Source organism: Sphingopyxis sp. H053, assembly GCF_001468225.1.
Classification (GTDB): Bacteria; Pseudomonadota; Alphaproteobacteria; order Sphingomonadales; family Sphingomonadaceae; genus Sphingopyxis.
In genome coordinates this window covers 310001-423040 of the sequence record NZ_LNRU01000007.1, presented here as the reverse complement: position 1 = coordinate 423040, position 113040 = coordinate 310001, and the positions used below count along the sequence as shown (strand labels likewise).

At 64.2% G+C, this 113040-nt stretch carries 107 protein-coding genes, 1 tRNA gene, 2 rRNA genes and 1 pseudogene (1 of these 111 running past the window's edge); 50 read left to right on the top strand and 61 right to left on the bottom strand.

Translation table 11 applies throughout. From position 1 onward, the window contains the following. Positions 1–251: 251 nt before the first annotated feature. Positions 252–683 (bottom strand): hypothetical protein, encoded by a 432-nt coding sequence (locus tag ATE70_RS16450; protein WP_037557225.1) that lies wholly within the window; start codon positions 681–683, stop codon positions 252–254. A 702-nt stretch (positions 684–1385) separates the two neighbouring features. On the opposite strand from ATE70_RS16450, the gene ATE70_RS25245 reads away from it, so the two are divergent. Continuing rightward, positions 1386–1592, top strand: a complete 207-nt coding sequence (locus ATE70_RS25245; RefSeq protein WP_037557209.1) for a hypothetical protein — start codon at positions 1386–1388, stop codon at positions 1590–1592. A 70-nt stretch (positions 1593–1662) separates the two neighbouring features. Here ATE70_RS25245 and tcmP read toward each other — a convergent pair whose 3' ends face one another. Together tcmP and ATE70_RS16435 are read right to left on the bottom strand one after the other, a co-directional pair. Further along, entirely contained in the window at positions 1663–2832 is a 1170-nt protein-coding gene (tcmP, locus tag ATE70_RS16440; RefSeq protein WP_037557210.1) for a three-Cys-motif partner protein TcmP, read from the bottom strand. Beyond that, positions 2833–3570: a DUF5131 family protein gene (locus ATE70_RS16435; protein WP_037557212.1), complete on the bottom strand. Its 738-nt coding sequence runs from the start codon at positions 3568–3570 to the stop codon at positions 2833–2835. A gap of 296 nt (positions 3571–3866) precedes the next feature. Between ATE70_RS16435 and ATE70_RS16430 the strand changes: the two genes are divergently transcribed. Genes ATE70_RS16430 through ATE70_RS16415 form a run of 4 tightly spaced genes read left to right on the top strand, consistent with a single transcriptional unit; the run spans position 3867 to position 7662 of the window. Then, positions 3867–4538 carry a DUF6088 family protein gene (locus tag ATE70_RS16430; RefSeq protein ID WP_037557226.1) on the top strand — a complete coding sequence of 224 codons (672 nt, stop codon included), beginning with the start codon at positions 3867–3869 and terminating at the stop codon, positions 4536–4538. Continuing rightward, the gene (locus tag ATE70_RS16425) at positions 4535–5575 is read left to right on the top strand and encodes a nucleotidyl transferase AbiEii/AbiGii toxin family protein (protein WP_052182450.1); all 1041 of its coding nucleotides are present in this window, start codon (positions 4535–4537) and stop codon (positions 5573–5575) included. Before ATE70_RS16430 ends, ATE70_RS16425 begins: the two co-directional genes overlap by 4 nt. After that, complete coding sequence (locus ATE70_RS24910; protein ID WP_137752010.1) at positions 5572–5964, top strand: hypothetical protein; 393 nt, start codon at positions 5572–5574, stop codon at positions 5962–5964. Before ATE70_RS16425 ends, ATE70_RS24910 begins: the two co-directional genes overlap by 4 nt. Before the next feature lie 18 nt (positions 5965–5982). Further along, positions 5983–7662: a hypothetical protein gene (locus tag ATE70_RS16415; RefSeq protein ID WP_052182451.1), complete on the top strand. Its 1680-nt coding sequence runs from the start codon at positions 5983–5985 to the stop codon at positions 7660–7662. Here the strand turns inward: ATE70_RS16415 and ATE70_RS16410 are convergent. The 4 genes from ATE70_RS16410 to ATE70_RS16395 are packed head-to-tail and all read right to left on the bottom strand — an operon-like array spanning position 7636 to position 10032. Then, on the bottom strand, positions 7636–8544 hold the full coding sequence (locus ATE70_RS16410) for a HesA/MoeB/ThiF family protein (protein WP_081933209.1): 909 nt from the start codon (positions 8542–8544) through the stop codon (positions 7636–7638). The two genes, ATE70_RS16415 and ATE70_RS16410, sit on opposite strands and share 27 nt — an antisense overlap. Then, the gene (locus tag ATE70_RS16405) at positions 8541–9050 is read right to left on the bottom strand and encodes a hypothetical protein (RefSeq protein WP_037557217.1); all 510 of its coding nucleotides are present in this window, start codon (positions 9048–9050) and stop codon (positions 8541–8543) included. Before ATE70_RS16405 ends, ATE70_RS16410 begins: the two co-directional genes overlap by 4 nt. Next, a complete protein-coding gene (locus tag ATE70_RS16400) occupies positions 9047–9376 on the bottom strand; it encodes a hypothetical protein (RefSeq protein ID WP_037557218.1) in 330 nt (109 codons plus the stop codon). Before ATE70_RS16400 ends, ATE70_RS16405 begins: the two co-directional genes overlap by 4 nt. Continuing rightward, positions 9373–10032, bottom strand: a complete 660-nt coding sequence (locus tag ATE70_RS16395) for a multiubiquitin domain-containing protein (RefSeq protein ID WP_052182452.1) — start codon at positions 10030–10032, stop codon at positions 9373–9375. The genes ATE70_RS16400 and ATE70_RS16395 overlap by 4 nt, the downstream gene beginning before the upstream one ends. Before the next feature lie 137 nt (positions 10033–10169). On the opposite strand from ATE70_RS16395, the gene ATE70_RS16390 reads away from it, so the two are divergent. Then, a complete protein-coding gene (locus ATE70_RS16390; RefSeq protein ID WP_037557219.1) occupies positions 10170–10520 on the top strand; it encodes a helix-turn-helix domain-containing protein in 351 nt (116 codons plus the stop codon). A 72-nt stretch (positions 10521–10592) separates the two neighbouring features. On the opposite strand, the gene ATE70_RS16385 is transcribed toward ATE70_RS16390, so the two are convergent. The 13 genes from ATE70_RS16385 to ATE70_RS16330 form a co-directional block, all read right to left on the bottom strand. After that, the gene (locus ATE70_RS16385) at positions 10593–12242 is read right to left on the bottom strand and encodes a hypothetical protein (RefSeq protein WP_037557220.1); all 1650 of its coding nucleotides are present in this window, start codon (positions 12240–12242) and stop codon (positions 10593–10595) included. Then, positions 12242–12898 carry a DUF2971 domain-containing protein gene (locus tag ATE70_RS16380; RefSeq protein WP_037557221.1) on the bottom strand — a complete coding sequence of 219 codons (657 nt, stop codon included), beginning with the start codon at positions 12896–12898 and terminating at the stop codon, positions 12242–12244. Before ATE70_RS16380 ends, ATE70_RS16385 begins: the two co-directional genes overlap by 1 nt. A 393-nt stretch (positions 12899–13291) precedes the next feature. Beyond that, a complete protein-coding gene (locus ATE70_RS25240) occupies positions 13292–13798 on the bottom strand; it encodes a DMT family transporter (RefSeq protein ID WP_197411480.1) in 507 nt (168 codons plus the stop codon). Between the two features lie 36 nt (positions 13799–13834). Next, positions 13835–14179 (bottom strand): DMT family transporter, encoded by a 345-nt coding sequence (locus tag ATE70_RS25235; protein WP_197411479.1) that lies wholly within the window; start codon positions 14177–14179, stop codon positions 13835–13837. A gap of 9 nt (positions 14180–14188) precedes the next feature. Beyond that, positions 14189–15118: a HEPN domain-containing protein gene (locus tag ATE70_RS16370; RefSeq protein WP_037557222.1), complete on the bottom strand. Its 930-nt coding sequence runs from the start codon at positions 15116–15118 to the stop codon at positions 14189–14191. Positions 15119–15180: 62 nt separating this feature from the next. Then, on the bottom strand, positions 15181–16119 hold the full coding sequence (locus ATE70_RS16365; protein WP_037557223.1) for a DUF2493 domain-containing protein: 939 nt from the start codon (positions 16117–16119) through the stop codon (positions 15181–15183). Between the two features lie 438 nt (positions 16120–16557). Continuing rightward, the gene (locus ATE70_RS16360; protein ID WP_037557224.1) at positions 16558–17604 is read right to left on the bottom strand and encodes a DUF7146 domain-containing protein; all 1047 of its coding nucleotides are present in this window, start codon (positions 17602–17604) and stop codon (positions 16558–16560) included. Between the two features lie 12 nt (positions 17605–17616). Next, complete coding sequence (locus tag ATE70_RS16355; protein ID WP_058538907.1) at positions 17617–21969, bottom strand: strawberry notch-like NTP hydrolase domain-containing protein; 4353 nt, start codon at positions 21967–21969, stop codon at positions 17617–17619. A gap of 93 nt (positions 21970–22062) precedes the next feature. Further along, positions 22063–22707, bottom strand: a complete 645-nt coding sequence (locus tag ATE70_RS16350; protein ID WP_037556198.1) for a hypothetical protein — start codon at positions 22705–22707, stop codon at positions 22063–22065. Between the two features lie 93 nt (positions 22708–22800). Next, positions 22801–23301 (bottom strand): hypothetical protein, encoded by a 501-nt coding sequence (locus tag ATE70_RS16345; RefSeq protein ID WP_037556201.1) that lies wholly within the window; start codon positions 23299–23301, stop codon positions 22801–22803. Continuing rightward, a complete protein-coding gene (locus ATE70_RS16340; protein ID WP_197411478.1) occupies positions 23294–23800 on the bottom strand; it encodes a hypothetical protein in 507 nt (168 codons plus the stop codon). Before ATE70_RS16340 ends, ATE70_RS16345 begins: the two co-directional genes overlap by 8 nt. Before the next feature lie 125 nt (positions 23801–23925). Beyond that, a complete protein-coding gene (locus tag ATE70_RS16335) occupies positions 23926–26052 on the bottom strand; it encodes a ParB/RepB/Spo0J family partition protein (RefSeq protein WP_037556203.1) in 2127 nt (708 codons plus the stop codon). 124 nt (positions 26053–26176) lie between these two features. Beyond that, the gene (locus ATE70_RS16330) at positions 26177–26578 is read right to left on the bottom strand and encodes a DUF2958 domain-containing protein (RefSeq protein ID WP_037556205.1); all 402 of its coding nucleotides are present in this window, start codon (positions 26576–26578) and stop codon (positions 26177–26179) included. A gap of 234 nt (positions 26579–26812) precedes the next feature. Between ATE70_RS16330 and ATE70_RS16325 the strand changes: the two genes are divergently transcribed. The 4 genes from ATE70_RS16325 to ATE70_RS16310 are packed head-to-tail and all read left to right on the top strand — an operon-like array spanning position 26813 to position 28535. Continuing rightward, complete coding sequence (locus ATE70_RS16325) at positions 26813–27004, top strand: DUF6771 family protein (protein ID WP_037556207.1); 192 nt, start codon at positions 26813–26815, stop codon at positions 27002–27004. Between the two features lies 1 nt (position 27005). After that, on the top strand, positions 27006–27335 hold the full coding sequence (locus ATE70_RS16320) for a hypothetical protein (RefSeq protein ID WP_037556209.1): 330 nt from the start codon (positions 27006–27008) through the stop codon (positions 27333–27335). 11 nt (positions 27336–27346) lie between these two features. Next, positions 27347–27859, top strand: a complete 513-nt coding sequence (locus tag ATE70_RS16315) for a hypothetical protein (protein WP_037556211.1) — start codon at positions 27347–27349, stop codon at positions 27857–27859. 28 nt (positions 27860–27887) lie between these two features. Beyond that, on the top strand, positions 27888–28535 hold the full coding sequence (locus ATE70_RS16310; RefSeq protein WP_037556213.1) for an SOS response-associated peptidase: 648 nt from the start codon (positions 27888–27890) through the stop codon (positions 28533–28535). Positions 28536–28557: 22 nt separating this feature from the next. Here the strand turns inward: ATE70_RS16310 and ATE70_RS25690 are convergent, their stop codons facing one another. Beyond that, positions 28558–28683 (bottom strand): hypothetical protein, encoded by a 126-nt coding sequence (locus ATE70_RS25690; protein WP_257545241.1) that lies wholly within the window; start codon positions 28681–28683, stop codon positions 28558–28560. A gap of 129 nt (positions 28684–28812) precedes the next feature. On the opposite strand from ATE70_RS25690, the gene ATE70_RS16305 reads away from it, so the two are divergent. From ATE70_RS16305 to ATE70_RS16260, 10 genes are all read left to right on the top strand, one after another. Next, positions 28813–29430 carry a type IV toxin-antitoxin system AbiEi family antitoxin domain-containing protein gene (locus ATE70_RS16305; RefSeq protein ID WP_037556215.1) on the top strand — a complete coding sequence of 206 codons (618 nt, stop codon included), beginning with the start codon at positions 28813–28815 and terminating at the stop codon, positions 29428–29430. Further along, complete coding sequence (locus tag ATE70_RS16300) at positions 29423–30328, top strand: nucleotidyl transferase AbiEii/AbiGii toxin family protein (RefSeq protein ID WP_037556217.1); 906 nt, start codon at positions 29423–29425, stop codon at positions 30326–30328. Before ATE70_RS16305 ends, ATE70_RS16300 begins: the two co-directional genes overlap by 8 nt. 278 nt (positions 30329–30606) lie before the next feature. Continuing rightward, positions 30607–31362, top strand: coding sequence for a LuxR family transcriptional regulator (locus ATE70_RS16295; RefSeq protein WP_231729159.1), 756 nt, complete (start codon positions 30607–30609; stop codon positions 31360–31362). A gap of 99 nt (positions 31363–31461) precedes the next feature. Then, entirely contained in the window at positions 31462–32088 is a 627-nt protein-coding gene (locus ATE70_RS16290; protein WP_037556220.1) for an acyl-homoserine-lactone synthase, read from the top strand. Continuing rightward, entirely contained in the window at positions 32085–32963 is an 879-nt protein-coding gene (locus ATE70_RS16285) for a phytanoyl-CoA dioxygenase family protein (RefSeq protein ID WP_037556221.1), read from the top strand. The genes ATE70_RS16290 and ATE70_RS16285 overlap by 4 nt, the downstream gene beginning before the upstream one ends. Next, complete coding sequence (locus ATE70_RS16280) at positions 32960–33571, top strand: GntR family transcriptional regulator (protein WP_037556223.1); 612 nt, start codon at positions 32960–32962, stop codon at positions 33569–33571. The genes ATE70_RS16285 and ATE70_RS16280 overlap by 4 nt, the downstream gene beginning before the upstream one ends. Before the next feature lie 254 nt (positions 33572–33825). Beyond that, complete coding sequence (locus ATE70_RS16275; protein ID WP_231732680.1) at positions 33826–34434, top strand: RNA polymerase sigma factor; 609 nt, start codon at positions 33826–33828, stop codon at positions 34432–34434. Continuing rightward, entirely contained in the window at positions 34431–35420 is a 990-nt protein-coding gene (locus ATE70_RS16270; protein WP_037556225.1) for a FecR family protein, read from the top strand. The genes ATE70_RS16275 and ATE70_RS16270 overlap by 4 nt, the downstream gene beginning before the upstream one ends. Positions 35421–35517: 97 nt before the next feature. After that, the gene (locus ATE70_RS16265; RefSeq protein ID WP_052182326.1) at positions 35518–38055 is read left to right on the top strand and encodes a TonB-dependent receptor; all 2538 of its coding nucleotides are present in this window, start codon (positions 35518–35520) and stop codon (positions 38053–38055) included. Continuing rightward, positions 38045–40228, top strand: a complete 2184-nt coding sequence (locus tag ATE70_RS16260; RefSeq protein WP_052182327.1) for a prolyl oligopeptidase family serine peptidase — start codon at positions 38045–38047, stop codon at positions 40226–40228. Before ATE70_RS16265 ends, ATE70_RS16260 begins: the two co-directional genes overlap by 11 nt. 2 nt (positions 40229–40230) lie before the next feature. Here the strand turns inward: ATE70_RS16260 and ATE70_RS24360 are convergent, their stop codons facing one another. From ATE70_RS24360 to ATE70_RS24350, 5 genes are all read right to left on the bottom strand, one after another. Beyond that, positions 40231–41775: an asparagine synthase-related protein gene (locus ATE70_RS24360; RefSeq protein WP_167919483.1), complete on the bottom strand. Its 1545-nt coding sequence runs from the start codon at positions 41773–41775 to the stop codon at positions 40231–40233. Between the two features lie 176 nt (positions 41776–41951). Further along, positions 41952–42596 (bottom strand): lasso peptide biosynthesis B2 protein, encoded by a 645-nt coding sequence (locus ATE70_RS24355; RefSeq protein WP_082656048.1) that lies wholly within the window; start codon positions 42594–42596, stop codon positions 41952–41954. Between the two features lie 56 nt (positions 42597–42652). Then, complete coding sequence (locus ATE70_RS25685; protein WP_257545256.1) at positions 42653–42784, bottom strand: hypothetical protein; 132 nt, start codon at positions 42782–42784, stop codon at positions 42653–42655. 885 nt (positions 42785–43669) lie between these two features. Further along, complete coding sequence (locus ATE70_RS16240; protein ID WP_058538904.1) at positions 43670–44116, bottom strand: Lrp/AsnC family transcriptional regulator; 447 nt, start codon at positions 44114–44116, stop codon at positions 43670–43672. Further along, positions 44116–46053 (bottom strand): isoaspartyl peptidase/L-asparaginase, encoded by a 1938-nt coding sequence (locus ATE70_RS24350; protein ID WP_197411477.1) that lies wholly within the window; start codon positions 46051–46053, stop codon positions 44116–44118. The genes ATE70_RS16240 and ATE70_RS24350 overlap by 1 nt, the downstream gene beginning before the upstream one ends. Before the next feature lie 186 nt (positions 46054–46239). Here ATE70_RS24350 and ATE70_RS16230 point away from each other — a divergent pair, with 186 nt between their 5' ends. Both ATE70_RS16230 and ATE70_RS16225 read left to right on the top strand, forming a co-directional pair. Beyond that, entirely contained in the window at positions 46240–49032 is a 2793-nt protein-coding gene (locus ATE70_RS16230; RefSeq protein WP_058538903.1) for a TonB-dependent receptor plug domain-containing protein, read from the top strand. A gap of 184 nt (positions 49033–49216) precedes the next feature. Next, the gene (locus tag ATE70_RS16225; protein WP_197411476.1) at positions 49217–50383 is read left to right on the top strand and encodes a serine hydrolase domain-containing protein; all 1167 of its coding nucleotides are present in this window, start codon (positions 49217–49219) and stop codon (positions 50381–50383) included. A 261-nt stretch (positions 50384–50644) separates the two neighbouring features. Here ATE70_RS16225 and ATE70_RS16220 read toward each other — a convergent pair whose 3' ends face one another. The 10 genes and pseudogenes from ATE70_RS16220 to ATE70_RS16185 all read right to left on the bottom strand — a co-directional run bounded on the left by ATE70_RS16220 (position 50645) and on the right by ATE70_RS16185 (position 62567). Next, positions 50645–52336: a CHAT domain-containing protein gene (locus ATE70_RS16220; RefSeq protein WP_058538901.1), complete on the bottom strand. Its 1692-nt coding sequence runs from the start codon at positions 52334–52336 to the stop codon at positions 50645–50647. Then, positions 52333–56184, bottom strand: coding sequence for a WD40 repeat domain-containing protein (locus ATE70_RS16215; RefSeq protein ID WP_156420165.1), 3852 nt, complete (start codon positions 56182–56184; stop codon positions 52333–52335). Before ATE70_RS16215 ends, ATE70_RS16220 begins: the two co-directional genes overlap by 4 nt. Positions 56185–56675: 491 nt before the next feature. Next, positions 56676–56978 carry a DUF3325 domain-containing protein gene (locus tag ATE70_RS16210; RefSeq protein ID WP_058538899.1) on the bottom strand — a complete coding sequence of 101 codons (303 nt, stop codon included), beginning with the start codon at positions 56976–56978 and terminating at the stop codon, positions 56676–56678. Continuing rightward, positions 56975–58540: a PepSY-associated TM helix domain-containing protein gene (locus ATE70_RS16205; RefSeq protein WP_058538898.1), complete on the bottom strand. Its 1566-nt coding sequence runs from the start codon at positions 58538–58540 to the stop codon at positions 56975–56977. The genes ATE70_RS16210 and ATE70_RS16205 overlap by 4 nt, the downstream gene beginning before the upstream one ends. Continuing rightward, on the bottom strand, positions 58537–58845 hold the full coding sequence (locus ATE70_RS16200; RefSeq protein WP_058538897.1) for a hypothetical protein: 309 nt from the start codon (positions 58843–58845) through the stop codon (positions 58537–58539). Before ATE70_RS16200 ends, ATE70_RS16205 begins: the two co-directional genes overlap by 4 nt. A 3-nt stretch (positions 58846–58848) precedes the next feature. Next, positions 58849–60870 carry a TonB-dependent siderophore receptor gene (locus tag ATE70_RS16195; protein ID WP_058801258.1) on the bottom strand — a complete coding sequence of 674 codons (2022 nt, stop codon included), beginning with the start codon at positions 60868–60870 and terminating at the stop codon, positions 58849–58851. Between the two features lie 348 nt (positions 60871–61218). Further along, positions 61219–61821 carry a hypothetical protein gene (locus tag ATE70_RS16190; RefSeq protein WP_058538895.1) on the bottom strand — a complete coding sequence of 201 codons (603 nt, stop codon included), beginning with the start codon at positions 61819–61821 and terminating at the stop codon, positions 61219–61221. Continuing rightward, positions 61818–61958: a hypothetical protein gene (locus tag ATE70_RS24905; protein WP_156419708.1), complete on the bottom strand. Its 141-nt coding sequence runs from the start codon at positions 61956–61958 to the stop codon at positions 61818–61820. The genes ATE70_RS16190 and ATE70_RS24905 overlap by 4 nt, the downstream gene beginning before the upstream one ends. After that, positions 61940–62077, bottom strand: a pseudogene (locus ATE70_RS25850) (L,D-transpeptidase); the annotation flags it as partial. The gene ATE70_RS24905 and the pseudogene ATE70_RS25850, both read right to left, overlap by 19 nt. A 91-nt stretch (positions 62078–62168) precedes the next feature. Next, positions 62169–62567: a hypothetical protein gene (locus ATE70_RS16185; protein ID WP_058538894.1), complete on the bottom strand. Its 399-nt coding sequence runs from the start codon at positions 62565–62567 to the stop codon at positions 62169–62171. 334 nt (positions 62568–62901) lie between these two features. Between ATE70_RS16185 and napE the strand changes: the two genes are divergently transcribed. Genes napE through ATE70_RS16160 form a run of 6 tightly spaced genes read left to right on the top strand, consistent with a single transcriptional unit; the run spans position 62902 to position 67470 of the window. Continuing rightward, complete coding sequence (gene napE, locus ATE70_RS24340; RefSeq protein WP_082639611.1) at positions 62902–63060, top strand: periplasmic nitrate reductase, NapE protein; 159 nt, start codon at positions 62902–62904, stop codon at positions 63058–63060. After that, a complete protein-coding gene (gene napF / locus ATE70_RS16180) occupies positions 63057–63563 on the top strand; it encodes a ferredoxin-type protein NapF (RefSeq protein ID WP_058538893.1) in 507 nt (168 codons plus the stop codon). The genes napE and napF overlap by 4 nt, the downstream gene beginning before the upstream one ends. Next, positions 63556–63849, top strand: coding sequence for a chaperone NapD (locus ATE70_RS16175; RefSeq protein ID WP_058538892.1), 294 nt, complete (start codon positions 63556–63558; stop codon positions 63847–63849). Before napF ends, ATE70_RS16175 begins: the two co-directional genes overlap by 8 nt. Next, positions 63846–66338 (top strand): periplasmic nitrate reductase subunit alpha, encoded by a 2493-nt coding sequence (gene napA, locus ATE70_RS16170; RefSeq protein ID WP_058538891.1) that lies wholly within the window; start codon positions 63846–63848, stop codon positions 66336–66338. The genes ATE70_RS16175 and napA overlap by 4 nt, the downstream gene beginning before the upstream one ends. Then, positions 66335–66850 (top strand): nitrate reductase cytochrome c-type subunit, encoded by a 516-nt coding sequence (locus ATE70_RS16165; protein ID WP_082639609.1) that lies wholly within the window; start codon positions 66335–66337, stop codon positions 66848–66850. Before napA ends, ATE70_RS16165 begins: the two co-directional genes overlap by 4 nt. Beyond that, a complete protein-coding gene (locus tag ATE70_RS16160; RefSeq protein ID WP_058538890.1) occupies positions 66847–67470 on the top strand; it encodes a NapC/NirT family cytochrome c in 624 nt (207 codons plus the stop codon). The genes ATE70_RS16165 and ATE70_RS16160 overlap by 4 nt, the downstream gene beginning before the upstream one ends. 12 nt (positions 67471–67482) lie before the next feature. Here ATE70_RS16160 and ATE70_RS24900 read toward each other — a convergent pair whose 3' ends face one another. Together ATE70_RS24900 and ATE70_RS16155 are read right to left on the bottom strand one after the other, a co-directional pair. Next, positions 67483–67638, bottom strand: a complete 156-nt coding sequence (locus ATE70_RS24900; protein ID WP_156419707.1) for a hypothetical protein — start codon at positions 67636–67638, stop codon at positions 67483–67485. Positions 67639–67758: 120 nt separating this feature from the next. Then, positions 67759–68094 carry a hypothetical protein gene (locus ATE70_RS16155; RefSeq protein ID WP_058538889.1) on the bottom strand — a complete coding sequence of 112 codons (336 nt, stop codon included), beginning with the start codon at positions 68092–68094 and terminating at the stop codon, positions 67759–67761. An 83-nt stretch (positions 68095–68177) separates the two neighbouring features. Between ATE70_RS16155 and ATE70_RS16150 the strand changes: the two genes are divergently transcribed. Further along, entirely contained in the window at positions 68178–69104 is a 927-nt protein-coding gene (locus ATE70_RS16150; protein ID WP_058538888.1) for a LysR family transcriptional regulator, read from the top strand. A 124-nt stretch (positions 69105–69228) separates the two neighbouring features. Next, complete coding sequence (locus tag ATE70_RS16145) at positions 69229–69996, top strand: sulfite exporter TauE/SafE family protein (RefSeq protein WP_058538887.1); 768 nt, start codon at positions 69229–69231, stop codon at positions 69994–69996. A 35-nt stretch (positions 69997–70031) separates the two neighbouring features. Here the strand turns inward: ATE70_RS16145 and ATE70_RS16140 are convergent, their stop codons facing one another. Continuing rightward, entirely contained in the window at positions 70032–70583 is a 552-nt protein-coding gene (locus ATE70_RS16140; protein WP_058538886.1) for a hypothetical protein, read from the bottom strand. Positions 70584–70773: 190 nt separating this feature from the next. On the opposite strand from ATE70_RS16140, the gene ATE70_RS16135 reads away from it, so the two are divergent. Then, positions 70774–71910, top strand: a complete 1137-nt coding sequence (locus ATE70_RS16135; protein ID WP_058538885.1) for a beta-ketoacyl-ACP synthase III — start codon at positions 70774–70776, stop codon at positions 71908–71910. A 24-nt stretch (positions 71911–71934) separates the two neighbouring features. Here ATE70_RS16135 and ATE70_RS16130 read toward each other — a convergent pair whose 3' ends face one another. From ATE70_RS16130 to hisB, 5 genes are all read right to left on the bottom strand, one after another. Then, complete coding sequence (locus ATE70_RS16130) at positions 71935–73023, bottom strand: calcium:proton antiporter (protein ID WP_058538884.1); 1089 nt, start codon at positions 73021–73023, stop codon at positions 71935–71937. Positions 73024–73071: 48 nt separating this feature from the next. Continuing rightward, positions 73072–73836, bottom strand: a complete 765-nt coding sequence (gene hisF / locus ATE70_RS16125; RefSeq protein WP_058538883.1) for an imidazole glycerol phosphate synthase subunit HisF — start codon at positions 73834–73836, stop codon at positions 73072–73074. 76 nt (positions 73837–73912) lie between these two features. Then, on the bottom strand, positions 73913–74668 hold the full coding sequence (gene hisA, locus ATE70_RS16120; protein WP_058538882.1) for a 1-(5-phosphoribosyl)-5-[(5-phosphoribosylamino)methylideneamino]imidazole-4-carboxamide isomerase: 756 nt from the start codon (positions 74666–74668) through the stop codon (positions 73913–73915). Continuing rightward, complete coding sequence (gene hisH / locus ATE70_RS16115; protein ID WP_058538881.1) at positions 74656–75264, bottom strand: imidazole glycerol phosphate synthase subunit HisH; 609 nt, start codon at positions 75262–75264, stop codon at positions 74656–74658. The genes hisA and hisH overlap by 13 nt, the downstream gene beginning before the upstream one ends. Positions 75265–75273: 9 nt before the next feature. After that, complete coding sequence (gene hisB, locus ATE70_RS16110; protein ID WP_037516580.1) at positions 75274–75861, bottom strand: imidazoleglycerol-phosphate dehydratase HisB; 588 nt, start codon at positions 75859–75861, stop codon at positions 75274–75276. 87 nt (positions 75862–75948) lie between these two features. Here hisB and ATE70_RS16105 point away from each other — a divergent pair, with 87 nt between their 5' ends. The 4 genes from ATE70_RS16105 to ATE70_RS16090 all read left to right on the top strand — a co-directional run bounded on the left by ATE70_RS16105 (position 75949) and on the right by ATE70_RS16090 (position 78559). Then, positions 75949–76431, top strand: a complete 483-nt coding sequence (locus tag ATE70_RS16105; RefSeq protein ID WP_037516578.1) for an SspB family protein — start codon at positions 75949–75951, stop codon at positions 76429–76431. A 1-nt stretch (position 76432) separates the two neighbouring features. Continuing rightward, positions 76433–76747: a hypothetical protein gene (locus ATE70_RS16100; RefSeq protein WP_058538880.1), complete on the top strand. Its 315-nt coding sequence runs from the start codon at positions 76433–76435 to the stop codon at positions 76745–76747. Continuing rightward, positions 76744–78138 carry a class II fumarate hydratase gene (gene fumC / locus ATE70_RS16095; protein WP_058538879.1) on the top strand — a complete coding sequence of 465 codons (1395 nt, stop codon included), beginning with the start codon at positions 76744–76746 and terminating at the stop codon, positions 78136–78138. Before ATE70_RS16100 ends, fumC begins: the two co-directional genes overlap by 4 nt. Before the next feature lie 118 nt (positions 78139–78256). Further along, positions 78257–78559 (top strand): hypothetical protein, encoded by a 303-nt coding sequence (locus ATE70_RS16090; RefSeq protein ID WP_231732678.1) that lies wholly within the window; start codon positions 78257–78259, stop codon positions 78557–78559. A 105-nt stretch (positions 78560–78664) separates the two neighbouring features. Here the strand turns inward: ATE70_RS16090 and ATE70_RS16085 are convergent, their stop codons facing one another. Further along, complete coding sequence (locus ATE70_RS16085) at positions 78665–79228, bottom strand: DUF2585 domain-containing protein (protein ID WP_058538877.1); 564 nt, start codon at positions 79226–79228, stop codon at positions 78665–78667. An 80-nt stretch (positions 79229–79308) separates the two neighbouring features. Between ATE70_RS16085 and gmk the strand changes: the two genes are divergently transcribed. Beyond that, complete coding sequence (gene gmk / locus ATE70_RS16080) at positions 79309–79971, top strand: guanylate kinase (RefSeq protein ID WP_058538876.1); 663 nt, start codon at positions 79309–79311, stop codon at positions 79969–79971. Here gmk and ATE70_RS16075 read toward each other — a convergent pair. From ATE70_RS16075 to ATE70_RS16060, 4 genes are all read right to left on the bottom strand, one after another. Next, a complete protein-coding gene (locus ATE70_RS16075; RefSeq protein ID WP_058538875.1) occupies positions 79968–80405 on the bottom strand; it encodes an acyl-CoA thioesterase in 438 nt (145 codons plus the stop codon). The genes gmk and ATE70_RS16075 overlap by 4 nt on opposite strands. A gap of 1 nt (position 80406) precedes the next feature. Continuing rightward, complete coding sequence (locus ATE70_RS16070) at positions 80407–81189, bottom strand: SDR family NAD(P)-dependent oxidoreductase (RefSeq protein WP_037516562.1); 783 nt, start codon at positions 81187–81189, stop codon at positions 80407–80409. Positions 81190–81296: 107 nt separating this feature from the next. Next, positions 81297–82466 (bottom strand): acetyl-CoA C-acetyltransferase, encoded by a 1170-nt coding sequence (locus ATE70_RS16065; RefSeq protein ID WP_058538874.1) that lies wholly within the window; start codon positions 82464–82466, stop codon positions 81297–81299. Between the two features lie 190 nt (positions 82467–82656). Then, the gene (locus tag ATE70_RS16060; protein ID WP_058538873.1) at positions 82657–83811 is read right to left on the bottom strand and encodes an acyl-CoA dehydrogenase family protein; all 1155 of its coding nucleotides are present in this window, start codon (positions 83809–83811) and stop codon (positions 82657–82659) included. A gap of 239 nt (positions 83812–84050) precedes the next feature. Between ATE70_RS16060 and ATE70_RS16055 the strand changes: the two genes are divergently transcribed. Both ATE70_RS16055 and ATE70_RS16050 read left to right on the top strand, forming a co-directional pair. Then, the gene (locus ATE70_RS16055) at positions 84051–84920 is read left to right on the top strand and encodes an SMP-30/gluconolactonase/LRE family protein (RefSeq protein WP_058538872.1); all 870 of its coding nucleotides are present in this window, start codon (positions 84051–84053) and stop codon (positions 84918–84920) included. A gap of 86 nt (positions 84921–85006) precedes the next feature. Then, the gene (locus ATE70_RS16050; protein WP_058538871.1) at positions 85007–87205 is read left to right on the top strand and encodes a M3 family metallopeptidase; all 2199 of its coding nucleotides are present in this window, start codon (positions 85007–85009) and stop codon (positions 87203–87205) included. A 51-nt stretch (positions 87206–87256) separates the two neighbouring features. On the opposite strand, the gene ATE70_RS16045 is transcribed toward ATE70_RS16050, so the two are convergent. Then, positions 87257–88108 carry a class I SAM-dependent methyltransferase gene (locus ATE70_RS16045; protein ID WP_082639608.1) on the bottom strand — a complete coding sequence of 284 codons (852 nt, stop codon included), beginning with the start codon at positions 88106–88108 and terminating at the stop codon, positions 87257–87259. A 182-nt stretch (positions 88109–88290) separates the two neighbouring features. Here ATE70_RS16045 and ATE70_RS16040 point away from each other — a divergent pair, with 182 nt between their 5' ends. The 5 genes from ATE70_RS16040 to ATE70_RS16020 all read left to right on the top strand — a co-directional run bounded on the left by ATE70_RS16040 (position 88291) and on the right by ATE70_RS16020 (position 92281). Continuing rightward, on the top strand, positions 88291–89193 hold the full coding sequence (locus tag ATE70_RS16040; protein ID WP_058538869.1) for an SPFH domain-containing protein: 903 nt from the start codon (positions 88291–88293) through the stop codon (positions 89191–89193). A 108-nt stretch (positions 89194–89301) separates the two neighbouring features. Continuing rightward, the gene (locus tag ATE70_RS16035) at positions 89302–89505 is read left to right on the top strand and encodes a hypothetical protein (RefSeq protein ID WP_058538868.1); all 204 of its coding nucleotides are present in this window, start codon (positions 89302–89304) and stop codon (positions 89503–89505) included. 2 nt (positions 89506–89507) lie between these two features. Next, complete coding sequence (locus tag ATE70_RS16030) at positions 89508–89750, top strand: hypothetical protein (RefSeq protein WP_058538867.1); 243 nt, start codon at positions 89508–89510, stop codon at positions 89748–89750. Positions 89751–89837: 87 nt separating this feature from the next. Further along, positions 89838–90512: a ribulose-phosphate 3-epimerase gene (rpe, locus tag ATE70_RS16025; protein ID WP_037516851.1), complete on the top strand. Its 675-nt coding sequence runs from the start codon at positions 89838–89840 to the stop codon at positions 90510–90512. Between the two features lie 2 nt (positions 90513–90514). After that, entirely contained in the window at positions 90515–92281 is a 1767-nt protein-coding gene (locus ATE70_RS16020; protein WP_058538866.1) for a heparinase II/III family protein, read from the top strand. 42 nt (positions 92282–92323) lie between these two features. Here the strand turns inward: ATE70_RS16020 and ATE70_RS16015 are convergent, their stop codons facing one another. Next, positions 92324–94672, bottom strand: coding sequence for a TonB-dependent receptor plug domain-containing protein (locus tag ATE70_RS16015; RefSeq protein WP_058538865.1), 2349 nt, complete (start codon positions 94670–94672; stop codon positions 92324–92326). A gap of 185 nt (positions 94673–94857) precedes the next feature. Here ATE70_RS16015 and ATE70_RS16010 point away from each other — a divergent pair, with 185 nt between their 5' ends. Then, a complete protein-coding gene (locus ATE70_RS16010; protein ID WP_058538942.1) occupies positions 94858–95880 on the top strand; it encodes a phytase in 1023 nt (340 codons plus the stop codon). Between the two features lie 154 nt (positions 95881–96034). After that, positions 96035–97627: a bifunctional phosphoribosylaminoimidazolecarboxamide formyltransferase/IMP cyclohydrolase gene (purH, locus tag ATE70_RS16005; protein ID WP_058538864.1), complete on the top strand. Its 1593-nt coding sequence runs from the start codon at positions 96035–96037 to the stop codon at positions 97625–97627. On the opposite strand, the gene ATE70_RS16000 is transcribed toward purH, so the two are convergent. Further along, positions 97599–99974, bottom strand: a complete 2376-nt coding sequence (locus ATE70_RS16000) for a BTAD domain-containing putative transcriptional regulator (protein WP_058538863.1) — start codon at positions 99972–99974, stop codon at positions 97599–97601. The two genes, purH and ATE70_RS16000, sit on opposite strands and share 29 nt — an antisense overlap. 153 nt (positions 99975–100127) lie before the next feature. Here ATE70_RS16000 and ATE70_RS15995 point away from each other — a divergent pair, with 153 nt between their 5' ends. Both ATE70_RS15995 and ATE70_RS15990 read left to right on the top strand, forming a co-directional pair. Next, the gene (locus tag ATE70_RS15995) at positions 100128–100556 is read left to right on the top strand and encodes a UrcA family protein (protein WP_082639605.1); all 429 of its coding nucleotides are present in this window, start codon (positions 100128–100130) and stop codon (positions 100554–100556) included. Positions 100557–100761: 205 nt separating this feature from the next. Beyond that, positions 100762–101415 (top strand): YqaA family protein, encoded by a 654-nt coding sequence (locus tag ATE70_RS15990; protein ID WP_058538861.1) that lies wholly within the window; start codon positions 100762–100764, stop codon positions 101413–101415. A gap of 115 nt (positions 101416–101530) precedes the next feature. On the opposite strand, the gene ATE70_RS15985 is transcribed toward ATE70_RS15990, so the two are convergent. The 3 genes from ATE70_RS15985 to ATE70_RS15975 form a co-directional block, all read right to left on the bottom strand. After that, on the bottom strand, positions 101531–102076 hold the full coding sequence (locus tag ATE70_RS15985; RefSeq protein ID WP_058538860.1) for a VOC family protein: 546 nt from the start codon (positions 102074–102076) through the stop codon (positions 101531–101533). Continuing rightward, complete coding sequence (hppD, locus tag ATE70_RS15980; RefSeq protein ID WP_058538859.1) at positions 102073–103161, bottom strand: 4-hydroxyphenylpyruvate dioxygenase; 1089 nt, start codon at positions 103159–103161, stop codon at positions 102073–102075. Before hppD ends, ATE70_RS15985 begins: the two co-directional genes overlap by 4 nt. Before the next feature lie 172 nt (positions 103162–103333). Continuing rightward, positions 103334–105208 carry an ABC-F family ATP-binding cassette domain-containing protein gene (locus ATE70_RS15975; RefSeq protein ID WP_058538858.1) on the bottom strand — a complete coding sequence of 625 codons (1875 nt, stop codon included), beginning with the start codon at positions 105206–105208 and terminating at the stop codon, positions 103334–103336. 80 nt (positions 105209–105288) lie between these two features. Here ATE70_RS15975 and ATE70_RS15970 point away from each other — a divergent pair, with 80 nt between their 5' ends. Next, entirely contained in the window at positions 105289–105711 is a 423-nt protein-coding gene (locus tag ATE70_RS15970) for a VOC family protein (protein WP_058538857.1), read from the top strand. A 2-nt stretch (positions 105712–105713) separates the two neighbouring features. Here ATE70_RS15970 and ATE70_RS15965 read toward each other — a convergent pair whose 3' ends face one another. Genes ATE70_RS15965 through ATE70_RS15955 form a run of 3 tightly spaced genes read right to left on the bottom strand, consistent with a single transcriptional unit; the run spans position 105714 to position 109852 of the window. Next, entirely contained in the window at positions 105714–107264 is a 1551-nt protein-coding gene (locus tag ATE70_RS15965) for a DHA2 family efflux MFS transporter permease subunit (protein WP_058538856.1), read from the bottom strand. Positions 107265–107267: 3 nt separating this feature from the next. Then, entirely contained in the window at positions 107268–108425 is a 1158-nt protein-coding gene (locus tag ATE70_RS15960) for an HlyD family secretion protein (protein ID WP_058538855.1), read from the bottom strand. Further along, positions 108425–109852: an efflux transporter outer membrane subunit gene (locus ATE70_RS15955; RefSeq protein WP_058538854.1), complete on the bottom strand. Its 1428-nt coding sequence runs from the start codon at positions 109850–109852 to the stop codon at positions 108425–108427. Before ATE70_RS15955 ends, ATE70_RS15960 begins: the two co-directional genes overlap by 1 nt. 65 nt (positions 109853–109917) lie before the next feature. On the opposite strand from ATE70_RS15955, the gene ATE70_RS15950 reads away from it, so the two are divergent. Further along, a complete protein-coding gene (locus ATE70_RS15950; RefSeq protein ID WP_231732677.1) occupies positions 109918–110550 on the top strand; it encodes a TetR/AcrR family transcriptional regulator in 633 nt (210 codons plus the stop codon). Positions 110551–110636: 86 nt separating this feature from the next. Beyond that, positions 110637–111929 (top strand): Hsp70 family protein, encoded by a 1293-nt coding sequence (locus tag ATE70_RS15945; RefSeq protein WP_058538852.1) that lies wholly within the window; start codon positions 110637–110639, stop codon positions 111927–111929. Positions 111930–112010: 81 nt separating this feature from the next. Here the strand turns inward: ATE70_RS15945 and ATE70_RS15940 are convergent. From ATE70_RS15940 to ATE70_RS15930, 3 genes are all read right to left on the bottom strand, one after another. Continuing rightward, a tRNA-Met gene (locus ATE70_RS15940) sits at positions 112011–112087 on the bottom strand. A 114-nt stretch (positions 112088–112201) separates the two neighbouring features. Next, positions 112202–112316 (bottom strand): 5S ribosomal RNA (gene rrf / locus ATE70_RS15935). A gap of 117 nt (positions 112317–112433) precedes the next feature. Continuing rightward, a 23S ribosomal RNA gene (locus ATE70_RS15930) occupies positions 112434–113040 on the bottom strand (it continues 2186 nt past the right edge of the window).

Genomic DNA, 113040 nt, shown 5'->3' with positions numbered 1-113040 from the left:
TTCTCCTTCGGTTGCTCGGGGGACATCCCCGATGGCGCCAGAAGAAGGGACCGCGAGCTGCCGTCACCGAGCGGAACGCGAGGGCGAACCCCGCATGGGGTTGACGGCCAGAGGCGAGCCGGGCCCGCAGAAAGGCGACAGAAAAGGGGTGGCCTTGAGCAACTGAGAGAGAGCTGCCGCCGCGTCCATTCAACGATCCGCGCCGGACTCAAAGGCCGGTCCACCTGACCCACCCGCCCGATCCGGTCCGATCAATCGCAGCGATGCGCACCCCAATATTTGTCCCAGCGCGCGGTGAGGCCGCTGCGGGTCATCGCACAGGAGATATCGCCCGACCGGGGCGATGTGCAGAAGGCGGCGGTGCGGGTGCCGCCGGCCCCGCCGCGCGATAGGCAGCGCATGGCCGGTCCGCGCACGAGAATATGGCCAGTCCGGTTCCGCCCTTGCGGCGTCCCGAGCAGGCCGACGAGATGATCGCGCGCCGCGACCGGATCGGCGTCCGGACAGGGATGCGCTGAACTGCAGCTGCCATTCATTTCGCGTGCGGCGACCCCGGAAAGGCGAACATGCGGACCTTCCGCGCACCAGATCGGCCCATCGCCATCCCAGACTGCGACGGGGGTGCAGGTGAAGGATTGGCCGGCCGGAACGACCGAGGCGAGCAGGAACAGACTGAATATCATTGCGGGATCCGTAGTGCCGACCGCCGATCGATTCAAACCCCGTAACTATCGCAAGGCGTCAAAGAACCGCGCGAAGCGCGCAAAGGCAAACGCGCTCTTGGCGAGGCCGCAGCCGGGCGGCGTGCGCGCGGGCCTGTGGGCCAGCCGCCGTCCGGCAAGGATAGCGAGCCAAGTGCGCTGCGCGGCCCAAGATAACGCGCGGCCCCTGGCGCCGCCTGCCGGCGCCAGAGCACGCCCATTCAGCCGCGCTCGATCTTTCCGCGGCGAATTGCGAAGTTCAGCCTTTGTAACGAATGACGTGCCGCGGCTCGCCGCAAAGGCCGCATGGCTCTTTGAGCCGCTCAAATCCTCCGACGCCGGCAGCTGCTCCGGTGGCGACGCTTGCCTGTGACACCGAAGAAAGGTCGAGCCGGTCTGTAATGCATTCGTCGCAAAGGGGCGCCCCATCCATTCGCCGGACGAGCGCCTCGACACGTTCTGCAATGGTTGAGCGTCTAGCCATTAGGCGGCTGTAGAGAGGGACCGAGTTTTTGGAAAGTCACCGATGTCGGACCACGGGATCGACTCGATTTGATCGTGAGAAACACCGAAATCCCCCCATATCAGGTCGACGTTCTATGTTATTCTCGCGTCATGACCTCCGGCCTAGAACGAGTCGCCCGCGCACTTTGCGAGTTGGATGCAAATCCACCCAATGCGCGGATGGATGGCAAGTCGCTTTGGGAAGACTATTTGCCGGAGGCACAGGCCGCGATCATGGCTCTTCGCGAACCCGACATGACGATGATCAGCGCCGCAGCGCTCGAGGCTGGCCACGTTAGCAAAGATGAAGTCGGAAGAATCTATCGAGCCATGATCGACGCCGCGATGATCCACCAAGTGCCGACCGCAGGCAAAGCCGAGCGGTAGGAAAAGCAGAACTGGCCGCAAGCAGACCGACAGGTTTTAGTTTCCTGGGATGAAAAGGGGACGCCGCTCCTTAAGGCGCGAGGTGTGGAGCAATTTTGATAGAGAAATCATCCTTCGGGCGCCTCAACACGTCGCCGCTCCACGCAGGGACAATTATGAGCCCGCGCTTCCTTAAGTCGTTAGCTATGTCACCGAGGGCGCCGTAAGTAACCGCGCAAAGATCCAACACACGCGGCCAGACATCTTTCCATTTCAAATCGGCCGAGCTCTCCGACAGGATTTGAAGCATCGTTGACCGCGCGGCCGCCTCGCCTTGGGATATTTCGCGAGCGCTTCGCTCGCCCGGTTCCATGGCAGATTGGCCAGCAAACATGTCGTTCATTCCGCTTGCAACCCTCCGCGTCTCCGCCTTTTTCGCCGATTTGTAGGTCGCTTGGGTCTCGAGAGACTTTCTGTGTGCGTCACGGAACACCTTGATGCCGGCTGGGTGCCGAGTCAGGTAAATGAGCTTGTACAAGGGCCGATCGACCGCCGTCTCGTCGACGGTTAACGCCGGCGCGAATTTATAGTCCCCCATGCGCCGCAACGCTTGGCGGGCGCGCTCGGAAATGGCCGCTTCTCTTTCGGATCCGCGCAGTTCAGCGAACTCCGCTCTCCAACCGCCATTTTCTTGCAGATCGCCGAGCCATCCTTCGAGTGTCGGCATCCGATCCTGTGATCCCGCAAAGCGGTTTGCGAATTGGAACATGAAATTCATGAGAACTTCCGTTCGATCCGGCGAGATCAAGCATCGAAACTTCCGAACGTCGGGAACACCTTTGGGGTCTATGACGACGAACCGGAAGGCTCTCGCAGGAATGGCGGTCGCGATTGCGGATGCGTGATCCTCGGCCTGACCCGGGTGACAATGTATTTCAACGTCGGGAAAGCGCTTTACGGCGTCGATTAGCTCTGCAAAATTAGCGGGATCTTTCTCAACGAGGTGAGCCACCATGGTCACTTTACGGCCGAGTTCCGCCTGCTTCGCTTTGGCTTCCGTCATCCTGCGGAGGGCAATTCCAAACGATGTGTCCGAATAATCGCCGCTCTTTGACTGCCACGGTCCGGCAAAGAGATCGACATAGGTGAATTCGTTTGCCCAGCTGACGATCTTGGGAATTTGGGCCGGCATATAGGTATCGAGGAACGTGTGCTTCACCAGCGCCTGTTCCCGACCATCGTACCAGCGCGGATCGAGCATTTAGCCGGCCGCCCGCGTCAGGCGGGGCCACTCACTCCACTCGCGGCCATCAAGCTCCCGTCCGCCAGACTTTGGTCGAAATCCGCCCCATTGTTTGAAGAAGAAAGGCACGCGCTGTTCTCGGCACGCGTCGCGTATCTCCCGTGCCCACTCGATCCGCATCACGCGGGCATTGGGACCGCTTTCTCCGCCCGCTATGACCCAGTGTATGTCCTTCAGGTCAATAGGGCCTACAGAGCCTATGAGAGGTTCCACCGATAGAAAGCGGACTGCGGATTTGGCCGCACGAAGATGGGCAACCCGCGCCGCGCCTTTCTGGTCTTCGACGGATACGCCTACCCATATGTGCGCGGGCGGGCTTCTGTCGGCATAGCGGCCATTCATATAGTCCCGGAGCCTCGGGCTCCGCTTGGTCAGGACCTGGTACGTGTGCCAATTGGCCGCCTCCATCGTGTCGAATATCCGATCGATGAAGGATGTCGGTATGGCCTTATGGAAGAGATCGCTCATCGAGTTTACGAAAATCATCCGTCCACGGCGCCAGCGCAGTGGCTGATCCAAGCGCTCGGGCCGGAGGGTCAGGTCAAACCCGTTTTCGAAGGGATGGCCCGGCACTCCACGGAACCGCTCGGAGAAGCGCGCGGCATAGCAGTTATCGCATCCAGCGGTGATCTTCGTGCAACCTGTGACGGGGTTCCACGTAGCGTCGGTCCACTCTATTGCGCTGTGATCAGCCATTGTCGTTCTGCTTTGCCCCGTCTCGAAATCGATTAGACAACCGAATTTTCGTGAAGCTGAATCTCACATAATCCGTGCGAATGGAATCCGGTTTTTGCAGTAGAGGATTTGAGGCTTCCTGCTGAAGGTCCACAGGCTGGGCGCGGCGCCATTCTGTCTGTCCGAAGAGTGCAACATGCTTCGGACATAGCTGTCTGAAGTTTACATCATGGTTCGGACATTGCCGTCCGAACGAAGTGACATGCTTCGGACAAATTAAAATAGACATTGTCCGAAAAATGTATCATGCTTCGGACATGATGGGGAAATCGTCCGGAGCCGACGATGATGTGGGCAGGAACATCATGCGCCGAGTAAAGCGAAAGCTGGGCCAAGCATGGACCCCGGCAGACTTCAGCGACCTCGGCAACCGGCAGGTCATCGACAAGAATTTACAGCGTCTGACCAAGGCTGGCGAACTCCGCCGCATCGATCGAGGGCTCTACGATCGCCCCGTCCACAACGAACTTACGGGCAAGCCCTCGGTCCCCGATTATCGCGCGGTCATCGAGGCGGTCATTCGCCGGGACCAAGCCCGCATGGTTGTCGACGGCATGACAGCCGCTAACGACCTCGGCCTGACGACGGCTGTGCCGGCGCGGATCGAGGTCTTGGTGGATGCGCGGCTGAAACCGATCACGCTCGGCAACCAAGAAATCACCTTCAAGCACGCCGCTCCGAGCCGCCTCTATTGGGCTGGCCGCCCTGCAATGCGAATCGTGCAAGCACTCTATTGGCTCAAGGATGTGATCGACCGCAGCGAAGAGGAGCGCACTCGCGTCTATGACGCGCTCTCCGCGATATTGTTGGACCCAAGGCACGGCCGGACCCTTCGCAAGGACTTGAAGGACGGCCTCGCCGCACTTCCGATCTGGATGCAGGACTTCCTCCGCGAACTCGTCACGCCGGCCAAGGTGCGGCGCGCGTGACCCGCGCCGGCTACCAGCAGATCATCGGGTCGAGAGAAGCCGATCGCCGGGACCTGTTCCTGTCGGCCGCGAACCGGCTTGGCACGCCGCTCGGCAATGTCGAGAAGGATTTCTGGGTCTGCTGGACGCTGGACCAGCTCTATCATGAGCGCAGCGCCGACCAGCCACGGCTGCTCTTCAAGGGCGGCACCTCGCTTTCGAAGGCGCACGGCCTCATCAAGCGCTTTTCCGAGGATATCGACGTCACCATATACAGGGACGATCTCGGCGAAGCCGCGAGCGTCGACGAGCTCGAAGCGTTGTCGGGCAAAAAGCGTGAAGCGAGACTCGACGCCATCCGGGACGCCTGCAGCACTTATATCACCGGTCCTCTCCAGACCGATATCGCGGCGCGCCTCGCCGAGGCCACGAACGGCGCGGGACGCGTAGAGATCGACAAGGCCGACCGCGACTCCCAGACCCTGCTAGTCTGGTATCCGTCGCTCGAACATGACGAAGCGAGCTATATCAAGCCAGCCGTCCGCATCGAATCTGGTGCCAAATCGGCGCTCGATCCGAACGGCAAAGCCACGGTCACGCCCTATGTCGCCGAAGAGTTGCCGGATCTAGATCTCGCGGTTGCCGAAGTAACGACGATCGACGCCGAGCGGACCTTCTGGGACAAGATCGTCATCGCGCACGGGCTGCGCAGTTGGTTCGATCGCCGAGGCGTCCTCAAGAATGAGGGCCAGCGTATATCGCGCCACTATTATGACCTTCACTGCCTTGCGGATACCACGCTTGGCCGCGAAGCGATGGAGAAGGATGAACTTGGCGCCGACTGCGTGCGTCATGCCCGCATGTTCTTCAATCGACCCGACTTCGACCTCGCCTCAGCGGCGAAAGGAAGTTTCAGCCTCGCGCCGGCCAAGGCGATGCGCGAGGCGCTGCGGCGCGACTATGCCGCAACCGAGGCAATGATCTTCGGCAAGGCTCCAGCCTTCGACGAAATCATCGCAACCACCGAGAAAATCGAAGCCAAGGTGAACGGCCAATGATCGCCGACATCCAACTGGATTCGGAACAGAAATTCCCAACCGGTTCGCAGAAAGTCGTGCGGCCTTTAAGGAATACTGCAGTTTTGGGGCTAAACGGCGGCGATATTCATTGCCGACTCGCCCTGTGTTTCGTAGCGAAAGCGAATCATTGCGCCCTGCCGGCCCGGCAGGGCGCGTTCGATTCGCGAGGAGGACCCATGAAAAATGGTATAAAGTTACTCGCGGACAATACCTACGGACGTGTAGAGATTTCCAATCGCAAGGAATTCAAGCACTTCAATCTTCGACCATCGAAGAAGGCCGTCGAAGAAATCGAACGGCTCGAAGAGCTGACGCTCGCGGCAGAACAGCGACTCGGAAATTTCGTCGTCGGCGCGAACCGCGGCTGATCGGGAGGCAATCGCTGAATGCAGGCTCAAATCCAGGTAGGACCCCTGCTCGGCGAAGACGACTGGACTGAATTGGCCGAATTGGTGGGGGCCGACGAGTCCGCGCTGCTGCAACAATTGCTACGCGATTACAGGGAGGCGGGTGCGAAGGCCTATCTCCTCGAGCGGGCCTATATCGACCGCGACTTCTCCGCCGCCTATTCGGCCTTCTATTCGACCCTATTCCATCCCTATCTCAAATATTGCCAGCGTCTCCACTTCTTCGGGTGTGACCTTTCGTATCTCGGCAAGGTCGATAGCCCCGAAGGCCTGTCGCGCGAGGTCGCTTCACATGACGACGACTATCTTGGCTTTGTGGTGCTGCGCCCCGTTTCCCACGCGCCGGTTGCAGCGGCGGTAATCTCGGCAGCTGCGATTGCTTCCGACCCCTCGACGATCATCGACGTAACGGCGGATTATCCCGTTCACCTCGTGGGGGCTGACCTTACTGTCACGGGATTCCCGCTCACCCAGCAAGACACACGCGTCGGCGCCTGCGCGCAGGCGGCAATCTGGATGGCAGGACGCCATTTCCATCGCGCGCATGGCGGACCCTGGTTCTCGATGCCTGACATCAATGATGCGGCGCTGAAGCCCACAGACAATTTCGTGACCCGCTCACTTCCCGCCGGATCGGAGTTCCTGAGGCCCGACAACATAATCCGGGCGCTACGGGCGATGGACCGTCATCCGGTCTTCGATCTCGGCAAGGCCGCGGTCGAACAAGGGGTCGGCATCAAGCCTCTGCATGAGGTGATTGGTCGTTATCTCGATTCCGGCATCCCAGTGCTGATCGGGCTAAAGGGCCGGGACGGCGCGACGGTCGGCCATGCTGTCGTTGCCATCGGCCGGGTGATGCGCGAACGCGGCGATGACGACCTGCCCGATGACCCGACCTCGGCCGAACTGATTTCGCATCTCATCGTCGCCGACGACCAGAGGGGGCCGGTCTGCCGCCTGCCGGTCTACAAGGACGACGCGCTGGAGGCGGGCGCGCCCGGTGCCTATCCGTGGACGCTCGAAGAGGATGCGGTTTATTCAGTGACGCCGCTGCCCGGGAAGGTGTTCATGACCGGCGAAGTTGCCGAAACACTGAGCCGCGACTTTCTTGCGAGCTGCGTCGAGCGCATCGAAGAGTATCGCGAACTCGCCCGCATGCGCGCCGGCGAAGGCAGTGCTGCACTCGGCAAGGCGATCGCCGTCGATCCCTCCTTTTTTGCGGTTTCGCCTTCAAGACTCGTGGCGCGGACCTATCTTACCTATGGCTGGCGTTATAAGGGCAGGACGCTCCGCAATCGGCTTCCCGATATCTTCAAGTTCGAAATCTTCCGACACCAATATCCACGCTACGTGTGGGTGACCGAATTCTCGCTTCCCGACGATCTTCGCGGTTTCGACCAGTGCCAGCGGAAGGTGCGTGCCCATGTCGTCGTCGACGCGACAGGCAGCAAGTTCGGCGAGAGCATGCTGATCGTCCAGGTGCCCGGGCTTTCGATGTTCTGGACGTTTGACGCCGACAGCCCGACCCAGACTTATAACCTCATTTTCCGGACGACCGACGAAGCCGAACCCTTCCTGCCCAAGGTCCGCAATTGGCCCGACTTCGACCAGTGCGAAGTGCCGGACGCCGGGTCAGATTCGGACGCCAAGCTGGCTTAACAGGCGGCGCCACCACGATCCGCTGGTCGGCGCCACGCGCGTCTCCTCCCGTTCCGTTTCTGACTGCCTTGCCGGCGCCGGACGTCGAACATCGAACAGCGGGTCACCGGTCTCGCATGCGCCATGGTGCCGACATGTTTGCCCGGCGACCGCCTTTAAGCGATTGCTTGTCGCGACCTGATGACGATTGCCATCATATTCGAGGTAGACGCTGGCGACGGGTTCGCGCATCCACGGCAGCAGCAGTTGCATGACGAGGCCCACGGCCAACGACGCCAGCACGCCGTTCGGCCAGACCACCTGCGGTTTGCCGCCGGCGGCGCCATATTTCTGCGCCTCTTGCTCAAGCCGCGCGTCGGTGAGAACGCCAAGGCACCAGAGGCATGGCCCGCCCGGGGAAGACAGGATGACCTGGCCGCCGATCGCGAATTGATCGCCGAGGTCGTGAACGTCCATGCCCATATCGATACAGGGGATCATCATCCGGCGGCAGAAGGCTTCGAGTTCGCTCCGTTCGCGGTAGGAATCGACGCCGCCGACGATGATGTCGCATTCGGCGAGCGCCTCGGTTGCATCCTGCCACCTGCATGCAAGAGCAAGGAAACGCGGCGCCGCGACGAGCCCGCGCACCATTCGTTCGGCGACATCCGCTTTCGGCGTCGCGTTCTCGGCGTCGGCGGCGGTTGCACCGACGAGGCGGTTGAGATTGCTGTCCTCGACGATATCGGGATCGACGCAGACGAAGCCCCCGATTCCCAGATGGGCGAGCTGCTGCACCACATGCGAACCGCCGCCGCCGAGGCCGACGATGCCGATCGTCACGGCGCGGAGCCGGGCGTCGCTGTCCGGCCCCAGAAAATCCTGCCGGTCATAGCGGCTCATGACATCGCTCCTTCCATCCAGAGGGTGGCGCCGACCGCGGTGAACCGGGCAATGGGGAGCGGTCCCTGACCACGCGCAAGCCAGAGGTCTCCCGCTATATTGTCGGCGCTCAGCACGATCGCGCCATGCGGTACATGTGCGGCGACGTTGAAGAAGTCGGGCACGAACTTCGCATTCTCGCGAATGTCAGTGCCGCTGAACCCGGGACGGCCGCGATGTTCGTGCATATGGACGTGCAGCGCCGCAGTCCGCGACTGGTAGCTGCGCTGCAGCGCCTTGCGGATTGCCTTTGACCCCATCATCGCGCCGACGCTCGGGTCGTCGATATAGTCGGCGTCCTCGACCGGGTGATAATCCTGCGCGAGGAGAAATAGGCTGCCATCGCCGATGCGCGACACGCCCGCCGAAATCCAGCCAACGCGCTCATATGCGAAGGCGTGACGCCGCCTCAAGTCGCCTCGAATGGCGTCGAGAAGCGGGGCGCGGATCTTGAAATGGACGTTCACCGGAAGGCCGCCAGATGATTTGCAAGGATGGAAGTCCATGGCTGTTCTGCCTCGATGTAGTTCCAGGACCAGCAAAACCAGTTCCGGGTGAAGAGATTGTGCTGGGTCCAGTTTGCGAGATGACCGGGAACGGCGGCGTTAAGGAAGAGCCGCGTCTTATAGCCGCTATGCTCGTGAGGGCAGAGCAGCGCATCGCGCGTCACCGGTCCCGCCCGCGTCGCGATCACCAGCCCGGGCAGATGGACGAAGGTACGGCCACCTTCGACCAGCGCGACCGCATCCGGGTAGATGGCCTTGATGCGGTCGAACTGATCTTCGGCATTCACGAGGAGCCGCCCTGGCGAACGTGGCTGACGAACTTCATGCGGGCGATCACGCGGATCGCCTCGCCGGGCTGCAGGGTGCGGAAGCTGCCCTGCTTGTCGACGACGTCGAGGTCGAGATCAGCCGATACGCCGAGCGCGTCCTTCAACGTTTCGGTCGTATAGTCGCCGGCGAGGATCCGGACCTTGTCCCCGTTGAGGTCAACATTGACGTAACGCGGTTCGTCCGAGCGGTCGGCAGTGTAGAAGTGCTCGACCTCCTTGCCCTTGAGGGTGACGCTCTCGGTATCCTCGACGAGGTCGTCCCTGCCGCCCTTCGGGTCGAAAAAGATATCCTTAGCCGCCGGCACTAGCGCGAGAACGCGGAGTTCCGCGCCGCTGATCTCATCCTTACCCCAAGGGAAACGGCGCCCGTCGACGACAAGGAAGAAGAGGCGGTCGGCCTTCACCGAGCTGAACTCTTCCTTGCCGCTCGCGCGAAGGTCGATTTCTTCAGCGAGGTTGATGTCTTCGAGCAACCCGTCGCCCTGGCGATAGAAGAGCAGATGCTCGTCGACCGGGATACGGCCCGCGATTTCGAGCAGGTCGCGGCCCTTGACCAGTGGGTCGCTCAGCAGATGTTCGACGCCGTCGATCGTGATCGCAAAGCGCCCAGACATGGAATTCTCGTTCGTCACAACATTTCTCCATACGAAGGCACTTGCGCCTTGTTGACGTTTTCGACATGATGATCGTGTCGATAACGCTAAAATAGGAAACATGTCGTTTATGTCAATATATTCATCGCGAAATCGCCATGACCGATAACAGCGGATCAGGTGAGATTTTCCGGGCCCGGCTTGCAAGTGCCCGTGATGCAAGGAAAATAAGCCAAGGCGACCTAGCAAAAAAAACTGGCCTCCCGGCAAGTTCGATCTCGCATTTCGAAGGTGGCGGTCGCAAACCATCTTTCGACAATCTGCTGAGGCTCGCCGACGCGCTCGATGTTACGACCGACTATCTGCTCGGGCGCAGCGAGGATGTGGGCACGTCCGTGGCTGCGCAGAAGCTCCAAAAGCATCTGGACGGGTTGAATTCCTATGATCTCGATATTGCAGAGAAGTTCATCGAAGTTCTCGCCAGCAAATCGACGAAGCCACCCGGGTAGAAGGTGCGAAGTGTAAGTTGCGAGCTCAGGGCGTCCGCGGTCCATCAAGCCGATAAACCGGAACCGTTGAGGTCATTGACGGCTAGGGAGCGGCGTTTCCCGACCAGAATCCGATCCGTTACCTACGGCTTCGGCGACCTCAAGCCGCTCCGGACCGACCTCCCGCAGGTGATCGGGGTGAATCATGATTGGATGCTCATATCGTGATGCAAGCTCCTCCATGTACTCATAGAGATCGGGGACCATCGGCCGCACGTCAATTGGTCGAAAGGATACCGAACTGTAGACGCGCTGATCACGCGTGGTGGGCTGAAGTTCAATCTCAACGCCGTAGCTAATGCCGTCGCCCGCGAGCTCGGCACTGTTGAAGTAGATCGCCTTTAAGGCGCCCCCATCCCCCGCGATTGTATCCGTGTCGAATGCGAACCGAGCCTCTGGCTTTGCCCGAAGAAGCAGATCCGCAGCCAGCTGGATCCAGCGGCTGTCCCACAGGTCACCAATCGCGAGGGAGGCCTTGGATCGCACGCCGGCCAGTTCAAGCAACCGCCGCCAATCGGAGGCGATCTTGTAAAGCGCCGGCAGGTCCTCGACGTCGGGGCCGGTTAGCACATTGCTCATAGGCAGTTTGATCGGGCCAAAGCGACCGTCGTCACCGCTCATTACGATTGCACCTTCGCCCGAGGCGAGGTTGGCCATTGCGCGGAGCAGCATCACGAGGTCGTCGAGCGTCCGGCCGCCCTGCTCGAAGATGCCCTTGGTCTCGAAATCCGCCTCGCGCTCATGGAACAGGAAGCTGAAGTCGGCGTGACGGATGAGCATCCGCAGGCGCGCGTCGAAGGGAGGCGCGAAGAATATCTCGGCGTGGAAGGTAGCAGGCGGGGTCAGTGGCGCGCCGGTCACCACGATCTCGCAACCACCGGCTGAGGGAGGCGAAAGCATGATCTCCTCAACCGCGTTCAGCATGTCGTGATCATAGGGCACCGGCATATCGAAGCGATTGTCGAAGGCCTGAATAGCCAACGGCTTCAGCGGAACCATGCCGAGCACGACGCGGGTCAGCTGCTCGTCGCTGTCCGGTCTGAAGAAGACGTCGCCGACGATGCGGTCATCACCGTAACCCAGTTCCGCGAGCTGGCCGAGCTTCTCGGCTGAATAGGCGGCAGGATCTGGGCCGCATGCCCGTTCGATCGCTGCGCGAAGGCCCTGCGGCGTTACCTCAAAGGGGTGGCCGAGCTTGCGGTAGTCGAAGGAGATCGACTGTCGGTTGATATCGCGGTTTCCGATGAATTGCTCGTGCCTCAACCTGCGGAGCAGTTTCTCAAGCGGCGCGCCGAGAAGATGGACGACATAGCCCCTGATCGGCGTGCCATCGGGCCTCATCCTGAAGACGATGATGACCGCGGGAAGCGGGCTTTTCGCAAGCAAGTCCGCGGCGGACAATCGCAGTTGGACATTGCCAGTCCCGACCGACTTCGTGGCCTTTAGCTGGACATGACAGGTCGTCTTGCTGCGCTGGTCCAGGATGCCGTCCTGCATAGGCAGGTCCACGACGAAATCCCATCCCGAACGGTCGCGGTCACTCTTGTTACAGACGATAAGCGCGCGCGGGCAAAGATAGATGAAAAGCCCTTCAGCCGCAGCGCCGAGTTCATCGTTAGGAAGATCCAAGACGACGGGAACGCCATCGCCCTCGGCCCTCGCCTCGCCTTCCGAACCACCCATTACTGCCACAGATCCTCCCTCCGCTGCGTAACTACGCGATACGTCCCGAATGCCAGGCGCGCCTTGTGCGCTACAACCCCCCGCGCCCCATCGCCAAGCGCCTCTGCGACCTGAGCGCGCGTCGCGGGGCAGTCGGCGCCTACGATGACCTCCCGCAGGACTAGGTCGCCATCGAAGCCGCGATACCAGATCCGGCACGCATCATCATAGGTTTCGAGGTCGACGATCATGCGCACTTCATCCTCGTAGGTCCAATGGACAAACTTCACGTCCAGCGCTTTCAGCACGAATGATCCCATGTCGAACCCGGGCGCATCGATGACGGTGGCATCGACGGCGGCGCGGGACTTCCGGTACTGCACATCCCGCAGCAGCCGGTCAGGCACGTCGAAGCCCAGGCACAACCCGCGGTGATGGTCTGCATAGTGGCTCCACTGAACCGGGTTGCGCCAGCCTCGGCTGAAGCACAGCATGCCCCGCCGCTCACCGAATTCCTTTCGGGCCTTGCCCAAGGTGGCGCGGAGACCACTATCTTTCAGGTTCAACGAAAGCATCTCGAACGGGTCATTCACGTCAGCGAGAGTCGCGACTTTCAACCGCCTTCGGGCGATGTCCTGGAGACCGTATTCGCAGTTGACGAAGTGGTAAACGCGCATCGCGCTAGAATTGCCGAGAAACGGAGTGCCAGCCAATAGCCAATTGGGCCGAGTCCATGAATGACCGCTTTCGGATCCGCGCTTCTTTCACTTGGACAGCGACAAACAGGCGCAAAGCCGACATACAAAAAAGGCGGCCTAAAAGGCCGCCAAAGTTGAATGGAGGAGCCCTCCTTTTGGGTCGCATCGGGGCGCATACAGCAGCAAAAAATGCACGCCATCGAAATCAGTATTCCGTAACGGAATTACGCGTGACTGATGCATTGGCGCAACACAAAATCACTTTAGCCAGAGTTCTGACACGTATCTTGCATCGCCCCCCCCCCCGCCATCGGTTAACGACCGTCGCAGCAACTCTTCACCATACGCGCGATGCGGATCGAATTTCCCCGACTATCGCAGCTCCCGTTCGACAAGCAATTTCGTCGCTGGTTTGCGCCGCAGCGCCACGATCAACGCACCGAGCATTGCCAGCCCGCCGCCGATAGCCATCCGCATATCGAAATGATCGTGGGTGATCAGCACACCGAGCCCGATCGTCGCGAGCGGCGTCATCAATGTCAGCGGTGCGAGCAAGTTCGCTTCATAGCGGTCGATGAGGTGGTAATAGACGGAGTGCGCACCGACCGACACGATCAGCGCCGTGAATACGACAGCGGCGACAAGCGGCCGTCCAGTGGTCGTCGCCGCCGTCCATTGACCGTCTTCAAGCAAGATCGAAGCGAGTGTCAGAACGGTCGCCGACACCAGTCCCACCCAGGCCTGAAAGCGGAACGGTTTGACGCCATCAACCTGCTTCATCAGCACCGCGCCAGCGGCGCCGGCGAAGGCGCTGGCGGCGACGAACCAGAGCCCCGTCGAAAGCGAAAGTCCACCGGGCCGCCAGGTCACGATCAGCACGCCGACCAATGTCAGCGCGATGCCCAGTCCGCGGCGCTAGTAGATACGCTCGCCGAGCACCAGCACCGAGAGCAGCATGGTAAAGGGGACACCGAGCTGCAGAATAATCGCGGCCTCAGAAGGTGAGACAGTCTGCAAACCGACGAAAAGTAGTGAAAAGCTTCCGCCGCCCAGGCACAGGGCGATGGCAACAATCCGCCATGCCGGCCGCGGCATCGGCAGCAACCATGGCCACATGACCATCGCGACGACCGCAAAGCGTAGCGCCGCATAGAAAAGCGGCGGGACCGCCCAGTCCGTTACTATAATCTTGCTCAGGACATTGTTGAATGCCCAGATCAGGCACACGGCGACGAGAAGGAAGAAGTCACGAACGCGCATGTGCCGGGTCTACTCCGGAGCCTGCACAGCTTCTTCAAGGTTCGCTATCCGTTCAGAGCAGATGGCATGCACGGCGCGGCCCAGCTCCTCCACGCGTCCAGCCAGCCAGAGCAATTCTTCTTCGCTGATTCGATAATGTTTGGAGTAGCGAGCCTTCACATAGGCTTCCTTGAGCTTCTCGAAGCGCGCGCGGTCTGCCTTCACCTCGCGCGGCCAAACATCGACAAGCCGCATGTTTAATCGCTCGGCTTGCGTGCGCAAAAATCCCAGGTTGTGGACGTGGGGCGTGTAAAAATTGCAGACCAAGAGCACGCAATGATAGAGAAACTCACTGCTCTGATGGAGGTCAAACGCGGCGGGCTTCAGAAACCCTTTTTCGCGGCCCATCTTGGACAGCTCGAACCGCTGCATGGCGAGCGGAAACCACTCGTCGAAATATTCCTGCGCCATCGCCAGCGCCTGCTCGGGCGTCTTGGGCTTCGGCTTGTGCAATTCCTTGTCGTCATATTCGTAGAGCGCGATCCCGTCGCCCGCGACGTCCATGAAGAAATAGCGGCCGTGAGCCAGCCCATCGTTCACTTCCTGCAGCGTGTGGACGATGAAGTTGACCGGCGTGTGCAGCGTCTTGTCGATCGCAAGCTCGCGGGTCAGCCGGTCGTCGAGCTTCGACCAGAAGTCGATCTTGTCGGTCAACCGCTTGTCGTTGACGATGATCAGGAGATCGAAGTCCGAACGATAGCCCTTTGCGGTGTGCGGCTCGTCGACCCAGCCACCGCGCGCATAGCTGCCGTAGAGGATGACCTTGTCGATCCGACCCTTCTTTTTCCAGCCCATGGTGCCGAGCGCGATCGCATCCTCGAATTCTTCGAAGATGATCGCCTTCACACGTTCGAGCTCGCGCTGCTTGTTCGCCGGAAGATGATCGAGATCGGTTTTCATTGATTTTCATCCTGTAATCCTGCTCGCCGGATGGCAAGCGCCGTCAGATCCAAATCGACAACTCAGGCTTCCTTGAGCCGAAAATCCCAGACCGGAATGCCGAACGCCCGCGCCTTGTCGACAAGATTGTCCTGGATGCCGGTGCCCGAAAAGACGACCAGCCCGGCGGGCATCGCATCGATCAGCCGCTCGTTGCGCTTGAACGGCGCCGCTTTCTTGTGCCGGTTCCAGTCGGGCCGGAACGCTACCTGCGGCACGCCGCGCGCATCGGCCCAGCAGGCCGCAGCGCGCTCGGCGCCGGTTGGCGTCGCACCATGCATCAGCACCATGTCGGCATGACGCGCATGAACCTTGTCGAGCGCCGACCAGATGTGGCGGTGATCGTTGCACGCCGGTCCGCCGCTGAAGGCGATGCGCGTTCCCTCGGGGATCAGGGCCTGGGCCTTTTCGCGGAGGCGTTTGTCCATGAAGTCGCGGCTGTCGATCATCGCCGCGGTCATCGTCTTGTGACGGACGCGCGACCCAGTGCGCGGGGTCCAGGCCTTGCGGGCATGGATGCGGAACTGCTCGGCGGCGCATTCGCGGAAAAATTCCATCGTGTCGCGCCGCTCGATCATCGTGATGCCCTCGGCGATCGCGCGCTCGAGTTCGACCGAGCGAATTTCGCTTCCATCCTGCTCGCGCTGGAGTTCGCGCTGCGCCTGTTCGTTGCGGTCGAGCTCGCGCTCGATCCGTTCGCCGGCGCGGTGAAAGATATTGACGATGCCCCAGAGCAGATCTTCAAGATCGGGCTCGATGCGGGTATCGACCAGGCAGCCCGCCAATGCGTCGAAGATATCGGCGACGGCGCCGCCAGCGAGCCGGTCGTCTGGAAGCGGCCGTGCGTCGGGTTCGTCCTCATAGGGCCTATGACCGTAAAGCTGCATTTCCTGGAGGAGGTAGGCGCTGGCGCCGGGTTGCTGCGGTTCGCCGCGTTCGGGAAGGTCTGACAGGTCGATCATGTCATTTCTCTTGTCTGGGGCCGCGCCTCTCGCGGCCTTCGCGGCGACGCCTCGGCGGCGGCGGGTGCGGGTTCGCACCGCGCGGCACCCCGCGCGGCCGAAGCGCCAGCGAAGGATGGCGGGCTCGCGGCTATTTTGTTTCGCGATGCAAAGGGGCGCCAGCCCCGGCGGAAAATAGCCGCGAGCAGAGCCATTGCACGGCCCGCGCACGCTGCCGCAGTCGCCCTCCAGCGAAGGCCGAGGCGCGGCCTCCCGAGAACAGGCTGATCGGGCTTCCCCTTCCCGGACCGGCTTGATCCGATCCCCGCGGCGAGGTGACACACCGCTTTCCGAAACAACTATGGGATTTCGGGCATCATGAGGATGGCGCGCGCGATTGCGACGTCCCAATTCGCCGCCGCGCTGCTGGAGGCGTTGCGCCGCTGGCGCCAGGCGCGATCAGGCTGCATCGAGCATCCGCTCGGCATCGACGACGTGCATCTGCGGGGCGATCGAAGCGACGAGCTGCGAATGGCCCATCTGCATAAGATCGCTGTTCAGATCGTCCAGCGCCGGATCGAGCGGCAGGATATCGATCCCTAGCTGGACGGCTCGCTCGGCAAGAGCGGCGAATGCAGCGCGTCCCGCTGCATCCCGTTCGCGGGCAACATAGAGGCGGCGAAGCGGCGCAGGAAATTCCAGCGCCGCGAGATGGGCGGCCGACAGCCCGGCGATGAGCGGTAGTGCCGGGGCGATTTCGCGCAGCGAGAGCATGGTTTCGATGCCCTCACCGAATGCCATGACCTCGCCCGAGAGCCCGAAGCGGACGCCATGACCCAACAAATGCCCCATCGCGCGCCGCGGATAAGCCACGGGCGCCTTGGTCGATTGGTGCGGATCAAGCCATGTGCGATGAACGCCCATGAGCGAGCCGCCGAGGTCGGTCACCGCAGCGATCATCGCCGGATAGGCCGACTTGACCGACGGGCCATCCTCCTCCGACCGGCGATAATAGCAGTGCGGGTGGCATCGCAGCGCGGGCACATCGCCGACGTGCCGAAGCGCACGGCCCGCCAGATAGGTGCGCACAGGTGTCCCAGCGATGGGCTTCGACGCCGCCCAAAGCCGCGCTGCCGCCTCCGGGCTGCCAGCGGGCGCCCGGCGCGGACGCGGACGCGGCCCCTGCGTGCCCGCGTCGGATGGAGGCAAGCTCAGAAATCGCCGCGCCTCGGCGAGCGTTTCAGCGAGGTTCGTATGCGCGCAGCTGGCGGCGATGATGTCGAGCAGGTCACCATGATCGCCAGTCGCGGCGTCAGTCCATTTGCCCGCCGTGCGGCGACCATCGCCATCGGCGAGACGCACATAAAGACTGCGCCCAAGCGCATTGCCCTTATCGCCGACCATCCAATAATGGCCTTCGCGGCGACCGTTCGAGAGGTATTGGCGGCACGCCGCCTCGGCATTTTCACCGAGACGACGCGCAAGTTCACGGACCGGACTTTCCATAGCGGGGCTCCTTCAGGCGGCCTTGCGATCCGCGATCCGCTGGATCGGAAATCGATCAACCAGCCGCGCGAACACGTCGGCGCCAGCAGCCCCTGCCGGCACGTAGAGCTTCAGTTGCCACGAGACGATTTCGGAAATCAAGCCAAATGCCTTCAGCCGGTCAACACCAAGATCGTTGAAGCCGGACAGCTCGATCCGCCAGTCGTTCATGGCGCGAACGCGGCGCAGCATCTGGCCTTCCGCAAGGTGCAAGACAGCCTCGCCCTTTTGCAGAAGTTGCCACGCTTCGTCTTTTGGGAGGTCGCACGGCGTGTCGCGGATCACCGATGCCACCCAGCCCGGCGAGACCTTGCGCCCGATGATGCGTTCGCCCTCGTCGGTCTGGAGCCGGTAGACGCGCGACGATTCCTTTGGCAGCAGCCGCCAGATCGGCAGCAGCAAGCCCGACGCCATGTGCAGGGTCGACGTCTCGTAATCCGGAATGTCCGCCAGTTCGGCCTTCCAGACATCGGCGAACTGATCGCGGTCGGCAGGCTGCCAATGGCTCATGACGAAATCGGCGAGCAGCATGTGGCTGGCGTCGAGGGGCCGATGGAGCCGCACGCGGCGGTGGATTGCGCCATCGTCATCGATCACGCTGCGCGCCCCGAGCTTCACCGCAGCACGCTGCGAGCGCTGGTTCACAAGCAGTTCGCCGCCGCGTTCGCGGACGAGCGCCAGTGCATCGTCAAGATCGAGCGGCAGCACCCGCTCCTTGCGCTCGATCGTCAGAAGCTGCGTCGCCGCCCCGGTGCCGGGATGGGTGTAGATCGTCTGCCGTGCGTTCACCGCGAAGCTCTCGGCGCGCAGGGTTTCGAGGCCGATCTCATAGGTTCCCGCAGCAACCGCCGCCTCGATGCGATGCACGAGCAGACCCTCGAAGGCCTCGAACAGGATGTTCTGGAGGTCGATCGTGAGGGCAAGCATGCGATTGAGGAAGGTGGTGATCGGCGGCAGTTCCTCGCGCAGGCAGCCATCGATATCGAGCAACGACAGCCCCGTCGCACTTTCGAACGTCAGCAGCGAACAGCCCTCGACCTTGGCATTCACGATCAGAAGATAGAGTTGGCGCAGCGCATCGCGGGCATAGAAGGATTCCAGATTGTCCTCGGGCCGGAACATATTCTGCCCGCCCGTCTGGCGCTGGCCGCGCGTGATCGCCCCCATCGAATCGAGCCGCCGCGCGATCGTCGATATGAAGCGCTTCTGCGCCTTGACGTCGGTCGACACCGGACGAAACATCGGTGGCTGCTTCTGGTTCGTTCGATTTGTCCGCCCGAAGCCCTGGATCGCGGCATCCGCTTTCCATCCTGCCTCGAGCAGATAGTGAATGCGCCGCCGCTGGTTCTTGGCGCCGAGATCGGCATGATAGGAGCGGCCCGTTCCCCCGGCCTCCGAGAAGACAAGGATGCGCTTCTCGTCGTCCATGAAGGCGTGGGTCTCGCCAATGTTCGCACTGCCGGGGCGGGTCTCGACCGCAAAACGCACATCTCCGTCGTCGCCCGTCCGCGGGACAATGCGACGCGAGCGCCCCGTCACCTCGGCGACCGTCTCGGTCCCGAAATGCTGGACGATCTGATCGAGCGCGCCCGGCACCGGCGGCAACGCGGCGAGCTTCTCGATCATCGCGTCGCGCCGCCGGCACGCCTCGCGGCTGACGATCTGATTGCCGGCCTCGTCATAAGCGGGCCGCGACGCAAGATTGCCCTCGCCGTCGGTGCAGGGTTCGAACAATTGGACCGGAAAGCCGTGCGCGAGATAATCGAGCACATATTCGCGCGGGGTGATGTCGACCGACACGTCGCCCCAATCCTCCACCGGGATCTCGGCGAGCCGGCGCTCCTGCAACGCTTCCCCAGTCGAGACGATCTGGACGACGGCCGCATGGCCCGCCTCAATGTCGCGAGCGATGCTTGCGATGGCGCTCGGGGTCTGCATCGCGGTGATGAGATGGTTGAAGAAGCGCTGCTTGGTGCTCTCGAATGCCGATCGCGCCGCCGATTTCGCCTGCGCATTGAGCGTGCCATGCTCGGCGCTCGTCACCCCCGCCGCCTCCATCGCCGCGGCGAGATTGTTGTGGATGACCTGGAAGGCACCGGCATAGCTGTCGTAGATGCGTCGCTGCTCGTCGGTGAGCTTATGTTCGAGCAGCTCATATTCGACCCCATCGAACGACAGCGACCGTGACGCGTAGAGGCCGAGCGCCTTGAGGTCGCGCGCGAGCACCTCCATTGCCGCCACGCCGCCCTGCTCGATCGCGGCGACGAACTCGCTGCGCGAAGCGAACGGAAAGTCGTTCCCGCCCCACAGGCCGAGCCGCTGCGCATAGGCGAGGTTCTGCACCGTCGTCGCCCCTGTCGCGGAGACATAGACGATGCGCGCGTCGGGAAGCGCGTGCTGAAGTCGCAATCCCGCTCGCCCCTGCTGCGACGGTTTCTGGTCGCCGCGCTCGCCCTTTCCACCCGCCGCATTGGCCATCGCATGGGCTTCATCGAAAATGATCGCGCCGTCGAAGTCAGGCCCGAGCCATTCGGCGATCTGCTCGATGCGGCTCGCCTTGCCCTCGCGGCCCTGCGAGCGAAGCGTCGCATAGGTGGTGAAGAGGATGCCTTCGGCAAGCCGGACCGGCGTACCCTGGCGGAAGCGCGACAGCGACGTGACGAGCAGGCGCTCCTGCCCGAGCGCCGACCAGTCGCGCTGCGCGTCCTCGAGCAGCTTGTCCGACTTCGAGATCCAGAGCGCGCGGCGCCGGCCCTTCAACCAGTTGTCGAGAATGATCCCCGCGACCTGTCGGCCCTTGCCGGCGCCGGTGCCGTCGCCAAGGAACCAGCCGCGCCGGAACTGGACCGCTGCCTCATTATCGTCGCTCGCCGCACTCACGACATCCGCGGTCTCGTCGACCGTCCAGGCGCCCGACAAATGACCGGCATGGGCCTCGCCGGCGTAGATGACCGATTCCAGCTGCGCGTCGGACAGGAGGCCGTCGCTAACGAGATTTTCGGGAAGATGCGGCCGATAGGAAGGGCGCGGCGGCGCGACCGACGCCATCGCCGCCGACTGGACGAGCGCGGTCGGATGGGGAGACGCCCCCGCAATGCGCAAGGACTGGAGCGCATAGGGCTCGTAGATCGCCTCGCCAAGTTGTCCGACGGGCGGTGACCACTCGATCGTCTCATAGACAAGCTCGCCCGAAGCGACGCGCGCGGTCTTCTCCGGACGCGTGGCTCCCCTGGCAAGAGGCCCCCGAGAAGCCGCTGCGTCGCGCATGAATGGCATTGCCGCTGTTGGCGCAGGGGGCGGCGGGGCAGGCCGCGGCGGAACATGGCTGGTCACCCAGGCAAGAAGCGTCGCCAGGTCGGGCGCTTCGCCATGGCTCGCCGGCAGCATCGATGGATCGGCCACGGGTACCTTGTCGATAACAAGCAGTCGCGTCGCGGTCGTGGTGCCGTGCTTGGCGTAGACTTTTCCAGCGATCGCGGCGGAGAACAGGATCGTCGCCCGCTCCTGTAACCCGACGAACCCCGCGCGGAAGGCCGCGGCATCGGGTGCGCAATTCGCCCCCATGATCGCGACCAGCCGACCGCCGTCGCGGAGCCGCGCGAGCGCGGAGGCGATATGGCGAAGTGCAGTGCCTCGCATCGGGCGGTCGACGTGCGCCGTGGCGGAGAAGGGCGGGTTCATGAGGACGACGTCGGGGACGAAAGAAGCGTCGAGGCGGTCGTCGATCGACGCGCCATCATGACGCGTGATTGGCACGGCGGGAAACAGTAGCTCGAGAAGCTCGGCGCGACCGTCGGCCAACTCGTTGAGCGCGAGGCTCGCCCCCGCAAGTTCGGCGTGGATCGCGAGCATGCCTGTCCCGGCCGAGGGTTCGAGCACGCGGTCTCCGGCATGGATCGAGGCCGCGTGCGCCGCCACAAAGGCGAGCGGCAAAGGCGTCGAGAATTGCTGGAGTGACTGGCCTTCCTCTGAGCGGCGCGTCTGGGTGGGAATGCGCGCGGCAAGTCGCTCCCACATCGCAAGCACGCGTTGCGGCGAGCGGTTTTGCGTCGCAAGCGCGCCGCCGTAGCGGCGAAGCAGCAGGATCTGCGCCGCCTCGCACGCATCATAAGCCGCCTTCCAGTCCCACGCACCGGCAGCATCGCTCGCGCCAAAGGCGCGTGCCATCGCCTCGCGCAGCTGGGCCGTGGAAAAGGGGTGGCCCGCCTCGAGCAGAGGCTGAAGCGCCTGAGCGGCATCGAGCAGGCGCCGGGAAGCTGGCGCGACCGAGCTGGGACGAGCGGCCGCCGCGGCGCCGCGCGCCGCATCGGGGAAGGTCATATGCATGGCTGAAATCCTCAGGAGAGCGGGGCAGGAATGAACCGCCCGCTGCTCTCTCCAGGATCCGGGGGTTCCCCCTCCCGGCCCCGCCTCTCCCTCTCAACCGAAGCGAACCCCATCCTCGGTGAAGCCATATTCGTTGAGGCGGATCATCTCGTCGATCGCCGCGTCGGACGTCAGATGCTCATATTCGTCATCGAGCCGCCCGTAGAGCCAGCGGGCCAGGTCGCGCAGCGCCTCGCTTACATCCTCTTCGGCGTCAGCCGTCATATCCTGGACGACGGGGCTGTCGCGCTCGACGACAATGTCCATGCTATATTCGTGATAATAGCGACCGCGATGGCCAATGCGCGCGCTAAGCTGATAGAAGTTGCGGCGCTGAATCGAGCCAAGGGCATCGGCGATGCGATGAAGTTCGACATCCTTGGGCGCGTAGCGGCGGATCGTCGCCAACGCGCCCTTGGCGTAACTGTAATCGCCTTCGAAACAGGCGCCGTCACCCTGGCTCCAGCAGCCGGAAAACCAAATGCAGGGCTTCCGGCGCGTCCCGCCGCCGAAGAGGCGCACCGAGGTCATGTCGAGACGGACCCCCAATATGTCGCAGACGCGCTCGAAGTCCTCATAAACAAATTCGAACCAGTCATAGTCGAAACCGCCTTCGCGATACCAGGCGCGTGCCTTCTCCTTTGCGGCCTCGGGCAGTTCATCAAGGCAACACACGGTCGTTTGGATAATCGAGGGCATGACATCTTCCTCTCGCGTCAAGAGCCAGAAAAGGCGAAAGCCCGGCGCGCGGGCCGGGCTTTCGCAGTCGGTGAACGATGGTCTGGACAGGCGTCAGTCAGGGGCATCGCCCGACAGACGGGCGATGGCCTCCTCAAGCCATCCCGCCGTCGAGACCGCTTCGATATCGTCCGCCGTGATCAGCGTCGCGGCGCCGCCGAAACCGTCGGGCCGCATTTTCGAGCAGGTCCATGCGGCCTCGACCTCGACATGGTCGAGCGCCGACCGCTGAACGATGTCCTGGAAAATGCCCTCGAAGCCGATCGCCGACATATCGAGTTCGAGCTCGGCATCGTCGGCATCGCATTTGGCAATCTCCTGCCGGACGAGATCGGCAAGGCCGCTTGCGACACCGTCATCTTCGGTGAGCAGCGCCTTCACCTCCGCGAGGTCCAGGAACAGCAGATCGTTCGGACCATGGCCGGCGCAGAAATAGACATCGTCGCCGACATCCTCATGATCGAATATCTGGCCGAGAACCTTATATTCGAGCGCGGTCATCGCAGTGCGCGGGATATCCGGACGGATAACGGTCTGGGAAAAATAATCAGCCATGGCTCGCCTCCCGCGGTGCGGCCGCGCTTTCCGCCGCCGCCGGTACCGGCGGCGGATCGCCCTCGACAACCAGCGGCGGCACTGCGAATTCCGCGGTGTCGAAATAGGCCATCGCAGCCTCGATCGAGCCGAGCTCGACGAGCAGACGGCGATCGAGCAGGACCCGGTCGCTTTCATCGATCATATAGCTGTCGACCGTACCCGAGCCGCGGTAGACGAGCCGCTCGGGCGACCATTCGCCGGGATAGCTGCCCGACCAACGGACAAAGGGCAGACTTTTCTCGACGCAGAAGGCCTCGAGATTGTCGATCTTGCCCCAGGCGCAACTCTCGTCGAACAGCGCGAGCGGCTGGCCCACGACGCGGCTTTCGGCGTCGAAGGGCTCGCCGCCCCATTCGGGCGACAGGCCCTCAAAGGCGATGATATGGAGCAGCTCTGCGAAAACTGGAGCAGAGATTTCGCCGCCGATCTCGATCGATGCGGGAACGCGATCAGCCATGACAGCCTCCATCGTTGGAGCGGCGAATGGGATTTGAATTATTCATGTCAGGTCTCCAAAAAAGGGCCCGGCCCGGCATCGCTGCCGGGTCCGAGGTTCGATTGTCAGTGATGGGCGGAAGCCGATTATTCGGCCGCGACAGGCAGTTCGGCGTCGTTCGCGCCGTCCAGTTCGACTGCATCCTCGGCAAGGAAAGGAGGCAATTCTGAGTCGGCGGGATCGCCCTCCGCGTCGCCGAGTTCAGCATCGTCGAGCCCCGGCGTGCGCATCGGCTCAGGAAGCCAGGCCGCATCTTCGAGAAGCCGTTCCGCCTCGCGCGCCATGTCGGCCTTCTTGAGATGATCGATCATCTCGGCAAATTGCGTCCCGCGCGCCTCGGCGACGTCGGCGAGGATCCGCGGTTTCGTCACCGAGCGGAAATAGCCCTCGACCGTCGGCCGCCAGCCCGCTGCAACGAGATCGAGCCCAACCGCCCGCGCCAGCACATCGCTGTGCGCGATCCGGCGCGCCACGCCGTGCGCCGAGATGCGGCCATTGTCGTATTTGGGAACGATCTCGGCCTGGGCATTGACGCAGAGCGAGGTGCAGTGCGCGAGGAGTTTCGCCTGCTCCTCGCCGTCGAGGGTCAGCAGAAAGTCCCAAAGCTCCTTGTCGTCCTGCGGGAGCCGCTCTTTCCATGCCGACGCGCGCGCGTCGATCGCCTGCGCCGGCGCGCAATCGCGCAGGTTCGTCGGCGCGTTGCTGAAATAGACGCGGTTCGCCGCGATCTCGACGCAACTTTCGCGGGTAGCGGAATAGAAACAGCCGAGAACAAGGGCATGGAGCACCGCAGCGAAGGCAATGGCCGGATCCTGGGCAAAGGCGTCCTGGAGCGCGAGCGTGCGCCATGCGGTGAGATCCGACACGAGGCGATCGGGAAGCGGACGCAGCGCATCGGATTCGTCTTCGCCATCGCTGCCCACAGGCGGTATGACGTGATCGCCATCCCCGCCGCCACGCAGGCCGGACCCTTCGCCCCCTGCTTCCGTTTCCGGATCAGCCTCGCCATCGGCCAGTTCCCGCTCCGGCTCGTCCTCAGCCCGCACGAACCCGCGCTCGTTCCGCACCGATCCGTCGCGGTCGATCGAGACGAAGGCGCCAGCGCGTCCCATCTCGGCGGGATCGAAGACGAGCGGGCGGTCGACGAGCGCGCCGAGTTCGGCGTCGATGGCATCGATCCGCGCATGCACTTCGGCGGGCACGTCCGGCACCTCGGACCATTGCTCGCAAAGCGCCTCGCTTTCAGCCTCGAGTGCGGCGACGCGGGCCTGTTCATCGTCGGTCATCGGGACCTCCGTGCGGTCGATCGCGCGCAGGTCGCGCGTCGCGTCCCACGGCAGGTCGATCGAGGTGGTCACCCATTTCCAGCCCTCGGCGAGAATGCGCTCGCCTTCAGCTTTCAATCTTTCGTCGACCAGCCGGTCGAGCAGCGCCGGGTCGGTGAGCCAGCCGCCTCCGTCGGCCTCAAACAAGTCGCGCACCACGCCGCCGCCTGCCGTGACATAGGTATCGACGCCGACGAACGCTGCGCGCTTGTCGGTGACCCTTACGCTGTCCTCGGTGAGTTTCTGGCGGATGAAGCCGGGGCTCTTGTTGAAACTGTGATCGAGCTGCGCCCAGAGCTCCTCCTGGCGCTGATGATCGTCGGCGACGGTGAAGGCCATCAACTGGTCGAGCGTCATCCCGTCGTCGGCATAGATGTCGTGGAGCTTCGGTGACACCGCGGCGAGCTTCAGCCGCTGGCGCACGACCGCGGGGGTGGTGAAATGATGCGCCGCGATCGCCTCGACATCGTCGCCCTTGTCGACCATCGCCTGCATCGCGCGAAACTGGTCGAGCGGATGGAGGCTCTCGCGCATGGCATTTTCGGCGAAACTGTCGTCCTCGGCGAGAATATCGCTGTCCGCCGCGCGCACGACGCAGGGGATTGGCGCATCATTCGCGAGACGCTTCCGCTTCACCAGCAGTTCGAGCGCGCGATAGCGCCGCCCCCCGGCCGGTATTTCATAGCGGCCCGTCTCCTTTCCCGAGGCGTCGCGTTCGGGCCGGACGTTGAGGCTCTGGAGCAGGGTTCGCCGGTCGATATCGTCGGCGAGCGCCTCGACCGACACGCCGGCTTTCACCCGCCGGACATTGGACTGGGAGAGAAACAGCCGGTCGAACGGGATGTCGCGCGACGGGCTGAGGATGAGTTTCGGGGCCTGTCTGGCCATGGGCTTTCTCCATGACGGGCCGCCGCGAGACACTCTCCCGGCTCCTGGACCCGTCACGAAGGCGCCAGCCCCCCTCTTCCTCCCGGGGGCCGCGCGTGGCGGTCCCGGCAGGCGGCCAGGCGCGTCAGCCGCGCCCCGAAAGTCGTTCGACCGCGCGCCGGAGCCTTTGCTCCCCCAACACGATCGACCCCGCTCGCCGCGCCGCTTCGGCATAAGCCGATAGCGGGTGGCTTGCCGTGAAGTGGAGGTCGCGTTCGATCGTGAGGCCGAACGGAAGGCGGACGGACTCGAGTTCGGACAGCGCGAAGCTGCCGAGTTCGGGGCAGCCGAAGCCGAGATCGGCGAGGCCGAAGAAAATACCGTCCGCATCGATCTCGGTCGCGAGCCAGGTCGCCGCGCCGACGGGGCTGAACAGGCGGACGACCGGTTTGGGGTCCGGCTCGCGTTCGCCGCGCGAAAGCGTGTCGATCCGGGTGGCCAGATTGGCGCGAAGCTGCGCCTCGAGCGCGGGGGTCAAGAGTTTCATGGTACTTTCTCCTGGGGCGACCGGCGGCGAGCCTCTCTCGCCGCGCGCGGTCCGCCGCCCAGGGGCGGGCCATCTCTTCCTCGCCGGTTTCTGGCGTTGCCGGTGGCGGCCGCGCGCCCCGGACCGGGCGGCGACGGGCGGCAGCGGCAGCAAGCGCCCGCTGACCACGCAGGCCGCCCGCGCTGTCCCGGTCACCCACTTGCCAAATTGTTCTCTCTATGTTCTCATTAGGGCATGGACAATATCGATACTGCCCGAGTCGCAGAGACCATCCTTTCCGCCCCTGGCTGGGCGCGCGTGGGTATCACCGCGCCGACGAATCACATCCGTGTCGAGGCCGCGTTCGAACTCGCCCGTGCGATCGTCGAGAGCGTCCGTGCCGGCGCGGAGCCCGCAAGCCCCGACCAGCTTGGACTCTCCCTGTGACGTGGGCGGATGGACAAAGGACGGACAGCATCGCGCCACGCATGTCTTCGAGGCCGCGGCCTGGTTTCGGGCGATCAAGCCCGTTTGCCGCTGCGGGCATAGTGCGACGTTCAATCCCTATGGGATCTGGTGGCGCTTCGAGTGCAGGATGTGGGACGGCAATCTCGTCAAGGCGTGCCAGAAATTCTGGTGTGTTCGCTGCGGCGCGCGGACGGGCAAGCGCGTCCGCCCGGTGCGGATCGAGCTCGTCGACCCGAGCCCCGATGACATCGCCCTGCCGATGCCCGAAGAACGCGAATGGAAGCGCGCGCTCAGCCGTTTCCGCGCCTGAGGACTGAGTTCATGGATATCGAGACGGACGACGCGCTGGTCGGCATCGGCAAGCTCCACCGCGTGATGGTGTGGAACGGCCAGCGCGAATGCGAGAAGGAGATGCTGTGGGGGCTGCCCTCGCGCGATGCCGATATATTCCAGATCCCGCTCCTGAAGTCCGAGACCGCGATCATTGATCGCCCCTGTCTGCTGCTCGCCAATGAGTTCGGCCTCGTGAAGCGCGGCAAGACGATCTACGCCGCAAGCCTCATCAGCGACGAGCCTTTCTTCTGCATCGCAGCGGTCTGGCGTCCGGCGCACCGCCTGTGGCCTGAGAGCTTCGCGGTGCTCACCGTCCCGGCCTATGACGATCTGGCGCCGCACAAGGATCGCCACGTCGGCGTGGTCCGCCCCGAGGACTGGTTCGACTGGTTGATGGGGGCGCGGCCGCCGCTGGACATGTTGCGACCTTTCCCCAAGAATAGCTTCAGCATCATGCCGCCGATCCAGCAGAATTTCGACGAAATGCTCGGCGCGGCCTGACCGAAACCACCCAAGGGGACTCGCCGCCATGTGCAATCTCGTGACCCTCAAGGCTTCGGTCGCCGAAGTGGCCTCGGCGTTCGGTGCGCGGCGTCCGCTCACCAATGCGCAACCCGGCGAAGTCTATCCCGGCGGACAAGGATTTGTGGTCCGTGACGACGCGGGCACGCGCGCGCTCCAGTCGATGACCTGGGGCTTCCCGGTGCGGCTCAAGCATATGAAACCGACGAGCAAGCCCAAGCCCGTCAACAATGCCCGCGACGACAAGCTGATGACCTTCTGGCGAACATGGTTTACCAATCCCGCCCAGCGCTGTCTGATCCCGATCACGGCCTTCGCCGAAGCCGAAGGCGAGAAGGGCAAGATGACGCGAACCTGGCTAAGCGTCGTCGACCAGCCGCTCGCCGCCTGCGCCGGGCTCTGGCGTCCGACCAACGAGTGGGGCGATTGCTATACGATGGTGATGGTCGATGCGACCGAGGAGCTGTTCGACATTCACGACCGGATGCCGGTCATTCTTCACGCCGCCGATCATGACGCCTGGCTGCAAGCTTCGGCTGAGGAGGCAATGAAGCTCGTTACCCAATATCCGGCAAGCCGGTTGGAGGTTGAGCGGACCGACGTCCCGTGGTTCAGCCGCAAGCCCCCGAGCGCGTATGCCCCGACGCTCCTTTGAGAAGCTGGATAGCGGGGCGACGTCACCCGCCGAATAGCGACCGGATCGCGCCGATGAGGCCGGCAATGAAGGAGCCGCCGACGAGAACAGCGGCGAACCAGAATTCGATCGCCAGCGCGCGCGATTTCCATTTCGGTTCCTGATCCATCTGACCGGCATGCCATGACCGGTGAATGTAGGAAATAGTGGAATCGGGGCCATCTCCGAACGCCATAATCATTGCATGACATGTGACAAAACCTATGATACATCGCATTTAAGTTAGAGGTTTTGTCACATGCACACATCGATAACGCAAGGCGAGACGCTTCGAGCGCTCTTTGGCGCGCATCCGATCCTGCGCGCGCGCGAGCTACGCGCCGCAGGCGTGGCACCCGAAACCATCGCTCGCGCGGTCGACAGTGGCGACATCGACCGTATCGCGCGAGGACTCTATCAGCTTCACGGCGCGCCGATCGACACCGACCAAGGCCTCGCCGAAATCACCAAGCGCATCCCGAACGGGGTTATCGCCATGGTATCGGCGCTCGCTTTCCACGGGCTCACCGACCAGATGCCGCGGCGGGTCTGGGTAGCAATAGGACCCAGCGACTGGGCACCGGTCATCGATTATCCGCCTGTCCGGATCGTCCGCCTCGCCGACAAATATCGACGCCAGGGGATCGAGCATCACAAGGTCGCCGGGGTCGATGTTCCCATCTATTCGGTTCCCAAAACGCTGGCCGACCTGTTCCGTAATCCGCGCCTCGTCGATCGCTCGGTTGCGGTCGAGAGTCTGCGCGCAGCGCTCGACCAGCGCAAGACGAGTCCCGGTGACATCGCCGAGGCCGCGGCAGCGGGCGGGGTCTGGAAGCGAATGCAGCCCTATCTCGAGGCGCTCAGCTTCAATGGCTAAGGCACCCGTCAATCTGGCAGCCTCGGTCAAGGACCGGCTGCTCCAATTGGCGCGCAAGGAGCGTCAGCCCTTCGACGTTCTGCTCGTTCGCTTCGCGCTCGAGCGCCTGCTTTACCGACTGTCGCTCTCGCCGCTACGGGACCAGTTCATTCTCAAAGGCGGTCTTCTCGTCACGCTCTGGCTCGAAGACGATAATCGAGTCACCCGCGACGCCGACTTTCTCGCCTTCGGCGATGCAAGCGCCGAACGGCTGATAGCGGATTTCGGCGCGATCATGAAAATCGAGGCGGCTGACGGGCTGACTTTCGATATCGACGCACTCACCGCGCGGCCGATCCGCGAGGGAGCCGAATATGGCGGCATGCGGCTAACAACGACCGCCTTTCTCGAACGAACGCGCATCCCGATCACGATCGACCTCGGCTTTGGCGACGCCCTCTCGGATCCGGCGCCGCCGACTTCCTTCGCGACGCTGCTGGACTTTCCCGATCCGGAGATCCGCACCTATTCGCCGACAAGCGTCATCGCAGAGAAATTTCAGGCGATGGTAGCGCTCGGGATCGCCAATGGTCGCATGAAGGATTTCTACGACCTCTGGGCGATTCCGCAGGCCTGCGACATCAATGCTCAAGCGCTCGACGCAGCACTTGCGGCGACATTCGATCGACGCGGCACGCCGATCCCGGCTGACCGTCCGCCGGGGCTCTCGGCTGCCATGTTCGAAGACGGCGACAAGCGGCGGCAATGGGATGCCTATGCCGCGAGCCTTGAGCTTGAAGGCGTGACATTCTCCGCCGTGATCGACGCGGTCTGGGGCCTTGTCGCGCCGAGCTGCGAACGACTGCTTGCCCATGACGTTTCGATCGCCACTTCGACTCCAGATGCCGCCGGTGCGTGACGCCGGCTCCGCCGCGGTCGGCGTATTAAGGCATTAGGTGTCAATCTGGGTCCGATTGGTGCACCAAGCCGCTTTATCAGGTGATTTCCTGTCGTTACACCGAAGAGGCGATCGGCATTGCGTATAGAGGCTGAGGTATCACCCGCCCGCCGCAGTGCGAGGACCATCGCGCAGCTTGTCCAACTTCATTGTCTCCCGGAGAGGAAACGGGAGCGATGAGCCATGGAGCGGATCGCGGGCGGACGGGTCGGGAACGCGTCGGCGGCCGATGAATCGACGTGAAGCATTTTAATCTGACGGAGGAACTCGCACACGACATATCAGGCGCCGACAAGGAAGAACGGCTCTTTGCCGCCCTGTCGAACGCCGCCGACCGCATGGGATTTGATCTTTTCGCGCTCGCCTTCGATCGCCGCGGCGGCGGCGGCGAGGGTGCATCGATGCTCGTGCATAATTATCCCGACGCCTGGGCGAATGTCTATGTCGGCTTCGATCTCAGCGGCACCGACCCGATCCGGCGCGCCGGCGAAAAATCCATGACGGGTTTTCAATGGCGCAATGTCGATCACTACATCCCGCTTTCTCGCGGTGACCGGCAGTTGCTGAAGGTCGCCCGCGAGAGCGGAATCGGCGACGGCTTCACGGTGCCGCGGCACTTGCCTGGCGAAGCGACCGGAAGCTGCTCCTTTGCCGTCGCTCCCAATGCCAGGATCCCGCTCGAGATGCTCCACGCCGCCGAGATCGTCGGCGCCGTGGCGCTCGCCGCGGCGCGGCAGCTCATCGGGACAGGCTCCTATACTCCGCGGGCGGCGCTGACCGAGCGGCAGCGCGAATGCGTGCTCTGGTCCGCCCGCGGCAAGACTGCTGGCGAGACCGCCAGCATCCTCGGCATCAGCGAAGAGACCGTGGTCCGTCATCTCAAGATCGCGCGCGAGCGCTATTCAGTGCCTTGTCGGCAAATGCTGATCCTCTGCGCCCTGTTCGACGGCGTCATCGGCTTTTCGGATGTCTATGACTGGTGGCGCCCGCTCTGACGCTCGCACATAAATCGTCCCGGGATTGCCCATTTCTGGGCATAGCCGCGCGGTGGGAATGATGGTCTGATCCTGGCACCGACAAGCCAAGGAACCATCATGATCACTCAATCCACGCGGGCGCAGGATGCGCCCGGGAATGCGGCGCTTCGCGCCATGTTCGCCGCCCGCAAGCAGGTCTTCATCGACAAGCTGCAATGGGATTTGCCTGCCCTCGACGGCCGCTTCGAGCTCGACCAATTCGACACCCCGGACGCGCGGTACCTGATCCTGCTCGATCCCGATGATCTGCGCCACCGGGCGTCGGCGCGGCTGCTGCCAACCACGGCGCCGCACCTGCTCGGCGACATCTATTCGCATCTTTGCGCCGACGGGGCGCCGTCCGGTGAAGGCGTGTGGGAGATCAGTCGCTTCTGCCTCGACCCCGGACAAACGCCCACCGAGCGCCGCGACGCGCGCAACCAGTTGGTCACCGCGCTGGCGGACTATGCTCTCCGCCACGGCATAGGCGAATATGTCGGTGTCGCAGAAGCCGGTTGGTATCACACGATCAGCAAATTTGGCTGGACATGCCGCACGCTGGGTCCCGTTCACCGGGATAGCGCGTGCCGGATAGTCGCCCTCAGCATAGCGATCGACGAGGATACGCTCCCCGGATTGCAGCGCACCGGCACCTATGCGCCGCTTGTCCTCAAGTTCGAAGAAGGCGGGGAGGCGGGGCGATGAAAAAGGATCTGACCGAAGCCGATCTGCCTGGCCTGCTCTTCGAGGAGCTGCGCCGCAAAGGCTATTGCATAATTCGCAACGAGGCGGTCGCGCGTGTCCATGCGCTCGCAAGGGATCTCGACCCCATCTTCGCCGCGACGCCCTTTTGTGAAGGCAATTTCTACGGCCGCCGCACAAAGCGCTTCGGCGGCCTGCTCAAGCGATCGGAGCACATGGCCGCACTGGTACTCAACCCGCTCATCCTTTCTGCCGTGGAGACCATTCTCGGCACCGGCTGCGACCGGATCCAGCTCAACCTCACACAGGCGATCGAAATCCATCCGGGCGAAGTGCGGCAGTTCCCGCACCGCGACCAGGATATGTGGCGCGGCGCCGACGGCACCCAGGAATATCTCGTCAACGTCCTCTGGCCGCTGACACCCTTCACAAAAGAAAACGGCGCAACGCGCATCTTTCCGAAGAGCCACGGCGTGAAGGGGATGGCGAAATCTGATCTTGGGCAACCCATTTTCGCCGAAGGCAAGCCGGGCGCGGCGATATGCTTTCTGGGATCGACTGCGCATGGGGCGGGCTCGAACCTCAGCCAAGAGGTCCGGCGCGGCGTGCTCGTCAGCTACAGCTTGGGATGGCTGAAGCCCTATGAGAATTTGTGGCTCGCCTATCCGCCCGAGGTCGCCCGGACGTTTCCTCCCGAACTGGCCGCGCTCGCCGGCTATGCGCAGCACCGCCCGAATCTCGGCAATTACGAAGGGCAATGCCCATCGATCCTGCTGCAAGACGAACGGCCGGCGCATATCGGCGCGATCGACGCGCTCCGTACCGACCAGGCCGACGCCGTGTCCGAATTCGCTGCTGCGGAAAGGAACGAAAAATGAGCCCGGCACACGTGTTCGAGCCGACCTATGAGGCGATCAAGCGTCAGCTGATGAGCGGAGAATGGGCTAGCGGCACCCGGATCGAAGCGGCCCGTCTCGCCGAAGATCTCGGGGTCAGCGTTACCCCGGTTCGCGACAGTCTCTACCGGCTCAATGGCGAGCGGATGGTCGATTTCGCACCGGGCGAGGGCTTTCACGTTCATCGGCTGACCGAAACCGAGTTTCGCGACCTGCTCGAGTTGCACCTGATCTTGCTGCTCGCGGCGCTTGCGACGGCGCCAAAAGGCTCGGCAACTTCGGTCCCCGCTGACCAGCCCTATCCCGACCGCATCGCGGACCTGTTCCTGGCGATCGCGGAGCGCTCGGCGAACAGCGAGATCGTCGCGAGCATCGCAGCGATCGGCGACAGGCTTCAGCTATCGCGTCATTTCGACGCGATGATCCTTGCCGACATCGACGCAGAGTATAACGCGATCGCGATCGCCTTCGCCGATGCAGAGCCGCAAGCGCAGGTTCGCAATCTCCTGCTCGGTTATCACGAGCGGCGCGCGCGTGAAGCGGCCAGCTACGCCCGAACGCTCGCCGGCCATCCGGGTCGACAGCCATGATCGCTGGCCGAAATGGGAGTGACGTTTTGCTTGTCAGCGCCGCCTACAATTGACATGATTCGACGGCGCAGGAGCATCGCTGGCAGTTCCTGCGCGGAATATTTCGCCAGGCATCATATGCGCCAGTCCCTGACCGGACCGGCGGCCCAACCGGTCCATGGTTCGCGCGAGCGACCAAACGGCGGCACTGCACTGGAAGACGGGTCTCTGGCGAATGCCGGCTGGTCCCGTTCGTGCCTCCGGGATTTTCTGTCGTGTCTTCCTGTACCTGCGGCGACCGTGCGCCGCCGCGTCACCCCTTTTCGGTGTCCTCGGCCTGCCATGCCCATCCGGCCGATCGTCCCCCTTCGGCCGATGAGCGTCCAGAAGCCGGGCACGATCTGGACGCGATATATCGGACCCATCGCATATCGCTCTTCCATTTCCTTCGCCGCAAAGCAGGAGCCGAGGAAGCACCGGACCTAGTGCAGGAAGTGTTTGCTCGCGCCGCGGGGAGCGCACAGCGCCACCAGCTCATCAATCCGGGCGGGTTTCTTCGCCGCATCGCCCAAAATCTCCTTATCGATCGCGCGCGGCGCCAGAAGTCCGCGCGGGCGATCTTCTTTCCGCTTCGCGAGGAGCGCGACGGCGCGACGCCTGCGGCGCAGGAGTGGAACCTCGAAGCCGCGGACCTGCTGCGATTGTATGAAACGGCGGTTGACGCCATGCCGCCAAAAACGCGCCGCGTTTTCCTGATGCACCGGGTGGACGAACTCAGTTATCGCGAGATACACGAACTGCTGGGCATCAGCATCGCAACGGTGGAATATCATATGATGAAAGCGCTCGGTCAGATTTCAAAGTTGGTGGACGGCGGCCGATGACGAGCACAAGCGGCGGCAACTATCCCGTCGATGAGGTCGCGCAGGCGTGGCTGATCAAGATGCGCGGCGAGGACGCCGGCGCGCTGCGCGGAGAGTTTGAAGCGTGGCTCCTCGCATCGGCCGATCATGGCGAAGCCTACCGCCGCGCCGAACGCCGCATGGCGGCCATGGCGGTTCTCAAGACCTCGCAGCGCCACGGAACAAGCCATGCCGAAGCGCGGCGGGGCCGGGTTCGCGGCTGGCTGCCATGGGGCGCCGCCGCGACCGCAATCGCGCTGCTGATTGTAGCATTCGGGGCTGGAGGCGCCTCCCTTCCCGGCCAGCCCGGCAGTGCGTCCACCGCGCGCGCCGCCGAACCCCTGATTACGCAGCGCGGCGAGATCCGCACGTTCCGGCTTGCCGACGGCTCGCGCGCGACGCTTGATACCGACAGCCGGCTGGACGTCGCGTTCGGAGACGGCGACCGCAGCGTCCGCTTGGTAAAGGGCAGGGTCCGTCTTTCCATCGCCAAGCAAGCTAAACCGCTCCATATCGACGCCGGGACAGGCGCAGCAATCGCGAACGATGCCGAGATCGACCTTAGCCTCGACGAGGCCGGAACGGTCAGTGCGGCCCTCCGGCGCGGCGAGGCCGGCCTGCGCGCAGACGCCAAAACCGGTCCTGCGACCGCGTTGTCACAGGGAAAGACGCTGACCTATCGGCGTGATGGCAAGTTGCAGTTCGGTATGGCCCAAGCGTCTGACATTCCCGCAAACTGGCCCGAAGGCTGGGCCGAATATCGTTCGATAAGGCTCGACCGACTGGTTGCGGAGGCCAATCGCTATGCCGTCATCCCGATCGTGATCGACGATGCGGCGAGCGCCGCGCTTGAGGTTTCCGGCCGCTTCCATCTTAGCGAGACCGATGCTTTCGCTGAACGGATCGCAACCCTGTTCGGTCTCAGGGTCGAACGCACGGCGAGAGCCATCCATCTTCGCCGCCGATAATTTTTTCACCCAAGACTAAGGGGCTCCCCTTCGCCCCGTCAACGCACCCCCACTGGCCGCCTGCCTGAAGCACGGCCGAGGAAATGGGGGAGTGATAATGTTGAAGAAGTCCCGTTCGCTGGTCGCGCTGCTGGTCGGCAGTGCCACCTGTTTTTCACCTACGGTTGCGCTGGCCATGCAGCAACAGCGCCAGCCCTACGATATGCCCGCGCAGGATCTCGACGACGCGCTGCGCAGCGCTGCCACGATTGCCGACATCGAGCTCTACGCATCGTCGCGCGATCTTGATGGAAAGACTGCGCCGCCGTTGAAAGGCGAGCTGACGAGCCGCGAAGCAATCGAGGCGCTCCTCAAAGGTAGCGGGCTCACCGCAAGGTTCGAGGTCGGCTCGGTGGTCATTTCCAGACTCGCCTCCGCCGAAAATGCCGCCGCGACCGAGGCCGAGCCGATTGTCGTGACGGGGTCACGGATCACGGGCGCGCCCACGGCAACCCCTGTGATCCGGGTGACCTCGGAAGACATCCGCAACTCCGGCCATGCCGATCTTGGCGAGGTGGCGCGCAGCTTGCCGCAGAATTTCGGCGGCGGCCAGAATCCCGGGATCGGAAATTCGCAAGGCGCCGCGAATGAAAACGTGAACGCCAATGGCGCATCGACTTTCAACCTGCGCGGTATCGGTCCCAATGCGACACTGACGCTGATCAACGGCAATCGCTTTGCCTACAGCAGCGTCAATTCGGTGATCGACGTCAGCGCCATTCCCATCGCGGCGGTCGACCGCGTTGAGGTCGTGGCCGATGGGGCATCGGCCATCTACGGCGCCGACGCGGTCGCCGGGGTCGTCAATATTCTTCTCAAGCGCGACTATAAGGGCGTATCGACCAGCGCCCGGCTCGGCCTTTCGACCGACGGCGGCAATTTCCAGCACCAATATAATCTTCTCGGCGGATCGCGCTGGTCGGACGGCGGCATCATCGCGGCCTATGATTATTCGCACGGTACCGCGATCCGGGCGAAAGATCGCAGCTATGCCTTCGCCAACAACCCCGATTCGACGCTCTTCCCTGCCCTTCGCCGACACGCGGTTCTGCTGAGCGGTCACCAGTCGCTTGGCGGCGGCGTCACCCTGGCTGCCGATCTTATTTACAAGCGCGGAAGGATGGAGTCGGCGACCGGTTTCACGGTCGCTCAGCCGCTCCGAAACTCAGGGCTTGAGGCGCGCACCAAGTTCGAAACATTTGGCGTCGCACCGACGCTGTCGGCCGCACTGTCGGCCAATTGGAAGCTGAAAGCGGGCGCGTTTTTCGGCACCGACACGACCGATGGCATCAGCCAGAACTTCAGCGGCGGCGCGCCGAGCACTGCCACCGCGCGGCACTTCTTCAACCGGAATATCGCGGTGGAGGCGGGACTGGAGGGGTCGCTGTTCGAGCTCCCCGCGGGCCCCGCGCGACTGGCCTTTGGCGGCGGCTATCGCACCAACCGTTTCAAATCCGAAATCGGAACCCGCAGCTTTTCACGCTCGCGCCGCAATCATTTCGCCTATGGCGAGCTTTTACTGCCGATCGCGGACCCCGATCAGGATCTGGCCTTTGCGCACCGCGCTTCGCTGACCGGGGCGCTGCGCTATGAGGATTATTCGGACTCCGGCGACATCGTCACCCCGAAGCTGAGCTTCGTCTATGATCCGGTCGAGCAGGTCCGGCTGGGGGTGTCATGGGGCAAATCCTTCAAACTTCCGACGCTCTATCAACAATATTCCGGCTATGTTGCGCTGCTCGTGCCGGTCGGCGGCTTCGGCCAGGGATTTCCCGCTGGTTCGACCGTCGCTTATGCTCTCGGGCCGAACGACCAGCTCGAGCCTGAACGCTCCGAAAACTGGACCTTCAGCGCGACCGTGAAACCGCTCCATGGTCTTGAGGTTTCGGCAAGCTATTTTCGGATCGACTATAAGGATCGCGTTGCGCCGCCGCTCGCCTCGGGCGCCGGGGTTCTGAACAATCCGATCTTTGCTGATCTCGTTACCTTAAATCCTGCGCCGGCCCTGCTCGACACCATCTTCGCCGGTGCCGATGGCGGGCTCCAGAACATTACGGGGTCTCCCTACGACCCGGCGCGCGTCGTCGCCTTCCTCGATGCTCGCGACCGCAATATCGCGCGGCAGAAATATCGCGGCGTCGACATCGCGGTACGATATGATGCCCAGCTTGGCAGCGACCGGCAGCTGAGCCTGAACGCCGGAGCCACCTGGCTCGACAGCAGTCAGCAATTGCTTCCCGGCCTGCCGGTGACCGACCTCGCGGGAACAATCTTCCGCCCGCCGCATTTTCGGGCGCGCGGCGGGCTCACGCTGAGCGACAAGGCCTTCTCGCTCGCGGCCTTTCTCAATCACAGCGCGAGCGTCACGGACAATCGTCGTCCGGCAGCCATCAAACTTAGCGGATCGACAACGCTTGACCTGACCGGCCGATTGCGGCTCGGCGCAGGCACGGAAGTTGCGCTGAGCGCACAGAATGTCTTCAACAGCAAGCCGGAGCCGATCTTCACCACCTCGCCTTTCGATGCTCCGTTTGACACGACGAACGGGTCAGCAATTGGCCGCTTCCTGAGCGTCACGGTTCGGCATGACTGGTAGCATCCGCCTATGGCCGCTTCTTCTGTTGGTCGGTCTCGCTAACAGCGGGACGGCCGTCGCGGAGGAAGGTCGGCGCTGGACGCTCGAAGATGTGGTGACCGTCCCGGCGGAGTTCGAATTGAGCTTGGCGAGCGACGGCAAGTCGCTCGCCTATCTCGAACGGCGAGCGGATCTCCAAAAGAATGAGACCGTCTCAATTCTTCATCTGTTTGACCTGCGCTCGCGCGCCTCGCGCGAGATTCTGCGCGCGGCGAGCGCAGAGCAGCTTCGACCGTTGCCGAACGGCACGGGCTGGAGCCTACTGCTAGATCGGGGCGACGAGCTTCAGCTCTATGCGCTCGACGCCGAAGGGACGATCAAACCGCTGCTGGTGCGCGATGCGAAGGTTACCGTCGGCCAGACCGAAGGCGCGCTGTTCGCCGTGCGAAGCGGTGCGCCGCGCCGGATCGGGATTTTATATCACGACTGGTCTCCCGACGGACAATGGCTTTGGTACGCCACGCTAAAGCCAAGTTCGGAACCGGCCAATGTTGCCATCGACGACGCGGTGGTTAGCCAGCGCAATCGGCGTCGCGCGCCGGTCCGGGCGATCGTAGAACTGCGCATACGGTCGGCGACGGGCGAAGACTGGCTGGTCGCATCGCGGCCATCGGGCGACCGGCTTGCTTTCTATTATGGCGGCCATGTCGAATGGACCGACGAAGGGCCGCGCTACCAGTTAGAGCAATCCGATGCGGAGCGGGCCGACGGCATCGGGACCTTTTCCTGGAGCTTTGTCACCAACGCCAGCCGGCCCATTCAGGAAAGTTCGGGTTTTCCGGCGATCGGTCTGGTGCGCGGCCCGAATGGCGGAACTCTTGCAAGCGAGGGTTTCGGCAGGACGCTTGCCCTCACGGAGACGCACACCGATGGCCGAAAAACTCACTATGGTCGCCAGCCCTATTACATCGGCGACCCGCGTTCGGCAGGAAATTGGCTCTCGGGGGATGGGCTAAGCGCGCTGCTGGGGGTGCGAACGACCTCGCATCCACGGTACGGGTTGGTTTTGCTTACCGGTCGGCACGCAACGTCGCTGATCCGCCCCGGCAGCTTGACGGCCTGCGACTTTCGCGAGGATCTCGCGTGGGGCATTTGCGTCGAGGAAGGGCTGAACCAGGCGCCACGGTTCGTCCGTGTCGAACCGAAAGACGGGCGCGTGCAGGCCATCGCTCCGCTCTCCGCTGCTCATGATTCGATCGCACCGTTGCGCGTCACGCCGCATCAATGGACAAACCGGCTCGGCTACCGATCGACCGGATTCATCGTCTGGCCTCGCAATTACCAGACAAGCAGTCGCTACCCGGCGATCATCATCACTCATGGCAGCGATGCGGACGAGCGCTTCGCGAACGTCGATCTGCAATGGAACTACCCCGCTCAGCTGTTCGCCGAGCGCGGATATGTCGTCATTCTCATGAACGACCCCTCGGCTCGGCAGCAGGCTGAGCTTTGGCACGCCTATATGATATGGTCGGGCGGCCCAGGCACACTCGGTCCCGAAAAGCTGCGCGAGCTGATCTGGATCAACGGCGTCTATAGTTTTGAAGACGCGATCGCCGAGTTGGCAAGCGAAGGCATTGTCGATCCCGACCGCATTGGCATTGCCGGGTACAGTCGGGGATCGCAGATGGTGAATGTCGCGATGACCCAATCGGAGATGTTTCGCGCTGCTTCCAGCGGGGACGGGAATTATCTTGAACCCGCATCCTATTCAGATCCGAAAGACGGGTATCACGCCGTCTTCGGCGGCCCACCTTCAGGTCGTTACCTCGACGCCTATCGCCAGCTGTCGCCCTCGCTCCGTGCCGATAGGGCGTGTGCTCCGGTCCTTCAGCAAATGGCTTCTCCCTTTGCGGGAGCGATCGATTTCTACGCCGCGCTGCGCGAAGCAAAGGTTCCTGCGCAGATCAGTCTCTATCCTGGCGAGACCACCGCCACCGATGAGACCCATCTGTTTCACATCCCCTCCAATCGGCTGCGCGCGATGCAAGAGAATCTGGCGTGGTTCGACTTCTGGCTTCGCGATCGGCGCGACCGGGATCTGGATGACAGAGGCGCATTCGACCGCTGGGCGAAAATGGCGGCGCAATGGAAAACAAGGTGTGTGCAGACGCGAGGCGCCGAGCGGCGATAGCCTTATGACGCGCGAACATCCGTCCACCAACGAACCCAGCTTTCCGCCGCGCAAAGTGCGAGGATGCGCTGCGCCTTTTCGAAGCCCGCCACCGTCGGCTGCGAGGCTCCTTCCAAGGTCCTGAGGTCGAGCAGACCGGCCCGCGCCAGCAGGCCAGTGCGCAGCAGGTCGCCGGCATGTTCCGCGTTCGCCTGGAATATGCGCTGCATGAAGCCGCCCGGCCCGCCCTTGGACGTGCGGCGCAATAATTGCACAGGGACGATGGATTTGAATGCCGCCCGAGCGACGGCGCGATCCCTGCCGCCCTCGATCCACTGCCATGTCGGGATTGACAGGCATGTTTCGACGATTGGTTGCGACAGGAGCGGCGCGACATGCTGCGGATGGGAGCGGCGGGGATACAGCTCGATGCTGCGATGCGCGCGCGCCAGCAGCCTGACATGCGCCGCCTTGCCGGGCGGCGTGCCTTCGGGCGCTTCCATCCATGGATGGGGCGGCCTCGGCACATCCAGCTCGGCGATCGCGGCGGAAGAAAGCCCGGAAGTGTCGCGATGAAGTTTTACGGGCCGGCTGCAGTCACGATAGCGATCCCAGGCGTGCCGCAAGATGGTCGCACCGCTGGCTCCCGTCAGATCGCTCAAATCGCGCAGGGTGTCGAAAAGCCCGTGACGCGGTCCCTGCGCCATGAAACGATCGACGAACGGCGAGGCGCTGCGGATCGCACAGAAGATATTGTCCCCGCCATTGCCCGAGAAGAAGGCATCGATTTGATGCTCGCGGCGGAGCTCTTCATGAGCCGACGCGATTGCCTGCATGTAGAATGGCGCGTGCGGCCAAGGGTGGTGCGGCGCCACGGCGCGATCAATCTCAACCTTGCCGAGGTCATAGTGGGCTTCAAGCAAGGGAACGCCAATCGCCTTGGCGAGAATGGAAGCATAGCGGCGCTCATCGCCAATCGCATCGTCTTCGATCATCGTCAGGCAATGAAGCGCGGCGGCGCGGCGAGATGCGGCGCCGGCGACAATCGAGGAATCGAGGCCGCCAGATACGCCGGTCAATATGGAATCAAAGCAGGACGCCCAGCTTTCGATACAGTCGAGCGCCACGGCGCGAAGCTTACGGGCGGCCACCTCGAACCGCTTGTGGGGGACCTGCGTCCAATCCCACGGTGACCACCAGCTTTCCAGACGACGCGATCCCGAAGTAATGATCAGACATTCCCCTGGAAGCAGTACCTGGACACCTTCGAGGCAGGTTTCTCGGCTAGGCGCGCCTCCATTAGCCAGAAACCGCGCAACTGCCGGATAATCGACGCCGCCACGTCTGCCGAGATCGGCAGCGTCGCTCGACGCTGTGACGCCCGCCCCATCGGCGCGGTAATAGACGGGCAACAACCCGGACGGGTCGCGAAATATCGCGAGACCTCCACCGGGCCGCGCCAAGATGGACACATAGCCGCCCCAATAGTCGGACACGAGCGACCGGCCGCTAGACGCCGCCATTCTGGTTACCGCCGTTTCATGCAGATCCAACACGCGGCGGCTCATTTCGCCTCGCTCGAACAGGTGGCCGATCAGATATCCATGCCCACCCAGGGCAAGCGGCTGTCGATCGCACCAGAGCCGAGCGCCTGGAAGCGATAAGGCGGGTGGGTCCGCTTCGCCATTGTCACGATCAGCCTGTCCCGACGCCTCGGAAATCTCGATGCGAAAGTACCCCGGCATCAGGCGACCAATATCGGTGTGTAGGGGGTCACCACATCGAGCGGATCGGTCAATACCGCCGAGCCCAGCTGCACCCAGCAATGCGCGGCGAATGGCAAAGTTACGCCGATCACCAGCCGGGCCTCGCACCCCTTTCCGGCCAGCACACGGCGCATTGCAACGCCGCGGCTGAGGCATTCATCCATGCCGGAAAAATAGTGACGCGCTCGCTTAAACGCCGCGGCTACCTGGCGTGCATCCGACCGTTGAACGTGCGGAGCTACTGGCACGCCGTGCAAAAGATTAGGCAGAATTTCCATTAGAGCGAGTTTCCGAACATGCCGCTGAGCTAGGGCCAGGACCCATACCGAACGGGCTGTCTCAACCGCCGAAGCCCTTTCGAGATTTGGCTCCTCGAGAACACTGCTGGTCGGAGCGATCCTTTCGGAACTAGATTGATCGACCGGCGGCGCCAGATGGTGCAAGCCGCGTGCGGCAAGCCAATCATTGTCACCCTCCTCTTGCGCTCCGGCGACAATCCGGGAAAAGCGATCAGCCGCACTTTGCTCAAGCATGAAATAGCGATCGCGGGACAAGTCCAGAAAGACGAAGGTGCCGCCGACTCTGCACCAATGCGTGGCAGCTGAAGTGATGACATTCATCATGGAAGCGCGCGACGGAGCGGTGGCGTGCAGTGCGAGGACTGCACGCCACGCGTCAGTCAATCGTCGGCGCTGATGCCGCCGAGGATAAACTTGTCCCCGGGCTGTACGTCCTGCTGGCCCGACGGCAGCGCGCCGAGGGTTTCGTCCTGGGCGGCGCCGAGATCGATGATGTCGTCATGCGTTTTCATGTCACGTTCCTTTTCAAGGTTGCGACCAAGATGAGTCGCAGTTGAAAAGTATGCCTCGCGTCAGAGCGCTACTATTTAATAATCCAATTATTATTCTAGGCGTTGCATCGCGAAAAAGTGACCGAGCAAAGGAAACGCGCGTCTGGAGCACGTACCACCACCTTTAGCAATTGCCTGGACATACGTGGCGGAACCCGGTCACTCGCCCAGTTGACTGTACGGGCGCGCGCCTATTTCCAACAGATCGACCGCAATCAGCAACCAAAACTGCGACCGAAAATGGATCTAATTGGAGTATGCCGTCCAAAGCTGCGCCAGCGGGGTTGCGCGCTGCGATACCGGCGATCGCTAGATCGTCTGATCCTGTCCGGCGGTGCTAGCCTGAACTGATCCAATTTTCTGATGAGAGGCACCAGATTCTTACCCACGGCACGGTACTTGTCGCGACCTTGGAGAGGTTAACTGAGGGAGGATATGAGAGGCAACCTACAGGATTTGAACCGGTGACCTTCGCCATCAGAGAGTCGTCAAGATTGGTCTTGGAAAGGTCCGATCGAAGAGCAGATTTGCGCGTGGCCACGAGGTTTTTTCGCTCCTGAAAACGGTGATTGCTGGGTGATTGCTGGCCAATTTTTGGAGGTCAAAATTCTGTTAAAAGTCATTCTATTTCAATAGCATGATTGACTTGTCACATGAAGTCTGGTATTTCCGCTACCGGCGGACGGCTACAAAATGCAGCTGACGCCCCAGGCTCTCCATACTATATTTTTGACGCGAATTTAGCCTTTCAACCCGCTTCAGTCGCTGATCACAATCTGGCGGCAAATGACCGAGCGCGAACGGGCAACGCCTTTCCTTACTAGCGGCTTGGCATAAATAGACCGCTTATCGTTCGATTTTAGTGGCCAAAATCACCGACGTCGTCGTGCGTTCGACACCGTCGAGGAGGCCGATGTCGTCGATCAATTCGTTGAGCTGCGCGCCATCCTCGGCCTCGAGCATCGCGATGATGTCATATTCGCCGCTGATCGCATGGATCGCCTGTACCAGCGAAAAGCCGGCGAGCGCCTGCTCGACCTCGCGGTGAAAGCGCGGCAGCGTCTTGATCATCATATGCGCGCGCACGCGGCTCGCGGCGAAGGCGTTGCCCAGCCGCACCGTATAGCCGGCAACGACCTTTTCTTCCTCCAGCCGCGCAAGCCGCGAATAGATCGCACCGCGCGAAATGCCGAGCCCCTTGGCAAGCTGCGCGATCGTCTGCCGCGCATCGTCGCGCAGCAAGGTGAGCAGGCGTTCGTCGATCTCGTCGAGATTGACGCCCGAGTGCGGCATCAATCGGCCAACTTCTCGTCGGCGAAGATCGCAATTTGTGGAGTCCCCCCGGCGCTCATCCGCCCACGATACATGCCGAGGTCGTTGATGGCAAAGGCGGGGCGGCCGTCGGGCCCCATCGCGATCAGCCCGCCGTCGCCGCCGATCGCGCCGACCGCCATGATCGCGCCTTGCGCGGCGTCCTTCAGGCTCTCGCCCTTCCACGCGACGCGGTCGCAGACTTGCCGCGCGGCACTTTCGCGAATGAAATACTCGCCCGATCCGGTCGCCGACACCGCGCATTGCCCGTTCTTGGCATAGGTGCCCGCGCCGATGATCGGCGAATCGCCGATGCGGCCCCAGCGCTTACCCGTCATCCCGCCGGTCGAGGTCGCGGCCGCCAGATTGCCGTCGGCGTCGAGCGCGACCGCGCCGACGGTGCCGAACAGATGCGTCGGGTCGACCGCCGACACCTGCTTTTCGCGCCAGCGCAGCAGCCCCTGCCAGCGTTCCTCGGTGCGAAACCAGCTCGGGTCGACCTGTTCGAGCCCGCGTTCAATCGCGAAGCGGTCGGCGCCGTCGCGCGCGAGCATGACGTGCGGGCTCTTGTCCATCACCGCGCGCGCAAGATCGATCGGGTGGCGCGTGCGCGTCACCCCCGCGACCGCGCCGGCCTTGAGCGTCTTGCCGTCCATGATCGCGGCGTCGAGTTCGTTCTTTCCCTCGGCGGTGAACACCGCGCCGCGCCCGGCGTTGAACAGCGGATTATCCTCGAGCACACGCACCGCCGCGGCGACGGCATCGAGCGCCGCGCCGCCCTTGTCGAGCACCGCGCTGCCCGTGCGCAGCGCTTCGTCGAGCCCGGCGCGATAGGCCCTTTCCTTTTCCGGCGAGAGCGTCTTGCGCTCGATCACCCCCGCGCCGCCATGGATCGCGAGCGACCAGCGCGGCACCTCGACGATATCGCCCGCGCGGGCGGCATAGTTACGCACGAAAACAGGCGCGTCGACTTGCCCCGACGGCAGGTGGAGCACCGAACCGGGGCCGACGCCCGTCACCTTGACGCGTGGCGCGTCGAGCGGGCCGCGCTGCGCGAGGCCGCGGAGCCCCGCTCCGTCGACGACCCACGCATAGCCGTCGGGTTCGGTCGCATAGATGCGCGCGCGGCCGTCGGGTTCGACCGCGAGCGCCGCGCTTTCATCGACGCCGAGGCCGAGCATCGCAGGCTGGTCGGCGGGGCGCCCGGTCTGCGCCTTGGCGACAAAAGCGAACAGCCGTCCGAGCCGCTCGCGTTCCTTGAAATGCGTGTCTGTGACGATGCCCTTGAGCAGCGCGAAGTGGAGGAAGTCGCCCTCGATCGTGTTCGCCGGACCGAACGGGTCGGCGAGTGCCTCGGGGCTCTTGATGCTGCCGTCGTCCATCGCGCCGTAGAGCTTCTCGCCCTGGATCGCGAGGCCGGCGCTGGTGCCCGCGAGCGGCTTGCCCGCCGCGACATGCGCGTTGAGGATGTCGGCCACCGGGGTGCCGCGCCAGTATCGCACATAGCGCGCCTGATCGCCGCCCGCGATGAAGATGCCGTCGGCCTTTTTCAGCCGGTCGAGGATCTTTCTGTTCGTCGCCTGCGACCGGCCATGGAAAACGAAGATTTCGGTCGACTGGATACCGCCGATATCGCGGAAGAATTCCTCGCCGATTTCCTTGCCATAGGATGCGCTGATCACGACGATATGGCCGTTCCCGGCCTTGCCGAAAAACCATTTCATCGCGTCGATGTTGCGGTCGCCGCCGCCCATCAACAGCATCCCGCCCGATACCGGTCCCGGCGTCGGCGTATTCAATTTGCCGAAGACGTAATGCTCGTGGGGCTTATCTTTCGCTTCTTTCGCCGCAACGGGCGCGAGCGAAAGCCCCAGCGCGGCAAGCAGCAGCCCAAATCCCCGCATGATCGAACGCAGCATCCGTCTTCCTTCTCGCGACCCCGGTGAAAAAGGCAGCGTACATAATGATGACCTCAAAAGACAATATGATTTCCAATTTTGTCATAGTGATTGAAATTATCGACGCTTTCTGGTCGAGTGAGTGAAATATCCGGTGGTGGGCGAATGGGTTTGATTCGGGCCGGGACAAAACAGGGGGTTTGATAGATGACCAATTTCGGGAAGCGGGCGTTTCGGATTGTCCTCGGGCTGGGCGTTTGCATGCCCGCACTGGCCGTGCCGGCGCTCGCACAGGACGCCCCCGAAGGCGATGCGCAGGAAATCATCGTCACCGGATCGCGCATCCCGACGATCAAGGATCAGGGGCCGTCGCCGGTCACGACGATCGATTCCGACACGATCCGCGCCAACGGCTATACCAGCGTCCCCGAACTGCTTGCCGCGATGACGCAGAACAGCGGCGAAACGCAAAGCCCGCAGTCGGGCAGCAGCGCCGATTTCACCCCCGGCGCGCAGCAGGTCGACCTTCGCGGCCTCGGCCCCAACCACACGCTCGTGCTGATCAACGGCCGCCGGATCGCCGACTTCCCGCTGCCCTATATCGGCCGCAGCAACTTCACCGACATCTCGAACATCCCCGTCAGCCTGATCGACAAGGTCGAAATATTGAGCGGCGCGGGCTCGGCGATTTACGGGTCCGACGCGATCGCGGGCGTCGTCAACTTCAAGATGAAGGAAAAGCTCGACGGCATCACGCTCGACTATCGCCACGGCCGTACCCAGCACGGCGGCGGGCTGTCGCACCGTTTCACCGCGACCGGCGGCTGGTCGACCGACCGTTTCAATATCGCTGGCGGGATCGAATATCTCGATCAACGCCCGCTCTGGGCGTATCAGCGCAAGATCCAGGACAGCACCGACGACGAGCCGGGCGGCGGCCTGCCGCGGCGTACCTTCCTCCGCCGGAACATGGAAGACGAAGTCTATATCGATCCGGGCGCCGACACCTGCGCCGCACTGTCGAACCTCAACGGCGGATCGATCATCTATGCCTCGCGCCCCAACTGGGGCTATTTCGACGACGCGCTCGATGACTATGGACCGGGCTTCTATTGCGGCAGCAAGACCTCGATCGGTTACGGCACGATCATTTCGGGCCGCAAGGGTTTCAACAGCTTCGGCACTATGTCGTACGAGCTGTCGGATAATGCCAAGCTGTTCACCGATTTCCAGTTCGGGATCAGCAAGGTCCGCCTGATGTACGATGTGACGAGCTGGAGCTTCGAAGGTTCGTCGAGCAGCTCGAACAACAGCTTCTATAACATCAATCCGGCCGTCGATTCGCTCGACGAATGGACGCGCCAGTTCACGCCCGAAGAAACCGGCGGGCTGGAAATGCAGCGCAGCAAGCAGACGACCTACAGCATCACGCCCGGCATCCGCGGCAATTTCGGCAATGCCTGGAATTACGAGCTGTCGTTCAACTACAGCCGCTACAAGTCGATCGTGCGCTGGCCGCAGATCATCGCCAGCAAGGCGAACGACCTCTATCTCGGTCCGCAGCTCGGCGTCGACGGCGACGGCAACCCGATCTTCGACGCCGATCCGACGCGCTTCTACACGCCGCTGACGCGCGCCGAGTATGAAAGCATCTCGGCCGACACGGTCTACAAGCCCGTCAGCTGGACGAGCAATCTGCAGGCGACGATCACCAACGGCGAGCTGTTCCAGCTGCCCGCGGGTCCGGTCGGCTTCGCCGCGGTCGCCGAATATGGCAAGCAGGGTTACGACCTCAATCCCGACCCGCTCGCGCTCACCGACTATTATTACAGCTGGAAAGACAGCGACGGCAAAGGCAAGCGCAGCCACGCCGCGATCGGCGGCGAGCTTCGCGTGCCGGTGCTCGATTTCGTGACCGTAACCGGCGCCGGACGCTATGATCATTTCCGCTTCGGCGGGGGCAACACCGGCAAGTTCACTTACAATGGCGGGCTCGAAGTGCGCCCGACCGAAAGCCTGTTGTTCCGCGCCGCCTATGGCACCGCCTTCCGCGCGCCCGATCTCCACTATGTCTTCACCGGCCCGGGTAACGTCGAAAGCAGCGTTGACGATTATTATCTCTGCCGTTCCGATCCCAGCGAGGATTATGAGGACATCAGCGATTGCAGCTATTCGGGGACCGGCATCGTCGTGAACCGCAACGGCAACCGAGATCTCAAGTCCGAAACCGGGCGGACGCTCACCGCTGGCGCCGTTTTCTCGCCGTCGCGCCGCCTTCATATCTCGGTCGACTATTTCCGCGTCACGCTCGACAATCAGGTCGACGACCTCAGCGTCAACCAGATCGCGCGCGACGAGGCCGATTGCCGGCTGGGGCGGACGCAGGCGGGAACCGCGGTCGATATCAATTCGCCGACCTGTCAGGATGCGATATCGCGCGTCAGCCGTTTCACCACCGGGCCGTCGATCGGCGAAATCTCGTCGATCCGCGTCAACCCGATCAACATCGCGCGCGAAAAGACGAGCGGGATCGACGTCGCCTTCCGCGGCACGCTGCCTACCAGCTTTGGCGATTTCACGCTGTCGCTCGCGCACAGCCATGTGTTCAAGCACAGCTTCCAGCAATATCCGGGCGATCCTGTGATCGACAAGCTGGCGGCGGACAGCGGCTATTACCTGCCGCGTGACAAGTCGAACGGCAGCATCACCTGGGCGTCGGACGGCGCGCAGTTCACCTTCTCGGGCACGCGTCTCGGAAAACTGCCGAACTATGATGAGGATGCCTATATCAAGGCGAGCTACCTGTTCAACGCGACGCTGCAATATGATTTCACCGATCATATGCGCGGGTCGCTGACGGTGCGGAACGTGTTCGACAAGAACCCGGTGAAGGATCCGACCTGGACAAGCTACCCCTATTACAACACCAGCTGGTTCGACAGCGTCGGCCGCAGCGTCTTCCTGCAGCTGACCTACAAGCTCGGAGGGTCGCCGCTCTGAATTGCCTCCGGACCAACCGATAGGCCGTGTTGGGGCCTATCGGTTTTGGTCGCAAATCCAGCCAGCCAAAAGCCATCAGTAACCTGCCGCATGATGGATCGACCGCCGTATGAGGACTTCCGAAACGATGCTCGGCCGGCGAGCCCTACTCGTTGGATCTGCGGCGCTGATCGCAAGCGGCCCGGTGTCCGTTCGCGCCCGTGCGGGAACCCATCACGCAGACGACAATGCCGCATGGATTCCGTCCGAGACACTGGTGCAGGAACTTCCGCACCTCATGCGCATCGCCGGGGTGCCCGGCGTCGCCATCGCGGTCGTTGACCGCGGGAGGCTGGCCTGGAGCAGAAGCTTCGGGGTAAAAAATGTCCTCACCCGCGACCCGGTGCGGGAGGATACGCTGTTCGAAGCCGCGTCGATGACCAAGCCGGTCTTCGCCTATGTCGTGATGCGGCTGGCCGACGAAAAACGCCTCGACCTCGACAAGCCGCTCGCCCGGTATCGCCGGCCGGCGAATTTGGGTATCGACCCGAATCTTGAGCTTATCACGGCCCGGCAGGTGCTGGCGCATTCGACGGGCCTGCCCAACTGGGCTTCCGAGCCGCTCGTCACGAGCAGCGCGCCCGGATCGCGCTACACCTATTCCGGCGAAGCTTTCATCTGGCTCCAGCTGGTCGTCGAGACGATTATGGGAATGGGCCTCGGCAGCGTGATGCAGGCGAAGCTGTTCGGCCCTGCGGGAATGTCCCACAGCAGCTTCGGCTGGGACGAGGCGATCGCAAGGTCGGTGGTCTTCGGCCATTCCGAACCTCCGGAAGGCGAGCAGAAGCTTCCTTCCCAGCCCACGCGCGAGCTGGGCGACCGGCTGCTCCGGGTCGCTTCGAAGTGGCGCAAGCCGATCGCGTCCTGGACCTATGAGGATTCGGTCGCAGCGATGCGAGAGACAGATCCAAAGACGCCGCCATCGACACACGACCTTCTGGTCAATTCGGCGGGAGGGCTCCTGATGACCGCGTCTGACTATGCGAAGTTCATGGTTCTCATGATGGATCGGCCGGGGCGAGCGGATTGGGAGATTAGCGACGCGGCCCGGCGAGCGATGCTCACGCCGCAGCTCGAAGTGCGCGGGCGCGACATTTCGCGAGGGCTGGGTTGGGAACTCGAGCAATCCTCATCAGGCCAGCTGTTCCAGCACAGCGGCAGCAATTACGGGATCTTCAAGACCCTGGGCGTCGGTGATGCGCGGAGTGGGCGGGCGATCGTCGTCTTCACCAACGCCGCGAACGGAAATGCGCTCGCGTCCCGGATCGTTCGGCAGGCAACAGGTATCGACCGGTTGAAATCCCTGGTCTGATCAGCTTGTCGAACCGGAGGATTGTCTCTTCAACCTTTCTCCCGGTGCAAGATCGCCGAACATTCGCGGCAACAATCTGCTCGATAAGAAGCTGGTCAAGGATCTGGCATACGGGCCCAATCTGTATTGCGACAACTCTTGGCCACGAGCGGGTCGCGAAAGACCCGGCCCGCGGTCATCGGGCTGCACTGGCCGGTTCCAGCCCGTCAGCATATGGGAACATAGCGGCCTTCCGGCGAGCCACGGGACAAGATGCTTCGATCAATTATCGGCGCCGATAGTCGAGAAGGAGGCCCAGAAGGCCGGCGACGCCCAGCGCCGATCGCGCCGCAATTCGCCCTGCGCTTCCTGGAATGCGGCCGGGACGGACAGGGAGGGATTGGCGGCGATCTTCCTGAAGAAAATCTCCATCAGCCGCGCTGTAGCTTCATCGTCGACGCTCCAATGCGATGCGATAACCTCGCGCGCGCCGGCGAACTGGAACGACCGTGCGACGCTGTTGAGGTTACGCGAGGCGATGCCCCTTTCCTCGGTTCCCGTGTTGCAGGCGGATAGAATGATGGCGGCGCGCGCCAGATGGAATTGCGCGATTTCCGACGCCGACAGAAAGCCGTCATTGTCCGATCGGACATTGCTGGCCGGCGGGGTCAGCACCAGCCCCGGTTCGGCCAGACCGCCGGCCTGAGACGCCAGCAGCCCATGGGTCGCAAAGGCGATGAAACGCGGCCGGCTTTCGCGCAAGGCGCCCCGGACATTCCGCTCATCGGCTTCGCTTCCCATCAACAGACGGCTTCGAGCCGGGCCGAAGGATTGCGCGGCCATCTTCAGCTCAGCCGCGGCACCCGGAAGCGGCGCCATCGCCATCAGCATATCGCGATTGGCGACCCCGCGGGTCGCCCAGTCGCCGGGAACGCTCGCCGGCTGGGCCGAAAGCACGTCTTGCTTCCCGATCGCCGGATTGCCGACCCCCAGAAAGCCCTCCCCCTGCAAACCCGGTGATTTGCTTGCCGATCGTCCCGCGCCAGCCGCCTCGCAGCCCGTGTGGCGATGCTTTTGGTCGACAAGCAGGCAGCGCTGCGCACGCAGCATTGAAACCGTTGCAAGCGACATGATGACGCGCTCGTCCGCCATCCATGCGGCGCCTGGGGCTTCCCGGGCCGGCGTTCGGGGGAGGAGGCCGAGGGGCAAGGCTGAAAGCGGTCCGCTGGTCACCGTGAAGATTCGCCGCCTGCTCCCCAGATCCTTTTCGACCGGCGCCACCAGATTGGCATAGATGCGATGCGCGCGTTCGAGATCGATGCCGGTGCCGCGATCCGCATATCCGTCGATCTCTTCCCGAATCCCCGACCGAATGGCATCGACGTCCGATTTCAGTTCGCGCGATCCATAGCCGTCGACGCGCGACCAGCCGGCGCTTTTGGAGGTGACCGCAAAGCTGTAGCTCTTCTTTTCAAACGTCACGATCAGAAGCAGAGCCTCGTCGGCATTGAGCAGGCGCTGCAATCCGGTAAGCGACACGGCTTCGGGGTGCAGGAGATCCCAATAGGCCGGATCGCGGTCGCGAATCCGGGCCTCGATCGCCTCGATGTCCACGAGCAGCGCGGCGCGGCGCTCGGCGGCCTGCTTACCGACAGCGGGGTCGGTCCTCGCGACAAGCGCGTCTTCGAAATCGCGTTCGGCGCGCGTCAAATCGGCAAGCGCGGCTTGTCGTTCGCCTTCCCACACGGCAATTTCGCCATCGCCGCGCGACGCCAGCACCGTTGCTGCGTTGAGATTGATCGTCGATTCCGAAAGGGTCGCCAGCTGGACATATTCGAACGCCTTGCCCATCGCGTGAGGACCGGGTTCCTGCGCTTCCGCCACGAAGCTTGCCGCGGCTAATGCCAGCAGCGCGCCCGCGCGCCGTCCCTGCCAGGGGGTCTGGCGACAAAAGATACGCTGCCGTCCCGTCATTCGCGCCCCACCTCGCCCTCCAATTCGCCGGTTTCGGCGTTCCACAGCCAAAGCCCGTTCTCGCTCGATACAGCCAGGCGCGCGCCGTCAGGCGAAAAGGCGAGCCCCGAGACGCCCGCGACGAAAGTCGCCAGGTGCCGAGGTGCTCGAACCCCGCCCGCGAAATAGAGCCAGAGCCGGTTCTGCCGGGTCAAGGCATAGGCCTGCTTGCCGCCAGGGGAGAAGCGCACCGCATAGACGGGGTCTTCGGTGGTTCCGATGACGCCCGCGACCGCTGATGCATGGCCGCCAAAGGCTTCAGCCTGTGCAAGCTCGTCCTGCGCGGCGGCACTCCCTCCCAAATCTGCGACGACCGAGCAATCTTGCGCGCTCCAACGCGTCGATCGGGCAAGATTCGCGACCGCCGGTTCGCCGCGGCTACCCGGTGCAAAGGTCATTCCCAAACCGACGACTTCCGACCCGTCGGCGGAAAAGGCCAGCGCACCAAATGGGCTGACCGGCTCGCCCGAAGCTACTGTCATTTTCTTCACCGGCGCTGAACATAGTTCGTCCCCGCTGTCGGCCGACAGCAGCCTGAACGTGCCATCGCCGCGGATGTCGGCAACCGCGATGCGCGAACCGTTCGCATCGGCAGCGAGCAGGACGCCGTCGACCTTGTCCTGCCGCCAAAGCAGCTTTCCGCTACCGATCTCGAACGCCGCCGTGCCGCCGCCATCAAAAAGGCCGGAAACGATGCCTACGTCGCGGGACGTTGAAATCGTCGCGTCGCGGAGCCGGGTACCGCCAGGGATTTTCGCCGAGCGCTCCAATATGTCGGGATTCGAGGTCAGGAATATGTCGATACCGTCCGATCCGAGCGCCGCCACGCGCCGCCCGTCACCCGAAACCATCACGGCCGAGTCCTGATCCGCGGGATATTGTGCGATCAGACGCCGGGTGGTGCTGTCCCATTGCCGCAACGCCTTGCCGTCGCGCTCGCCAATCGCGCTCGACAGCGTGAAGAGGCTCCGTGCGTCCGGGCTGAAGCCGAACGCCCGGATCTTCGCCTTATGACCTTGTGCGGAGGCATCCCCACTCAGCTTGGCGGCCACGCCACCCGTTTCAGCGGAAAAGACGATGATGGCTCCCGCTGCGGAACCGCTCGCCAGGAGATCGGAATCCGGACTCCAGGCCAGGCTGACAACCGTCCCATTATGCCCCGAGAGCTGATGAAGAAGCGCGCCGCTCTCGGTCGAATAGAGGCGGAGCTTTCCGTCGAGGCCGCTGACCGCGATCTTCGCGTCGTCGGGAGACAAGGCGGCCGCCTCTACCAGGCCGCCCATCTGAATGGTGCGGGAGGCACCGGTCCGATCATCTTCAATCGATATGGCCTGCAACCCCACCCGCGCGCGCCTGTGCCCGTCGCCGAACTCGATGGGAAGATTGCGATCGAACGCGGGAGGGACGTCGCCATATTCGGGTTTGCGCGCCGAAGCGAACGTTGCACCTTCGACATCCCACGAAATTTCGCGAGCATATTCCCGGCTTTTGAGCATCCTTCCGTCATCGAAAAATTCGAGGCTCCTTATCGATCCCTCGGGCCGGGGGCTTATCAGCACCGGAGCGTTCGCCGCCCGCTTGCTCGTCGCCGCCGTGAGCGGCGCGAGACGCGATCTGGCCCAGTGGATGTCGATCCCGGCCTCGAACAGCCGCGCGAGGCTCAGATAGTCGACCTCGGCGCCTGGCGAACGCCGCGACGCAAGGCGCTTACGACCGGCGGCTATTGCGCCCTCCACTTCGGTCTCCAGCATCGGTGTATGGCTTTGCCGCGCCAGATCAACCGATGCCGCCAGACCGATCGTCGTCAACAGGTCGAGCGAGTCGTCGGGCAATTTCCCCAGCAATACGGCCTTCGCGCGGGCCAGATCGTCGGCGGCATCGCCCGTCGCACCGAGCGCGAGACGATCCTCCGCGATAGCCCGGCTGACTTCGGCGACGCGGACCGGATCGGGGGTTTCCGACTTTTCGAGCGCTTTGAGCGCAAGCTGGCGCGTGCCAACAGCGCTCTGCAGATCGCCCAAGCGGCGCAAGATATCCGCGCGCAGGTTCAATCGGTCGACCCGCACCGTGAGCGGCAGGATACTATCGACGAGCGTGGAAAAACGGTCGAGCGCCGCGAGCGCGGCGACCGGGCCGTCGAGCGCCTCTTCGCCGCGGCTGCGCTGCAAGAGCAGCGATGCGCGCAGAGCTTCGGTTTCGGCCGTCAACCGAAACAGCGACAAGCGGCTTCGGGTGATTTCCAGCCCGGGCGCGAAACCGACCGTTTCCAGCTCGGTGAGGCTCGTCACATCGGACAGCCTGTTCAGTTCGAGATATTGCGCCTCATCAAGCTCGATGACCTCGCCCGCCGGATGCTTCGAGGCGCCGATGCGATCGAGAAAGGGCCCTAGCTCCTCGATATCGGCGGGCCCCAGCTCGATGCGAAGCCTATCATAGCGCAAGACCCGTTCGGCTCTGGCGGCTGACGCGCCCGCCCGCTCCAGGTCGGCCAGCAGTGCCTCTACCAGCTGCATTGCTCGTACCGGTTCCCGGTCGTCCTTCAACATTGACGCCAGCGTCAGCCGCGCGCGGGCGCTGCCCTCGGCATTGGGTATGGCAATCGCCGCTTCGAGGATCGAACGGGCATCGGCGCGTCGGCCAAGCGCCAGATAGGCTTCCGCCAGTTTGGTTCGCGATGCGGCCCAATGGGGTCCAAGCCTCTCTTCGGTGGCATCCGCACGCGTCAGGATTTCGACGATATCGACAGGGCGCCCGCTTCGGACCGCTACCTCATAAGCGGCGCGCAGCCGGCCAACATCGCAGGCGATCTCACCATCAATGCAGAGAAGCTCCGCTCCGCTACGCAGATCGAATATCTGGGTCGGCCCTTCCCAACCAATCGCGAGCAGCCGACCTCGCGCGACGAGCCGCGAACGATAGACATTGTCGAAATTGGCGAATGCAACCGGCAGTTCGAGGGTACGCTGACCGTCAAGCGACCGGACCAGAGGGCGGTTGTCGACGTCGGAAAGCAACGCACCGGCAGACACATTGACATCGACAGGGGCGAAGGGCCTCGCCACGGCGACATAGGCTTGCTGTCCGGATTCCAGCGAAAGAACGGATAGCTGCTGTGTGCCCAACCCGGTGCTGATCGCGGTCACGACATGGGTGCCGTCCTCGGCGAAACCGCTGAACTCGCAATCCTCATCAGCCTCGCGGATCCGAGTCCATTCTGCTTCGCCGTCGATGCGGCGACGCAATATCCCGCAATTGTGGCTTGCCACGACGATGGCCCCATCATCGAGGAACTGGCTGGCGCCGATGGTCACGGGCGCTTGCAGGAGCCGTTCCTCGATCCCGGTCCTGGCATTGTGGATCCGCACCCCCTTACCGTCTTCGGCTTCGGAAAGCAGATAATTGCCGTCGGGCGAGAAGGGAGAGGGACCGACCTTGCCGATCGTTGCCAGAATCCGGCCATCGGCCGTGTCGAGCAAATAGCCCGGTTCTCGCGACGAGCGCCGAAGCAGCATCGTCTCGCCGCCCGGCGATATCACGGGTGCGACGACAAGAGACGGATCGCCATCGGCGAAGGGCGCGTCGAAGACGCGAACGGAATTTGTAGAACGGCGCCACACAAGGACCCGCAAACGATCCTGCCCATCGGCACCCAGCGCCACAACCTGCCCCGCGTCGGGCGACGCCGAAAGCCCCCTCCATCGAAGAGGCGCCGCATCGACATGGTCGACCTCCCCACCCGTTTCGATCGATCGGATCGACAGACGTCCGGCGCTGTCGCCCGTCAGAAGCAATTGCCCGTCAGCGGACAATCCGGCGATGTGGTCGGCATGCGCGGCGTTCGGGCCAGCAAGCAGTGCTAACGCGAAAAGATACCGCCATCTTGCCAATGATGCCCCCTCCCGGAGATTGGCTATCATCCCTGCCGACGAGAATCCATCCGGTTGCCGGAGGGATGGGGTGAACAGCAGCATCCGTATCCGACCCGCGCCAAGTATCGCTGGCTGGGACCGTGCTGGATCTCGATGCGGATAACCGCGGCTGGCCGCCTGCAGTCAGTCTCCTCTGGATCGCTGCCCCGAGAAAAGCGGACCTCGCTCTCGCTCAGGCAGGCCGGAAGCGGGGCGTTTCGACGGGGAATTTGAACGCGGGCGACGCGAAGCGCCGGTTGGGATAATAGCGATGAATCGTAGCGCCCTTGGCATTTCCATTGCGTATCGGCTCGCACTTCAGAGGTAGCCGATTCCGTCAGGCCAGTTGCAACAGGGATAAGCCGCAAGGCGCGGTGATCATCAAATGGCGACTACCTCTCGCTTTTTGTCGAAGCGGCATCCGCACGCCACACACAGATGCAGAGCCAGGCGACCACGCTCCATGCACCGATGCTAAGATGCCCGAACCAGGCGACGGCGCCGTAGCCAGCGCCGAACGCAAACCCGTCAAGCACGAAGACCAGCAGCAACAGCGCATAACCGCTGACACGCGCGCGGCGGGTTGCGGCGGGCGCGAGCTTGCGCCCCGCCATATTCGCCTGATGCCGCGGCATGGAGATGGCGAGAAGCGCAAAGCCGCAAAGCGCGAGGATGATGGCAAGGAAATGGATCATGCTGCCGCTACCGTGTCAGACGCTTGCGCTGCCCGGCGCGGGGCACGCACGGATCGCGGACGCGCCGCCTTGCGCGCGGCCCAGCCAAAACCCGCTGCGAGCAGCAGCATGACGGCGTCGAAGGCGACGAACAGCCAGTCGCCCGCCGCAAGGCTCGCGAACAGGTTGCGCGGCGTCGTCAGCGCGTTGACGAACGGAACCGCCGCGAACAGCAGCGCCGCGAGGGCAAGCGCTTCGATCCAAGCACGTCGCGCCGGGCGAACCAGCGCCCAGATCAGCACCGCCCCCCAGATGAGGAACAGGCTGTGGACTTCCCAGTCGGCGCGCGCCTCCATGCGCAGCGGCAGAAGGCGATTGGCGAGGAAATAGGTCGCGAGCCCCGACCCCAGCCCCGCGATCGCCGCGACGTTCAGCCGCTCGACCAGGCGAAAGCCGAAATGCGGCCGTTCAGGATCGGGAAGCCGCGCGCGGCGCTTGACGGTCCACAGCACCAGGCCGCTGCCGACCATGATCGTGCCGCCGACCCCCGACAGGAAATAAAGCCAGCGCAGACCCCATTCGGCGAACCGTCCGGCGTGGAGTCCGATCATCACGCTTTCGGTTTCGAGCGCCGCGCCTTTGGACACGCTCGCGTCGAGCCGCCGGCCGGTGGTGCCGTCGAGCGTCAGCTGCGGCCCGCGCGAACCGATCGCATCCTCGGGCGCGCGGGTCAGCGAGACCGTCGCCGTGGTATCGCCGGGGTTCGACACGCTCAGAAAGCCCACCCCCGCGCCATGCCATTCGGCCGACGCCGTGCGCATCATCGCCCCGATGGGGGCGAGCGGCGCGGCTTGCCCACTGCGTCCGACCTCTTCGGACTGCGCGAAGACGGTGTCGAAGAAGCTGTCGGGGCTCGTATAATTGGCGGCGATTCCCCACGGCATATAGAGCGTCGCGAGCGTGACCAGCCCGGTGAAGGTGATCATCAGGTGAAAGGGCAAAGCCAGCACCGCGGTGACATTATGCGCGTCGAGCCAGCTGCGCTGACCCTTGCCGAAACGGAGCATGAAGAAATCGGCGAAGATCTTTTTGTGCGTGATCACGCCCGACAGGATCGCGACGAGCATGAACATCGCCGCGATACCGACCAGATAGCGCGCCCAGATCACCGGCAGATAATGGAGGTCGAAGTGGAACCGATAGAGGAAGGTCCCGCCGCGCGTCTCGCGCGCCTCGATTTTCTGGCCCTGCCCGTCCAGCGTCGCGCTCGTGTCGCGGCGGCTGCCTCGCGGGCGGTCGCCATCGGGCTGCCAGAACACCTGCGTCGTCGCGCTCCGGCTGTTCGGCGGGGTGATGAACCAGCGCTTCGCGTCGGGCGCCGTCGTCTGGAGGAAACGCACCGCCCCCTCGGCCGCGACAACCGGATCGGGGCGCCCCATAACCTCGGGCTGCATCCAGCGGGTGATCTCGTCCTGAAAATAGGCCGCAGTGCCCGTCGCAAACATGGCGAAGAGCAGCCAGCCCAGCAGCAGCCCCGTCCAGGTGTGGAGCCAGGCCATCGATTGGCGGAGTCCCTCCTTCATAGCCGTCCCCCCGATGCGATCGAGAGCCAGAGCCCGCCGCCGAGGAGAAGCCCTGCCCCGATCATCCCCAGCCAGAGCCGCGCGACCGAGCGCACCGCGAAGGCGGTCAGCGCGAGCACCGCGAACAGCGCGAAGGAAAAGAGCGTCGCCGCGACACTTGCTTCCTCGGGCCGCATCGGAAGCAGTCGCGCGAGGCACGCAATGGCGAGCGAGGTCAGCACATAATTGGCGGGGATCGCCGCGAGCGCGCGCGCTGCCACATTCCAGCGGCTGGCGCCCTTGGCCCGAGATGCCTTGGTCGCCATCGCTCAGAACCGTCGCGCAAGACTGATCATGAAGGTGCGCGGCTCGCCGGGGGTCGTACGGGTCAGCGAAGCGGTCGGGAAATAGCGCTCGTTGAAGATGTTGCGGATATTCGCCTGCACCGACCAGTCGTCGAAGCGATAGAAGAGCGCCGCATCGACCAGCGCGTAACCATCGAGATAGAAGGGCGTCGAGGTTGCCGAAGCGGTGCTCGCCGGCCGGTTGCTTTCATGGTGCAGCCCCAGCCCCGCGCCGAGATTGGCGAGCGGCCCCTGCTGGATCGTGTAGCGGCCCCACAGGTTGACGATGTGGCGCGGCACGCTCGACAGGCGCGCGCCGACGAGCAGCCGGGAGTCGGCGGTGACCTTCGCATCGAGATAGCTGTACGCGGCGGTCAGCTCGACCCCGGGCAGCGGGCGCCAGCCGCCCTCCAGCTCGATCCCGCGCGTCCGCTGCTCGCCGGTCAGCACATAGGTGTTCGGCGGCGCGGTGGGCGAGAGGTCGGCGGTCGCGACGTTGGTGCGGGTCAGTTCGAACAGCGTCGCCATCGCGCGCAGCGATCCGTCGGGGCGCGCCACCTTGATCCCCGCTTCGTAATTGACGCCGCGTTCGGGCGGCAACGTCGATCCGTCGGACGCGCGGTAGCTGCCCTGCGGATTGAACGATTTGGCATAGTTCGCATAGAGCGACACCGCGTCGCCCAGCATCAGCGTCGCGCCGGCGCGCGGGCTGAAGGCGGTGTCGACCACCTTGGGATTGGCGGTGCCATTGTTGTTGATCGCGCTCGACGCCCGGTCCCAGCGCCCGCCGAGCGTGACCGTCAGCCGCTCGCCGACCTTGATATGGTCCTGAAGATAGAATCCGCGCTGCTTGGTGACGCTGGCATAGGTCGTCCCGGGCACCGCGGGATTGGGCGCGCTGACCGTGCCGTAAACCGGATTATAAAGGTCGAGCCAATAGGGGCCCGGATCGAAGAGATTGGTCTGGTCGCTGTCGCGATGCCCATAATCGAGCCCCGCGAGCACATAATGGCTGAGCGGTCCTGTCGCGAAACGCAGGCTGAGGTTAGTGTCGACGCGGAAATATTCGCCATTCTCCTCGAACGGGCCGTAATAGAAACGGCCGACCGAGCGGAAATCGGGTGAGATGCTGCTGACGAACAGCCAATTGTCCCAGCTATTGTGGAAATCCTGATAACGCAGCGACTGATGGACCGCGATCGCGTCGCTGAACTTGTGGTCGGCGACATAGCCGACGCTCCAGTAATCATTGTCCTGCACCGCCGGATATTTGCCGTCGTTGATCGAGCGCTTGATCGAAACCGGCCCGTTCGGATTGGGCAGCGCGGTGCCATAGGCGGTCGTCGGCGACCATGGGTTGATCTTGTCGTCGACATAACGGCCGAGCAGGGTGATGCTGGTGTCGGGGCCCGGCTTCCACGTCAGCGAGGGGGCGAGGAAAATCCGCCGTTGCCCCGAATAGTCGACAAAGAAATCCTGGTCGCGATAGACTGCGGTCAACCGCGCGAGCAGGCTGCCGTCGGCGACGAGCGGCGCGTTGCCGTCGACCTGCATCTCGAACAGCTCATAGGATCCGCCGGCGATCGACATGTCGAGGAACGCCTCGTCACGCGGCCGCTTGCTGACGAGGTTGACGATGCCCGATAGCGGCCCCTGCCCGAACAGCCCCGACGCCGGCCCCTTGACCACCTCGACGCGTTCGAGCGCTGCCATTTCCGATGTCCCATAGCCGGTGTCGTCGAGCAGCCCGTCGAGATAGGTCGCGCCCGTCGAAGCGTTGAAGCCGCGAATATTGAAGCCGTCGAAAAAGCCGTAGGTGTTGTTGCGCGACACCCCGGCGACGTTGAACAACGCATCGCCCAGCCGGCGCACGCCCTGATCCTCCAGCAGCTGCTCGGGCAGGATCGAGATCGCCTGCGATGTTTCGAGCACCGGGATATCGGCCTTCGACGCGATCGCACCGTCATGGGCGCGCTGCCCGGTGACGACGATATCGGCGCGGCGCATCGATGCGCCTTGCGCATCCGCCTCCTGCGCGCTGGCGGAAACCGCCGGGAAACACAAAGCTATAGCGACTGGAAGGCCGATACCGGAACGCGCCATCTTTACCCCTTTTCGATGATTCGCGCCGCACCTAACGATATTGAGAATTGATCGCAACTATATTGATAATGAATCTCGTTTGCAAAATTGACTGCAATCGTCAAAGCGCCGCGCACACGCACGCACACAAGCCGACCGCCTATTTTAGCTGGCTGCACATAAGTTCTGGTAGTTCCGCTACCGCCGGACCCACGCGAAATAGGCGCAGGACATTGGCGCGCATAAAATAGGGGCGGTAAAACTCGTCTTTGCCTATCGTACCGCCGCGGCGATTTTGCAGCTGATCCGCGCGGCCTTCGCTTTCATCACAAGCTGCCGGCCGGTGTCGCGTTCGATCGCGACAAAGGGCCGCCACGACGACATCCCCGGCGCCACGGCGACCACACGGACGCCTCCGCCTGCGCCGCGCAAGAGGACCGCGGGCGGGCGCCGCTCCACCGCCACCTCTTCGGGCAAGTTCGTGCTGCGGCACCGTGCCCATGTTGCAGTCGCCCCGCCCGCCCCGCGCAACGCCCGCAATATGGCAAGGCGTTCGGCAAACGCATCGGCGACGCAGGCGCGCCCGTCGGGCTGGAACGCGCAGAGCGCGCGGCGGCGCACCCAGTCCGCCTGTGGCTCGATCCAGCCGGGATCGAGCCCCGCGAACGACAGCCCCGCCAAAAGGCCGTCCACTTCCGCATTTGCCGCGCCGAGGTCGCGGTCGTCGCAGATCATCGTGTCGATCGCATAAACGGGGCGCGCGCAATCGATCACCGGCTGATCGGGCGGTGGCGGCACGGGCGCGGGCGCTGCCTGCACGGGCTGCATCACCAGCAAGGCCAGCACGACGCCGGCGACGCGCGATGCACGGGTCATTTTGCCGCCTGGCTCGCCAGCACGGTCAGCTTGCCGCCGTTCGCGGGCAGCACCGACGCCTGTGTCACCAGCATCGTCGTCCCCGGCACGATCGCGCCCAGCACAGCCTTGCGAGAGGCTTCGGCGCCCATACCCATTCGCCCGGTTTCAGCCGCTCGGCCTGCCGCGCCAGTTCGACGGGCGAGCTCGCCCGGGCGCCCTGCGCAAATGCGCTCGCAGGAAGAAGCAGCGACAAAGTCACGAAACCAAAGGGAATGAGATGCAATGCCAATAATTTCGCTTTCAAACGCGAAGCAGCGCGATCGGGCACCGCAGCGCATAGGGCGCCGCGAGCGCGCGAAAGACGATCACCTCACACCGATGGTCAGCGTGTAATTGGCGGTCTCGTTCCGGCGCGCGGCATTGCGCATGAGGTAGACGCGCACCTTGTAATCGCCGCTCGACGGAATCTGGACGCTGGCGCGATTGCCGTCGATCGAGCCGGTGAAGAGCGCGGCGTCGGCACCCGGCGCGATGATGTTGAAATAGGCCGAGGCATTGCTCGTCGTCAGCGAGACGGTCATCGTCTGGCCGGCCCGCACGCCAAGCGCATAGTCGACCGTCTGATACCCCTTGATCGACGCCTTGATCGTCTTCGAGGAGGCTCCCTTGGCGAACTGCACGCGTTCGGTGCGGATCGGCGCCTGTGCCAGCGAAGGGACAGCGAGCGCCGTCAGGACGGCGGCGGCAACCAGCGGCTTTATCATCGGCTTTGCTCCCTCGATCGAGCCCGGCACGAACTCGGGTCATTGCGGACCTATCCCGCACAATCGGCAAGGGTTTAGACTTGCGAACGGCTTCCATAAACTATCATCGAAATGATCTTTACGAAAGCGACGGCGCCGAGGTCTGCCCTTTCAGTCCGAAAACCTCCGTAACGCGCTCGATCCGTTCCAGATCATAACAAGTGTCGATCGAGATCGTGCTGACGGCACGCGGGGACCAAAAAACGCCCCCGCTTACCTGCACCGGCATGGTCAAACGCGTAATCGTCTGTTAAATCCAGAGAACAGCTGGCGCAATTGAACGGGGGAACCGTCGATGAAGCAAGGTGCTGATACGGGGACGAGAAAAAGGGAACTGCGTCTCTTCCTCTTTATGACCGTGGTACTGTTTCCGGTACTCGCGGTGATTACGGTGGCTGCCTATGGCTTCATGGTCTGGATGTGGCAGCTGCTGAACGGTCCGCCGGGGGTATGACGGGGACGGCGACATTCTCGCCCGAACGCCGCGCCTTTCTGCGCGGGAAACCTTCTCGGCCATCGCCGCTGCGGCCGCCCTGGGCCGTCACCGAAGCGCTTTTTCTCGATCTCTGCACAAGCTGCGACGATTGCATCGCCGCCTGCCCCGAACAGGTGCTGGACCGCGGCGACGGCGGATACCCGCTTTTCGACCCCCAGCGCGGCGAATGCCTGTTTTGCGAGAAATGCGTCGAAGCGTGCGACCCGGGCGCCCTCGACGGCGCGCTCGCCGGGCCGTGGACGATCAGGGCGGACATCGCGCCGGCCTGCCTCGCGAAGAGCGGCGTCACCTGTTTCAGCTGCCGCGACGCCTGCGGCGAGGCCGCGATCGGTTTTCGCCCGGTGCTGGGCGGCGCGCACGTCGAACTCGACGCCGCGCGCTGCACCGGTTGCGGCGCCTGCGTCGGCGTGTGCCCCGTTTCGGCCATCACCCTGTCAGCGCCGGAGGCGGCCGATGGATGACGAGGTCCATATCGCGAGCTTCATCGTCCACCACCGCTCCGATGCGCTCGCCGCAATCGAACATCTCGTCGCGGAAACTCCCGGCGCCGAGATCGCCGCGCGCGACGCGGGCCGCTGCATCCTGCTCCACGAATGCGGCGGCACCCGCGAACTGCTCGCCTGCATGGATGCCGTCCAGGCGACCCCCGGCGTCGTCGGCGTGAGCCTTGTCTATCATCATGCCGAACCGCGCAGCGCGCTCGGCGACATCGTCCAACCCAGCGCCGAACAGGGGAGCCGTTTATGACGACGCGCCGCGATTTCATCCGGGCCAGCGCGGTTGGGGCCGCGGCATCGGCCGCCGGCATCTCGGTCCCCGCCAGCTTTGCCGAAACGGCGGCGACCGCCGCGCCGGCCGGCGTCAAATGGTCGAAGGCGCCGTGCCGTTTCTGCGGCACCGGCTGCGGGGTGCAGGTTGCGGTGCAGGCGGGGCGCGTCGTTGCGACGCACGGCGATGCAGATGCCGAGGTCAATCGCGGGCTTAACTGTGTGAAGGGCTATTTCCTTTCCAAGATCATGTACGGCAACGACCGGCTGACGACGCCGCTGCTGCGCAAGAAAGACGGGCAGTTCGCCAAGGACGGCGACTTCGAACCCGTCAGCTGGGACGAGGCGTTCGACGTGATGGCGGCGCAGTTCAAGCGCGTGCTGAAGGCGAAGGGCGGCACCGGGATCGGCATGGCGGGATCGGGCCAGTGGACGATCTGGGAAGGCTATGCCGCGAACAAGCTGATGAAGGCGGGGTTCCGGTCGAACCATATCGATCCCAATGCGCGCCACTGCATGGCCTCTGCCGTCACCGGCTTCATGCGGACCTTTGGCATGGACGAGCCGATGGGCTGCTACGATGATTTCGAGGCGGCCGATGCCTTTGTGCTCTGGGGCTCGAACATGGCGGAGATGCACCCGATCCTTTGGACGCGCGTCACCGACCGGCGGCTGTCGCACGATCATGTGAAGGTCGCGGTGCTTTCGACCTTCGAGCATCGCAGCTTCGACCTTGCCGACATTCCGATCATCTTCAAGCCGCAGACCGACCTCGCGATCCTCAATTACATCGCGAACCACATCATCCAGACCGGCCGCGTCAACGAGGATTTCGTGGCCAAGCATGTGAGCTTCAAGCGCGGCAACGACGATATCGGCTATGGCCTCCGCCCCGACAATCCGCTCGAACTGAAAGCCAAGAATTCCAAGGACCCGACGGGCAGCACCCCGATCGACTTCGACGCGTTCAAGGCGTTCGTCGAACCCTATACCCTCGATTATGCCGCCGAACTCAGCGGGGTCGAGAAGGGCTGGCTCAAGCACCTCGCCGAACTTTACGCCGACCCCAAGGTCAAGGTGATGTCGCTGTGGACGATGGGCTTCAACCAGCACACGCGCGGCACCTGGGCCAATAATATGGTCTATAATATCCACCTTTTGACCGGAAAGATCGCGACCCCGGGCAACAGCCCCTTCTCGCTCACCGGCCAGCCGTCGGCGTGCGGCACCGCGCGCGAGGTCGGCACCTTCTCGCACCGCTTGCCCGCCGACCTGGTCGTCACCGATCCCGAGCACCGCAAGCATGCCGAGGAAATCTGGAAACTCCCCGACGGGCTGATCGTCGACAAGGTCGGTTATCACATCGTCGAGCAAAACCGGATGCTGAAGGACGGCAAGCTCAACGCCTATTGGGTGATGGCGAACAACAATATGCAGGCGGCGGCGAACCTCGAGAATGAGGGCTATCCGGGCTATCGCAACCCCGACAATTTCATCGTCGTCTCCGACCCCTATCCGACGGTCACCGCGCAGGCGGCCGACCTGATCCTGCCGACCGCGATGTGGGTCGAAAAGGAAGGCGCATACGGCAATGCCGAGCGGCGCACGCAGTTCTGGCATCAGCTGGTGAAGGCGCCCGGCGAGGCGCGGTCGGATCTGTGGCAGCTGATGGAATTTTCCAAACGCTTCACCACCGACGAATGCTGGCCCGCCGACCTGCTCGCCGCCAACCCGGCGTACAAGGGCAAGACTTTGTTCGAGGTGCTGTACCGCAACGGCAAGGTCGATCGCTTCGCGCCGGGCGAGGTCGAGGCGGGTTATGCGAATGACGAGGCCGCGGTGTTCGGCTTTTACCCGCAAAAGGGGTTGTTCGAGGAATATGCCGAATTCGGGCGCGGCCACGGCCACGACCTCGCGCCGTTCGACGATTACCACAAGGCACGCGGACTGCGCTGGCCGGTGGTGAACGGCAAGGAGACACGCTGGCGCTACAAGGAAGGCAGCGATCCCTATGTGAAGCCGGGGACCGACTGGCAATTCTATGGCAACAAGGACGGGCGCGCGGTGATCTGGGCGCTGCCCTATGAGCCGCCCGCCGAGGTGCCCGACGCCGATTATGATCTGTGGCTCGCGACCGGGCGCGTGCTCGAACATTGGCATTCGGGGTCGATGACGATGCGCGTCCCCGAACTCTACAAGGCATTCCCCTCGGCGGTGGTGTTCATGAACCCCGACGATGCCAAGGCGCGCGGGCTGAAGCGCGGCGACGAAGTGAAGGTGATCTCGCGCCGCGGCGAGATGCGCAGCCGGGTCGAGACGCGGGGCCGCAACCGGGTGCCGGTGGGGCTGGTCTTCGTCCCCTGGTTCGACGCCGCGCAGCTGATCAACAAGACGACGCTCGACGCGACGTGCCCGATCTCCAAGCAGACCGATTTCAAGAAATGCGCGGTGAAGGTGGTAATGGCATGAGGGGGCTGCTCTTGCGCGCGTTGCTGCCGCTGATCGCCGCCGCAAGCCTCGCCGCATGCGGATCGAAGCATGAGGAAACGCCGCGCAAGGCGCCCAATGCTCCGGTCGTCATCACCGCTGCGGGACAGATCGACGGGCTGCGCCGCGGCGTCCCGATCGACAAGGAAGCCTCGCCGCTGCCGATGGCGCGCGTCGAGAATTTCGACCGCATCCGCCCGGTGAATTACGAGATGCAGCCACCGACGATCCCGCACGCGATCGACAATTATCAGCTCACCGTGAACACCAACCGCTGCATGCTCTGCCACACGCGGTCAGCCGCGAAAAAATTCCAGGCGCCGCCGGTCAGCGACGCGCATTATCTGACCCGCGACGGCAAGGTCCTCGAGCAAATCTCGTCGCGCCGCTATTTCTGCGTCCAGTGCCATGTCGTCCAGACCGACGCCGAACCGTTGGTCGCGAACCGGTACGAGGGGCTCAACACCACATTGGCGAAGGAGGAGACGCAATGATCCCGGGGCGGCTTCGCGCGATATGGCTGCGCGTCTGGGGCTGGATCAAGCCGTTCTGGACGACGGTGTGGCGGCCCAGCCTGCATTTCAGCATGGGGTTCCTGACGCTCGGCGGCTTCATCGCCGGCATCATCTTCTGGGGCGGCTTCAATACCGCGATGGAGGCGACCAACACCGAGGAATTCTGCACCAGCTGTCACGAAATGAACGACAATGTCTTCGCCGAACTGAAGACGACGATCCATTACAACAACCGCTCGGGCGTGCGCGCGGTCTGTTCGGACTGCCATGTCCCGCACAACTGGACCGACAAGATGGGCCGCAAGATGCAGGCGTCGAAGGAAGTCTGGGGCAAGATTTTCGGATCGATCGAATCGCGCGAGAAGTTCCTCGACAAAAGGCTCGAGCTCGCCAAGCATGAATGGGCGCGGCTGAAGGCGAATGACTCGCTCGAATGCCGCAACTGCCATCAATATGATTCGATGGACCTCACCCGCCAGTCGCCGCGCGCCGGACAGATCCACCAGCTCTATCTCGGCACCGGCCAGAAAACCTGCATCGATTGCCACAAGGGCATCGCGCATCACCTGCCGAATATGAAGGGCATTCCGCAAGGCTGACGCCCGCGCGAGCTAGTGGTCCGCTTCGCGCTTTGCGGCGTTCGCGCGCCGCAGGCGATTCTCACGCATCGCCAGTTCTTCGTACCGGCATAGCGGTATCGCGGCCTTCGCGGCCGAACGATCGGCGGGCGTTTCGCGGCGGGGTTTCTTGCCGGGCATGACGGACATCACCCTAAACCATGCGCCGCGCACAAACAAATGGGGCGGCCTCGTATCGAGTGCCGCCCCAGTTATGTGGATCCGTCGGGGAGAGGGAGAGGACGGTCCGGAGATTGGTGTCAGTCTGTCTTAGCGCGACGCCATCTGGCTGTCGGTTTCGACTTCGGCGACGCCGGCGATCTTCAGCGCGGCGCGGAACTGCTTGGCGGCGGCGCGTTCGTTGCCCGCTTCGCACAGCTTCTTGCCGGTCGAAACAAAGCGCTTGGCGCTCGACTGCTTGGCGCCTTCGACGCCGCCGGCGGCGACATGGGCCTGTTCGGCCAGACCGGCGCAGCGATAATCGCTACCCGACTGGGCGTAAGCGGGGCTTGCGGTCGCCATCAGGCCGGTGAAGGCCAGCGCCGAAGCGGCGACGATTGCGAAAGCGGCGGGAAAGCGGCGATAAGAGGAGAGCTGATAGGCCATGGGAGAGGTTCCTTTCGTTTCTTTGTGCAACCTTTTTAGTCGCGGTTGCGCAGATAGATAATCCTCTATAATCTGCAAGTGCTTTGAAGCAGGATTTAACAATCCCCCAAGGGGCGCTCGACGGGATCGAAGCCTTCCTGCGTGTTGCGGAAAGGCGCAGCTTTTCCGCCGCCGCCGCCGACCTCGGTGTCTCGCCCTCGGCGATCAGCCAGACCGTGAAAGCACTCGAAGCGCGCGTCGGCGCGCCCTTGTTCATGCGCACGACGCGCAGCGTGGGCCTCACGCAAGCGGGCGAAATGTTCCTCGAACGCGCCGCGCCCGCCTATTCGGGGCTCGCCGATGCCTATGAAGCGGCGCGCAATCTCGGCAACCGGCCCGCGGGGCGCCTCCGCATCAACCTCATGCGCGGTGCGGTGCAGCCCCTGTTCGAACCGATCATCGCGGGCTTTTGCGAAACCTATCCCGAGATCGAGCTCGAAATCTATGCCGAGGACGCGCTCGCCGACCTCAGCGCGGGCGGGTTCGACGCCGGGGTACGGATGGGCGAAGCGCTCGACGCCGACATGATCGCGGTTCGCCTGACCGGTTCCTTTCGCTTCGTCGTCGCGGCGGCGCCCGCCTATCTCGACAAATACGGCCGCCCCGAGTTGCCAGAGGATTTGCGCGACCATCGCTGCGTTCGTTTCCGCCTTGCGAGCGGCGCGCTGATGCCGTGGACCTTTGAACGCGGCAACCGCGATTTCGACGTCGCGGTCGCCGGCCCGATTATCGTCAACGACTGGATCGCCGCATTGGTCGCAATGCGCGCCGGGGTCGCAATGGGCATGATGGCCGAACCGATGGCGACGGCGATGGTCGAATCGGGCGAGCTCGAACTGGTGCTCACCGACCATGCCGCATCGACATCGGGCCTCTTCCTCTATTATCCCGGCCGCAAGCAGGTGATGCCCAAGCTGCGCGCTTTCATCGACTATGTGCGCGACAACCTGCCCGACGACCTGACCGGCTGACCCGGTTTGCCGCGGTTCGATCGGGCGCGGAAACAAATCCCTTTGTCGCCAGCAGAAAATTTGGGCTGGCGCGCGAGCGGAAATCCCGGCAGCAGGTTGTCAATCAAAAGGGTTGGGATGAAATATGATTGATCTTGCGGCCATCGACTTTACCGCGCTCCTGCCGTTCATCCTCATCGGTTTCGCGGCGCAGCTCGTCGACGGCGCGCTGGGCATGGCGTTCGGCGTCATCTGCAACACATTGCTCGTCGCCGTTCTCGGCGTCCCGCCCGCAACGGCGTCGGCGCGCATCCATGTCGTCGAAATCTTCACGACCGGCGCGTCGGGACTCAGCCACTTATTCCATCGCAACATCGACTGGCCGCTGTTCTTCCGGCTTCTGATCCCGGGCGTGATCGGCGGCGTCCTGGGCGCCTATGTCCTTTCGTCGCTGCACGCCGACGTCGTAAAGCCCTTCGTGCTGGGATATCTGGTGCTGATCGGCATCTGGCTGCTCATTCGCGGCCTGCTCTATCCGCCCAAGATCGCGAAGCCCAAAGTCGTCGCGCCCCTGGCGGTCGTCGGCGGCTTCCTCGACGCGGCGGGCGGCGGCGGCTGGGGTCCGGTCGTGACCTCGAACCTGCTCGTCCAGGGCGGCGAACCGCGCAAGGTCGTCGGCACCGTTAACAGCGTCGAATTCTTCCTCGCCGTCGCGGTCTCGATCGCTTTCATCGCGAACCTCGGGATCAACGAGATATTGGGCCCGACGCTCGGCCTGATCATCGGCGGCGTGGCGGCGGCCCCGCTTGGCGCGATGATGGCGAAGCGCTTCTCGCCGAAGGTGATGCTTGTGATGGTCGGCGTCGTGCTGACCGCGACCAGCGCCTTTGGCCTCTATCGCGCAGTGATCTGATCTTTCCGGCTGCCGCCGGAAACCAGGGTCAGGACCTAGTTCGCCGGCCGGGTCTCGTCGATCTTGTCGACCCATTCAGGATAGAAGCTCGGCTCGCGCGCCGACCAGCCGGGTGCGGTCGCCGCGGCTTCGCTGATCGACTGGAGCAGCAGCTTGCGCTTGTCGGGGTGCAGGTGCGGCAGCGACGCCGCGGCGCAAAAGGCGCCGGGCAACCACGGCCGCGCATGCGCGCCGAGCAGCCGTTCATAGAGGAAGCGATAGGGGGCAAAGGCGTGCAGCCGGTCCTGCCCGAGGTCGAACGCCGACACCGCGATCAGCGGCGCCATGAAATGTTCGAGCGCGTCGAGGCCGCTGTCGTCGGGGATATGCCCGCGGACTTCGTGCAGACGCTGATAGACGCGCGCCTGGACGCGGATTGCTGTTTCCTCGACCATATCGCGCGACCAGCGCGCGATCGCATCGTCGCGTTCGAGCCCGATATCGAGCGAGCGGCGGATGTAGCGCTGCGTCGCCGCTGGAAAACCCGCAAATTCCTTGATTTCCGCAATCGACAGGTCGCCTGCTGCCGGTCCCGAACGCGTCGCCATGGTCGTGCTCCCGCACGGCGCCCGGGGAGCCATCCCCCCGGAGGCCTGCATCAAACAGTCTGCCACTAAAATGGTTAGTGGCGGGTTAACCATGACGTTAGCGATCGTTCAGGCAATTTGGGGGCGTTGCGCGATGCCGCGGCGGAGCCTAATCAGCGTGTCTTGAAACGATAAGACACACGAGAGCCACATGTCGCATACACCGCAGCCGGTCATTTCCTCCACCGGCCTTTTCACCCCCGCCGAACGCATCTCCAACGAAGAACTTGTCGCAAGTTTTAACCAATATGTTGCGCTGCACAATAGAGAAAATGCAGCGGCCATCGCGGCCGGCGAAATTGCCGAACTCGCTGAATCGAGCGTCGAATTTATCGAGAAGGCGAGCGGCATCGGGTCGCGCTTCGTCGTCGACAAGACGGGCATCCTCGACCCTGAACATATGGCGCCGCGGATCGCCGAACGCAGCAACGACGAGCTGTCGATCCTTGCCGAAATCGGCGTCCTTGCCGCGAAGGACGCGCTGGCGCGCGCGGGGCGCGATGCTTCGCAAGTCGATGCGGTGCTGTGCGCCGCGTCGAACATGCAGCGCCCTTATCCCGCGATGGCGGTCGAAATTCAGGACGCGCTTGGCATCGACGGCTTCGGGTTCGACATGAATGTCGCCTGCTCGTCGGCGACCTTCGGCATCCAGACCGCCGCCGATTATATCCGCGCGGGCCACGCGAGGAGCGTGCTCGTCGTGAACCCCGAAATCTGTTCGGGGCATTTGAACTGGCGCGACCGCGACAGCCATTTCATCTTCGGCGACGTCGCGACCGCGATCCTCGTCGAGGACAAAAGCATCGCGCCCGCGGGGCATTGGGACATCCTCGGCACCAAGCTGAAAACGCAGTTCAGCAACAATATCCGCAACAATTTTGGCTTCCTCAACCGCGGCCATGGCGGGATCGACCAGTCGGGACCGAAGAGCGACAAGCTTTTCGTCCAGGAAGGCCGCAAGGTGTTCAAGGAAGTCGTGCCGTGGGTCGCCAATCTGATCGTCGAGCAGATGGAGGTGCTGAACCTCCAGGGCAGCGATATGCGCCGCCTGTGGCTGCACCAGGCGAACACCAACATGAACCGGCTGATCGCGCAGCGCGTGCTGGGGCATGAGGCGAGCGACGACGAGAGCCCGACGGTGCTCGACACCTATGGCAATACGTCAAGCGCGGGATCGATCATCGCCTTTCACCTGCATCATGAGGATATGGCGGCGGGCGACACCGGGCTGATCTGTTCGTTCGGCGCGGGCTATTCGGCGGGGACGGTGTTCGTCCGCAAGACCTGACCGTCGTTTACGACGGCGGGACAGCTACGGCACAAAGGTCGTGAACAGGTAGATCGCGAACAGCATCAGGTGGATCACCCCCTGCAGCACCGTGGTGCGGCCGTTCGCAAGCGTCTGCACCGACACGATCAGCGACAGGAACAAGAGCACGGTCGACTTGGCGTCGAGCCCGAGGCTGATCGGCAAGTCGGTCATGATCGACAGGATCGCGACCGCCGGGATGGTGAGGCCGATCGTCGCGAGCGCCGAGCCGAGCGCGAGGTTGAGGCTGGTCTGAAGGCGGTCGGCCTTCGCCGCGCGCACCGCTGCCAGACCTTCGGGCGCGAGGATCAGCGCCGCGATCAGCACGCCGAGCACCGCGGGCGGCGCGCCCCAGTCGGCGAGCAGCGCTCCCATGATCGGCGACAGATTTTTCGCGAGCAGCACGACCGCGACGAGGCTCGCGAGCAGCAGCGCGCCCGAAATCGCAGTGCGCTGGACACTCGGCGGCGCGGCGTGCGCGTCGGGTACACCGTCGCCGTCGGCATCGCCGTCGGGAAGGAAATAGTCGCGGTGGCGAACCGTCTGCACCAGCGCAAAGGTGCCATAGAGAATCAGCGAAACGACCGCGACGAAGCCAAGCTGCGTCGCCGAATAAAAGGGTCCGGGCACGCTCGATGTGAAATTGGGCAGCACGAGTGTTACCACCGTGAGCACCGTGAGCGTCGCGAGCGCCGCACCGATGCCGGTGCGCTGGAAGCGTTGCTCATGATGGCGGATCGCGCCGCTAAGCAGGCAAAGGCCCATCAACAGGTTGAGGATCACCATCACCGCCGCGAACACCGTGTCGCGCGCGAGCGACTGCGCCTTTTCGGGTTCGGCCTGCATCAGCGTCAGGATCAGCCCGACCTCGATCACCGTCACCGCGAGCGCTAGGATCAGCGTGCCGAACGGCTCGCCGACGCGGTGTGCGATCACCTCGGCATGGTGGACCGCCGCGATGACCGCGCCCGCCAGAATGAACGCGACCACCCACGCATTGAGCGGCATCGCCATGCTCGCCATCGCAGCAACGAAGCCCAGAATGGGGAAGATGTCGTTGGTGCGGTCGGCGAGGCGCAGTTTCGAGGTCATGCCGCTTCTATTGCAGCCCCCTCCCCGCATGACTACCCCGCGCGCGGATTAATGTGCGCGAACGGGCAATCCGGCGGCGGCGAGCCGCGCGTGCGCTTCGGCGACGGTCGCTTCGCCGAAGTGGAAGATGCTCGCGGCGAGCACCGCGCTGGCGCCGCCCTCGATCACGCCCGCGACGAGATGGTCGAGATTGCCGACGCCGCCCGATGCGATCACCGGCACGCTGACCGCATCGGCGATCGCGCGCGTGAGCGTGAGGTCGTAACCATCCTTGGTGCCGTCGCGGTCCATGCTGGTGACGAGCAATTCGCCCGCGCCGAGTTCGGCAAGCCGGACGGCATGTTCCAGCGCGTCGATCCCCGTCGGCTTGCGCCCGCCATGGGTGAAGATTTCCCAACGCCCCTCTTCAACCCGCCGCGCGTCGATGCTGCCGACCGCGCACTGGCTGCCGAAGCGGTCGGCGATGTCGGCGACGAGTTCGGGCCGCGCAACCGCGGCGCTGTTCACCGCGACCTTGTCGGCCCCCGCGAGCAGCAAGGCGCGCGCATCGTCGGCGCTGCGCACCCCGCCGCCGACGGTGAGCGGCATGAAGCAGACTTCGGCGGTGCGGCTGACCATGTCGAGCAAGGTGCCGCGCCCCTGATGGCTGGCGCTGATATCGAGGAAGCAAAGCTCGTCGGCGCCCGCGGCGTCATAGGCGCGCGCGGCCTCGACCGGGTCGCCCGCATCGCGGAGGTCAACGAAATTGACCCCCTTCACGACGCGCCCGTCGGCGACGTCGAGGCAGGGGATGACGCGGACGCGGACGGTCACTTGCTCCCCTCCCATTTATGGGAGGGGTTGGGGGAGGGCTTGTTTCGGGAGGGAAGCATTGTCGACATGCCCTCCCCTAGCCCCTCCCGCCAGCGGGAGGGGAATTTCCCGCCGCAATCGCTTCGGCCAAGTCGAGCCGCCCGTCGTAGAGCGCGCGTCCGGTGATGACGCCTTCGATTCCGCTTGCGACATGCGGACGCAGCGCGTGGATATCGCCGATATCGGCAACGCCGCCCGACGCGATCACCGGAATGGCGACCGCCTGCGCAAGCGCGACCGTCGCTTCGACATTGCAGCCCTTGAGCAGCCCATCGCGGCCGACGTCGGTGAACAGCAGCGCCGCGACGCCCGCGTCCTCGAAACGGCGCGCCAGATCCTCGACGCGCACGTCCGAGACATCGGCCCAGCCCTCGGTCGCGACCATGCCGTCGCGGGCGTCGACGCCGACGACGATCCGACCAGGCAAATCGCGCGCCGCCGATTTGACGAACTCGGGATCCTTCAATGCCGCGGTGCCGATGATAACGCGCTCGACGCCGAGCGACAGCCAGCGGTCGACCCCGGCGCGGTCGCGGATTCCGCCGCCGACCTGCACCTTGCCCGGGAATGCCGCGATGATGCTCTCGACCGCAGCGCCATTGACGCTTTCACCTGCGAAGGCGCCGTCGAGGTCGACGACATGGAGGTGCGATGCGCCCGCGCCTGCAAACAGCCGCGCCTGCGCCGCGGGATCGTCGCCATAGACGGTAGCGCGCGCCATATCGCCCTCGGCGAGCCGCACGACCTGTCCGCGCTTAAGATCGATCGCGGGGAAGATGGTCAGGGCCGCCAATTGAGAAACCTTTCGAGCGTCGCGAGGCCATAGGCCTGGCTCTTTTCGGGATGATATTGAACGCCGACGATATTGTCCTTCGCCACCGCGGCGACGAAGGATCCGCCATGGCTGCTGGTCGCGGCGACATCGACCGCGTCGGCGAAATGATAGCCGTGAAGATAATAGGCCTCGCCCGCGGCGATCACCGGATGCGCGAAGCTGGGCACGACGTCGTTCCAGCCCATGTGCGGGATGCGCAGGCCCGGCGCCGGATCGAACGCACGCACGGTGCCGCCGATCCATCCGAGCCCCGCGTGGCGACCATGTTCCTCGCCCGCGTCGGCGAGCAATTGCATGCCGACGCAGATGCCGAGGAAGGGCGCACCCTCGCCGCGCACGCGCTGTTCCATCGCGCCCACCAGCCCGTCGATCGCCGATAGTCCGTTCATGCACGCGGCGAACGCCCCGACGCCGGGCAGCACGATGCGGTCTGCCTTCGCGACAAGATCAGGATCGGCGGTGACGGCAACATTGTCGGCGCCCGCAGCGACGAGCGCATTATGCACCGAGCGAAGATTGCCCGCGCCATAGTCGATCAGGGCAATGCTGCTCATTTTCTGGCCCTAGAGGACGCCCTTGGTCGAGGGGATGGCATCGCCCTTGCGCGGGTCGATTTCGACCGCCTGACGCAGCGCGCGCGCGAGCGCCTTGTACATGCTCTCGGCGATGTGATGGTTATTCTCGCCGTAGAGCATCTCGATGTGCAGCGTGATCCCCGCCGCCTGCGCGAAGCTGTGGAACCAGTGCGGGAACATCTCGGTGTCCATCTCGCCGAGCCGCGGCTGCGAGAAGGCCGATTTATAGACGCAGTGCGGGCGCCCCGAAATGTCGAGCACGCAGCGCGTCAGCGTTTCGTCCATCGGCGCATGCGCCTCGCCGTAGCGCGCGATGCCGCGCTTGTCGCCGAGCGCCTTGGCCACCGCTTCGCCGAGCGCGAGCGCCGAATCCTCGACGGTGTGGTGCTGGTCGATATGAAGGTCGCCCTTCACCTGCATCGAGATGTCGATCAGCGAATGGCGCGACAATTGCTCGACCATATGGTCGAGGAAACCGATGCCGGTGGATACCGAATATTCGCCCGTTCCGTCGAGATTGACGGCGATCGCGATATCCGTTTCCTTGGTCGTGCGCTGGACGGTGGCGGTACGCATGGCGCACGCCTTAGAGCCTGTATTTCGCGTTGCAAGGCGATTCTCCCCCCTTGACCGGCGCGCGGCGCGCGTTCATCCCCTCGCCCCATGAGTGACGATGTACGCGACAGCCTGATTCCCTATGACGAAATCGTGCAGGACGCGCTGCGCGCCGTGGTCGGCCGCGTGCTCAGCCAGATCGTCGGTTATGACAGCCTGCCCGGCGAACATCATTTCTATATCACCTTCAAGACGCAGGCGGTCGGGGTCGATATTCCGGCGCATCTGATCGCCAAATTTCCCGACGAAATGACGATCGTGCTGCAGAACCGTTTCTGGGACCTGAAGGTCGAGGACGATCATTTCAGCGTCGGCCTGTCGTTCAATCAGACACCGTCGATCCTCACCATCCCCTACGCCGCGATCACCGCCTTCGTCGATCCTTCGGTCGATTTCGGGCTGCAGTTCCAGGTCAGCGACGATGACGAAACCCAGCCCGAGCCGCATGACGAAGCCGACAACGACCGTCCCGAGGTTACGACCGAGGACGGTTCGAATGTCGTGACGGTGGATTTCGGCAAGAAGCGCTAAGATGGCGGGCCCCAACTGGCCCCCCAGCCGTTTTTGGCAATATTGGGCTCTCGCGGGTATGGTCGTGCTCACCGCCGCTTTCTGGTGGGGGGTTGAGGGCTATGCGCTGGCCCAAAGCGATATTCCGCGCGGACAGATAGCCGACGGGCTGCTGCGCTTTAGCGTATTGATCCTGACCCCCGCGCTCGTGCTCGCGTGGCTCGCCGCGGCATGGCTGCGCCGCCGCGTCGGCGAAGGTGGATATTGGCAGATGCTGGGGCTTGTCGCAATGATCTGGGCGGGATCGGTGCTGGTAACAAGGATGCTGATAGCATGAGCACGCGAATCGAAAGCGACAGTATCGGCGAAATCGAGGTTGCGGCCGACGCCTATTGGGGGGCGCAGACCGAGCGCAGCCGGCATAATTTCGCCTTCCCGGCGCACGAGCGCATGCCGCTGCCGATCGTCCACGCGCTCGCGCGGATCAAGGGCGCGGCGGCGCGGGTCAATCGCCGCCATGGGCTCGATGCCGGCCTCGCCGACGCGATCGACGCCGCGGCCGAAGCGGTGGTCGCCGGCCGCCATGACGACCAGTTCCCGCTCGCGATCTGGCAAACGGGCAGCGGCACGCAGTCGAACATGAATGCCAATGAGGTGATCGCGGGCATCGCCAACGAGAAACTCGCCGGGACGCGCGGCGGCAAGTCGCCGGTGCATCCGAACGATCATGTCAACATGGGCCAGTCGTCGAACGACAGCTTCCCGACCGCGCTGCATGTCGCGGTCGCGGTCGAGACGACCGCGCGGCTGCTGCCGGCGCTGATCGAGCTGACCGATGCGCTCGCCGCCAAGGCGGACGCGTGGGGCGATATCGTCAAGATCGGCCGCACCCATTTGCAGGACGCGACCCCGCTGACGCTGGGCCAGGAATTCTCGGGCTATGCCCAGCAGCTGATTGCGTGCCGCACGCGGATCGAAGACGCTCTCGCCCATGATATCTGCAAGCTCGCGCAAGGCGGCACCGCGGTCGGCACCGGGCTCAACGCTCCCGCCGGTTTCGACAAAGCGATCGCCGCCGAGCTGTCGAAAAGCACCGGGATCGTGTTCGAACCCGCACCCAACAAGTTCGAGGCGCTGGCATCGAACGACGGGCTTGTCTTCTTTTCGGGCGCTTTGAACACGCTGGCGGTCGCGCTCACCAAGATCGCGAACGACATCCGCCTGCTCGGCTCGGGCCCGCGCGCGGGGTTGGGCGAACTCGACCTGCCCGCGAACGAGCCCGGCAGCTCGATCATGCCGGGCAAGGTCAATCCCACGCAGTGCGAGATGCTGACGATGGTCGCGGCTCAGGTGATCGGCAACCATCAGGCGGTGACCGTCGGGGGCCTCCAAGGCCATCTCGAACTCAACGTGTTCAAGCCGCTGATCGGGTCGAACGTGCTGCGCTCGATCGAGCTGCTCGCGATCGGCATGGCGGGCTTCACCGAGCATTGCGTTGTCGGAATCGAGCCAAATCGCGCCCGCATCGACGAGTTGATGAACCGCTCGCTGATGCTCGTAACCGCGCTCGCGCCCGAAATCGGCTATGACAAGGCGGCGAAGATCGCGAAGCACGCGCATGAGACGGGCAGCACGCTGAAGGAAGCCGCGCTCGACCTCGGCTATGTCGACAGCGACACCTTCGACCGCGTCGTCGATCCGCGCACGATGCTGGGCCCCGAAGGCTGAGCGGGAACCCGCGGGGCCTTCCGGGGATTGATGAGGGGAAGGAGAGATGAAGATGATCGGTCGGATCGTAGGCGGCGTTCTAGGAAGCGCCATCGGACGCCAAAAGGGCAATCATCCCATGGCCGGAGCGGTCATCGGCGCGGGCACGCTGTTCGCGGCGCGACGCCTCTTCCCGCAGCGTTACGCCGTCCTCGCGGCGACGGTCGCGGCGGGCTATCTCACCAAGAAATGGGCCGAGCGCGCCGAGGCGCGCAAGGCGGCGGCCGAGGCGCATGCACTCGACCCCGAACTCGCAAAGGCGGGCGTGGTCGACACCTATGCCGGCACCGCCAAAATACCGACCGACGGGCAGACGATCGGCGATGCCCTGCCGCCGGCGATCCCAGTCGACTCGAATGGGCGCAGCACCGCGATCCATTAAGCGAACCCGTCGCCCCCGCGAAGGCGGGGGCCGCCGTCGGCTTGTCACTTCGCAGCAGCTCTAGACCGCTTGCGGCCCCCGCCTGCGCGGGGGCGACCCTATTTCTTAGGCGCCCGCCTGCCACTCCTTGATCGCCTCGACCGGCGAGACGAGCATAAGCACGTTCAGCGTCAGATTGTCGCGGATCGTCCACAATGTGAAAAGCTCGAAGACGATCGCGAGCGCCGCCGTAACCCACCAGCGCAGCTTGCTGGCGGCGAGGAAGCCCAGCACCATGAACAGCGTGTCGCTCACCGAATTGAGCACCGAATCGCCCGAATAGCCGAACGCCATCGTCACTTCGCGATAGCGGTCGATGATGATCGGCGAATTTTCGAGGATTTCCCATGCGCCTTCGACGCCGATCGCGATGGCGAGCGGCACCCACAGCGGCCGGTGCGGCAGGATCCAGCGCAGCACGCCATAGAAGATGAAGCCGTGGATCACATGGCTGAAGCTGTACCAGTCCGAAATCTGCTGACTGTTCTGGTTCGACTGGACGCTGCCGTGCCACAGGCTGATCGTACCGCACGGACAGATCGGCGGGCGGCCCATGCCGAGCAATATCGCCGCGAGCAGCGCGACCAGCGCGGCGGCCACCAGCCATCCGGTTCGTGAAATTTCTGCCATGCCCGGCTCCCCCCTGTTCCACGGACGTGGAACCCGCATACGACGCTTGACCCGCGCGGCTGCTTTGGCGAATAGCGCCCATGGCTGAAAGCGTCCACCTGAACCGCCGCGGCGTGTTATTCGTCCTCTCCTCGCCCTCGGGCGCGGGAAAGACCACCATTTCGAGGATGATGCTCGAGGCCGACAAGGATATCGCGCTCTCGATCTCCGCGACGACGCGCCCGCCGCGCCCCGGCGAAATCGACGGCGTCCATTATCATTTCGTCGACACCGATACCTTCAAGAAGATGGCGGCCGACGGCGAGTTCCTCGAATGGGCGCATGTCTTCGGCCACCGTTACGGGACGCCGCGCGCGCGGGTCGACGAACTGCTCGATGCGGGCAAGGACGTGCTGTTTGACATCGACTGGCAGGGCGCGCAGCAGCTGTATCAGGAGGCCGGCCCCGACGTCGTCCGTGTCTTCGTCCTGCCGCCGACGATGGAAGAACTCGAACGCCGTCTGCGCAGCCGCAACACCGACAGCGACGAGGTGATCGCCGCGCGCATGGAACGCGCCGCGAACGAGATCAGCCACTGGGACGGCTATGACTATGTCCTGATCAACGACAATGTCGAAGGCTGCTTCGACGAGGTCCGCGCCATCCTGCGCGCCGAGCGGCTGAAGCGCCGCCGCCAGATCGGGCTGATCGGGTTCGCGCGCGACCTGATCCGCTCGGTCCCGGACGCCGACAAGAATCTCTAGACCGGTTTCACCAGATTCGCTTCGAGTTCCGTGACCATTTCGGGACGGAGCGGTTTCGCCTGCCCGTCGGTGCGGCACACGACGACGGTGTCGCACGTCGCGATCGCGCGGCCGTTCTGGAACATCGCCTGCACGATCGTCCAGCTCGAGGTGCCAAGCCGGCCGATGCCCGTCGCGATCTGCACGGGATCGGGGAAATTGCCCTCGGCGAGATAGTTGATCTCGACCGCCGCGACCATCGTCCGCTCGTTCGCGGGACGCTCGTCCCATGGACGAATTTGCCGGTTCAGCAGCACGCGGCCGCTCTCGAACAAGGCGGCAAAGGCCACATTGTTGAGGTGGCCGTTGATGTCCATGTCCTGAAAACGCGTCTGCAATTCGATGCAGACGGGGTAGCTGGCGGCGTCGAGCCGCCAGCTTTCCGGTTTGGGCATATCAGCGCGGCGCCATGCGGATGCCGCCGTCGAGGCGGACGTCCTCGCCGTTGAAATAACCATTCTCGATCATGCACATCGCGAGATTGGCATATTCGGCGGGGACGCCGAGACGCTTGGGGTTGAGCACCGAAGCGCCGAGCGCGTCGCGCACCGGCTGCGGCGCGCCGGCGAGCAGCGGAGTGTCGAAGATGCCGGGCAGGATCGTGTTGACGCGGATATTCTCGTTGCCGAGGTCGCGCGCGATGGGGAGCGTCATGCCGACGACGCCGCCCTTCGATGCGGAGTAAGCCGCCTGGCCGATCTGGCCGTCTTCGGCCGCGACCGATGCGGTGTTGACGATCGCGCCGCGCTCGCCGTCTTCCATCGGATCGAGCGTCAGCATGCCCGCCGCCGACTTGGCGATGCAGCGGAAGGTGCCGACGAGGTTGATCTGGATGATCCAGTTGAACGCATCGAGCGGGAAATGCTTGATGCTGCCGTCTTCCTTCGAGCGGCTCGCGGTCTTGATCGCGTTGCCGGTGCCCGCGCAATTGACGAGAATGCGTTCTTGCCCATGCGCTTCACGCGCCTTGGCGAAGGCGGCGTCGACCGACGCGTCGTCGGTGACGTTGCATTCGCAGAAAATGCCGCCGAGTTCGGCCGCGATCGCGAGGCCCTTTTCTTCCTGCAGGTCGAAGATCGCGACCTTGACGCCCTTCGCAGCGAGCGCACGCGCGGTGGCGGCGCCGAGGCCCGAGGCGCCGCCGGTGACGACGGCGGATACGGTTGAGTCGAGTTTCATGGATTGTCCTCTCTGATTTTCGTCATCCCAGCGAAAGCTGGGATCGCTGGCGACGGTGCGCCGGGTGGATAGCGGCCCCAGCTTTCGCTGGGGCGACGCTGGATTGCTTAAAGCCGCTCGATGATCGTGACGTTGGCCTGGCCGCCGCCTTCGCACATCGTTTGCAGGCCATATTTGCCGCCGGTCGCATCGAGCACGCCGAGAAGGGTCGCCATCAGCTTGGTGCCCGAGGCGCCGAGCGGGTGGCCGAGCGCGATCGCGCCGCCATGCTGGTTGATCCGCGCGGGATCGGCGCCGAGATATTTGAGCCAGGCGAGCGGCACCGGCGCGAACGCCTCGTTGACCTCATAAGCGTCGATGTCGCCGATTGTCATGCCCGCCTTCTTGAGCGCGCGTTCGGTCGCAAACAACGGCTCTTCGAGCATGATCACCGGATCGCCCGCGGTCACCGAAATATGGTGGATGCGCGCGCGCGGGGTCAGATTGTGATCCTTGAGCGCCTGCTCCGAAACGACGAGCGCCGCCGAGGCGCCGTCGCAGATCTGGCTCGCCGATGCCGCGGTGATCGCGCCGCCTTCCTGGAGCAATTTGACCCCGGCGATGCCCTCGAGCGTCGCGTCGAAGCGGATGCCTTCGTCGACCAGATGCACCTGGCGGCCCTCGGGCGTGTCGATCTCGACGCCGACGATCTCGCGCTTGAAATGCCCCGCTTCGGTGGCGGCGGCGCCGCGGCGATGGCTTTCGAGCGCATAGGCGTCGAGGTCGTCCTTGGTGAAGCCATGCTTCTTGACGATCATCTCGGCGCCCATGAACTGGCTGAACATGATGCCGGGATATTTTTCCTCGAGCCGCTCGGATTTGTAGTGGCCGAGCCCTTCCTTGATGAACAGGGTCGCGACGGTGCCCATCGGCACGCGCGTCATGCTTTCGATCCCGCTCGCGAGCACGATGTCCTGCGTCCCCGACATCACCGCCTGCGCGGCGAACTGGATCGCCTGCTGCGACGAGCCGCACTGGCGGTCGATCGTCACCGCGGGGATCGAGTCGGGGAGGTTCGAGGCGAGCACGGCGTTGCGGCCCAGATCCATCGTCTGCTGGCCGCCCTGGCTGACGCAGCCCGTGATGACGTCGTCGATCGCCTTGGGGTCGAAATCATTGCGGTCGGCGATCGCGTCGAACACCGCGGCGCCGAGGTCGACGGGATGGACGCCCGCGAGCCGGCCGCCGCGCTTGCCGCCCGCGGTGCGGACGGCGTCGACGATATAAGCAGTAGCCATGGGAGAATTCCTTTCACCTTCTTCCTCTCCCCTTGCGGGAGAGGGATGTGGAGCCCCGGACTTGATCCGGGGCGGAGCTGGGAGAGGGGGGTCGCGTTACAGTGCCGAGGTAAGCCCCCCTCAAGACTTGCTAGGCGGCACGCCGCCAAGCCAAGTCTTTCTCTCCCGCAAGGGGAGAGAGAGAATTTCTTCAGAGTTTCCGCCCGATCAATTCCTTCATGATCTCGTTCGTACCGCCAAAGATGCGCGTCACGCGCGCGGCGCGCCAGGCGCGGGCGATCGGATATTCGTTCATATAGCCCGCGCCGCCGTGGAGCTGGAGGCATTTGTCCATGACTTCCCATTGAAGGTCGGTGTGCCACAGCTTCGCCGCGGCGCCTTCCTCGGGGGTCAGCTCCTTCTTCATATGACGGTTCAGCGCCCAGTCGAGGTGCGCCCAGCCGACCTGCAGCTTGGCCTTGAGATCGGCGAGCACGAAGCGCGTGTTCTGGAAATCGAGGATCGGCTTGCCGAACGCCTTGCGGTCGCGGGTGAATTCGACCGTGTCGTCGAACGCACGCTGCGCCGATGCCTGCGCGCTCACCGCGATCGACAGGCGCTCCTGCGGAAGCTCGCTCATCAGATAAATGAAGCCTTGCCCCTCTTCGCCGAGGCAGTTGGTGATCGGTACGCGCACGTCGTTGAAGAACATTTCCGACGTATCAGCCTCGTCCTGCCCGATCTTGTCGAGGTTGCGCCCGCGCTCATAGCCTTCGCGGTCGGCTTCGACGAGGACGATCGAAACGCCCTTCCACGCCGGCTGGACCTCGGTGTCGGTCTTGACGCAGACGAGGATGAGGTCGGCGTTCTGGCCGTTGGTGATGTACGTCTTCGACCCGTTGATGACATAATGATTGCCATCCTTTTTCGCGGTCGTGCGCATCCCCTGAAGGTCGCTGCCGGTGCCCGGTTCGGTCATCGCGATCGCGGTGATCACCTCGCCCGACACCATCTTGGGCAGCCAGTGCTTCTTCTGCTCCTCGCTGCCATATTTGACGATATAGCTGGTGACGATGTCCGACTGGAGCGAGAAGCCCGTCGTGGCGCGGCCATAATAGGCGCTTTCTTCGTCGACGACCGCGTTATAGCCGAAGTCGAGGCCGAGCCCGCCATATGCCTCGGGCACCGTCGGGCACAGCATGCCGAGTTCGCCCGCCTTGGGCCAAATATCCTTGGGCACGATGCCATCCTCGGCCCATTTCGCCGCATTGGGGGCGACTTCCTTTTCGAGGAACTGGCGTACCGTGGCGCGAAACGCCTCATGATCTTCGGAGTAGGCGGAGCGCGATAGATTATCGAGCGACATATGGTTCCTTTCCCTGAGAACAGCCGAACGCAAGCGGGGAGTCGGCCGCATCTTTCCCGCTCAAAAGACCTTACGTTTACGTCCACGTCAAGTAGAAAGACGCTACGGCATGAGACTCTTTCGTCGCCCTGCCTTTCCTCCGGGATGACGAAGGAAAATTACGCGGCGGCTGCATCCAGCACAGCGAATAGGTTTGCAGCCGCTGGGCAGCATCGGCGGGCCGCGCTAAGACCCGCTCCATGGTCCAACTGCTTCTCGATGCCGGCGCGCTGCTTGGCGAATCGCCCTTCTGGCATGCCACCGAAGCTCGCCTCTATTGGGTCGATATCGACGGCCGCAAAATCCATCGCACCGATCCAGCAAGCGGCGCCGACGAGGTGATGGAGCTTACCGAGCAGGTCGGGTGCATCGCGCCGCGGGCGCGCGGCGGGCTGGTCGCGGCGCTCGAAAATGGCTGCGCGCTGATCGACGGGTGGGGTGCCGCACCGCGTCCGTTCGGGCCAGCGGTGCTCGCCGACAAACCCGAACAGCGCTTCAACGATGGCCGTGTCGACGCCGCGGGGCGGCTGTGGGTCGGCAGCCTGACGAGCGACAAGGCGAACCCCGCGGCCACGCTCTACCGGCTCGATCCCGATGGCTCGCTGACCGAAATCTTCGGACGGCTGACGACGAGCAACGGCGCAGCCTTCAGCCCCGACGGCCGCACCTTCTACCACGCCGACACGCCGACGCATGCGATCCGCGCCTATGATGTCGACCCGGCCGCGGGCACGCTGAGCAACGGCCGCATCTTCCACCAGTTCGAGTTCGGAAACGGCCGCCCCGACGGCGCCGCGGTCGATGCCGAGGGCTGTTACTGGTCGGCGCTGTGGGACGGCTGGCGCGTCGTGCGCTTCTCACCCGCAGGCGAGTTGATCCAGACGGTTGAGCTGCCGGTCCAGCGCCCGACGATGATCGCCTTTGGCGGACCCGACCTCAAGACCGCGTTCGTCACCAGCGCGGGCAAAAATCTGACCGACGAGGAGCGCGCGAAGCAGCCGCACGCAGGCGGCGTGTTCGCCTTCCGCGTCGACGTGCCCGGCCTGATCCAGCAGGATTTTGGCGCTTAGGCGGCTTGCACCCCGCTGTCATATAAGGTTAAGGCGGCCCCCGACATGGTTTCGTTCGAAACCTTATCCTCCGGGGAGATTTATCGATGTCGCGCACCGCGCAGCCTTTTGCCCGTCATTTGTCGATCATGCTTGCATCCACCGCGATGATCGTGGGTTATAGCCAGATGACCACTGCAACCGCCGCCGAACCGACCGCCGCCGCAAAGCTGACCCCCGCCACGCCCGCGGGCCAGAACCCGATGCTCGCGCCGTGGACCGGCCCGTTCGAGGGGGTGCCGCCGTGGGACAAGATGGACCCCGAGCTGTTCCCCGACGCTTTCGTCAAGGGCATGGCCGAGACCAAGGCGCAGGTGCAGGCGGTGATCGACAATCCCGCCGCGCCGACGTTCGAGAACACGCACGTCCCGATGATGCTCGCGGGCGACACGATGGACCGCCTCTTCGCGCTGTGGGGCGTGCAGACGTCGAACAAGTCGAACGACCGCGTCGAGGATATCGACGCCGAATGGAGCCCCAAGCTCACGACCTTCTACACCGAGCTGTTTTTGGAGCCGAAGCTCTTCGCGCGCTACAAGGCGGTGTACGACAAGCGGAACAACAGCGGCCTCAACGCGCAGCAAATCCGCATCGTCGAGCGCAGCTACGACGAGATGGTCCGCGACGGCGCGAACCTGTCGCCCGCGAACAAGACGAAGCTGGTCGAGATGAACTCGAAGCTCGAAGGGCTGTTCTCGGCCTTCTCGTCGAAGCTGCTCGGCGACGAGAAGCTCTATACCTTCGTTACCGACAAGGCCGAGCTCGCGGGTCTTGAGCCCGGCTTCGTCGCCTCGCTCGCCGCGGCGGCCGAAGCCAATGGCAAGCCCGGCCAGTGGGCGATCAAGAACACCCGCTCGTCGGCGCAGCCGGTGATGCAGGGCGCGACCAACCGCGCGCTTCGCGAGAAGGTCTACAAGGCGTTTATCAGCCGCGGCGACAATGGCGACGCGAACGACACCAATGCGACGATCGTCGAGATATTGAAGCTGCGCCAGCAGCGCGCCGAACTGCTCGGCTTCCCGACGCATGCGCATTACCGCATGGCCGACACGATGGCGAAGACCCCCGAAGCCGCGATGGGGCTGATGATGAAGGTCTGGCCCGCCGCGGTCGCGCGCGTGAAGGAAGAGGTCGCCGACATGCAGGCGATCGCCGACGCCGAAGCCAAGGCCGGCAAGGGGCCCAAGATCACCATCGAACCGTGGGACTATCGTTTCTATTCGGAGAAGGTCCGCAAGGCGAAATACGACCTCGATGAAAGCGAAGTGAAGCCGTACCTCCAGCTCGACAAGCTGCGCGACGCGATGTTCTGGTCGGCGGGGCAGCTCTACGACCTCGGTTTCCGCGAGAACACCGGCACGATCCCTGTGTTCGATCCCAAGGTCCGCACCTTCGAGGTCTATAACCTCAAGACGAACGAGAATGTCGGCGTCTTCTATCTCGACAATTTCGCGCGCGACGGAAAGCGCTCGGGCGCGTGGATGACGACCTATCGCAGCCAGCAGACGCTCGGCGGCGAGCGCAACGTCCTCGCGTCGAACAATAATAATTTCACCGAGGCCGCGAAGGGCGAGCCGACGCTGATCAGCCTCGACGATGCGACGACGCTGTTCCACGAATTCGGCCACGGCATCCATTATCTGCTGCAGCACATCTATTACCCCGCGCTCGCCGGGGTGCCGCGCGACTTCGTCGAATATCCGAGCCAGGTGAACGAGAATTGGCTGATGACCCCCGAAGTGCTGTCGAAATATGCGACGCACTACAAGACGGGTGCGCCGATGCCGCAGGCGCTGGTCGACAAGATCCTCGCCTCCGACAAGTTCAACCAGGGCTTTTCGACGGTCGAGTATCTGTCGAGCGCGATCGTCGACATGAAGCTGCACGACCGCAAGACGCCGCCCACCGACGTCGACAGGTTCGAGCGCGAGACGCTCGCCGAAATCGGCATGCCGAAGGAACTGGTGATGCGGCACCGCTTGCCGCAGTTCGGCCATCTGTTCAGCTCGGACGCCTATTCGGCGGGCTATTACAGCTATCTTTGGTCCGAAACGATGGACGCGGACACCTGGGCCGCCTTCACCGAAGCCGGCGGCCCGTGGGACCGCGGCGTTGCCGACAAGTTCCGCACGATCCTGCTGATGACCGGCAACGAAACCGACCGCGCCGAAGCCTATCGCGCCTTCCGCGGCCGCGATCCCGACGTGAAAGCGCTGCTGAAAAAGCGCGGCTTTCCGACCGAATAAGCGAACGATACCGGGGAGGCAAAGGGGGCGATTTCGCCCCCTTTGTTTATCCTAATTCACCTTATTCTTCATGCTTAGCGCTGCGAACAAATGTCCAGTCGGCAGCGTTCCTGTACGAAGTTTCCACTCGGGAGCGGTCCGCATAAGGAAATAGCGCCAGCTCTCCGGACTCCAGAAGTTGATGTGGCCCGCGTAGGAATCAAACTCCGCATGATATTCCTTGGCGGGGAATTGATCCTTCCGCCCATCGGGAACCGTCAATATGAGCGTCCCGGCAGCAGACACAATATCGAGCAGGCGCCGGACAACGGCTTCGGGATCGACCGTGTGCTCAAGCACTTCCATCAGGAACACCACATCGTAGCGCGATGACCGGGGAAGGTCCGAAAGCGCGCTGAAGAAGAGTTCGGCGTCCGGGCAGGCGCGTTTGGCCATCGCGAGCTTCACATCGCTGATGTCGCATCCAAAGAGCGAGGCTTCCGGGTATCTGGCGTGCATGAGGCGCAGCAGGCTCCCTGCGTGGCACCCGATGTCCAGAACGCGCTTGCCCGCGATTTCGACGTCTTCGGCGTCGCATTGATCGAGCAGAAGGCGAGCCATCGCAAGGCGGCTTGCATCGAAATAATCCTCAAGAAATGCCGGTGTCGGCCATTCTCCGGTCAGCGCATTGTGCTGCACCACGGGAAGTATCTCATGGAGTAAGCTGGCAGAGTGGCGCGCGTCGGCTGCGGTCGGCCGATACCGCATGCGGGATTCTGATCTTACAATCCTGTAGCCGCTCCGCGCGAACATGGATTGAACCAGTTTTTTGCCCTGGAGCATCTGTCCTCCTTCGCGCACGAGCGCGTCAGTTTTGAAGTCCGAACTTGAGTATGCTTCGATGCTGCCGCAGCCGGCCGCCATGGGCAACCACACCGATTGCCACACATCCCGGTCTAAACACGATCGAACCCAACTCCGGCCGTTGTGCCAACTTGCCGCAGCGAAACCGACATGAGCGTCTGTTCGCTCGAATCCCGATTGACCTCCACCCGATTCGATATAAATATGATATCATCTTTATATCGAATGATTCGGAGGGCAAAATGGTCGAAACAGGGACTCCCGCGCTGAACCGCAGCCGCGAGACACGCGCCGCTACGCAGAGCGGCTATCTGATGCTATTCATCTGGCTGCTGCTGCTGGGCGTCGCCGCCTGGGCGGGGATCACCAACGCCAACGCCGAATATATGGTCGCGTGGAAATGGATCGTCGTTGTCGCCTCGGCGGTCGTGGGCCTGCTGATCCTGTGCGGCTTCTACCTCATCAACCCGAACGAGGCCGCGGCGATCCAGCTGTTCGGCGCGTACAAGGGCACCGACCGCGAGGAAGGGCTGCGCTGGGTGCTCCCCTGGCTGACGCGCAAGAAAATCGCGGTGCGCGCGAACAACGTGATTTCGGACAAGATCAAGGTCAATGACCTCCGCGGCAACCCGATCGAGATGGCGGCGCAGGTCGTGTGGCGCGTCACCGACACCGCGCAGGCTTTGTTCGACGTCGACGATTACAAGGAATTTGTGATGGCGCAGATCGAGGCCGCGGTGCGCTCGATCGGCTCGCGCTACCCCTATGACGACATCGAGCATCAGGAAGTCACGCTGCGCGGCAACCACGACGAGGTCGGGGTCGAGCTGCGCAAGGCGCTGATCGAGCGGCTGAGCGTCGCGGGGATCACCGTCGACGAATGCGGCCTCACCCACCTCGCCTATGCGCAGGAAATCGCCGGCGCGATGCTCCGCCGCCAGCAGGCCGAGGCGGTGATCGCGGCGCGCAAGAAGCTGGTCGAAGGCGCGGTGACGATGGTCGAGATGGCGCTGACCCAATTGTCCGAAAAGGGCGTCGTCGACCTCGACGACGAACGCAAGGCGGTGATGGTGTCGAACCTGATGGTCGTGCTGTGCGGTGAACGCGACACGCAGCCGGTCGTGAACGCCGGTTCGCTTTACTGACGTAAAAATCCCGTTCGTGTCGAGCGAAGTCGAGACACCCATCGTGGGTACACGACCTCCCGGCATCTCGACTTCGCTCGATGCGAACGGGGATAGAGGTTTGTTCCAATGCCGACGCAGTCCAAAAAAGCCTTTGCCCTCCGCCTCGATCCCGCGCTCTATGCGGCGATCGAGCGGCTGGCGGCGGACGAACTGCGCAGCGCCAATGCCGAAATCGAGATACTGCTGCGCGAGGCGCTGGCGCGGCGCGGCATGACGGTAAAACCGCCGGTTCCCGCCAGACGCGGACGGCCGCCGAAAGAGGAAAGCTGATCATGCTCCACCTGTTCATGCGAAAGAGCCCCTGGTTTCGTGCCAAGCGCCACGGCTATGGCACCGGCCTGCCGCTCGTGTGGGAAGGCTGGTTCTTCCTCGCGCTTCATATCGCGATGATCGCCGGCCTCGCCTGGCTCTTCCGCGACAGGCCCGTTCCGATGACCATCCTCGTCGTCCTCGCGGGGCTCGCCCCGATGCCGATCTATCGCGCCAAGACCGAGGGCGGCTGGCGCTGGCGATAGCGTCGCGCGACATTATTTGGGGATAGCTGCCAATAGCCGCCCCGCCCCGCTTGCCCCCGACTCGCTAGATGGTTAAGGCCGGTTTCTATGACCGCCGCCACCACGCCCGTCCGCATTGCCCCGTCGATCCTCAGCGCCGATTTTGCGCGGCTGGGCGAGGAAGTGCGCGCGATCGAGACCGCGGGTGCCGACTGGGTCCATATCGACGTCATGGACGGCCATTATGTCCCCAATCTGACGATCGGCCCGGCGGTGGTGAAGGCCTTGCGCCCGCACTCGACCTTGCCCTTCGACGTCCATCTGATGATCTCGCCGGTCGACCATTTCCTCGACGCCTTTGCCGCGGCGGGCGCCGACATCATCACCGTCCATCCCGAAGCGGGGCCGCACATCCACCGCACCGTCCAGCACATCAAGTCGCTCGGCAAGCAGGCGGGCGTGTCGCTCAATCCCGCGACCCCGGCGAAGATGCTCGACTATCTGATCGACGATATCGACCTCGTCCTGATTATGAGCGTCAATCCGGGCTTTGGCGGCCAGAGCTTCATTTCGAGCCAGCTGAGGAAGATCGAGGCGGTCCGCAAGATGATCGACAAATCGGGCCGCGACATCCGGCTGGAGGTTGATGGCGGAATCGATGCGGGCACCGCCCCGCTCGCGATCGCCGCGGGCGCCGACGTGCTCGTTGCGGGCACCGCGACCTTCAAGGGCGGCCCCGACGCCTATGCCGACAATATCCGGCGGCTGCGCGGCGGCGCCTGAACATGGCAAGACCGGTGACCGCTCCAGAAGATGAACCGGAGGGCGCCGCCGCCGACGCCATCGATGACACGATCGAACCCGGCAAGCGCCTGATCCGCCTTCCTGCCGACAAGGGCCTTTCGCTCGGCGACCGCGTCGCCAATGCGATCACGCGCCTGACCTGGCGCACACCGCTCCACGCGTTCCGCCTGAAGGGGCGCTTTCCGCTCAAGCTGCTCGGCGTGCCGGTCGATCCGGTGCCCGGCGACACGCGCGCGGGCACCGCGATCCGTGCCGGCCATTTCCTCCACCGCGGTCTCAAGCTGCCGCTCGGCGAGCTCGACTTCGCCGCGCTCACCGTCGCACCGACCTTTGCCGACTATCTCCACAGCTTCGCCTGGCTGCGCGACCTCGCCGCCACCGGATCGCGCGCCGACGGCGCGCCGATCGCCGAGGCGGTCGTCCGCCACTGGCTCGGCACCCACGGCGAGACCGTGAGCGAGCCCGCGTGGAAAGCCGACAACAGCGCGTGGCGCATCCTGTTCTGGGCCGCGCATGCGCCGCTGATCCTGTCGTCGAGCGACCTCGTCTATCGCTCGGCGGTGCTCAACCATCTTGCGCGCGCAGCGCGCCATCTCGACCGTGTCGCCGACAAGACGCGGCCCGGCACCGGCCAGATGGTCGCGTGGGTCGGGATCGTCGCCGCGTCGCTGCTGATGCCCGGCGGCGAGCCGCGGCAGGTCTTCGGCGAGGCCGGGCTGCGCAAGGTGCTCGAGACGAGCTTCTACGCCGATGGCGGCAATATCTCGCGCTCGCCGCAGGCGCAGCTCGACGCGGTCATGGCATTGTCGATGCTCGCGAAAATATACGACATGCGCCGCATGGAGGTGCCGCCCTTCATCCAGGAAGTGCTCGCGCGCGCGGTCCCGGCGCTGCTCGGCCTCACCCACAGCGACGGCGGCATGGGCAGCTGGCAGGGCAGCGGCGCGACGTCGGCCGCCACGATCCAGGCGATCGTCGACGCCAGCGGCGTGCGCACGCGGCCGCTGAAGCAGGCGCGCGACTGGGGCTATCAGCGGCTCGTCGCGAACAAGGTCGTGCTGCTCGCCGACGCGGCGCCTCCCCCCATTGCCCGGGTGACCGAAGCGGGCTGCGCCTCGACCCTCGCCTTCGAACTCAGCGACGGCGCCGAGCGGATCGTCGTCAATTGCGGCGGCGCCGCGCTGACCGGCGCGACGATCCCCGCCGACCTCGCGCGCGGGCTGCGCACCACCGCGGCGCATTCGACACTGACGCTGGGCGACAGCAATTCGACCGCGATCCTGGCCAACGGCTCGCTCGGCAAGGGGGTGACCGAAGTCGAGCTCGACCGGCGCGAGACGCCGCAGGGCAGCCGCGTCGAGATGAGTCACGACGGCTATGCGCGGCGCCACGGGCTGATTCACCGCCGCCTCCTGATCCTGTCGCCGAACGGGCGCGAGCTGCGCGGCGAGGACATGCTCCTCCCCGCCCCGCGCACGCGGCGCAAGGGCGACAAGGGGTTCACGCTGCGCTTCCACCTCGGCGCGCATATTTCGGCGAGCCTCACCGCTGACAAATTGGGCGCACTGCTGCGCATCAATGGCGGTCCGCTGTGGCAATTCCGCACCTCCGAAGGCGGGCTCGACATCGAACAAAGCCTGTGGGTCGACGGCGAAGGCCGGCCGCACCCGACCGAACAGCTCGTCGTCACCGGCACCGCGCCCGCGGGCGGCGCCAGCATCGGCTGGATCTTCAAGCATATCGGCTGACGGCGGCAGGCAAGGGACTGCCCGCCGCCGCAACCCAGCGCGTCAGAAAGCGTAACGCGCCATCAGCTGGAAGACCGGACCCGCGGTTTCCTTCTCCAGTTCATATTCGTCGAACTCGCGAGCGACCTGATCGCCGGTGGTCGTGAACTTGTTGAAACGCTCGCGCTTCGCGCCGTTCAAGAGGTTCGAGCCCACGGCGCGGATCGTGAAGCTCTTGCCGAAGCGCTTTTCGACGAAGACTTCCAGGTCGGCGCCATAGCTGGTGAAGACTTCCTCGCCGACCGTGCGGCTGAACGCGCCGCCCTGCTTGCGATAGGTCGCGCCGAACGCCGCGCCGACCGAGGGAATGTCCTGAATCACGCCGAAGTTGTATACAAACTTGCTCTGCCCGTTGAAGCGGCGCTCGCCGAATTCGTCGTCGATCTTGCTGTCGAGCCACGACACGTTGCCGAAGACGCCGGTGTCGGGCAGCCCGATAAAACCAAGGTCGCTCGACAGGTCAAATTCGACGCCCCAGACCTTGCCGTCGCCGATATTCTGCGGCTGGTAAAGGAAAGTGGTCGAGCTGCCCGGAATCGCGCCGATGTTGGCTAGCTCGATCAGGTCGTTGACCTTGCGGTAGAAGAGGTTGACCCCCACGATACCCGAGCGGCCAACACGCTGTTCATAGCCAAGATCAAAGCCCCAGGAGGTTTCGGGGTCGAGCAGCGGATTGCCGACGAGGCTGTTGTCGCCGAGTTCCTCCGTCAAAGTCACCGGCGAGAGATAGTTGAACTCGGGGCGGCGGCTGGTACGCGCCGTCGAGGCGGTGATGCGGCCGCGCGCGCCGACGTCGACCTTGATCGACGCCGAAGGGAGCAGCTTCTCATAATTGTTCGTCGTGCGCTGCAGCGCGGCAGGCACGGTGAAATCGTCGATCGTGAGATCGGTCGTTTCATAACGGACACCGGCTTCCCACTTTACCCCGGGCATGTCGCCCTCGACCAGCACGAAGCCGTCGAGGCGCTTTTCCTGGATTGTATTGATTCCGCCGAGCGCGGGCACGAAGGCGCCGAAGGTGCGGACGAATTCGGTCGGGTTGCGCGTGAACTGATCATAGCCCTGGCGGTTTGCGGCGGTCAGATTGAACCGGTCACGCGGCGCCTCCGTGATCGAGGAGTCACGATCCTTGTCCTGCCACAGGCCGCCGAACACCAGCTTGGCGGTTTCGCCGAGGTCGACCTCATGCTCGAGCCGCACCGAAAATTCCTTGTCGGTGATGGCGGTGCGCGTCTGATCGCCGGTGAAGCGCGGCAGCGCGCGATCGAACTCGACCTCATATTCGGTTTCGAACCGGTCTTCGTCGAAATAGGCATAGCCGATCTTCAGGCTGGTCTCGCCCGCCGACCAGCGGTGCGCGAGCTTGCCGTTGACGCTGTAATTGTCCTGATTGATCTTGGCGACATTGGCGTTGTCGACGGTCAGATTGCCCGGCGGTGTCGCACGGATCGGGCCGTTGACGTTCGTCGGATGATTATATTCGAAGCTGCGCTCATCCTCGGTACGATCGGTGTGGACATAGAAGCCGTTGACCGAGAAATCGGTCGTGTCGCCTTTGATGTCATAGGTCGCGTTGAACGAATAATCCTTGCCGTCGCGGGTGTCGCGCTGGTCCTCGCGATTTTCGAAATCGTCGGTCGCGAAGTCGGGGTCATTCTCGGGCGAGTCGCTGTAGCGCAGCGAATATTTCTTTTTCGGGTTGTGGCGGCCCTGGAAATTGCCCCCGATCAGGAAGCGGCCAGGCCCGAGCGCGCCGCCGAACACGCCGCCGACGCTCGGTTCGAGTTCCTTGTCGTCATAATAGAGGCCGCCCGCGCGCAAATAGCCGCCGTCGAGCTCATAACCGTCGCGCAGCTTGATGTTGAGCGTGCCCGCGACCGCGTCGCCGGTGCGGCGCGCCGAAGACGAACGAACGATTTCGACGCGGTCGATCAGCTCGGCGGGGATACGATCGAGGAAGAAGCTGCGGTCGGCATTCGACCCCGGCACCTTTTCGCCGTTGATCAGGATCTGCGTATAACCCGGCGGCAGGCCGCGGAGGCGCGCGCCATCGCTTTCGATGACGTCCGACAGGAAAGTCACCGACGGCACGCGCTTCAGCGCGTCGCCCGCGGTCAGCGGTTCGAAGCGCTGGAAGAATTCGCTGTCGTACGACAGCACGGGTTCGGCCTCGTCGCTGCGCCCCCGATAACCGACGCTGCCGAGGACGACGATGTCCTGCGACGTGGTGATCGTGCCATCGCCGCGGTCTTCGGCCGGGATCGGGGCATCCTGCGCCGTCGCCGGAGCGGAGAGGAGAGCCGTGGCAAGCACAAGCGCGGCGGCGGATTGCAGGCTGAAAGTTCGAATCATGGTAACAGACCCCCCTTATTGGTTGCCGGGCCTCTAGGGGGGGCGTGTGACAGTTTGCGGCGAGCCGTGTGACGTGTCGATGACAGTTAAGTGACGGAAATATTGTCGTATTGACGCCGCTCGACTTTGCTGGGACGGGGCGCGCGAGCCGCATTTTTTGCGCAATCGGGAACGGGGGAATCATCATGGCCACCATCGGCAAAGGAAAGCTGCTGACTTCGCTGGCTTTTGCATCGACGCTCGGCGGTTGCGCCGCGGGCGCGCCCGTCATCACCGGCCTGCCCCCGGTGCAGGTGGCCGCGAGCGGCGAGACCGCGCCCGTCGGCACAGGCAAGGCCGACGCCGCCGACGATCCGGCAATCTGGGTCGACCCGGCCAATCCGAACCGCGCGCTGATCGTCGCGACCGACAAGAAGGCCGGGCTGCATGTCTATGACCTGACGGGCAAGGACATCGCCTTTACCCAGGCCGGCCTCGTCAACAATGTCGACGTCGCGGGCAACATCATCGTCGCGAGCGACCGCAACGACGGGGTGAACGCCCATCTCGCGGTGTTCCGCCTCGATGCCGACAAGCCGGCGATCGTCGCGCTGGGCCGCGCCGCGGCGGGCACGGGCGAAGCCTATGGCCTCTGCCTCAAAAAGACCGCGCCCGGCGCGCCGCTCACCGCGGCGCTGATCGTCAAGGACGGCATGGTGCGCGTCGGCACGCTGGCGGTCGACGGCACGCCGAACTTCACGACCGAATGGGAATATAAGATCCCGACCCAGTCCGAAGGCTGCGTCTTCGACGGCGATACGCTCTATGTCGGTGAGGAAGACGCCGGGGTCTGGGAGTTGAAGCCCAATGGCAAGACCGCCACCGCCCGCATGGTCGCGCCGGTCGACAACCAGCGCCTCGTCGCCGATGTCGAAGGGCTCGCGACGATCGATCACAAGGGCCAGCGCTACCTGCTCGTGTCGAGCCAGGGCGATAATGCCTATGCGGTCTTCCGCCTGCCCGGTGTCGACTATGTCGGCCGCTTTGCCGTTGCGGCGGGCGCGTTCGGGGCGACAAGCGAGACCGACGGGATCGAGGCGGTCGCGGGGAATTTCGGTCCGGCCTACCCCGACGGTATCTTCCTCGCGCAAGACGGCGACAACGCCCCGAAGGCGCAGAATTTCAAACTGGTGCGCTGGGACCAGATTGCGGCGGCACTGGGGCTGTAAGATAATCGTCGCCCCCGCGAAGGCGGGGGCCGCCATCGGCCTTGCACAAGGCTGCCAGCGGCCCCGCCTTCGCGGGGGCGACGTGTACTTGCTCTTAAGGGACGACGCGCCTAGGGGGGCCGCGTCATCCCATCGCCAGCCGAGGCCCTCCCCCATGACCGACCTGATTCCCGTCCGCCGCGCCCTCCTGTCCGTCAGCGACAAGGCGGGGCTCGCCGATCTTGCCGCCGCGCTCGTCCGTCACGGCGTCGAACTCGTATCGACCGGCGGCACCGCGAAGGCATTGCGCGAAGCGGGGCACAATGTCCTCGACGTCTCCGACCTCACCGGCTTTCCCGAGATGATGGACGGCCGCGTCAAGACGCTGCACCCGACCGTCCACGGCGGCATCCTCGCGGTGCGCGACGACGCGGCGCATGTCGCGTCGATGGAGGAACATGGCATCGGCGCGATCGACCTCGTCGTCGTCAACCTCTACCCCTTCCTTCAGACGGTGATGAGCGGCGCCGATCGCGACACGATCATCGAGAATATCGACATCGGCGGCCCCGCAATGGTGCGCTCGTCGGCAAAAAACCACGCCTTCGTCGGCATCGTCACCGAGCCTGAAGATTATGCCGCAGTCATCGAAGAGATGGACGCCAACAACGGCGCCACCACCCTCGGCTTGCGCAAGCGCCTCGCCGCGACCGCCTTCGCGCACACTGCGACCTATGACAGCATGATCGCGCAATGGTTCGCCTTTGCCGACCAGGGCAAATTCTTCCCCGACACGCTGCCGCTGACCGCGAAGCTGTCGGCCGAACTCCGCTATGGCGAAAACCCGCACCAGAAGGCCGCACTCTATCTGCCCGCCGGCCCCGCCGCGCGCGGCATCGCGCAGGCCGAACAGGTGCAGGGCAAGGAACTCAGCTACAATAATATCAACGACGCCGACGCCGCGCTCGAACTCGTCGCCGAATTCCGCGAGGCCGACCCGACCTGCGTCATCGTCAAGCACGCGAACCCGTGCGGCGTCGCGACCGCCGCGACGATCGCCGAAGCCTATGACGCGGCGCTGAAGTGCGACGATGTCTCGGCGTTCGGCGGCATCATCGCGGTCAACCGGCCGCTCGACGGCCCGACCGCCGAAGCAATCAGCGGCATCTTTACCGAAGTCGTCTGCGCCCCCGACGCCGACGCCGATGCGCGCGCGGTGTTCGCGAAAAAGAAGAACCTCCGCCTGCTGCTGACGGGCGAGCTGCCCGACCCGGCGCGCGGCGGACTGATGCTCAAGACGATCGCCGGCGGCTGGCTCGCGCAGAGCCGCGACAATGGCCGCATCACCCGCGCCGACCTGAAAGTCGTCACCGACCGCGCGCCGACCGACGAAGAACTCGCCGACGCGCTGTTCGCGTGGACGATCGCCAAACATGTGAAGTCGAACGCGATTGTTTACGCCAAGAGCGGCTCGACCGCGGGCATCGGCGCCGGGCAGATGAACCGCCGCGACAGCGCGCGCATCGCCGCGGTGAAGGCGCGCGAAGCCGCTGAATCGCATGGTTGGGCCGAAGCCCGCACCGTCGGCAGCGCGGTCGCGAGCGACGCCTTCTTCCCCTTCGCCGACGGCCTGCTCGCCGCGGTCGAGGCGGGCGCGACCTGCGTGATCCAGCCGGGCGGCTCGATCCGCGACGACGAAGTGATCGCGGCGGCGAACGAGGCCGGCCTCGCGATGGTGTTCACCGGGATGCGCCACTTCCGCCACTGACGGCGCGGCCGAGGCGCACCAGCCGCTCGGCTTCGCTTTTGCAATCGTAACGCAGTCCGGGCTCGTTGCAGAAGTCGGGCCAGCGACCCTGGCGCCGCCAGAAATCGACCAGCCCGATCCGCGCCAGCTTGGCAAAAAACTGCGGATCGCGCCGGAGCGGAGCGACCGATGGCCAATAGAGAAGCGACCATTGGCCGTCGGTTTTGCGTATCGGCGCGCGCGCGAGCCACGAAAGCGCCTTCGGCTGGTCGCCGAGCCGCGAAAAATGCGCAGCCAGTGCATAGGCCGACGAAGGGTAGCGCGCGAATTCGGCTTCGGCGGCGGCGTCGACCTCGCGCGATCCGATCGAAGGGTCGGCAAATTGATGGAGGAGCAGCATATCGAATTCACGCTGCTCCCCGGCCGTTGCGCCGCGATAGACTTCGGCCGCCGCGTCCCGGCCGCGTTCGACCGCGAGACGGCGGCGATGTTCGGCAAGATCGGGATGCCCCGGCCAGATTGCCTCCACTTCGGCGAACTGCTTCATCGCATCCTGCATCTTCCCGGCCGCCCCATAACGCCGGACCACCCCCAATGCCTTGTAGATCGACGTCGGGTCCGCGCGCGCGGCGCGCTGCGCCGGGCCGACACCGGCTTGAACATAGCCGGCCTGGAACAGTCCCACCGCATTCGTCATCAATGCGGCCGGATATTCGGGATCGATCGCAAGCGCGCGGTCAACAAGAGGCAGGGCCTCGACCATGAACAATTCGCTCCCGCCCGTCTGCGACAGCGCGGTCAGCGCGGGGACATTGTCGGGATCGATCGCAAGCGCCCGGCGCGCCGCATCGATCGCTTTTGCGCGCCCCACGTTCCATTTGGCCGGATCCATCTCGTGCGAGAGGTGCTTGATGCGGACCTGCGCCAGCAATCCCAGCGTGTCGGCATCCCCCGGCCAGCGCTGAACCAGCTCCTCCATCAACCGGATTGCGCGGGGTCCGTCGAAAGCCGTGTCCGCGTCGCAGACCGCAAAGATCAGCGATCGTCGATCCGCATCGGCCGCCAACAGGTCTTTCCGGCCGTTCAGCGTCAGCGCGCAGTTGACCAGTCCGGCGACCGCGAGCGCGGTCCGTTCGCGCAGCCGGCTGAGGTCGTCGACGGGCGCCGCGAAACGGCTGGACCACAGGATCGATCCGTTCAAACTGTCGACAATCCGCGACTCGCTGACGAACTGACTCCCGTCGCGCTCGATCGCGATGCGGACGATGAAATCGCCCGCGCGTCCCGCCACCTTTCCGTCGAGCACCCGGACCGCGCCCCCCGACGCCTTGGCAAAGCGCGCGAAATCGCCGGCCAGCGCATCGGCAAAACGGTCCTCGACCGGATCATTGCCGCGCTGCTCGATCGGTTCGACGCGGACCACCGGCGTATCGAATGCAGCGACCGCGGATCGCGACCGCGGCGCATCCGCGCCCGTCAGCGCGAGCGCCAGCGCGGCCATGCCGAGGAACAGCGCGCGCCGCGGCGACAGGCTGGCGGTTGGATTGGCTGCCATCGCGGGCGCTGCGACCGGATGGGCGACCGGGTGGGCGACCGGGTGAAGGTCAGGGGGACAGGGCCGGGCCGCCAGGCGTCGATATAGTTCGGCGGTTTCGACCGAGGGTTTGCCGTCGATTCCGCGTGCGAGCGCGTCCTCGATCCGCTGCCAGGCGTGGCGCACGCCATCGCCGTCGCCCGCTTCCCAGCGCGCGCTCATCACCAGCCGCGCGGCATGTTCGCTGCACGGATCGAAGCGCGTCACCTTATCCGCCACCGCGAGGGCCCCCTCGACATCGCCCGCCTGCAGCCGCCTTTCCGCCACCGCGAGCACTTCGCGGACGATCGCTTCGCCCTGACGCGTGCGCTCGACCGCGAGCCAGTCGTCCCATGCTTCGTCGATACCGTCGAGATCGGCCAGCAACCCGACATCGTGCGCGGGCAGCCGGTTCAGGACCACGGCGACATCGTCCACCGCGCACGCGGCGTGAAGCAGCGAAATATCGTCGATGACTTGTGTGCGGTCGATGGCGACGGTTTCGCGATCGGCGTGCAGCAGCGGCGGCAATGCGCGCGTCCAGGGCTTCAGTTCGACGAGACATTGCCTGAGGCTGGCATGCGCCTGTGCATCGGGGCGGCGGCTCCAGAGAAGCGCGCTCAGCCGGTCGCGCGCAAGCGGCGCGTCGGCAAGCACGAGCCGGGCAAGAAGGGCGCGGGCCTTGCGACTGGTGGGGGACAGGGCGGGCGGCTCGACGGCGAAGTCACCAAGGAGCCGCAATACCGGCGGCACGGCGGCGATATGCCGCTCGTTTTTTGCGAATGCAGAATTCACGGCGCGACCTCCTTGGTCGAGGGATTGCGGCCGTATGTTTTTCCCGAAGACGGAATAACATTCTTTTGACGGGCAGACGAACGGTAAATTTCAACATTCTGGATTTTGACGTATTTTTAATACCGGATTGACGCTCTTCTCACGGCCGCCGACATGCGCGCCCGCTACTCCCGTCGCATCCGCAGCCTGCCGTTCGGCTGGGACATGGTGAAAGGGAGTAACTCGATGCGTATCTTCATGGCTCTGCCCCTGTTGCTGCTCGGCGCAGCACCCGCATTTTCTCAGCCCATCGTAGCGACTGCACCGGCCGGTGAAATCGAGGTGGTCAAAGTCAGCTATGCCGACCTCAATCTCGACACCGATGCCGGCTGGGCGCGGCTCGACAGCCGCCTGCGCGCCGCGGCGCGATCGGTATGTGACGTCCGGCCCGAATTCGAATCGACCGTGCGGGAAATGGCCACCGGCCATTGCTTCCGGAGCGCGCTTTCGAGAGGCCGCGAAGCCGGCAAGGAGATCATTGCCGCCCAACGGACCGGCACGCCGATGACGCTGGCCAGCGCGATCATGATCTCGCGGCGGTGACCCTTCGCCGATAGCGCGGACGCTACGAGGTCCCTTGCTCCCGTCTCTGGTGGGAGCAACGCCGGAACCGTTCCCCGACGGTTCCGGCGTTTTTCGGTCACGGCATGCCAGGCTTCGGCTCGACTTCGCACGGCGCGGGCGGCATAGGAGGGCCGACGTCGCCACCGCAAGGACCAGCATGACCGCCACACCGCGTAACAAGTCCATGATCCAGAGGCTTTATAACTGGACCATGGAGAAATCCGCGCATCCGCACGCCGAATATTGGCTGGCGCTGGTCTCCTTCGTCGAGGCGAGTTTTTTCCCGGTCCCGCCGCACCCGATGCTCGGGCTGATGTGCCTTGCGAACCCGAAAAAAGCGGTTCGCTACGCGATCATCTGTACGCTCGCGTCGGTCGCGGGCGGCATGCTCGGCTATTTGATCGGCTTCTTCCTCTATGAAAGCGTCGGGCTCGCGCTGCTCGGCGCGCTCGGGCTCACCGACGCCTTCCCGTCGGCCGCCTGTTACCTGCGCGAGTTCGGCGCCGAGATCATCCTGATCAAGGGCGCGACGCCGATCCCGTTCAAGCTGCTGACGATCACCGCCGGTTTCATCCACATGAGTTTCTGGACCTTCCTGTGGGCGAGCCTCGCCAGCCGCGCCTTTTCCTTCATGCTCGTCGGCATATTGTTCCGAATGTTCGGGGCGCCGATCAAGGCGTTCATCGACAAATATCTGATCTGGGTGACCGGCGCGTTCCTCGTCGCCGTGGTCGCGGGTTTCCTCGCGATCGGGGCGCTGTCGGGCGATGGCAAGTCCAAGGAAGCCGACAAGTGCAGCGGTGCGACGCTGGAGAGCATCGGGCTCGACCGGAAGTAGGGAAGAAGGCCGTCGCCCCCGCGAAGGCGGGGGCCGCTAGCGGTTTACGCTGTTGACGCTCGATTAGAACGACAGCGGCCCCCGCCTTCGCGGGGGCGACGATTTTTGGTCAACCCTACTCGTTCGCCGCCTGGTGCAGCCAGTCGGCGTGGCGCGGGGCCTTCTTGGTCTGGCTCCATTCCTCGAGCATCAGCGGTGCGACGCGTTTCAGCTCGGCATATTGCTCGTCGGTGCCGATGTCGCAGGCGAGCTCGACGCGGTGACCGTTGGGGTCGAAGAAATAGATCGACTTGAAGATGCCGTGGTGCGTCGGGCCGAGCACATCGACGCCGTTCGCGGTCAGATGCTCTTTCGCGGCGACCAGCTCGTCATAGCTGCCGACCTTGAACGCGAGATGCTGGACCCATTTGGGCGTATTCTCGTCGCGGCCCATCACGGGCTGGTTCGGCAACTCGAAGAAAGCGAGGATGTTGCCGTTCCCCGCCTCGAGGAAGACGTGCATATAGGGGTCATATTCGCCGGTCGACGGCACATGATCCTCGGCGAAAGCGGTCGTGTAGGTCATGCCGAGCATGCGCTCGTACCAGTCGACCGTTTCCTTCGCATCCTTGCAGCGATAGGCGGCGTGGTGGACACCGCCCAATTTGATCGGGCTCGTCATTCAGCGGGTTCCTCGACGGTCAGGGCTCCGCGGCGAATCTGGTCCATTTCCATCGATTTGAACAGCGCCGTAAAATTGCCCTCGCCAAAGCCTTCGTCCTTCTTGCGCTGGATGAATTCGAAGAAGACCGGACCGATCACGGTCTGGCCGAAAATCTGGAGCAGCAGGCGCGGGTCGCCTTCGGTCGTCGAGCCGTCGAGCAGGATGCCGCGCGACTGGAGGCCCTCGACCGACTCGCCATGGCCCGGAAGCCGCTCTTCGAGCATCTCGTAATAGGTCGCAGGCGGCGCGGGCGCGAAGGGATTGCCGATCGCTTTCAGCTTGTCCCATGCGGCGTAAAGATCGTCGCAGCTGAACGCGATATGCTGGATCCCCTCGCCATTATAGGCGCGCAGATATTCCTCGATCTGGCCGCCGCCGCCGGCGCCCTCTTCATTGAGCGGGATGCGGATCTTGCCGTCGGGGGCGGTCATCGCCTTCGACGTCAGCCCCGTATATTCGCCCTTGATGTCGAAATAGCGAATCTCGCGGAAACCCGCGATGCGCTCGTAGAAGGCTGCCCAATGCGCCATGCGGCCGCCATAGACATTGTGCGTCAGATGATCGATCAGCTGCATGCCCGCGCCCACCGGGTGGCGATCGACGCCCTCTTCATAGACGAAATCGATGTCGTAGATGCTGAGGTCGTCGCCATAGCGATCGATCAGATAGATGATCGAGCCGCCGATGCCGCGGATCGCGGGCAGGCGCAGTTCCATCGGGCCGGGGTTGACCTCGACGGGTTCGGCGCCGCGCGCGACGGCTTCGCTGTACGCCTTCGCCGCATCGCGGACGCGCCAGCCCATCCCGCACGCCGACGGGCCGTGCTCGGCGGCGAAATAAGCAGCGGGCGATTTGGGTTCGTAATTGGCGATCAAATTGATGCCGCCCTGGCGCCACAGCTGGACGTCCTTCGAGCGGTGGCGCGCGATCAGCGTGAAGCCCATCGCCTCGAACACGGGTTCGAGAATGCCCTTTTCGGGCGCCGAAAATTCGACGAATTCAAAGCCGTCGAGGCCCAGCGGATTATCGAAAAGGTCGGCCATGTCGCATTCCCATCTAGTTTCAATTGAAACTATTATGATGGATTGGGGTGGCGGAGTCAATGCGGGTGAGCCCACAACAATTCGTCATGCCGGACGTGATCCGGCATCCATGGCAGCTTTGGGTGTCTGGACCCCGGATCAAGTCCGGGGTGACGAAGTAGGAACAGATAACCTAGGCGGCCGCGCTCTCAAACGCCTCCAGCGCTTCGCTCGCCGTCACCCAGCGCGCCTCGGCGGCTTCCTGCGCAGCGACGATCTTGCCGCGCCGCTGCGACAATTCACTCATCGTCAGTCCCTTATATTCGCTCGCAGCACCCTGCGGATCGAACATCGCGCGGTCGATGGCCGAGAGCACGACCTCATATTTGGCGAGATCGGCCTCGGCGTCGCTGACGTCCTTCTTGATCTTCGCCGCCGCTTCGCGCGCGGCGGCCGCGGCCTTGCGGTCTTCCTTCTTGTCGGCTTTCGACACGCGGTCCTTCTGCGGACCCTTGCCGAGGATCATGTCGACATAATCGTCCATGCTGCCGTCATATTCTCGCGCGGTGCCGTCATCGACGAGCACGAGCCGGTCGGCGGTGAGTTCGAGCATGTGGCGGTCGTGACTGACCAGCACCACCGCGCCGTCGAAACCGTTCAGCGCCTGTACGAGCGCCTCGCGCGCGTCGACGTCGAGGTGATTGGTCGGTTCGTCGAGGATCAGCAAATGCGGTGCGTCGCGGGTGATCAACGCCAGCGCCAGCCGCGCGCGTTCGCCGCCCGACAGCTTCGCGACCTGCGTCACCGCCTTGTTGCCCGAAAAGCCGAAGCGGCCGAGCTGCGCGCGCACCGCGCCCTGCGTCTTGCCTTCCATCACGCGCGTCATATGCGCGAGCGGGGTGTCGCTGCCGTCGAGTTCCTCGACCTGATATTGGGTGAAATAGCCGACGCGCATCTTGCCCGATGCCGCCATCGCGCCCGCCATCGGCGCCAGCTGCGCCGCGAGCAGGCGCGCGAGCGTCGTCTTGCCATTGCCGTTGCGGCCGAGCAGCGCGATCCGGTCGTCGGGATCGATGCGCAGGTTGAGCCGCTGCAGCACCGGGCGTTCCGCGTAACCGACGCTCGCGAGGTCGAGCGTGATCAACGGCGGCTTCAGCTCGTCGGGGCTCGGGAAATCGAACGCCAGCGTCTGATCCTCGGCGAGCGCGGCGATCGGCTGCATCCGCGCGAGCATCTTGGCGCGCGACTGCGCCTGCTTAGCGGTCGAGGCGCGGGCGCTGTTGCGCGCGACATAATCCTGGAGCTTGGCGCGCTGGGCGTCCTGCGATGCCTTGGCCGCGGCGAGTTGCGCCGCACGTTCGGCGCGTTGACGTTCGAACGAGTCATAGCCACCGGTGTAGAGCGTGACCTTGCCGCCTTCGAGGTGAAGGATATTGTCGACGACATTGTTGAGCAGGTCGCGTTCGTGGCTGATCACCACCAGCTGCCCCGGATAGGCGCGCAGGAAATTTTCGAGCCACAAGGTCGCTTCGAGGTCGAGGTGGTTCGACGGTTCGTCGAGCAGCAGCAAATCGGGTTCGGAGAACAGCAGTGCCGCGAGCGCGACGCGCATCTTCCACCCGCCCGAGAAGCTGTCGAGCGGCTGGCCCTGCATATCCTCGTCGAACCCCAATCCGATCAGGATGCGCGCGGCACGCGCGGGCGCGGTATAGGCGTCGATCGCGATCAGCCGTTCGTGGATGTCGCCGAGCTTGTCGGGGTCCTGTTCGGTCTCCGACGCCGTCAGCAATTCGGCGCGCTCGGTATCGGCGGCGAGCACCGTTTCGAACGGCGTCGCGATGCCGTTCGGCGCTTCCTGCGCGATATAGCCGACGCGCGTCTTGCGCGGCATGTCGATGCTGCCCTCGTCGGCCTCAAGCTGGCCGATCATCACCTTCATCAGCGTCGATTTGCCCGCGCCGTTGCGCCCGATCAGCCCGACGCGGCTTTTTGCCGGCAGGCTCGCGGTGGCGCGTTCGAGGATGGCGCGCCCGCCAAGGCGTACAGTGATTCCGTTGATCGTCAGCATGGGCGCGCGCCTAGCATGTTGCGGCGCACAACCCAAGTCCCGGACTGGCTTTCCGTGCGTCGGTGCGGCAAATGGGGAGCATGACCGGCCTCGCCCCCTTTCACATCGCCTTTCCCGTCGACGATCTGGACGCCGCGCGCCATTTCTACGGCACTATCCTCGGCTGCCCCGAGGGGCGCAGCGATCCCGACTGGATCGACTTCAACCTCTATGGGCATCAGATCGTCGCGCACCGCGTCGATACGCCGCGCGCATCGGCCGCGCATAATCCGGTCGACGGCCATGCGGTGCCGGTGCCGCACTTCGGCGTCGTGCTGTCGCCCGCCGACTGGCAGGCGCTCGCCGGCCGGCTGAAGGCCGCGGGCACGACATTCGTAATCGAACCGCACACGCGCTTTCCCGGCCAGCCCGGCGAGCAGTCGACGATGTTCTTTTACGACCCCGCGGGCAACGCGCTCGAGTTCAAGGCGTTCGCCGATCTGGATCAGCTGTTCGCCAAATAACGTTAATGCCCGCCGCCCATCGAAATCTGTTTCGGCCGCGGCGCGAACCACACCGATATAGCGGCAAGCACGAACACGACGCCCGACGCGAGGAACAGGTGCAGCACGCCGAGTGTCGAGGCCTGCACCTCGACCAGCCGCTCGATCGCCGCGCGCGCCTGTTCGAGCGTGAAGCCGGCATTTTGCAGCGAGGTCATCGTCGCTTCGGGGTTATTGAGCGACGAGACGAGCTCGGACCGCGACGTCCGGCTGGCATCGTCCCACGCGGTCGTCGCGACCGCGGTGCCGATCGCCCCGCACAGCGTCCGCAGGAAGCTCATCAGCCCCGCCGCCGACGTCTGGTGCTGCGCGGGCACCGAACTCAGCGCGAGCGCGGTGAGCCCGACGAAGAAGAAGGGCATGCCGATCCCCTGCAGGATATGCGGCAGCGCGAGCGTCCAATAGCCGACATCGGCGTTCCAGCTCGCGCGCAGCACCGACATCACCGCCATCCACAGGATACCGCCCGAGATGGTGATGCGCACGTCGACCTTGGTCATCAGCCCCGCCGCGACGGGCGACAGGAGGACGGCGAACACCCCGAGCCACGCGACGATGAACCCCGTCTGCGTCGCGGTATAACCCGCGACCTGCTGCAACCATAAGGGCGTCAGTACGACCTGCGCAAAGAAGGCGCCGAAGCCCAAGGATATCGCCATCGTGGCGAAGGTGAAGCCGCGGAAACGGAAGATGCGCAGGTTCACGACCGGATTGGCGTCGGTCAGCTCCCAGATCACGAAAGCCGCAAAGCTGATTGCAGAGACGACCGCGAGCCCGACGATCCACGTCGATCCGAACCAGTCATGTTCGCGCCCGGTGTCGAGCATGATCTGGAACGCGCCGACCGACACGACAAGCAGGATCAGGCCAACGACGTCGATCCGCGCCTTGGCGCGCTTGGTCTCGAACGGCGTCAGCAACGTGAAGACGCCGAACGCACAGATCGCGACGACGGGCAGGTTGATGAAAAAGATCCACGGCCACGTCCAGTTGTCGCTGATCGTGCCGCCGAGGATCGGGCCGAGGATCGGCGCGGTTGTCGTCGTCATCGCCCAGATCGCAAGGCCGATCCCGGCCTTTTCCTTGGGGAAGATGCGCAGCAGCAATATCTGCGACAGCGGCATCAGCGGGCCGCCCGCGAGCCCCTGCAGCACGCGGAAGAGCACGAGCGCATCGAGCGTGCGCGAAACGCCGCAGAGGAAAGAGAAAATACCGAAGCCGATGATCGAGATCATGAACCAGCGCACCGTGCCGAAGCGCATCGCGAGCCAGCCGGTGAGCGGCACGCTGATCGCGTCGGCGACCGCATAGCTGGTGATGACCCACGTCCCTTGTGTCGGCGACACCGCGAGCCCGCCCGCGATATGCGGCACCGACACATTGGCGATCGTGGTGTCGAGCACCACGACGAAATTGGCGAGCGCCAGCGCGAAGGCGGCGACGATCAGCCGCGCGCCGGTCAGCGGCTGCGGTTCGGCGGGGATGGCGGATGCAGGGAGGGCGGCGCTGGCCATTTGTCAGCGACCGCGCGTATCGATCGTGGCTTCCATCGACAGCCCGACGCGCAGCGGATGCTCTTTCAGCTGCTTCGGATCGAGCGCGATGCGCACCGGCAGGCGCTGGACGACCTTTACCCAATTGCCCGTGGCATTCTGCGCCGGGATCAGAGAGAAGGCCGCGCCGGTGCCGCCGGCGATGCCGATCACCTTACCGCGATAGACGACGTCGCCGCCATAATAGTCCGACACCAGTTCGACCGGCTGGCCGATGCGGATATCCTCGAACTGGCTTTCCTTGAAATTGGCGTCGACATAGGCGGTCGCGATCGGCACGAGCACCATGATCGGCGCGCCCGCGGCGATCCGCTGCCCCACCTGCACCTGCCGGTTGGTGACGATGCCGTCGACGGGTGCGCGGAGCACGGTGCGCGCTAGGTCGAGCCGCGCTTTCTCCAGCCGCGCTTCGGCGGCGGCGACGTCGGGCGCGGTGTTGATCGTCGTGCCGCGCACGATGGCTTCGGCGGCACCGAGGTCGCCGCTCGCCGATCCGCGTGTCGCTTCGGCCGAGGCGATGCCCGCGGCGGCGAGATCGCGCGCCGCCGCGGCTGACGCGAGCGCCGCGCGCGCCGCGGTCAGTTCTTCGCCCGACACGGCACCGGTGCCCGCGATGCTTTCGCGCCGCGCGAGTTCGGCGCGTGCGCGCTCGACCGTCGCATTGGCGTCGCGCAGCCGCGCGCGGGCCTGCGCGATATCGGCGCCGCGCGCCGCGACGCGCGCGCGCGCCGCATCGGCGGTCGCGTCGGCCTGTCCATAGCGCTGGCGCGCGAGGCGCAGCGCCGCTTCGGCATCGGCAACCGCGATGCGCTGGTCGGCGTCGTCGAGGATGACGAGGATGTCGCCCTTCTTCACAGCCTGCGTGCCGCTGACGCGGACTTCCTTGACGGGTCCCGAGACGAGCGCGGTCACCTGCGCCGAGTCGGCACCGACATAGGCGTTATCGGTATGAACGCGTCCGGCCTGCGTCAGAAAATACCAGAGGCCCCACAGGATCGCGACCGTCACGACGACGATCGCGAGGATGCGCAAGAGCTTCTTCCGCTTGGCGCCATTGGCTTCGGGGGGGGCTTCGGGAGTCTCGGGAGCGGGGGTTGCGGCTGCAGCCGTTTCGTCGGCCATCATTCGTCTCCTGTTGAATTAGCGGCCCGATATCCGCCGCCAAGCGCGCGGATCAGGGCGATGTCGAGCGAGAGCTGGCGCGCTTCGAGGTCGGCGACGGCGCGGCTCAAGGCGACCATGCTGTCCTCGGCGGTGAGCTGGACGATCTGGTTCGAGAGGCCGGCGCGGTAACGAAGTCCGGCGAGTTTCGAGGCTTCGGCGGCGGCGGCCAGCGCCTCGCGCCGCCCGACAAGCTGGCGTTCGGTTGCGACGCGGCTCGCGACGATATCGGCGACATCGCGCAGCGCCCCGATCAGTGTGCGGTCATAGGTCGCAACCGCGACGTCATAGTCGGCGCGCGATCCACGATAACGCCCTTGGAGGCGCCCGCCCTCGAAGATCGGCAGGCTGATCGCGGCACCGCCATTGCCATATTCGGACCCCGATTTGAACAGGTTGGAGAGGCCGAGCGACTGGAGCCCGACGAGCGCCGACAGGCTGATATTCGGATAGAAATCGGCGCGCGCGACATCGATGCGTTTTGCGGCGGCTTCGGACCGCAGCCGCGCCGCGACGATATCGGGGCGCCGTCCGATCAGGCCGATCCCCGCATTGCCCGGCAGTCCGAGCGACGGGCGCGCCATCTGGGGGCGCGCGATCGACAGGCCGCGATCGGGACCGGCGCCGATCAGCGCGGCGATCCGGTTGCGCGTCGTCGCGATCGCTTCTTCGAGCGCGACGACGTCGGCACGTGCCGAGGCGGCGCGGCTTTCGGCCTGTCGCTGGCTCGCCTGATTTTCGATCCCCGCCCGCGCGCGTTCGCCCGACAGGTCGGCGCTCGCGGTGCGGACGCGCACCGCATCGTTGGCGACGTCGAGCGCCCGATAATAGCCCGCCAGATCGGCATAAGCGGCGGCGATCCCGGTGGTGAGCATCAGCCGCGCCTGCGCCGCGTCGACGCGCGCCGCCTCGGCCTCCGACGTCGCGGCGGCGAGCGCCGCACGGTTACGGCCCCACAGGTCGAGGTCGAAGCTGAAGGTCGCGGCGATATGACCGGTGTCCTGAATGCCGTCGGGCACGAAGCCAGGCGGGATGCCCATGTTCTGGCTTTGCTGGACGCCGCCCGCGCTCGCCTCGGCGCCGATCCGCGGCAGAAGGGCAGCACCCGCCTGCTGCGCCATCGCCTCGGCCGCGCGGACACGCGCGGCGGCGATCGCAACGTCGGGCGAGCCCTTCAAACCCTCTGCGATCAGCGTATCGAGTTGGACATCGCCCAAGCCCTGCCACCAGCCTTCGGCGGGCCACTCGCCCTCAGCGCGGGCGAATGTCGCGTGCGATTCCAGCGACTCGGCGGCCGCCGGAACGGGTTTTGGTCCGAGGTCGGGAACGCTCGCGCAGCCCGCGAGCAGGCCGAAAACAGCGGTGGAGAGAAAAATTGTCCGGGGCATGGCTTCCAACGATACTAGCTGGTATCATGCGCAGATGAACTTCGGAGGAAGCGTTGTCAATCGAAATGATACCAGATAGTACGCCTGCCCTCGACGACGCCGCGGCGATACGCCGCAAGGCGTTTGTCGATGCCGCGCGCGAGCTGTTCTTTGCGAATGGCTATGCCGGGACGACGATGTCGTCGATCGCGAGCAAAGTCGGCGGATCGAAGACGACGCTCTGGACCTATTTCCCGTCGAAGGAGGAGCTTTTCGCCGCGGTCGTCGACGACATCGTCGCGCAATATGGCGACGCGCTCGCGATCGACCTGCCGCTTGACGAGCCGGTGCCCGATGTCTTGCGGGTATTCGGCAATCTGCTGATGACCAAGCTGACCGCGACGCCGATCCTGTCGCTCTTTCGCCTCGTCGTCGGCGAAGCCGAGCGTTTCCCGCACCTCGCCGAGACATTTTACGAGCGCGGCCCGCGCCGAGGCAAGGCGCGCGCCGCCGTCTGGGTGGGCGAGAAAATGGTGCGCGGCGAGATCCGGATGGGCGACCCGATGCGCGCGGTGCAGCAATTCACCGGCCTTTGCCAATCAGGCATCTATCAATTCGCGATGCTCAACCTTCCCGAAAGCCGCGACCTCGATCGCCTTCGGGACGATGTCGACGCCGCGGTCGACACCTTCTGTCGCGCGTGGAGCTCCGACGACTGACCTCCCCCGCGGAAACTTGCTCCCCCCACCCTCCTGTGCAATAGGCGCCGCCCCCAACCGGGAATCCCCAGCTACAGGAGCATGTCATGGACAAGGCGGCCGCGAGCGCGCTCGGCCTCGATTTCGGCACGACGAACAGCGTCGTCGCGCTCGCCGATGGCCAGGGCGGCACCGAGCTGGTCGCGTTCGGCGACGCGGGCGATGCGGTGTTCCGCTCGGCGCTCTGCTTCTGGGAAGAGGAACGCGGCTGGAACGGCATCGCGCATGAGGCGGGTCCGTGGGCGATCGACGAATATCTCCAGTCGCCGCTCGACAGCCGTTTCATCCAGTCGTTCAAAAGCGTCGCCGCGAGCCCGTTGTTCGAGCGCGCGATGATCTTCAACAAGCCGTTCCGCTTCGAGGATATGGGGCGCCTGTTCCTCCAGCGCCTCGTCGCGCATGCCGGCGGCGCGCTCGACGAGCGGCCGCGCCGCATCATCGTCGGCCGCCCGGTCGAATATGCCGGCGCGCGGCCCGATCCCGAACTCGCGCGGCAGCGCTATGATGCGATGCTCGCGGCGTTCGGCACCGAAATCCATTATGTCCACGAACCGCTCGGCGCCGCGCACAGCTATGCCTCGCGGCTGACCGAACCCGCGACGATCCTCGTCGCCGACTTCGGCGGCGGCACCACCGACTTTTCGATCGTGCGCGTCGCCGAGCCCGGGAGCCCGCGGCGCTGCGTGCCGCTCGCCTCGTCGGGGATCGGTATCGCGGGCGACCGTTTCGATTACCGTATCGTTGATCGGCTGGTGCTGCCCCTGCTCGGCAAGGGCAGCCGGTATCGCTCGTTCGACAAGCTGCTCGAAATCCCCGGCGGCTATTTCGCCGATTTCGGCGACTGGTCGCGGCTCGCGATGATGCGCAACCGCCGCACGATCGAGGAAATCCGCCGCCTCCAGCGCGACGCCGAACGGCCCGACCTGATCGGCCGCATGATCGCGCTGATCGAACATGAGCAGGGCTTTCCGCTCTATGATGCCGTGGGCAGGCTCAAGCGAGCGCTTTCCAGCAGCGATCACGCCGAGTTTCATTTCGCCGGCGGCGGGATCGAGATCGGGGCCGACGTGCGACGCGCCGATTTCGAGCAATGGATCGCCGACGATCTTCGCCGTATCGAGGCGGCGATGGATCAGGCGCTCGCCCGCGCGGGCGTCGTGCCCGCGGCGATCGACCGCGTCTTCCTGACCGGCGGCTCCTCGCTGATCCCCGCGATACGCGCGATGTTCGACCGCCGTTTCGGCGAAAATCGCATTGCGACAGGCGGCGAGCTCACCTCGATCGCGCACGGCCTCGCGCTGATCGGCGAGGAATCCGACCCGGCCGAATGGGCTGCCTGAGGCCGGAATAGCCGAAACGCGCAAAAAGCGTCCGCTCCAGACGCAAAAAGCCCGCGCCCCATAGGGGCGCGGGCTTTTTGATGGTTGCGGGAGTAGGATTTGAACCTACGACCTTCAGGTTATGAGCCTGACGAGCTACCGGGCTGCTCCATCCCGCGTCAACCAGCTTGCGAGTCCCTGGGGACCGGCAAAACAGCAAAAGGCCGGCATCGCTGCCGGCCTTTAACTTTGTGAATGGGTTTTCCTCTTTTCGACCTTACGCCGACTACAATGCCTGGCGACGTCCTACTCTTCCGGGACTTAAGTCACAGTACCATCGGCGCTGTCAGGTTTCACGGCCGAGTTCGAGATGGGATCGGGTGGGTCACTGACGCCATGGTCACCAAGCAATGAAGCCGGCGTGGGTCAAAAAGGGTTTCAATCGATGTCCGTGCAATATTTGTCTGATCAATCATCCACATATCGCGGACAAACCAGTCAGGCTTGTCGTTGATGGCGGGACTCTTAAGTGCGAATAGAGCAATTAGTATCGGTTAGCTCCACGCGTTACCGCGCTTCTACATCCGATCTATCAACGTGGTGGTCTTCCACGGCTCTAAGAAATCTTATCTTGAGGGAGGCTTCCCGCTTAGATGCTTTCAGCGGTTATCCCGTCCATACATAGCTACCCTGCTGCGCGGCTGGCGCCACGACAGGTACACCAGAGGTATGTTCAACCCGGTCCTCTCGTACTAGGGTCAACTCCTCTCAAATTTCGACGCCCACGGCAGATAGGGACCAAACTGTCTCACGACGTTCTGAACCCAGCTCACGTACCACTTTAATTGGCGAACAGCCAAACCCTTGGGACCTGCTCCAGCCCCAGGATGTGATGAGCCGACATCGAGGTGCCAAACGATTCCGTCGATATGAGCTCTTGGGAATCATCAGCCTGTTATCCCCGGCGTACCTTTTATCCGTTGAGCGATGGCCCTTCCACTCGGGACCACCGGATCACTATGACCGACTTTCGTCTCTGCTCGACTCGTCAGTCTCGCAGTCAGGCAGGCTTATGCCATTGCACTCTTGCAGACGGTTTCCAACCGTCCTGAGCCTACCATCGCGCGCCTCC

Coding starts and splice junctions, on each gene's coding strand:
- ATE70_RS16070 (WP_037516562.1), bottom strand. CDS start 81,189: ATGAAACTCGACTCAACCGTATCCGCCGTCGTCACCGGCGGCGCCTCG.
- ATE70_RS16360 (WP_037557224.1), bottom strand. CDS start 17,604: ATGGAAAGTCCGGTCCGTGAACTTGCGCGTCGTCTCGGTGAAAATGCC.
- ATE70_RS16045 (WP_082639608.1), bottom strand. CDS start 88,108: ATGGCGGCCGGCTGCGGCAGCATCGAAGCATACTCAAGTTCGGACTTC.
- ATE70_RS16055 (WP_058538872.1), top strand. CDS start 84,051: ATGGTCCAACTGCTTCTCGATGCCGGCGCGCTGCTTGGCGAATCGCCC.
- ATE70_RS16175 (WP_058538892.1), top strand. CDS start 63,556: ATGGATGACGAGGTCCATATCGCGAGCTTCATCGTCCACCACCGCTCC.
- ATE70_RS16210 (WP_058538899.1), bottom strand. CDS start 56,978: ATGATCCATTTCCTTGCCATCATCCTCGCGCTTTGCGGCTTTGCGCTT.
- ATE70_RS15970 (WP_058538857.1), top strand. CDS start 105,289: ATGACCGGCCTCGCCCCCTTTCACATCGCCTTTCCCGTCGACGATCTG.
- ATE70_RS16285 (WP_037556221.1), top strand. CDS start 32,085: ATGAAAAAGGATCTGACCGAAGCCGATCTGCCTGGCCTGCTCTTCGAG.
- ATE70_RS16230 (WP_058538903.1), top strand. CDS start 46,240: ATGACCAATTTCGGGAAGCGGGCGTTTCGGATTGTCCTCGGGCTGGGC.
- ATE70_RS16130 (WP_058538884.1), bottom strand. CDS start 73,023: ATGACCTCGAAACTGCGCCTCGCCGACCGCACCAACGACATCTTCCCC.
- ATE70_RS16260 (WP_052182327.1), top strand. CDS start 38,045: ATGACTGGTAGCATCCGCCTATGGCCGCTTCTTCTGTTGGTCGGTCTC.
- ATE70_RS25245 (WP_037557209.1), top strand. CDS start 1,386: ATGGATGGCAAGTCGCTTTGGGAAGACTATTTGCCGGAGGCACAGGCC.
- ATE70_RS16015 (WP_058538865.1), bottom strand. CDS start 94,672: ATGATTCGAACTTTCAGCCTGCAATCCGCCGCCGCGCTTGTGCTTGCC.
- rpe (WP_037516851.1), top strand. CDS start 89,838: ATGACCGCCGCCACCACGCCCGTCCGCATTGCCCCGTCGATCCTCAGC.
- ATE70_RS16030 (WP_058538867.1), top strand. CDS start 89,508: ATGCTCCACCTGTTCATGCGAAAGAGCCCCTGGTTTCGTGCCAAGCGC.
- ATE70_RS16450 (WP_037557225.1), bottom strand. CDS start 683: ATGATATTCAGTCTGTTCCTGCTCGCCTCGGTCGTTCCGGCCGGCCAA.
- ATE70_RS16240 (WP_058538904.1), bottom strand. CDS start 44,116: ATGCCGCACTCGGGCGTCAATCTCGACGAGATCGACGAACGCCTGCTC.
- ATE70_RS15945 (WP_058538852.1), top strand. CDS start 110,637: ATGGACAAGGCGGCCGCGAGCGCGCTCGGCCTCGATTTCGGCACGACG.
- ATE70_RS16040 (WP_058538869.1), top strand. CDS start 88,291: ATGGTCGAAACAGGGACTCCCGCGCTGAACCGCAGCCGCGAGACACGC.
- ATE70_RS16105 (WP_037516578.1), top strand. CDS start 75,949: ATGAGTGACGATGTACGCGACAGCCTGATTCCCTATGACGAAATCGTG.
- ATE70_RS16415 (WP_052182451.1), top strand. CDS start 5,983: ATGCAGGCTCAAATCCAGGTAGGACCCCTGCTCGGCGAAGACGACTGG.
- ATE70_RS16190 (WP_058538895.1), bottom strand. CDS start 61,821: ATGACCCGTGCATCGCGCGTCGCCGGCGTCGTGCTGGCCTTGCTGGTG.
- ATE70_RS25690 (WP_257545241.1), bottom strand. CDS start 28,683: ATGGATCAGGAACCGAAATGGAAATCGCGCGCGCTGGCGATCGAATTC.
- ATE70_RS16410 (WP_081933209.1), bottom strand. CDS start 8,544: ATGAGCCGCTATGACCGGCAGGATTTTCTGGGGCCGGACAGCGACGCC.
- tcmP (WP_037557210.1), bottom strand. CDS start 2,832: ATGCTCGATCCGCGCTGGTACGATGGTCGGGAACAGGCGCTGGTGAAG.
- ATE70_RS16290 (WP_037556220.1), top strand. CDS start 31,462: ATGATCACTCAATCCACGCGGGCGCAGGATGCGCCCGGGAATGCGGCG.
- ATE70_RS15950 (WP_231732677.1), top strand. CDS start 109,918: ATGATACCAGATAGTACGCCTGCCCTCGACGACGCCGCGGCGATACGC.
- ATE70_RS15975 (WP_058538858.1), bottom strand. CDS start 105,208: ATGCTGACGATCAACGGAATCACTGTACGCCTTGGCGGGCGCGCCATC.
- ATE70_RS25235 (WP_197411479.1), bottom strand. CDS start 14,179: ATGCGCGTTCGTGACTTCTTCCTTCTCGTCGCCGTGTGCCTGATCTGG.
- ATE70_RS16300 (WP_037556217.1), top strand. CDS start 29,423: ATGGCTAAGGCACCCGTCAATCTGGCAGCCTCGGTCAAGGACCGGCTG.
- ATE70_RS16350 (WP_037556198.1), bottom strand. CDS start 22,707: ATGCCCTCGATTATCCAAACGACCGTGTGTTGCCTTGATGAACTGCCC.
- ATE70_RS16085 (WP_058538877.1), bottom strand. CDS start 79,228: ATGGCAGAAATTTCACGAACCGGATGGCTGGTGGCCGCCGCGCTGGTC.
- ATE70_RS16140 (WP_058538886.1), bottom strand. CDS start 70,583: ATGGCGACGCGTTCGGGACCGGCAGCAGGCGACCTGTCGATTGCGGAA.
- ATE70_RS16090 (WP_231732678.1), top strand. CDS start 78,257: ATGGCCGGAGCGGTCATCGGCGCGGGCACGCTGTTCGCGGCGCGACGC.
- ATE70_RS16075 (WP_058538875.1), bottom strand. CDS start 80,405: ATGCCCAAACCGGAAAGCTGGCGGCTCGACGCCGCCAGCTACCCCGTC.
- ATE70_RS16315 (WP_037556211.1), top strand. CDS start 27,347: ATGGATATCGAGACGGACGACGCGCTGGTCGGCATCGGCAAGCTCCAC.
- napA (WP_058538891.1), top strand. CDS start 63,846: ATGACGACGCGCCGCGATTTCATCCGGGCCAGCGCGGTTGGGGCCGCG.
- ATE70_RS16380 (WP_037557221.1), bottom strand. CDS start 12,898: ATGCGCGTTTACCACTTCGTCAACTGCGAATACGGTCTCCAGGACATC.
- ATE70_RS16265 (WP_052182326.1), top strand. CDS start 35,518: ATGTTGAAGAAGTCCCGTTCGCTGGTCGCGCTGCTGGTCGGCAGTGCC.
- ATE70_RS16330 (WP_037556205.1), bottom strand. CDS start 26,578: ATGAAACTCTTGACCCCCGCGCTCGAGGCGCAGCTTCGCGCCAATCTG.
- ATE70_RS16340 (WP_197411478.1), bottom strand. CDS start 23,800: ATGGCTGATCGCGTTCCCGCATCGATCGAGATCGGCGGCGAAATCTCT.
- ATE70_RS15990 (WP_058538861.1), top strand. CDS start 100,762: ATGATCCAGAGGCTTTATAACTGGACCATGGAGAAATCCGCGCATCCG.
- ATE70_RS16165 (WP_082639609.1), top strand. CDS start 66,335: ATGAGGGGGCTGCTCTTGCGCGCGTTGCTGCCGCTGATCGCCGCCGCA.
- ATE70_RS16370 (WP_037557222.1), bottom strand. CDS start 15,118: ATGAAAACCGATCTCGATCATCTTCCGGCGAACAAGCAGCGCGAGCTC.
- ATE70_RS16365 (WP_037557223.1), bottom strand. CDS start 16,119: ATGATCGACCTGTCAGACCTTCCCGAACGCGGCGAACCGCAGCAACCC.
- gmk (WP_058538876.1), top strand. CDS start 79,309: ATGGCTGAAAGCGTCCACCTGAACCGCCGCGGCGTGTTATTCGTCCTC.
- ATE70_RS16185 (WP_058538894.1), bottom strand. CDS start 62,567: ATGATAAAGCCGCTGGTTGCCGCCGCCGTCCTGACGGCGCTCGCTGTC.
- ATE70_RS24355 (WP_082656048.1), bottom strand. CDS start 42,596: ATGATGAATGTCATCACTTCAGCTGCCACGCATTGGTGCAGAGTCGGC.
- ATE70_RS16160 (WP_058538890.1), top strand. CDS start 66,847: ATGATCCCGGGGCGGCTTCGCGCGATATGGCTGCGCGTCTGGGGCTGG.
- ATE70_RS16345 (WP_037556201.1), bottom strand. CDS start 23,301: ATGGCTGATTATTTTTCCCAGACCGTTATCCGTCCGGATATCCCGCGC.
- ATE70_RS16325 (WP_037556207.1), top strand. CDS start 26,813: ATGGACAATATCGATACTGCCCGAGTCGCAGAGACCATCCTTTCCGCC.
- ATE70_RS16305 (WP_037556215.1), top strand. CDS start 28,813: ATGCACACATCGATAACGCAAGGCGAGACGCTTCGAGCGCTCTTTGGC.
- ATE70_RS16060 (WP_058538873.1), bottom strand. CDS start 83,811: ATGTCGCTCGATAATCTATCGCGCTCCGCCTACTCCGAAGATCATGAG.
- ATE70_RS16435 (WP_037557212.1), bottom strand. CDS start 3,570: ATGGCTGATCACAGCGCAATAGAGTGGACCGACGCTACGTGGAACCCC.
- ATE70_RS15985 (WP_058538860.1), bottom strand. CDS start 102,076: ATGACGAGCCCGATCAAATTGGGCGGTGTCCACCACGCCGCCTATCGC.
- ATE70_RS25685 (WP_257545256.1), bottom strand. CDS start 42,784: ATGAAAACGCATGACGACATCATCGATCTCGGCGCCGCCCAGGACGAA.
- ATE70_RS15960 (WP_058538855.1), bottom strand. CDS start 108,425: ATGGCCGACGAAACGGCTGCAGCCGCAACCCCCGCTCCCGAGACTCCC.
- ATE70_RS16335 (WP_037556203.1), bottom strand. CDS start 26,052: ATGGCCAGACAGGCCCCGAAACTCATCCTCAGCCCGTCGCGCGACATC.
- ATE70_RS16050 (WP_058538871.1), top strand. CDS start 85,007: ATGTCGCGCACCGCGCAGCCTTTTGCCCGTCATTTGTCGATCATGCTT.
- ATE70_RS16395 (WP_052182452.1), bottom strand. CDS start 10,032: ATGTCTGGGCGCTTTGCGATCACGATCGACGGCGTCGAACATCTGCTG.
- ATE70_RS16065 (WP_058538874.1), bottom strand. CDS start 82,466: ATGGCTACTGCTTATATCGTCGACGCCGTCCGCACCGCGGGCGGCAAG.
- hisB (WP_037516580.1), bottom strand. CDS start 75,861: ATGCGTACCGCCACCGTCCAGCGCACGACCAAGGAAACGGATATCGCG.
- napF (WP_058538893.1), top strand. CDS start 63,057: ATGACGGGGACGGCGACATTCTCGCCCGAACGCCGCGCCTTTCTGCGC.
- ATE70_RS16390 (WP_037557219.1), top strand. CDS start 10,170: ATGACCGATAACAGCGGATCAGGTGAGATTTTCCGGGCCCGGCTTGCA.
- ATE70_RS24360 (WP_167919483.1), bottom strand. CDS start 41,775: ATGAGCCGCCGCGTGTTGGATCTGCATGAAACGGCGGTAACCAGAATG.
- ATE70_RS16145 (WP_058538887.1), top strand. CDS start 69,229: ATGATTGATCTTGCGGCCATCGACTTTACCGCGCTCCTGCCGTTCATC.
- ATE70_RS16195 (WP_058801258.1), bottom strand. CDS start 60,870: ATGCGCCGCGCCGATATCGTCGTCACCGGGCAGCGCGCCCATGACGGT.
- ATE70_RS16355 (WP_058538907.1), bottom strand. CDS start 21,969: ATGCATATGACCTTCCCCGATGCGGCGCGCGGCGCCGCGGCGGCCGCT.
- ATE70_RS16155 (WP_058538889.1), bottom strand. CDS start 68,094: ATGGCCTATCAGCTCTCCTCTTATCGCCGCTTTCCCGCCGCTTTCGCA.
- ATE70_RS16035 (WP_058538868.1), top strand. CDS start 89,302: ATGCCGACGCAGTCCAAAAAAGCCTTTGCCCTCCGCCTCGATCCCGCG.
- ATE70_RS16010 (WP_058538942.1), top strand. CDS start 94,858: ATGGCCACCATCGGCAAAGGAAAGCTGCTGACTTCGCTGGCTTTTGCA.
- ATE70_RS16270 (WP_037556225.1), top strand. CDS start 34,431: ATGACGAGCACAAGCGGCGGCAACTATCCCGTCGATGAGGTCGCGCAG.
- ATE70_RS16205 (WP_058538898.1), bottom strand. CDS start 58,540: ATGAAGGAGGGACTCCGCCAATCGATGGCCTGGCTCCACACCTGGACG.
- ATE70_RS24910 (WP_137752010.1), top strand. CDS start 5,572: ATGATCGCCGACATCCAACTGGATTCGGAACAGAAATTCCCAACCGGT.
- ATE70_RS16310 (WP_037556213.1), top strand. CDS start 27,888: ATGTGCAATCTCGTGACCCTCAAGGCTTCGGTCGCCGAAGTGGCCTCG.
- hppD (WP_058538859.1), bottom strand. CDS start 103,161: ATGGCCGACCTTTTCGATAATCCGCTGGGCCTCGACGGCTTTGAATTC.
- purH (WP_058538864.1), top strand. CDS start 96,035: ATGACCGACCTGATTCCCGTCCGCCGCGCCCTCCTGTCCGTCAGCGAC.
- fumC (WP_058538879.1), top strand. CDS start 76,744: ATGAGCACGCGAATCGAAAGCGACAGTATCGGCGAAATCGAGGTTGCG.
- ATE70_RS24350 (WP_197411477.1), bottom strand. CDS start 46,053: ATGCTGCGTTCGATCATGCGGGGATTTGGGCTGCTGCTTGCCGCGCTG.
- ATE70_RS16135 (WP_058538885.1), top strand. CDS start 70,774: ATGTCGCATACACCGCAGCCGGTCATTTCCTCCACCGGCCTTTTCACC.
- ATE70_RS15995 (WP_082639605.1), top strand. CDS start 100,128: ATGCGCGCCCGCTACTCCCGTCGCATCCGCAGCCTGCCGTTCGGCTGG.
- ATE70_RS24900 (WP_156419707.1), bottom strand. CDS start 67,638: ATGTCCGTCATGCCCGGCAAGAAACCCCGCCGCGAAACGCCCGCCGAT.
- ATE70_RS15955 (WP_058538854.1), bottom strand. CDS start 109,852: ATGCCCCGGACAATTTTTCTCTCCACCGCTGTTTTCGGCCTGCTCGCG.
- ATE70_RS16200 (WP_058538897.1), bottom strand. CDS start 58,845: ATGGCGACCAAGGCATCTCGGGCCAAGGGCGCCAGCCGCTGGAATGTG.
- ATE70_RS24905 (WP_156419708.1), bottom strand. CDS start 61,958: ATGGGTATGGGCGCCGAAGCCTCTCGCAAGGCTGTGCTGGGCGCGATC.
- ATE70_RS16280 (WP_037556223.1), top strand. CDS start 32,960: ATGAGCCCGGCACACGTGTTCGAGCCGACCTATGAGGCGATCAAGCGT.
- ATE70_RS16100 (WP_058538880.1), top strand. CDS start 76,433: ATGGCGGGCCCCAACTGGCCCCCCAGCCGTTTTTGGCAATATTGGGCT.
- ATE70_RS15965 (WP_058538856.1), bottom strand. CDS start 107,264: ATGGCCAGCGCCGCCCTCCCTGCATCCGCCATCCCCGCCGAACCGCAG.
- ATE70_RS16020 (WP_058538866.1), top strand. CDS start 90,515: ATGGCAAGACCGGTGACCGCTCCAGAAGATGAACCGGAGGGCGCCGCC.
- ATE70_RS16385 (WP_037557220.1), bottom strand. CDS start 12,242: ATGGGTGGTTCGGAAGGCGAGGCGAGGGCCGAGGGCGATGGCGTTCCC.
- napE (WP_082639611.1), top strand. CDS start 62,902: ATGAAGCAAGGTGCTGATACGGGGACGAGAAAAAGGGAACTGCGTCTC.
- hisH (WP_058538881.1), bottom strand. CDS start 75,264: ATGAGCAGCATTGCCCTGATCGACTATGGCGCGGGCAATCTTCGCTCG.
- ATE70_RS16220 (WP_058538901.1), bottom strand. CDS start 52,336: ATGACGGGACGGCAGCGTATCTTTTGTCGCCAGACCCCCTGGCAGGGA.
- ATE70_RS16430 (WP_037557226.1), top strand. CDS start 3,867: ATGATGGGGAAATCGTCCGGAGCCGACGATGATGTGGGCAGGAACATC.